Below are 115,343 nucleotides of genomic sequence, written 5' to 3'. Positions count from 1 at the left end.
GATGGGGCATTCGATAATGCGAGACCTCTTCAGTTCTTCCGATCCGCTAATCAACACTTCACGATAAAGACCTTTAAACGGACCTGTATCCGGGCGTTCCCGCTTCTGCGGCAACGATTCGGTGAAGCGCTTCGAAGTGAGATCATCAACATGATTCAGCCAAGCCGGCCAGGAATGACCGTAGAATATGAAACCTTCTTCCTGGAGGACTTCCTAATCGATCTTGCTCAATCGAAAACGACTCGGACGGCATAACTCCCCGTAATAGGGAGTTATTCGTCGTGCGGTACTGCATTTTTTTCTCCTGGAATCACTTCAACGCAGGCTCCATTTTTCAATATATCCCCCTATAGACGAGAAGGCAGCTGTCAGCAAACCAATGCGCAGTTGCCTTTATCTGAAGATTGAATGTGATTTTTTCAGAAATTTGCGTTCAAAAGAGAATAATAGGGCTTCAGATTGATATATTTTCAGACGAAAGACGTTAATAGTAAGCCATTTCTGGGGATAGATATTGTTCAACTATTGGTTCAGTCGTTCACTTTTCTATCCGAGCGTTGAATTTCTAATTTATTATCAAACTCCTCATTCCTTCTAAATAAATATCCGATCGATGAGGCCTCGTCTAAAAAAATGATCACAAGCAGCTCAAGAACGCTTTCCCCTCAAAGCTTCGAAGGTTCCTTGACCTGATCTAAAAGGTTTTTCTTTTTATAAGGTACTAATCTTTAAAAGATAAATATATCTCCATCTATCTCCGCCAGATTGTTCACCTTACCAAATTATGCTATGATTCAGGTAGTTAATTTCTTATTGCTCTTTACTGAGCTTGTTTTCGAAGATAAAAGCCCTATGGGCGGTATGATTTTTTGGGATAGGTATGTTCTATTTCAAAGAGGATACTGCATCGTAGGGCTTTTTTTGATGCTTTTAAGCTGAGTCATGATGAATGTTTCTCATCATAGCTCGGCTTTTTTATATATATGCAGTTTTTACATCAATCATAGGAGGTAAGTGAAATGACTAACGACGCTGGAAGCATCTTCGAACAATTAAACGCTCCATTCCTTTATGAGGAGTATGCTGTTAATCATGATGGGTTTGTTTCTGTTAGTCCTCAAGCAACCGCGGATCGCCTCAACCAGGTTATCGGGCCGCTCAGATGGACATTCCAGATCATCGATCAAAATGTCGATATGGAGATGTTTTACGTTTCCATCTTCGGGAAGATTGCGATTCAAAATGATGATGGTGAATGGATTGAAAAGAGTCAATTCGGCGATGCCACGATGGTCATCAAAAGAGGGGAAAGAACACCAACTGCACAAGCGATCAACGATGCAAAGAAGAAGGCTGCATCCGATTGCATGAAAAAATGTGCGTCTTTGTTAAGTGTCGCCTCTGACGTTTATCGCGGTAGGCTAACTGCTCTCCGAAATGACTCTCGAGAGTATAGGGAAACGGCAAGTAGGCTGAATCTTGATACCAATTCAAAGCAATTTAAGAATGGAATCGTGATATTGCCTGATTCTTATAAGTCGATCTATGAAGGGAATAACTGGAAGGGTATTTTTCAATCCGACATCATTACAATGGCGACACTCATGGAGAAGTACATTTCCGGCAATGGATCTGAAGCTGGCTTCAACGCCTGGTTCAAAAGGCTAGATGAAAAGGGTGCCTCGCTTGCTCATATGGATTATGTTTTGCAGGATGCCCTAAACAAAAAAGGTGCTGGAAATCAGACGCCAAAGGATGTCCCTAGCTCTGACAGTAGGTTTGCCTCCATGGAGAACAGACAGAAAGAGGATCAGGCGCCGCTAAAGAACAAACAACCTGAAGGGCCCATAAGCGGGGTGTATCAGATGATCTCCGTTGAAGGAGAGGATGACCCATATTACAAGCTCGTCTTCAATTTCAATGGCACAACGAAGGAGATTATGGCTGTCGGTCCGCTAATGGAACGAATCGATGTGCTCAACCTTCAAGAAGGAAGTACCTACAGTCTTTGGACAAGGACTGCTAAAGGAAGAAATGTACTACGTGACATACGTAAGGCTGTTTAATTGATGAGACTCATAAGCCGTGACCGAATGGCACGCAGGGCAGAGGAGGATTTTCCATGTTGAACCGAGTAATTCTAATCGGGCGTTTGACCAAAGACCCTGAGCTTCGTTATACGCCGGCAGGCGTAGCCGTGGCGACATTCACGCTGGCTGTCGATCGTCCCTTCTCCTCCCGAGATAACGGAGGAGAGCGCGAACGCGAGGCGGACTTCATTCCCGTTGTGACATGGCGCCAATTGGCCGAAACTTGTGCGAATTACCTTCGGAAGGGCCGTCTGGCTGCCGTAGAAGGTCGCATTCAAGTGCGTAACTACGAGAACAACGAAGGACGCCGAGTCTATGTAACGGAAGTTATCGCCGATAATGTTCGTTTCCTCGAATCTCAGAATCGAGAGAGCACTGGACAAGGACCAAGCAGCAGCGGAGGCTCCGGCTATGGTTCTGGCGGTAGTGATAACCAAGGAAACGGTTCACGAAACAGTGGAAACGGCAAAGATCCATTCGCCGGGCATAGCAGACCGGTCGATATATCGGATGATGATTTGCCGTTCTGATTGGCTCATCTGAAATAGCTTTTCTTTATGATCCCTGCCGCGGGGATGGATTAACGACTCCCCGCGGTGAAAGGGGGCGTTGAGGAGGCAATTCAAACGACAAACCTAATCGTGCCAAGCTATGTGTTTCTTCTATACGACAAGGGTATGGTTCAGCATGTAACCGTCTACTCGGAGGCGGATGGGATTGCTAAGAAAGCAAGTCAATTAATCCGTGCGTATCTGAGCAAAAACGGTTATCAGGACAAGTTGGATAAGGTACCTCGGACTAATGATGGCTTTGCTCATATCTTTCGTTCGGTACCAGGAGACGAGCTGTCTGCGGTTACTTGGACCTTTTTCCTCGATGGGGATGTGTCATATGAAGAAATGGAAGCGGATCTGGAACAGGTGGTCTGGCATGAATGCCGGCAGCTTTGCGAGCAATTCGTTGCAGCAAATGAGAACCACTTTGTTTGTCCGCCAAGTGTCGAAGAGAACGCCGCTCATAATCCACTGCTGAAACATATGTGGAGGGAACTGGCAAGCATAGCGGTTGTCGACATGCTGTTCTCCGGCGAACACCATTTCTATTCCATCGTCGATGAAGAGGGATTAATGGTCTTACCGGGCCTCCGTATGGCTAATCTTATCGGCTATGTGATTTTGAAACAGCCCTATGGCATTGGCAATGGCTTTCGTTTGGAACCAAGGAGTGCTGCGGTTTCAATCGGCTAACTCAATTGAGGATCGAACAAATAAACAGGGGAATTGCCTAGGCAGACTGGCCGGCAATCCCTTTTTTTCATGCTCCCGGCCGCGGAGATAACATTTACCCTTCTGCGGTTAAATCGGAAGGGAACAAAGGAGAAATCTCATGACCACAATGAAGGCACCCAAAGTGACCAAATGCATTTATGAAAGAATATATGATAGGTTAAATCGCCTGACTGGGGGAATTAACGAATTTGTTGCTGAGCACCGTTCATTGAAGCTTCAATCGAAAGGTTTTATGGATTTAACAATAGAATCTTTCGGGTATAATGGGAAACTTGCATTGACCCACTACTATTTGCTGAACGGCGACCTGGTACCTGACCCGGATATGGAAATACTCGTTCATCCGGAGATGAAAATGGCAGAGGCGCTTACTTATCAGGATACGTTCGGTTTCAAGACCGTGTATCTTGACGACGATCGGAGACAATTTTATCCGTCGCGGAAAAAGGAATTAAACCAATTTCTCAACACATGGTTAAACAATCTGCAAAAACAAGGGTTTTATAAGTAATCGAATTAACTGAAACCCCCTTCCTAATGGAGAATGGAATTTCCATTCTCCAAGATAGGAAGGGGGTTTCGTTGTTATTTAGACTGACTGCGGCGTTAAGGTAACGGGCAGGATAGTCCAATAATTTTGTCGAATACATAGACGAATTTGAGAAATAGATATCTACGAAAGAACCATAGAATATTACTTGGAGGCTTGAAATGGAACCACTTATTGGATTGGTTGGAGTTATACTCGGATTCTCTTTAGGAGAAATTTCTCGAATAATTAGAGAAAGTAGAAGAAAGAGAAAACTGAAAAGTGTATTATTCTCTGAATTACAGTCTTTAATTTCTTTGATTAAACAAAAATCAGACCATATTCAATTAATAATAGATTCTTTGAGTAAGAAAGTTATTACTCCAGGTCAAACCGTGGGCATTTTAGAAATTGGTTATAAGAATAACATCACAGATCTGTATAATCACTTAACTGTTAAGGAAAGAAACTGTCTACATATAATTTACGAAAGACTGAGAATCACAAATAATGAGATTAATCAATTTGAAAGTAGTATCAAGTCAGACATTAAAGAAAAGGCTTTTGAGGACCCTTATAGAATCTATAGAGTTAGATTTGAAAAATTGAAAGAATCAAATGAATTAGTGTTGAAGTTAATTGATAGTATGCTATCCAAAAATCCAATCGATGTCATGGAAATAGATTTCAAGTGATTTTAATACACAATTTTCACATTTCGTCAGACCATTCGGCAAGATTCATAACGCTAACTGGGTACTTCATTCAATAGAACGGCGCATCTTTCGGGTCAAGGTTACCGGTGTTTCTAGCAAATATTTATCGTGTTTTAATAGTCGGATTCACATCCATATCTTCCACAGGTAATGGCCATATGGTAAAATTAATGTGCCCATGAAAAACCCCCGGTAATACAAACGGGGTGATATTTTGGAAGTAACTTCTATGTTTGACCGTTCTCCAGTCATGTTGGCTTTACGTCACTACAAAGTTGATGGTCCATTTTTTATCATCAAAATGAGACGTAACACAGGGGAGATCATTAACTGCCATCGGGTTGATGAATTGCCGTCTAACTGGCCGGCATCTTTCATCCAAGAGTGCAGGGAGACTGCAGATCGATTTTTTGCACATCGTAATCGAAAGATCAATTGAACGAAAGGTCACACAGCCGATAGGGCTGATGTGACCTTTCTAATTTCTTGCGACGTCCTCTCGAATTCATCCCGATAGAAAGAATCCGCAGTCTGCTATTAAGCAGCCGCGGAAATTGAATGTGAATCAAGTTGTGCCTTCTTAACTGCCCGCCTTACCGGAACCCCCAACAGTACCCAAGCTATTGCATTTCTAACGAGCTGCTCACTCGTGAAGCTATTTTGGATGAAGTTCAAATCGGCAGCATCAAGCTTTGATCTCAAATATTCAAGATCGGCTTTTGCATACTCAGCTACCATGGGGGATGTCGCTCTAACATATGTCTTCAGCGATGGTTCCTTTTTGGCTTTGAGCATGTATACGGAATCTGTTCTTCGAATCAGCTCTACAACGGTCGAAATCAACAGATAAAGGAGCATGATGGCAAGAACAATGCCGATCATCGAGCCAATTCCGATACTCCGGGCATGATCCTCATTCGTTAACCACTGTTTTCCAAACAAGCCCATATTGGCTAACGAGAATGCAATGTCTGGAGCAAAGTAGAAAGCTGGGAAATACCCAACGACGATCGCGATAATGGCTACCGAAACTGCTGCCCATAGTTTAGGTACGAAAGAACAACACCCATAAATTACAACTCCTGCGAACAGAGCAATTACAGGAAAATCAGAGGTGTAATGTAGTGATTTCATGAAATAGTTAATCAATGGATCCAGCATATATCGCTCACCCACTTTCTAGGGTCATGGAAAATATTCCTTGTGCGCCAATTATACAACCAAGAAATGGATAGTGCAATATCGTAAAACGTTTATAAATATCTATTTTCGATATTTCATGTTGCCAGAAATACCAAATTTCTTTAAAATAAGACTCAGTAATATACAAATTGAACAGAGCTTTGGGTTCAATTCATATCGATAAGAGCGGAAGACGCAAAATCAAATCCCTTTGAGGGGATTGGTTTTGCGTCTTTTTTTGCTAGGAGGTGCAGTTTTGTTCCGCTCGGATTACTCAAATTAAATGGAGGGTTGAAAAATGGTTATGACCAAGAAGATTTTCCGAGGCTCTGTACCGTATCTTGTCGTTTTTGCGCTACTATTCTCGTTCTTCTCCATCGGAGCAATGCTAGGATCCGGTCACGCATTTGCGGCAGATGATTATGTTGACAAGAGCCAGATTGGCGGCGGCACAGGCAACATAACGGACATTACGACCACTTTGAAGGATTGGATCCTAACGCTACGGATTATTGGCGCTGTGGTAGCTGTCTTTGGTATCGTAATCGGCGGCATTCTATTCTCTATTTCATTAGGTAACGCACAGAGACGGGGAATAGCAATAGCTTGTTTGATAGGTGCTGCTATCGGGATCGTTATCATCGGTAAAGCGCCGACGTTGGCCGATTACTTCATCAATCAGTCAGCAACTTGACCAAATACGGCACTCGGGCCACCCCTACATTATGTAGGGGTTTTATTCCTAAAGGGGGATGAGTTATTTGAGAGCTCTTCTACCATTTGATACAGAAAAAGAACGAAGACCCGTGAAAATATGGGATTGGACGTTTTCCTGGAGACAATCTGCCTATTTTGGTGCGGCCGTTCTGCTGCTTCTCCAACTGTGTCAATGGGTTTATACCAGTTCACTAAGCATAATCGTGAACCTCATCATATGGGTATTGTGCATACCCGTTGTCGTTCCTTTCGTCGTTTTCGCCCTTTATAGGCATCCCCAAACGGGCCACTTTTTGGACCGTCACCTTTGGTATCATCTGAGACACAAAAAAACACAGAGTGGAGTATGGAGGGGTAACTAGTGGCAGATTTGATTATGTACGTAGCGCTTGGACTTGTCGGATACCTCCTCTACCGAGGCCTCAACCATAAACCCATTATTCCATTACGGAAAAGAGCTAAAAAACAAAAAAACAAGCGAGAATTAGCAATAAATACTCGTGAAATCAAGGGGCCATTCAATGAACTCCTTGGAATCAAGACTGTTCATGGCAACTTGTTTGAGCTGAAGACAGAGCAGAAGGATGTACGAGTATTTGTTGGAGCAGTTCAATGTGAACCCATTAATTACGCATTGCGCTCCAACGATGAGCAAGCGGACACAGATAATGCATATGAGCATTTGTTCGCCAGCTTATCACTTGGACCCGGGAGAGAAGTTCATGTCGCGACTCATGTTCACTCGCGACCGATCGAACTGGTAGACCAAATGAAAGTCTACTATAACAATTTTCAGAATCTTGACCCGGTCGCTCAAAGGTATGCACAAACGATGTTTTTCCCTTTCATGGAAACTTGGCAAAAGGGCGTTGAAGAATTCGATTATGGGCGGTACTTCCTTGTCACTCTGGATTATTCCAATAAAATGATCGGGGACATGGATGAAGATTCAATTTTGGTTAAGGTTAGAAACGAGTTCGGCCGGCTTGCGAGCAACATTATCAGTAATTATGGAAGAATGGGCGGAATAGCAGAAATCTGCCAGCAAAGAGACCTATACGAGGCTTTGTATTTTGCAACGCATAAGAAATCGGCAAGCATTGAGCATTTCCGTAGTTTATTTGACCGGGAAAACCCTCTGTCGCCATTTGTAATGAGTGACTATTCCAGAAAGGGCTACCGCTATCTTGAAGAAGAGGAGAACGAATCGGATGAAGATAAAGTTGCCATTTAGTAAATCCAAGAAAGCTCAAAAGCCTCAACCTCAACTTCACGAAGCGGATACGACGGAAGACCAATACGCTGGAAACAAAAAAAACCTCTTTGACCTTATACGTTTAAATGGCCATGAAATTCCGACGAATATTCGAGACATTGGCTATCAAAGTGAGGGGGCTGTCAGCGACTACCCGTTCCGTTCCTTCATCTTGGAATTTGGAACAACCACCCTCACCACTGGTGCCTTGGATACCTTATACCGCGCAGGCGCCGTCAATGTGACATTCTACATGACAAAGTTGACTAAGAGCCAGGCGGTCCGAACCTATAAGTCAGCTGCAACAGATGAAGGCGCTCGATTAGTCAGCATGCTTAAGAGTGGGAACGATCTGGAGGCAGCGGATGCCGAAAAGTCAATGAATCAAGCCAGAAGGTTGCTGGATGAAATATCGGATGGCTATAACGATGGTTTTTTAGCAACCTGTGTTGCAACCGTCTATGCACCCGATGAGAGAACGCTCGATAACATTGGAATGATCATCCAGGACGATCTTATCGGGAATGACCATAACCTAAGAGTCCTTTATGATCGGCAAAGAGATGGCTGGTTGTCAACGTTACCTACCGGAAATAACCGCTTGAAAGAGCGCGGCGATCGTCGGTTTTTTGACAGGACATCACTTGTCGCTGCATCACCGTTCTATTCATCGAAGATTCCATTCACCGGCGGCGTACCGATAGGCGTAAACAAGCACACCTACACCATGGAATTTCTAAATGTGTTCGCTCCGTACCTCGACTCCTATACTTCTCTCATTGTCGGAGCGTCCGGTTCTGGCAAGAGCTTTAGCAATAAGCATATTACGGCTACACAGGTACTTCTCGGCTACCGTATCTTCTCCATTGATCCGGACGGAGAGAACGGACCTATCTGCCGGCTTATGGGCGGTAGAGAAGTAGAGATCCGCGAAGGCAGTAATGTTTGCATAAATGTTTGCGCGATTACAGAAGAAGAAGTAGAAGTGACGCTAGCAAACGGGCGGCGAGTCAATAAGGTCACTGTTCCAATCGGCTCCAAGACCGGCCAACTACTGAAGTTTTATGACAAGTTGGCAGGTGGACTATCCTCTGAAGAAAAAGCGATCGTCAAATCAGCCATCATGGACGTATTCAATGACTTTGGCATCAATGAGGATCCGGAGTCTCTCTACGAAGCAGAGAAGATCGCCTACCGAACAGAATCCGGTGGGATTGATTATCGCAAAAAGCGTAAAAGGGAAATGACTTTGACGGATATTTACCATCGTATCCTGTTGAACTGCACGACTAATCCTAATTTAGAGACGCTAACATTTGACGGGCTAAAGGATGAATTCGCTGCCCGCTTGATTAAGGTCCTTCGAGGCTACTTGAGAGACTACCCGGACGGCAAGCTACTTGATGGCCAAACCAATTTTGATGATGGTAAGCCAGTCGACAACATGTTAGATGAGGTTTGTTGGATCAACTTCAATCTTAAACCGATTGAGGGAAGCGATATCTATGATTTGATGAATCACATCGTTACAACTCTGGCTTGGGAATATTTCGTAAAGCGACCTTCCTTGCGTAAATTCCGCAAGCGCGTAAAGCTCGAGGAAGCATGGAGACAAAAACGTATTCCGGGCGGGATGGAATTCGTCGAGGATATGGGCCGACGCAGCCGCAAATATAACGGGGGCATCGATATCATTACTCAGGACTTAATGCCATTCCTTGATGACCCGAACGGGATTGCTGTAGTTAAAAATGCGACGACAGCGCTGTTTCTCCGCTTAGGTCAAATCTCATTCGATGAGAAGAACAAACTAAAATCGATCTTTAACTTCTCAGAGGGCGAGATGGACATTATTTGCCGGCGGCCTCCGGAGTCCTCCAAGGATGATAGTAAAGGTGAAGGTGTGCTTCGAGTAGGCGGTAGCTCAGCCTACATAAAGGTGACGGTTTCTGGTGAGATGCGCAAGTTTATCGATACCGATCCAGATTACCTTCAAACACAAGGATTACTTCCGGAGATCGAGGATGGAGAGGAAACTACTGAACTGGTTGGGGTGGGGAATGAATGAAATCAAAGCAAAGAGTAGCCGTTGTATTTTTGCTTTTGTTTGTAATGACCAGCATATTCCTACCTTTGTCGTCGGCACTCGCTTCTCCAGTTGAACTTGGGTCTACAATCGAGCTGGGGTCCGATCCCTGGTATGCAAAACCGTTCCTATGGATTCTTGATCAGATTTTATCTGTCTTTGGTGGAATACACGATCCAGCCGACCACGTCTTCTATCATTCTTGTTTTGAAAATGAAACGGGCTGCGACGATAAAGTTTTTGGTCTTTACTCGGAGGACAATTTTAACCACGTCATCCGCCGCGGTTATGCGCTTCTTTCAATTGCAATGGGATTCATTATTACGGCAGCCGTAGTGAAAGCCGGTACCCTATATTCGGTGACTCCACTTTCGTCGACCATGAAGATCGAGACAACTGAAACTCTTATCAAATGCATGATAGGCATTGTGCTAATCACAAACTTCTTCACCGTATCAGGTACCCTGTTTAAGGCAAATGACATGGTCGTGAGCATGTTCTACCAGGATATCAAGCAACCAGTAGACCTTTCCTATTACGGTGAAAACCTAAACGGTGATTTACAGTCGAGTGTGGCTGAGGGAGATCGTATCAAGTTACGAGATTTCTCATCTGAACAAAGCAGTTTTGGAAGACTTATTGTTTCTTTCGCTACTCGAGGGCTATCAATTTGGTGGGAAGTCTTCTATCTGCAAAGGTACATGTTCATTTCCCTTCTGCTTGTTCTGGCTCCTTTATGGATATCGATGATGTTCTATCCCATGTTGCAGGGGATAACGATAGCCGCCTTTAAGGAGCTATGGTCGCAAATCATTGCACAAGGCATACATGCTGCCTTATTCTGGCTGTTCTTTAACTTGTTCGGTGAAAATATCGGATGGTTCCATGTAACAGTTGCGATGGCTCTATTTATACCAATATCTGAGTCTGTTCGATTTATATTCGGTTCCACGAGTCAAACCGGGTCCAAGCTCGCTATGGCGGGCACGGTTGCAGGCGTAGGCGCGTTTATGCACATGGGCCGCGCCATCGGTGATGTGAAGAACGGCATCTCTACCGTTCGCGATAAACAGGCATCTGGCAAAAGCGGATCTGCTGAGCAAGGCGGTGCGCGAGGCGGCTCTAAGGCTGGTGCAAGCGTCATGGCGCATGTTGGTGGAATGATGGGTGGTTCTGGTGCTGCTGCTAATGGTTCTGCTGATGGAGCTCCTTCAAACTCCTTTGCTTCTCGTATGCGTTTAGCGGGTGCATTGACCGGAGGCTTTAGCAAAGGGGCTGGACGCTTTGCTGGTGCCTCGATGGGCGTTGGTCTTGGACCAGTGGGTCAGTTTGCCTTCAGCGAGGCTGGAGCAGCAGTTGGCGAGGCAGCAGGCTATCGTGCAGGGGCATTGTCAGTTGCTGCCGGTAAAGGTGCTCACTCCTGGGTGAGAAACACGAAAGAGCATTTTAACGATGCACAACAAAAGAAGGGCAATCCTCTGGATGAACCACGCTATCAAAACGCGGATCCACTTACTAAAGCGGTTGTAAGATCGGCTCCAATGGTCGGATCAGCCGTTACTTCTGCCTTTAAGGGAGTAGCCGGAGGGGTAGAAGAAAGGAATGATCCAGCTATCAAGCGTGCCAGCGCTGAAAAAGTATACGGCGCAATTAGTGAGGTTATCGGTGGTAAAGGTGGCTACCAACTTGGCGAGAAGTTTGCACAATGGCGCCATACAGGTAAACCGCTATCTTCCGGAAGCTTTACGCCAGATCAGCAGGTGTATACGGTCGAAACCCGCGATGGCAGCTTCCTAGCTACCCAAGAAAATGGACAATTCACTCGTATTTCCAATATCGGACGTGGAAATGCCTCTCTTGGAAAAGGACAAGTTGTTGCAAGAACCTATACCGCAAGTAAAGTGAACGGGCAGCCTTTTGCTATTAAACCAATGATGCAACCTTCCGAGATCAGACCAGGCTCAATGGAAGAAGTGCCTCCAGTCACTTATGATTCCGAGGGGGTTCAAATGGTCTACCAGGGAAGGACGGTTAATCCTGCAGAATTCCTTGAGAAAGGTCGTCCTGCAAACCATGTTGATCTAAGAAGAAAGAACATGAGTGTTCCTTCTTTGCAGTCGGCTCCTTCCGCGCTGCAGCGTGCAAAAATTTAAGAGACTACCTTGCGAAGGGAGGTGAATTCTCGCTAAATAGCGAGATTTCCAAATGAGTGGATTTACCGATGGCAATATGTTGGAAGTCGCGAGATCAATAGGAAACAAGGCAAAGGACAAAGTAAAAGATAAGATAAAAAAAGTAATTAAGCATGCTGTTAAAAAGCTCATCAAAAAGCTCGTTAAGAAGTTAGCAAGCATGCTCATGAGAGCGATTATGCAATTATTGGGCTACCTGGCCGCATTGATAGGCATACCAGCACTGATATTAGCCGCCGTTGTAATTCTTGTCGGAGGCGCAATTATCTTTTTGATGTGGCTTGGGGGCGATGACGGCGATGTTTCTCAAAATGTGACAGATGCCTATACAGCCGCGATCGTTAAAACCTCAGAAATCGAAGAGTACCGGCCTCCAATTTTTGTTGTGCAAGTCATAGATAGCATGCGAATTACGAAAGCAGAACTTGATATAGATGATATCGATCCCGAAACAATCGCGAACGCGTTAAAGCCTGACCTCGTATATAAAAACTTCACCAATACAACTACGACAACGACAACGACTACGGCAATTGCAGACGGTAGCATCACAACCAAGACTAATGAGAGCAATACTACTCTCAAATTGCTTACGGAGGCACACACTTGGAATCGGGATATCATGATCCCGTATAAACAAGAATCAAGCACCGCGACAACCCATTATTCCTCAGGCGATGGACAGGAGAGCGCCACAGTTACAACAACCTCAACCAGGTGGGTTAAGGATGTGTCGGCTTGCTTAGTGTCAAATTCCGCATCGGGTTCAACCATAACGACGATCGGGAGCAAAACGAATTCCTTCTTTGATACATGGGGGCCTTTAGCTCAAAAAGAAAGCTTGGAAAGTGGAGTACCAGCTAGTGTTACTCTTGCCCAAGCGGTATTAGAAGGAGGATGGGGAACCAGCGAGCTCGCTTCTAAGTATTACAATTTCTTTGGTATAAAAGCCGATGAGAGTTGGACAGGATCCAAAGTATTAATGTGGACAACTGAAGTGAGTGATGAAGGAGTTGTATATAAAGAGAAAGCAGCATTTCGTGCATATCAAAATGCTGTTGAGGGGTTCCATGATCACACTTCATTTTTCCTAGAGAATCCGCGGTATCAAGTTGCATTGACGAAATCAAATCCGTATGAGTTCGTCAATGAAATAGCCAGGGCAGGCTATGCTACGGATCCGAACTATGCAACAAAATTAAAAAACATCATGAATTCCTATAACTTATTTCAGTATGACGCTAACAGTGGAATAAATCCGGACACAGGCGAGCACTGGGAGGACGTTACATACGTCGGCAATATCTTTGATGGATGCTCGACTCCGAATTTCACCAAGTTCGACAAACTAATGCAGAAGTATGACTTTACTCAAGAAGACGTCGAGTTGATTGCAGAAGGCATTAATGAAAATGATGAGACAAAGACTCTGATGCTTGGGTATAACGGTATATTTGGTATCGGTTTAAGCGATACCACACTTGTTGGATCTGAAGATGGAACCAGTGTGCCAGTTCAAGCAATAGCAGGACAGATGGTCTGGCCAACAACGGCGACCTATGTGACATCAAATTTTGGAATGCGAACTAACCCGGTAAGTGGAGTTTATAAACTACACAAAGGAGTCGACATTGCCCCTGCAAATTCAGACAAGCGGGATTATCCCAATATTGCAGCAATGGATGGCATTGTGACCGTGGCTGGCTATAGCGAGGATGGATACGGATATAAAGTGGTTATTGATCATGGTGGTGGCATAGAGACGCTTTATGCCCATATGAAGGCGAATAGTTTGAAAGTGACAGTTGGCCAGGAAGTGACTGCCGGCACGGTATTAGGCACAATGGGGGAAACCGGGAATGTTGACGGTCGCCATCTACACTTCGAAGTCCATGTGAAAGGCGAACCTGTAAATCCACTATTGTATGTAAGCAGGGAGTGATCGTAGTCATGCGGCGTTGGGTCTTGATTCTTGCAGGTGCATGGGTGGTCATCATGGTGCTGATAATCGTTTTACCAAAGCTCCTTAGTCACGGTACAACAAAAGAAAGTTTAACTCCGACCCCTAGTCCTGTAGCGACCACAGCTTTAGATAGCCAAGTTATAGCAGAGATCCCGGAGCCTACGGCTCAGGAAGGGCCGATAGAAGGGGAGTCAGCTGGACAACGGGAAAAGCTAGAAGATGTTGTAGGTTTCTTCTTTGAGCTCATCAATGAGGGGAGACTGGACGACGCGGCAACCATGATTGATGCGAATTATATGCTTGATCTCATGGCAAAGGATAAACCCGCTAGCCGGCAGCTATATATGCAAGATTATGTTCATTTGTTTGAGCCAGGGGAATTATTGAAAACAAAGGTGAAGCCGTTAACCAAGATCAATCATGATATGAGCTGCGAAGTAGAACTGAAGTTGAAGGGAGACAAGACGCTTAAATTAACTCTTGGGTTATCGGAAATGATCGACGATCATTCACAAGAGAAGCTATGGTACTTTACCTCCTTAGAAACTAAATAAAAATTGAAAGTGTTTAGCAACTTCTTCGGAAGTTGCTTTCTTTATTCCGACAGCGGCTAATCAACATCACGGGAAAACTGTTCTCTGTGAACAAATTATTTAATAAACAATAATGTCATTTAATTTAGCAGGGGTTTTAAGAAAAAAATTGAAAGATAATAGAAAAGCACAGTCTAAGATACGCAAAGGATGGAATCAGTAATATGCCGCATAAAGGTCATTTTGGCGTCTCGATGGGTGCAATCGTTCGTAGACCGAGAAAAGTCGATAAGCAATCCCGCAATTGTTTCAACTGTAAATTCATGGACAGGAGAAGAAATAATTGCTCGAAAATCCGGAAGAACACGGAAGGACAATCGAGCGGCTACGTCAGTCCACGTGATCAAAAATCGATGGCAACCAATTGCATGTACTTTGATAACGTTTATTCGCAGCAAGGTAAGAAAACAAACTCGGGCAATGCAAAAACTAATTCACAGCCGAAACCACCAAAAATAGCACCTCCGAAGCCGGATCTAGCAACACTTAGACAAGTGCAATGGGATCGCATAGATCAAGAAATTGCGAAGTTTAAGGCAGCTAAACAAGAAGGACGCGTATATGTGTCCGGGGCTGTTTTTAAAATGCGCGCACATTCTCGTAAGATCGTAGACATCAGTATGACGTCTGATCGCGTAAAATATGTAATCCACTCAGGACCACATAAAGGGTTAGAGAGCATTTGTGATTTGGCAACATTCAAGAACGAAATCGAATCAAAATAAAATTATAACAACACAACAATCTCTAAGTTAAATATACTTCGCAGTTTCATGAGCATAATCAAGTAGGGGGCGCATAATGAGCACACAAAAATTCGTTAGCTATTGGCAAGCCGTCTTTTCATCACAAGATCCTATTAAAGCGTTGGGGTTAAATGGGAAGGATCTCACCCAATTCGAGATCGGAGCGGCTCCTGAGCCGTATTACGGATATATTCATGAAGATTTGTCTAACGACGTACTACTCCTATTGCTTAACCCAGGCGCAAGGGATGAACGAACACGCGAAGAAGGATGGAATGAAATTGTAAAAGATCGATATGTGCGACTTTGGTCGAAAGAAGAATACAATCAGCAGGAAGAAGTCCTAAAGAAGCAAAATCGCTGGAGGGACAAGCGTTTTCAGCAGGCGAGAGGCATCGTTGGGGACATTGGTTTTCTGCATACGATGGAGTTCTTCCCGTTCCATTCAAGAAAGGATGAATTGACAGAGCGCTTCAAGCGTGCCTGGGTCAATGATTTTCCACTGGCCGACCTAACGTTTCATGCATTGAAAGACATTGCTGTAAACAGAAGAGCAAAGGCGATCTTCTCAGTCAGCAACGATTGGATTCGTTTACTAGATAAGCATAATGTATCTCGTGAAATGGAAGTCGTTCTTAGAAAGCATAGCGGCAAGGATTATTCATTTTCTTTCAAACTGTATCGATTCAACGAAGGTGGTTTACCTATTCTGTTTTGTGATTTGAGGGGATCTCCGATTAACCTGCCCAAGAATCAATTTGCGGTTCATGTCTCAAGAATTCTGCTCGGATTAACGCCCGAATCGCTCCCGCTCGAACATCCGGAGTTCGAAATCCGTGTACGATAGCTTCAAGTTGTCTGCCAAAATGGCTGAGGGCGATTGACATCAAAGAGTCTGGTCAGCAATTCGGCGTAGATCGCTGTTGGATTGACTATGCGGTGTTGCATGGGCCAATTAAGGAAGCGATCGAAATTAATGCCGACGACAAGAACAAGCCAAGGGCATTTAGGAGAGAAGCGTATCTCAGGAGGCAAGGATGGACAATAGTTAACATCCTTAACTCCGAGATCAGAGCGAACGTGGAAGCTGTGGCGCTTAAGGTGGCAATCGCAGTCTGGTTGCTTATTATGCAGAACAAAGCAGGCTAAAAAGAACTGGATCGAGGCGTAATGGCCTTGATCCTTTTTTTGCTGTAGATTATATCATTATTTTTGATCTATCTCATGTGCTGTCTCTCTTGTACTTTTCTTTCCATCTTTAATTTTTCGACCATATCGTTGATAAATAAACCAAAAAATAACCAATAACAACCTACAAAAGCTAACGGACAAAGAATCAATAAGACTATCTGAGAATCAAAATGTTTCTCAGCGAAACAAAATAAGGTTATAGCAATTATAGGGTACCCAAACCAAAACGAAGTGACAATCAAAAATCGCAAATATCGTTTCATCTGCAAAAGTTGATACGAACCCTTAAATCCAAGTGTAAACATATAGATTATTCCGAAGACGTAAAGAACGAATTTGATAACAGCGACCATTAGTTATCAGTCCTTAACTTAACTGGTGAGCAAATAAAGACCTATTCTTCCTTACCAAATATTATAACTATTCAACATAAAAACACTGTCGATTCTATAGGTGGCAATAAGAATTTCAAATACATAATCTTAATGGGTACACATGTTCGCAAAAGGTGGATTTTGTACATATGTCCAATAAAAGCAAAAACCCCTTATTTTTCAAGGTTTTTTATTGTTGGATGACAAGAACATTGGCCGATAATTGACAAAAACATTGACCGATTCCCGAGCTCGTCGTTAACAAATCTAGCTTGCTAATTCAATGCAATCTACTTAACATTCATATTCACTTTACGGAAATCTTGGGGATTGGTATTAGTCCACTTCTTGAAGATCTTTGCAAAATATTAAAAGTTCGAATATCCTACGGCTAGTGCGACCGCGCTGACGGGCATTTCAGTCTTGACGAGCAGTTTCTTCGCCGTATCGATCCGTAACTTCGCCGTGTAGTCGGTTATTGACATACCAGTCTCTTTCTTAAACAGCTTAGCAGTATAATCTGGATGAAGACCAACCGATTCCCCGATTTGTTCACGCGAAAAACTGTGATCCAAATGAGACTGTATGAACTGCTTGATTCGCTCGATCAGCCCCTCTGGGGATCTGCTATCCGCAATAAGTGCATCTACTCGATTCAGGACGTTCTGCGTCCAGATGTTCATCTCATAAATGCTTCTTGTTGCTCCTACACGACAATCAATTGTAAGAAGTCCGCATAATATCTCTCTAGTATGGAAGTATCTGATGACAGCGCTCCGTGTAAGCTCTCTAAATACGCTTTCGTATCAAGCGCGAGTGCCTGAATTAATCCCAACCTCAGTAAATCCGACCAGAATGCAACAGGTGGACGCATCCCCTCAACTGGCGTCGAACAGCCCGGCTCCAATCTCAGTTCAAACATACGGTTTCGGTTGTCCAAGCCCTCAGAGTCTACCAGTTCCTTCAACCGTTTCATATAATGACCAATATCACTTGACGGGATTGGGATCCCCATGCCGCATCTTAATTCACAGTAAAATAACTGATGACATTCTTCCATGTAAGCGATGCATAGTTCACTCCACGGCTCCGGCTCCCATTCCACGTTCTGGTCCAAGACGACCGTGATGAGCAAGCAATCTTGTGACAACGATACTGCTTGGCAAGGGTGATTCGCGGTATGGAAGAAGCGTTCCGCGTTATCTCGAAGAGCGTATTCCATCGTTTGCTTCTCCTGAGGCGACAAGGGCTTTTCCCACCCATAAATTCGCATATAGACGGGAAGGAGCATCCGACCCTGGATTCCGAGCTCTATTCTAATCTTTTCGATTTTCCTCATCAGTTAGGGCGGAATCTCTCGAAGGAATGGCATTAAGTCCTGAGTAAAAAAATGACGCGAAACCAACCCTTCCGGGTGATTTCGTGTCTTTCGCTCATGAATTATGAATTTATCTTATTTTCAATTGACCTTCGTCCTGGATAATGACATGGACTTTGAATTTGATTTTCATAGAGGGGTAATACTTCGATCTCCAATGCTGCAATTCTTCCCGGGAGAGCTTGTTGCGGAAAAACTGCCCCATTCCTAAAATATCGGCTTCTTTGGCCTGAGCGGCCCGAAGCATCGTATCAAACCGCGATGATAACTGCTCGTCGATTTCCTGTTTGATTTCAACATTGGAAGGATCGCCCACAGTCTCAAGGACGGTCACTTTTAAATTAAGCTGGGCGTTTATTGTCGCTTGGTCTTCGCGCAGCGTGCTGCTTAGAGTCAATCGATCCGCTACGATTTTTACCGTCGCGCGATCCATGACCTCGATTTTGCCTTGCGTCCCTATCCCTTTGAACAGGTTATACAGCAGCGACTCTTCCGAATCGATGGAGCCGACCATCCGGCCGTTTTTGATAACCGCCGCTCCGGTGCTTTCGATCGTCGTCGTTCGGCCGGGCTTTATGGACGGTATGGCAACATCCCGCGTGTACGAGTCTATGCTGCGGTACACTTCCCAGATTCGGGTTTGCACGACTTCCGGCGACCATCCCGCGTTTTTTTCAAAAAAATTGTAGAGCTGAGTGCCACCGCCTTGGGATGAAGCCCCCAGCTTATCGAAAAGCGGCTCAAGCGTTCCGTCGCTGATCGCGGCGAACGTTTTGTTGGGAATGTCTCGGGACCTCATGAAGCTTTCTATGCTTTGCGCCAATCCCATTTCCGCAACGGGACGTTCGAAAATAATGACCTTTAGATGAAGCAAATCGAGTTTGCTTTCTAAGGATTTGTTGATTTCGTCCAAAATTGCGTTAATCGTAATTCCCGATTCGGAAATGATCTTTATATTCATTTCACTTCGGCTCACTTCAGGTATTAGAAGTAGCACTTTATATTTCTGACCGGTCTGCTTGACGCCCATAACGATCGGCAGAGAGCGATGATTGATGTCTTTGATATCCCAACATCCACTTAAGGCCATCGTAGCTGCGAACATCAACGGAAATAATGCCATACGCAACAGGCGGCATTTTCTCATGGTCGAATGACCTCTTTCCGACGGCGGCTTACACCGAGCGCGAAGGTAACGAGCGGTATGACGAAAGCTGCATACAAGCGCAGATACGTATTCCACCAAATCATCTGCTCGACATTGCTCCAACTCGGTACGAGCAAGCAAACGATAAACACAGTTGCTGCCAGTAGCACGCTTGCGATCGGGGCATTAAAGAAATGCATGCTGCGTTTGAGCAGTTGTAAAGTCATCCACATGACCAGAGATAAAAATAAGACGACGAAGCATAAAAGACTGATCATAAAAAAAATCGTGATTCTGTCGAACATCAGCCAACTGATATCCACCGTGTCCACTGCCATTATGAACGGGAAAGGAAACTTGGAAGCCGTATTTTCACCGAACGTCAAGAGCGGTACATAAACCGATATGAGAAAAAACGGCAGCAATAAGAGGCTAGCCATGATGATTTTGCGGCTTTGGTATGGAACATACGGAGGGATAAAGCCCAAAAACAAAAAGCCGCCCACAAAAGCGAACAAGCTCTGCAGGAATGGGCGGTGAAATACATAGGAGAAAGTTGCAGTCTTGCGATCCACGAAAGGAAGCATGTAGTGCCAGTCCACGTTTTGGAAAGATAGTATGACGACTATGATTAAAAAAGGGAAGAAAAGTAGCGCGATGAGCATGCTCGTTCTAAATAGCGATTCGATGCCCCATAAGGAGACCAGAGTGCTCAACGCAAGAAAAAGCAGCATGATCGTCCAAAGCGGCGTTTGGGCCAGAAATACCATGGTAACGATCTCGGCGTAAGCGCGAACCGTGATGATGAGCATCATCACGAAATAAACGGCAAGTGGAAGCAGCATCAGAAAAGCAAAAACGTTGCCTGCACTTTGAAACAAATCGATGACGTTTTTCGGCGCGCATTTACTCAACCCTTTTATATAAACAGATACCATGCCGATATGGATCACAAAACCGAGCAACACAGCGCTCCAATGTCCGGTGGAGAGACTGGCGATGATGTCCGCCGGATAGAGGAAAAAGATTAGGCCGAGATTAGTGATCAGGCACATAGCAATGACTTGGATGCTTCTATCCATAGCGGCGCCCTGCTTTCCAGCGAGATAAGTAAGGGATGCCGAAGGTATTGACATGCCCCAGATACGCGCAGATAACGACGATTCCTACGAACAGGCCCAATAATCCGAACATCGATGACAGAATCAACAATAGATATTTGTAGATACGGATGGACATGGTATTTTGGACGCCGATAACCGCAAAGTTTGCGATCGTCGATGCTGCCAATATAATGATAAGAACGTTGCTGACTAGCTTTGCCTGAACGACGGCCTGTCCCAATATGATGCCGCCCACCATCGTGATCGTCGGTCCGATCGTTTTGGGAAGACGGACGGCGGATTCAAATGTCAATTCAAGGACCAGCAGCAGGAGCAGCGTTTCGACCAGGGCCGGATACGGGACGTCTACACGGCTCCCGGCGATCGAGAGCGCGATCTCGATCCGTAAAACCTCGGGATTCACCGACACTAGCGCGACGTACAAACCAGGCAGCAGAATACTGAGCAAAACACCGAGGACGCGCAAGACCAGTAATGAAAGTTGTAAAAGGGCAGGGACGTTGCGGTCGCTCTGCGAGACGAACATATCGGATAACAAAATCGGGAGCGTTAGGGCAAACGGAAACCGGTCAAGCAGTAATACAACTTTGCCTGCAGCCAGCGCAGAGGCTGCTTCCTGAGGTATTTCGGTCGTATTATAACGGGTGATTATCGTCCATTTTGAAAATCCAAGCAAATCGGATAATGCCTGCAAGTCGGGGATGTCCTTCTCGGGGAGGGACTCTATTTTTTGCGAGATGGATTGCAGGAGGCGTTCGTGGATCTTCCCCTTCACATAGAGGAGAACTATCCTTCTGCGCTGGTCCCGTCCTAGCGCATAGGATTGCATTTGCAGTTTCTCAGTTGGCATGCTCTGTTTAATAAGCCCGATATTTGTATCGAGCTCCTCGTTGAAAGCGCTGATGGCGCCCCGTACCACGTTTTCCGTCGTCGGGGATTCGATGGAGCGGGACAATGTACGACTGACAGGGACCAACCTCATGCACCGATCACTAATGTCTGAATAGATGAGCATTTGCCCGTCGGCGATTGCGTTCAATACTTCCCGTTCGCCCGGATCGTTCATCGGAATGCCGACTCCACTCTTTAGATCGAATAACGGCTTATCAGCAGCGTCTGCATTCAAGGTCAATTGCCTGAGCAAGGTGACCGTCTGCGGGAGGTCGATCAAGGACCTGTAGCCGGCCAGTACGACTGATTGATATGCGAGAATCATAGGATGAAGGAATAAATCCGAATCCACTTCCTGTCTCGACTTTAAAAACTCCGGCAGATTCATGCGTCACACCTCTCTGATTTCCATTATCCCCTTAGTCGGAGTTAGGTAAACGTATGCAGTAAAGTAAGGGGTTACAGTTATTCAATTCAACTCGCTCCTGGTTTGTATTCGGCTAGGTATCTGACTGAGCTACAACGTCAGGGCCGTTAAGCTTGCGGGATTTCCAAAGTATTCGCATGTTAAACATTGTTTTAAACGGGCTCCATCAAAATTAATGTGTAGTGTTTTCTAAATGAAAGCGAGCGAACCGGAAACAGCCGGTTCACTCGAGTGTGCTTAGCCCTCGAGGAAGTCTACAATCTCTTCTCGCGTCGGAATTGAGCTCTGTGACCCCTGTCGTGTAACGGCGATCGCGGCGGCCGCAGACGCAAAACGAAGTGCGTCAAAGACCGCAAGTCCATCCGCCATTGCAGCTACATATGAACCGATAAACGTATCGCCTGCAGCGGTCGTATCCAAAGCTTGGACGTGGAATGCAGGAACCTGATACGATACACCTGATGCATCAAGCGCATAGGCACCCTTCCCACCCAAGGTCACGATTACATTGGATGCACCGGCTTGTCTCAGCTTGTAAGCGGCAGCCTCCGCGTCTACTGCAGTTCTGACCTCTAAGCCACTAACAACAGCGGCCTCCGTCTCGTTAACGACTATCGTATCGATTAATGGGAAAGCTTCCGGAGGAATTGTAGTCGCGGGCGCAGGGTTATAGTAAACCTTGATCCCTCTGTCCGCACACAGCTTCATCGCGTGCAGATTGGCCTCCAATGGGATTTCGTTCTGCAGAAGTGCGAATGCCGCGCACTCGAAGGGCCCATTGGAAATGTCATCAGGTGTTAGTTCCCCATTACTGCCTGCAGACAAAATTATTTGGTTCTCGCCGCTATCTGACACCGTGATGAAGGCCAAGCCGGAAGATCCTTGCTTCGTCTTCAAATGTGTAGTATCCACACCGAGCTCCCGCAAGGAAGAACGAAGAACCTTGCCAAACTCGTCGCTGCCAACTGCCCCCACCATGACGACTTCGCCGCCAGCTTGCGAAGCTGCACCCGCCTGATTAGCCCCTTTGCCACCTGGATGATAAGCAGCCCCGCGTCCGTGAATAGTCTCCCCAGGTTCCGGGAAACGGACAACCTCGTTTACGATATCCATGTTAATGCTACCTACAATTACGATCTTGCCCATCTTTATTCCTCCGCCTCTATTCGCTAAGTATGATTGACAATTCTTTGGACCAACAATATTTACAATTTCACGGAAAGAAAATAAAATCAGCATTTCTATTCTTTCGTTCTTTGATAGTATAAAGACGCCCAATTGGGCGTCTTTTGCTTCTAAATGAGAGTAGAAATGAAGTATTATAATGTTACTTTAAAAACCGAATAAGATTGGACCAGAACAATGGGTATTTATCCCATCCCATGAATTCCAGCGACCCCCAATGTGGTGAGCAATCGCTAGCGAATGCTGCCGTCTTGCCCGCACCGAAGCGACCCACGGTCAAAATGGCATCGTCTTCGTGTCCGAGGAGCATCTCAGCATCAGGCTTTGCAGTTAAGCGATTGTAGCCAAGTAACTTTGGCCATACACCCAAACCGTCCACTAGTGGATGGGAAGCGGTCGCGGATGGCGCGAAACCGTTCGGCATCTCCACACGATCATCTCCGTCAGCCATAATGACCGGAAGCACATCGGCTAGCACCGAGTTCTTGTAATTGGCCTTTCCCTCGATGCCCATGAAAGTCAGGTATCCGCCAACCATCAGAAGGCCACCGCCTTCAGTCACGAACTGCTTGATTAGTTCCAACGGGTTCGGAACAACTTGCATCTGATAGAACGTCGAATTCTGAAGCAAGAATGTATTCGCGCCGATATCGCTGAGCACGATGGCATCGTAAGCTTGAAGTTCCTCAAGCGACTGAGGAAAGCGCACCTGTACTTCATGTGCTTGCATGTAGGTGACGTCTATTTTGTTCTCCCTCAAACAGGACAATAGATAAGTCGCACCTTCCTCGTACTTAGTCGAGGTGAAGCTGTCGTAGCCCTTCGTATGAATCATATGGATAATCCATGATTCACCAATAAATAAAATTTTCATCATAGTCTCACCATCCATTTCTAATCAGGAAGAACGCTCTACCTTGAGGCGCGGGCGAACCGTCAGGCCTCTTCTACGCCACACCAGTTAATAATTGTCTTCGCGATCATCTTGACCGCTTGAATTACTTCGTCCACTGGCGTAAATTCATCGCTGTGATGGGCCAAGCTTGGGTCACCAGGACCAAAGTTGATGGTGGGAATGCCGACATTGACGGGCCAGCCCATGTCCGTGTGGAAGCCCAATCCTTCGATCTTGCCTTCTTCTCCGATCGCCTTCAACGACTGGACGCAGGTCAGTACGAAGGGATGAGAGGCATCGGTTTCCGCGCAGTCAGCGTCAACCAACCACTCGATTTCCGGCAAATGCTCGCTTAGCCAGGGGTCTTCCTTGGCTGCTACCGTTAGAAAGTCTATCAGTTCCTTCTTCACATTGCCGCCGACCAACTTCTCGTCGCGTTCGGACGGTAAATACTGTGCATTGAACACAATCTCAGCCTCATTTGCAAAGGAGGTAGGGTACTCGCCTGCGTTGAGTTGCGCGACATGCACCTGGCACGGAATCGATAGATACGGATGCTTCTTCCGCGCTGCCCAGTCCTCGTTCAACAGGTCCAGTTTCTCCAGCAGAAAACGAGCCTTCTTGATTGCATCGACCGCGCCGCCGTCCTTCCAGTCCGCCTGCGGCATTTCAATATGTCCACTTCGGCCCTGTACCTTGATCTTGCCCCACAAAATCCCTCTGCACAGCGGAGCAATCGTCAGAGATGTCGGCTCGGTTAGGATGCAAGCATCGGTACGATAGCCGTGATGGATGAAATCTAGCGCGCCCATGCCGCCAGCTTCCTCATCCACAACTGTTCCAACGACAACCGAGCCCTTAGGCTTAAAGCCACTACGGATGACTGCTTCGATCGCCATAATCATAGCGGCGACGCCGCCCTTCATGTCAACTGTGCCGCGACCGTACATCTTGCCGTCCACGATCTTTCCTTCAAACGGATCTACGGTCCACTTACTACCCGCCATGACGACATCGATGTGACCAAACAGTAGAAGCGACTTGCCCTTGGCTTCCGGCTCGAAGGTCGCAGCCAGATTCGGTCTACCGGTGAAATCTCTTCCCGCGTAGTAACCGGCCATCCCCTCATACTGCTTCAAATCATCGGCGATCGGCTCCCAAAGCTCAGTGCTCGCCCCTAGCCCGGACAACTTCTGTAGAAGGAATTCTTGCAGATCCTTTTCTTTCGAAGGCACCGGTTCGTCGAAGAACCATGGATTTACACTAGGAATACGGATGAGCTCTTGTAGAAATGTTAAAATCTCATCCTGGTGCTCGTCGATCCACTGCATTATTCGTTGTTCCTGATTCATGCTGTTACTCCTTCCTATCTAAACGAATAGAATCGTGTCGTTTCTTTGGAAATACACCCATGGCTCGACCATCTCATCACCAAACTTGTCCGGCTTTTTCTCAATGCCGAACAAATAACGCGCGTCTTCCGCGGCCGCATACGCTGGACTATGCCAGACCCCCCGCCCGATTACGATCGCTTGACCAGGTTTGATCTTGAAGCACTTTACCGTGGTAGGGTCTGGCCGCTCATCCGGGTCATCAATATCCGCGCAGCGGGCTACCGGTTGAATGATCTCCCGATCGAAGGTCAACAGTAGTTCTTCCCGGCTGACGTGCCGTTCCATCGAATCCACAATTGGCTCCCGACGCCGTGTAACGACCAATCCGAACCCAACCGGCACATTCGCGTCTAGCATTTGAACATAACTCCAACAGTCCCAGCCGTCTCCACTCTTAGAAGGAGCGCTGTCGGGCAGGTCAATGACCTTTCCATATGGAGCGAACGCCTCCGGCGTCAGTTCCTCGATTTGTATTTCATGCTGCATGATTAATTGCCTCCCCGTTCAGCTTGCGCTTCTTAGAAGCCGAAGCTGTCTACGTTGTCCTGGGTCACCTGGAGCGTACCGATGAATACGTTCTGGCCATCCACTTTCACCGTTCCGACAGTCGGAATGTCCATGCCGTCCGTGATCTCCTTGCCTTGTGCCAGTTGATCAAGAACATACACCGTCGCGTACGCCAGTTTACCTGGATCCCAGATGATGTCTGTTTTGATTGTGCCGTTTTTGATGTAATTCTTCACGACGCTCGGTACGGCAATGCCGGTAATCGCAATCTGACCTTGTTTCAACGTTCCGTCTTTGATAGCTTGCTCAACAACCTCCGCGGCAGCCGGAGGCTCACCACCAGCAAAGCCGATAATGCCTCGCAAGTCCGGGTACGTCTTGATCAGGTTTTGCGCGTTGGCATACGCCTTCTGCTGATCATCATCGCTCGAGACGGTCGTCACTACCTCGATGTCAGGATAGTTCGCTTCGAAATAAGCCTTTGCCGCATCCGACTTGGCAATCTGATTTTCCGATCCCAGCCCGGCAACCATGAAGGCCACTTTACCATTGCCGCCGATTTCGTCCCCGATCGTCTTGGCCAACAGCTCACCGACGGCTTTATCGGTGTCCGGAGCGACATAGTACTGGCGATCCGAATCCGGCGCGTCGCTGTCCCAGGTAACAATCTTGACGTTCTGCCCTAACGCTTTTTTGAAAATCGGGCCGACCGCCTTCGCGTCGTTAGGCGATACGCCGATTCCGTCGACCTTACGAGTCAGCATATCTTGAATCATGTTGATCTGCTTTGAGGAGTCTGCTTCAGTCGGCGCATTGTAGACAACCTTTACGTTCAGATCACTAGCCGCCTGTTCTGCCCCCTTCTGTGCCGCCGCCCAGTAGGCTGGACCGATGGACTTCGGATTGATGAAGTAGGTACGGGAACCCGAACTGCCGCTGTCGGCCGATGACGCATTGTTAGTGCTCGTGCTTCCACATGCCGCCAAGCTTAATGCCATAACGCCTGTGAGAACCATCAATGCTACTTTTTTCATTTAGATAACCCCCTATTAAACTGTTTATTACCTACAGCGATGAGCAACAATGCACCGAGAATAACCGCCTGATAGAGCACCGATACGCCTAACAAATTCAGCCCATTGCGAAGAAACACAATGATTAGTAACCCAACGAATGTCCCCGACAAGCTCCCCCTCCCCCCAAAAATATGTGTGCCGCCTATCAAAGTAGCTGTGAGAACATCCAGCTCTATATTGGTACCTGATGTCGCCTCCGCACTTGCCAGACGCGATACCAGAAAGACACCCGCCATTGCCGAGAACAAGCCGCTGAGTAGAAATAAGATAAATCGTGTGCGCACAACGGAAACCCCAGAATAATGAACTGCCTCTTCGTTGTTTCCAATACCGTATACGTAGGTACTGAATCGCGTCCGCTTCATAACGAAGTTGGCCAACAGGAAAACGACCACGAGAAAAATCACGTTGAATGGAATGCCGGCAATGTATTGTTGACCCAGAAAGTAGAAACTGTCCGGATAGCCACTGATTGGTCGGCCCTCGTTGAGAACGTAAACCAGACCGCGCAGCATAACTAACATTCCAATCGTCACCACAATCGCCTGCATGCGATGCCGGGCGATCAGATATCCGTTGACCGCACCACACAACAAACCTGCGAGTAGTGCAACGAAGACGCTAACCCAGATGTTCAGGCCTTGCTGGAAGGCGATCCCCATGCAGACAGCCGAGAAACCGAGAATGGAGCCAACTGAGAGGTCCATCGCACCAGAGATGATGATCATCGTCATTGGAATGGCGATCAGGCCTACCTCGACCATCTGATTGAAGACGTTCATGAAGTTGGTAACAGACAAGAAGTAGGGAGAAATGATGCTGAACAGGACGAGAATGAAGAGCAGAAGGAGAAGCTGGACCTGCAGCTTGTTCTGCTTGAAAGAGAGCCCAATCTTCAGCACGTTCATAACAGATCACCCTCTTTTCTTTTATTTTGTCTGATGCGTTGCAAGGTATTGATTATAATTGCCAGAATTATCAGAAATCCAGTGGTTGCATCTACCCAGAAAGGAGAAATCTTAGTAATGATCAAACCGTTTTTAATGATTCCCATAAATAGAACACCTATCATCGTGCCCGCCACAGTGCCAACGCCACCAAAGATGCTGCCCCCGCCAATGAGGACGGCAGCCATCACTTCGAAGGACAAGTTGCTTCCTGCCGTTGAAGCTTGCACACTCCCCACCTTAGAGGCGAAGATCACAGCTGCGATGCCAACCAACATGCCGCTCCACACGTATACAGTAAACTTCGTTCGGGCTACGCTGATGCCAGCAAGCTTAGCTGCTGAACCATTCCCGCCGATAGCGTAAATCCTTCGGCCACTTCGGGTAAATTTCATTAGGTAGATGAAAAAAGCGATTAGCACGATGGCCACAATGAGCGGAAACGACAGGCCAAGCAATTCACCTTGTCCGAAATACCTGAAACCATTCGGAAAATTCGTCATCCATGTGCCACCGCTAATTCCGACCGCAATCCCCCGGAAGATGTACATTGTAGCGAGTGTCACGATTATATCGGGAATTTTCCGTATCGCGATAAAGTAACCATTCACGGCTCCGCACAGCACTCCGATACAGACGCCTAACAGTGCTGCGATCCACGGATGCATACCGTGATTAAGGAACACGCCGACAGCGGTGGCGGTGAGCGCCAGCACGGAGCCGACGGACAAGTCCATTCCCCCCAGCAAAATGACCATCGTCATGCCAATCGCCACGATTAAGGAGGTAATATTCTGGTCTAGTATCAGCTTGGCGTTGTCGGCCTGAAAAAATCCGGACGACAAGCTGGAAAACAGCACGATGACCAAGAGAGTAAACAGAATGATCGGTGCTTCTTGAATGTTCGCGATTCGCTTCATAGAAGCTCTCCTTCCGTAGCGCGAGGGTGCGAAGCACGTCTGAGCAACTGTTCCTGATCGGCTTCTCCACGAGCGAATTCATGTACAATCTCACCCTTATAGAGAACCAGAATACGGTCGCTGAGACCGATCACCTCCGGCATCTCGGAAGAGATCAGAAGAATGCTCAGGCCCTCCTGCGCCAGTTGATGAATGATACTATAAATTTCAGCCTTGGCTCCGACATCGACACCACGAGTCGGCTCTTCCAGAATCAGAATCTCCGGTTCTGCCGCAAGCCACTTGCCGATAACAACCTTCTGCTGATTCCCGCCGCTTAAGAAATCGACGCTCTGCTGATCGTTCGGGGCTTTAATCCGCAGCTTGTCCATATAGTCATGACTCATCTGCTTGATGCGCTTTTGGTCCAACACTGGTCCTTTCGATAGCTCCTGAAGCAAAGGAAGGGAGAGATTCTGCCGAATGGACATTGGCTTTATAATACCTTGGCGATGGCGATCCGGCGGCACATAAGCGATCCTCTTTACCTTGGCATCGCCAGGTCGTCGAATCCGCACCGCTTCACCGTTGACGAGAATGTCGCCTGTTCCACGTCTCAGGCCGAATAACCGCTCGGCAATCGTATGAGAACCGGAGCCAGGAACGCCAAACACTCCGAGAATCTCGCCTTTTCGTAGATCAAACGAGACGGCGTGGGATGCGTCCAAAGACAGTTGCCTGACTTCTAGAACACGCTCCTCGCGAGGCTTCTGATCGCGGACCGGATAGAGCTGGTTTACTTCTTTGCCTACCATCATCTGAATCAGGCTCTGTTCTGTAACCTCCCCAATGCTCCGAGTTTCGATCTTCGTACCATCTCGCAGTACCGTGACCTTATCCGCAATTTCAAAAATTTCTTTCATGCGGTGCGATACGTACACAATCGCCACACCCTGTGCCTTTAACCGCTTTACAACGTCGAACATCTTCTGCACTTCGTTCTCAGGCAAAGCCGCGGAAGGCTCGTCCATTATCAGCACATCTGCTTGGAAAGACAACGCCTTAGCGATCTCGATTACCTGCTGACTGTGCACCCCAAGATGGCGCACCTCTCGACGGACGTCAATCTCGCCGCCGCCAATGGAGTCGACGAGACGTTGCGCTTCGTCGTATAACTTGGACCATCGGATCCGCCCAAGGCTTCCGACCATCTCTGGTCGGTCGATAAAGATGTTCTCGGCGGCAGATAGGTTAGTGAACAAATTGAATTCCTGATGGATAATCGATACGCCTTGTCTCTGAGCGTCGAGTGGGTTACCGAACACGACCTCCTCGCCCTTCAAACGAATGGTCCCCTCCGTCGCCTGGTAAACCCCGGACAGAATCTTCATCAGTGTCGACTTGCCGGCACCGTTCTCTCCCATCAAGGCATGAACCTCACCCGGATACAGTTCGAAATGAACGTTGGACAAAGCCTTTACGCCGGGGAATTCCTTACTGATTCCTTCCATTGTCAGAACCGGATTTTCCATGGTAACTCCCTCCCTATTCCCGTCGATTGGGGTCATTGGGGCATGTTATTTAGCTGATTCTTCAAAGTTAGCGTTACTTAAGGACTACCTGAGATTCTTGACCGATCCGCGCTTCAACAGTTCCACCCCGAGAACAACCCGCATGGGGTTTCCTGCTTCCCGCGGGGTATCCCTGATCTTACGAACAAGTAATTCTGCCGCTTGAAGCCCCATCTCCCTGGTCGGTCTTCGAACTACAGTTACTTGCGGTTTCACAAACTGGGCCAGTTCGTTCTCGTCAAAGCCGATTAGAGAAATGTCCTCTCCTATCTGCAGATCCAAATCCCGAATCGCCCGGATTGCTCCCTTGCAAAGCACGTTGTTCGCGGCGAATATCGCCGTAGGCGGGAGTTCCGATTTTAGTAACTCGATTGTAAGTTGATATCCGTCGGCTTCTGCCCAGTGTCCCTGCTTGTGGTAATCGGGATCGGTTGATAGCCCGCTTTCCAGCATCGCCTGCTGGTAGCCCCAATATCGATCCTTGCCATCATTAAAATCATGCTCGCCGTCGATGATGGCAATCCGTTCGTGCCCGAGCTCGATAAAATGTTTCGTCGCCTCATAAGCACCCCGATAGTTATCTATCATGACGCCATCATGCCCGCAGTCATTAAAATAACGGTCCACGAGGATGGTGGGCTTTAGAATCCCTCGGTAGAACTCCGCTTCCTTGTGGCTACCGATCAAAATGATGCCATCTACATTCTTCCCAAGGAAGCTCTCGAGGAATTCTTCTTCCTCACTCTCTTCCCCGTTGGTGGAGAGAACCAGTGTAAAGAATCCTTCCCGCTTGGCTACTTCTACCGTTCCTTCGATTACCGCCGTGAAGAAAGGATTCTGAATATCCGGTACCACGACTGAGAGCATTTTCGTTTTCTTGTTCACCATCGAGGCGGCCATCGTATTCGGAACGAAGTTCAGCTCCTGTATGGCCTTGAGCACGCTCTTACGGGTGGAATCGCTCACACGGTCTAACCCGTTGATGACTCGGGATACGGTGGCGACGGAAACGTTAGCTAATTTGGCTACATCTTTAATCGTGATATTCCGGTTGCTCATAGCTTCCCTTCTTCCCCATTATTGTAAAAACGTTTTTATACCTGTGGGATCATTAAATTAAACATTCATGACAACATAATTATTTTATTTGTCATAACGTTTACACATTTGCTGAACTCATTCTATTACATAAAAGTTCAGACTTCAATAGGTTTCGACGAAGAATGACAGATATAAAGCGCTTTCAATCAAAAATATATTACATGTCGCGTTACTTAATCGTTGTTTTATGTGTATTCCCATTTATATATCACTATTTGAGTGAGAATATGTAACGCGAAAAAACTATTGATACATTTGGTCAAGTGTCTCGATCTTCCTTGCCATCTGTAGTAGCAGTATTGACAGGTTCCTCCTCATTTCATCAATAAGGTGCCACCGAACCGCATTAGAAACTCTCTCTAAGAATGCATGACGGAGCGGTGTTTCTTGGCCGGCTGCCGTCATGCATTCTGAGCTATAGTATCCCATTAGGCTTTTACGACATAATGGAACAACAGGCTGGAGACCCGAGTGTGAACTGCAGCCACCGACTTCCGCCGTCACCGGCGTGTCAGTCTACAACTCTTTTTCTTGGTCTAATACTTTGTTTTTCAGTCTAACTTTATTTTCTTTAAACATTGATACTGTCGATACAGAGACTCCTGCCCGCTTGCAATATCATTAATATTTGCCTTGCATTCATAAAATAAAAAAGCCACGCTCGGCGCGGCTTCTAAAGGATATATGTTCTTGTCCTCCGACATTGTTACTTTAAGTTAATCTTCGGAATGCCTCTTCTAGACGCGATTTAATGAGTTGGCTTCTTTGCTTACGAAGGGTCCGCATTTCGCGAATGAAGTCTGCGGCACTTAATTCCGTTGGGCCAAACAGCAGCGCATCTTTAGGCTGAGGTCCGATGGTGGCTCCGTCGCGTGCCTCATGGCTTTTTATCCTTAACAAGGAATTCATCCACGCCCAGCAACGTCACTCCCCCACTAGTCGTATCTTCCTTTACCCATTGGCCACTATCGGCACTTTTATAGATGATATAGCCGCCGTTGGCTTTGAGTCGGGCAAACTCACCAGTCTGGCTCGGAAGTTTCTGTAGCAGCTCAATATCCAGCTTTCTTGTCATGTCTCCCCCTGATCTTGTTGGATGGATTATTAGCTTCAGTATAGCAAATAAGCATTTGCTGTCACCATGCCACCTTTCCCTCTACTGGGTCAGTTGCTTTATTTTTATGCAGTTTCAGTACTCCCAGGTAATTCGATACTCTCCAAATTCTTTTTACTAGCCTTGGTGCGCTTAGCTCCCCTGCTCTTCTTATCCGCTTGGATAGCCTCGATACTTGCTTGCAGTGCAGACATGAGATCAAGGATCGTTGTGTTGCTCGCTTGAGGCGGGATAATAATCTGATTCCCTGCAATCTTCTCTTGGATATAAGAAATCAGCTGTTCACGGCTGTCATTTCGATAATCGGCTGCCGTATATGGTTTACTCATCTGTTCAATAAGCAACTGAGCAAGCTCAATTCCTTTACGTTCAATCTTTGCTTCTGCCCGTAGGTTGGGCACTGCCTCGACGGATCGAATCTCGTCCGGGTAGTACATGGTTGTTAATGTTAAGCACTCCCCTACCGATTGTATGGCAGCCAAACTGCTCTTCGATCTAATGGAAAGCTTGCAGATCGCGATTTTTTTCGATTGATTCATTGCTGCTAAAAGTAATTGGTATCCATTCACACCAAGGGTATCAGGAGACAGGAAGTACGTTTTTTGATAATGGAGTGGGTTAATTTCATCTCTTTGCATGAAATGAAGAACCCGAATCTCTTTACTCGCTTCAGGAAGAATTTGATCTAATTCCGCCTTCTCGAGCAACACAATTCGCCCTTTTTCATACTCAAAGCCTTTAACGACATCTGCGGAATCTACTTGAGTGTGGCATGTAGAGCAATTACGGACTTGATTGATCGGGGTCCCGCATGGCCGGTGTACGGTTTTAAAAGTGATCTCCTTCTCTTCTGTTGCAGAATGGAGTTTAACGGGAACACTAACCAGTCCAAACGTGATAGAGCCCTTCCATAAAACATGCACTAGACTCACCTCAATAGAATTTATTGAGTTTTAGTATTCCCTTGCTTGGATAAATATAGACTTTTTATATTCTCGAAGTAAATTAGTCAACCAAGAAATCAACGTAATGAGACGATCTCAACGGACAGTATAATTTAACCTATTGAAGGGAACACTAGTTCGTATTAATATTGAAGAACATACATTCCCATCGGAGGCGAGAATATTGGGAAAGAACGAACGAACCATACTTCTAATTGACGGGCAATCTTTTTATGCTTCCGTTGAAAAATCCGCTTATCCGGAATATAAAAATAAGCCCGTCGCTGTTGGAGATCCGGATCGCAAGTCCGGAATAATACTCGCCGCATGTCCTATTGCCAAAGCCCGCGGAGTAACGACCGCTGAGCGCGTTTTCGAAGCACAAGCGAAATGTCCTGATCTCATCGTCATTCGGCCACGAATGCAGAGATACATCACAATATCGCTTCTTATTACGAAGATTTTCGAGAATTTCACTGACCTGGTTGAACCGTATTCGATAGACGAGCAATTTCTCGACATTACAGGGTCTCTCGCCCTGTTCGGCAGTTCAGAAGAGATTGCACGCCAAATTCAAGCTCAAGTTCTTGCCTCGACTGGCGTATGGTCACGTGTGGGTATCGGTCCGACTAAGATACTTGCCAAAACGGCAACTGATAATTTTGCAAAGAAGCGCGAAGATGGCATTTTTCAACTTGGCCCCGAGAATATCGAAAAAGATCTCTGGCCGTTACCTATTAACCAAATGTTTATGGTCGCATCTCGAATGACAAAGCACTTTGTACGGATGGGGCTGCCTACGATCGGGCATGTCGCCAGACTCGAACTTGGTGATTTTAAGCGGCGCATGCGGAGAGAAATGGGAAAGCAAGCGGATATCCAGGCCGAATATTATTGGCAAACAGCCAGAGGTATAGACCCCTCCCCTGTTGTCCCAAGCATACGTGGCAAGCTTAAATCCGTTAGCCATGGCAAAGCACTACGTAGTCATTTATACAAAAAGATTGAGGATATCGAGGTTGTTTTACTGGAGCTCGTCGTTGAGGTATGCCGAAGAGCAAGGAGACATGGATATATGGGGCGAGTTGTTTCTGTCGGTGCTGTCGAAACTGATGGAGAGAGAGCCTTTCATTTCGGTAGACAATTAACCTTGCCCCATGCCACTTCGCTTACACACGAGGTAGCTGCAGCTGCACGAAAACTATTTATTGAACATTGGCGCGGACTCCCGATCAGCCGGCTATTTATATCCCTGACAGATCTTGCGGGAGACGATGTTTACCAACTTACCCTGTTCGACAACCGGCCCGCTGCGTACGCGATTGAGCATGCAACGGATTCAATCAAGGATCGATACGGGGATACCGCGATTATGAGGGCTTCTTCTTTGCTCAATTCAGGAGTAGCTCGGGAAAGAGCCGGTCAGATTGGAGGACATTATAAATGAGCAAGTTGGACGGCAATGAGCGTTGGAAGTCCAAAATGCTGCTAACAGAACACCAAGAGCAGTATGAGGCGCGCAACGACAAACCAATGAGTCAGCGCCAAACCCAGGAAGAACGGTTTTTAGTCAGGGATTATGTCGTGCTTCCTCATATGCTTACGATGGCAGATAACAGCCAAAAAACCAATAGTTCATCAGCAAATCCGCTTAAGTCAGTTATCGATCTCTTTCTTCAGACGCTTATGGATCGGATTAGTGGTGAAATCCAAAAAACTGTCCGCGAGCTAAATAGGCGCAACATAAAAGTGAACCAAGATGAGCATTTCGACGATGTATATTATTTCCAAGTACGCTGCCGCGGCTTCGTTGAGAAAGTCGGATTCACTCGAGAAGTAATGAAGTCAGAGATTAGGGTCAAAATGAATAAATTTTCTGAAGAGATGTTGTCGCCATCGAAGAAAAGCATTTAAAACTATTGAATCTGCTCTAGAATATGGCATGCCAAAAAGCCAGGCGGGTGTAGACCTGGCTTTTGGCTTGCAGGGTCAGGCAGAGCCTGCCCCTTTGTTGCTATAATGTCTTAGTTAGGTTGGTGGCTTTCAGCGTCCCCGCTCCCAAACTATGATGAGCTGAAAGCTCGACATGCGAATGAGCCTCATCCCACCATACTTCTTCGCGTCAGTCAGGGAAAAATCCACAGACCTCGTCGCTCCGAGTTTCAGTGCAGTGAAGACACCAATTCTCGATGTCCAATTGAATCGCCACTGGACGATTCCCCACCCATTGCACATCGCCGAATCTTCCATTCTCGGAACAACTATCCACTTAATTACCTTAGACGTTAACGTCCACATTACAATCCCCCCTAACCACAAAACGGAAGCTGCCCGTAGCGATTAGTACATGGCAAGAGGTTCGGGCAGTAAATCTTTCCCTGTCTTGCCCGCTTGAGTATTATAGCAGACAAACTTCAGATTTCTCATAGACTTTACTCTTTTTTTCGCATTGCATCGCCACCAGGAGTAGGTCACGGTTTCCAAAAACGCCTGGCGAGCGAGCGGCTCGCATGCCTTCTTTGACCTTGGGAGCGAAATCACGCTGGGCGACGCCAAAGAGACCATGAGGCGCCGTTTTCCTTATACACGAGGAAGGTGCCGTTATTGACGGCCACTGCGCGCGCCCTGGTGCTTGTCATCTTGGCCATTCCCCTTTGCCCGAGCCCAGTAAACGAGCACATGGCTCATGGGAAGTGTCGCAAAAAAACATGGGTTTTACAGGGGCATTGAAAAAGCCCCAAAGGGGGCTGGTGAAGGGTCATTTCAAATAAATGGCGGTTTGAAGACCATCGGCAGTTAAGATAGATATCGGTATCCCGCCTTTATGTACATAGTCTTCTTTTACCCAATAGGATTTGGTAACCCCTTTTTCTCCGAGGGCCAAAAAGGTAGGCCTGTCCAAAATCGGCAAACCATATTTTTGGGCTTGTTTCTCATCTACACGATATGGCGAGGTGATAAAGTTATACCCACTCGCCAAGGTGGTGGAGTTTGTAATGGACGTCTTTGTTGTTACCGTAAGAAGGGCATAGACTTCATATTCATTGGGGTATTCCCCTTTGTACGTGGCTGGATCGTTAAAGAGCGGGAAGTAGACGCCGCGATCGGTCACGCCCACATCTGCATCGACCACAATGTATTTCTCGATTTTAAATGTTGCGGCTCCATTTTTGAAATTAATTTCGTGCCCAATGACTTCACCTAAGGTGTTTCGGTATTTGCTAAAATCCGCATTTCCGCGACTCACCACGTTCGTTCCCGTCGTGCCGACTTCTCTTAACTCATCGAGTGCGAGAAAAGACGATGCCTCTTTCGATGCCGCGTTCAAATAGCGATAAAGGAGTACGCACGCTTCTGCGCGAGTGGTCGTATTCGCGATCCCGAAATTCCCGTCTGGAAGCCCTGCCATGAGCCCGCTCCCGAGCGCAACCGCAATATACGGCGTCATCACCTGACTGATTTGCCCTTTGCCTTGTTCGACAAATGGCAGCAGGGTGCTTTTTGTGTCTTCGTAAGCCTGGTCGTACCCTTTGTCGGTTTTCATGAGCCCCTGTACGAGCCATTTGGCCATCTCATACCGCGTAAGGGGCTGATTGGGCTTGAAGGCGCCGCCTGCAAAGTCCTTTACGTTGAGATACCCCTTGGTTACTGCTGCCGTGATGTCGGATGCCGCCCAGTATGTCGCGGGAACATCGCTAAAAGGGCTCGCCGTTGCTGGTTCCCCGCTGCCCCCTGATGCGCGGACCAGGATGCTGATAAATTCCGCCCTCGTGATCGTGTTATTGGGCCTAAAGGTGCCGTCCGTAAATCCCCCGACGTAGCCCTCTTTTGCCGCTCTACTAATCGAAGCGCTTGCCCAGTGTGTCGTGACATCGCTGAATGGGGCATTGGCTGCCGCTGCTTCCGCTTCTGCTTTTTCGGTGGTACGGGTTTGCCCGTAAAATAAGGTGATCGCAATAAGCGTACTTGTTATAACGATGATCCCTTTCTTCATGAGGCGGCCTCCTTGTTGTAATGATTCTCCCTACGCACTAAATGGGCAGGGTAATGGTCAGCAGTTTTTGTTTGCCGCTGTACGCCAACTTGGCGCCAAAAAGCGTGCGCAGGTCCGAAAGCTTTAGATAGGTGACGCCGTCGACGACTTGATAGCTGACCGCTTTGCCGTTTACGGTTGGCGATTTTTTTTGCCGCGCTGTAGGACACGTCTGCGTCCAGCACGTGCCCGACTGCTTTCAGCGGAGCATAGAGGCTGCCGCCGACAAGGCGCGCAAACCCCGCATCTTCACCGTTCACGAGCATCTGCACATCATCTTGAACGGGGGTTTGTGCCGCGCTCGGATACACTTCCATTGGCTCAGGCGGAATCGCGACCGAATCTGCGACCACGTGGACGACTTTTTCGGTTTTTAAGGTGACCCCCGTTTCGCCCAGCTCATCGGAGATAAACGTAATTTTAGCCGTGCCGATACCGACCGCATCCAAATCCCCATACTTACTTACCGTGATGACGTGTTTGTCGGAGGTGCTCCACGAACCAAACGTCGAAAAATAGTCGCCGCTCGCGTACGTGGCCACGCCCCCAAGAAGGAAGCCATCCCCCACGTGAAGCGTGAGCGGAGCGGCGGGAAGCACCCTCGATCCATTTGCGATCGTTACCGATTGCGGCATCCCGACCGTAAGGTGCGCGGCTTTGTAATAGAACCCGCTTACGATGCTGCCTTTGCTGTCGGTTAATACGGTTTTATCGGTACGCACGGTGATGGCCGACTTTTTCATCGGGGCGTACATCTTCACGCCCAGCCGCAAGGAGAGCAGGTCATCAGGCGCATCGGTCTTGTTTTTTAAGAAACTCTTCCCCGTTGCCTTAACCGTCAAGCGGATCTCTTTTCGGCCATCACTGGGGTCAAGGTCCAGCGAAACAGGAGCGCTCACGGAAATGTCCGAGAAAAATTCAACGCCATAAGGATTGTTTGCTTTCGGGTTTTGCCACTCGTAATTTTGCATAAACGTGTGCTGGCGCCAAACCTCATGCCCTGCCGCCTCGTCGTAAATGACCAGGTTGTTTTGCGCCTCAAATTCGGTTTCATCGTAGCTGATCGTAATATCGGCTGCAGAGAGGCCGTTTTTGTCGGCCGCATCGGTATGGTAAAGCCCGACCCGTAGCCACACGTACCCGCCAGGGATTTGCGAGGCGCCCCCTTCTTCCGCGCGGACGATCACGCCCACCTTTTGCGCCGCGGCGGCAGCCACAACGTGCCCGTTCACGCCAGCAAACAAGAAGCTTTCGACTAGAAGCGCGATAAGCACAAGCATCCAACCTGTTCTCATTGCCGTTCCCCTTTTCTTCCCGCAGTTGTTTCCATCTTATCCCATACTCCCAATGCTTGTCGATCCATCGTGCTTTTTGGCAAATAAAAAAAGCCCCTAAGGGGCTTTGTACCAAAAGGCGTGGTGGATAACGGCATACTCAGCCGTTTCATACGCATAAAACAGGTGTACAACAATGCGAGCGACTTCGTATTTCGATACTTGGTGTTGTGCGGCCAGCCACTGATGGCAGTTCTTATTTTTGACTGGAGAGGTAGTCCGGGAAAGCCAATTCGAGAAATACCCCTACCATGCCATCGCACTCATAAACGGATGTTACTTTAAGATCGCGTCCTACGATTCCTTTCAATGTGGGTTGCTCGCGCTCCATCAGCCAAGTATCTTGATACGAGAATTTTAATGTCACTCCTCGTTTCAAGTCCTCTGAATAACCATCGCTTCTTTGAAGAAAATAATTCTGGTTATCAAACGTAAGATAATAGAAAAGTGCCTTCTTCACAATTAACCAACCTCCACACTCAAATTCCGAATAAAAAAAAGCGCTCCAATGATGACACATCGTGTCAGCAGAGGAGTGCTTCTCCTTTTTTTGTCTCGTCACAGAGACTATATTCGGTTGTACTGATAGTAATCCTTTTACAGATATCTGTCAACTAAGTGTAGAAACTGGGTATAAGTCATGAATAGGGTCTGCTCCCCTCTATCCCACCGTCTAGGAGGCATCAGGCATCCATGAACAGCTAATAAAACCTCGAATGGTCTGCTCTCCCCTATCTCAGCGTGTAGGAGGCGTCAGGCAGCGTGAGCAGCTGATAGAAGCTCGAGGGTCTGCTCTCCCCTATCCCCCACCTATAGCACGCGATCAGGCGGCGCGAACAGCTGACGGAAGCTCGAAGGTCCTGCTCTCCCCTATCTCAGCGTCTAGGAGGCGTCAGGCAGCGTGTACAGTTGATAGAAGCTCGAAGGTCCTGCTCTCCCCTACCCCTCCGTCTACGACGGATCAGGTGTTACAGATCGCCCAGATCGCCTAAATGATCTAAGTCCCTTTCCTAGCGCCAGGCAGCATAAGTAGCAGTCTTCAAAATCCCTTGCCTTCCTGTCTCTGTCTTCTGACTACACCGTACAAAACTCTTCAAATTTAGGAGACCTTAGTTTTCCGTCTTTTGTAAAACACTGATACTTAACTCGACAACTTAAGATTGGTTCTAAGAAGACCCATTCTTTGTTTTCGCCTTTAATAATTTGCTTTGAGATTGTATGAAATGCTCGTATGACGTTCCTATGAGGGGGAAATTCAATAACACCGACATACTTTCCTTCAAGCTGCAGTCCCCACCCAAAGGAATTTTTTCGGATTGATGAGACCTGGCAAGTAACGTATTGATAATCTTTTATCTTAACAATGACATCTTGAGGCCTTGAATCAAGATGATATGTCGAATTCGCGTTGTACTGTACGATGCCTTCTAGCCCCTGCTGCTGGACATTCGTGAATAGTTGCTCGCCATTATCATATAAAGGAGTAACCGATAAGATATCTGTCGTTTGGACTAACGTCTGCAGCAGATCCCGGCGTTCCTGAAATGTCTTGTGTAAAACCGATTTGCCGTTAATCCATAAGAGATCCCAAACCGGAAAATGGGCCTTCAAAGTCCTGCAGATTTGCTGAACGGCTGCCGGCTTTTTGGTGTTGAACCTCATCATCGCATCGTCCCACCAAATCTTATATGGCTGATCGGAAGTTTGCGTAAGATCAAACGCTATACACTCTCCGTCTAATATTGCAGAGGTTACCGGGAGCTTGATGTTCAGGAGCTCAGGAAAACGATCCGTCACTTCTGTTCCATGTCTTGTGAATGCCCTAACTTTCCCATCATCATAATGAATGATAATTCTGAAGCCATCCCATTTTATACTGGATTTCCAATCCTGCTTTATTTCTTCAGGGGGTAATGGCTGTAATAACATCGGTTTTATTGGTTGATTTAACATGGGCGTTCCTCCGCCAACACCTTATCATTTAAAGAAATGGAAAGGTATATGGAAACGGTGGTTCGCCTGAGAAATATGTACAGGTTTATTTAATAACTTATGAAAGCTCCTTATCTTTCCGCTATTATGCGCATTGATTTTTTAACTATTCCTTTAAATCATGAAAGAGCTCAATTGATCAAACTAAGTGAAAAAAAAGACCACAGGATTAACTGCCCTGTGGTCTTTTCATGTATTCGGAGCCAATTATTCGTAATGGTGCAGCTGTACTAATCAGTTTGCTCTGGAATAGTATATTCTTTTTTGATTTCGTCTTGGAAATTTTCATCTTCATACTTCTTAATAAACTCTAATTTCGCAGCTGTATCTTCTTTCTTTTTAAAGACCCCAATCTTCTTCGGGTTCTGATTCCACAGCTCAGTTGCTTTCGCTCGGAGACGTTGGCGGACCCGATCTTCAGTAAACATTCGGTTGAGATCATTCTGTCGCATTTCTGTTATCAAGCGAATACGCTCTTCTTCCTTCATCCGAGCTTCTTCTTCTGGGCTAGGCATTAAGCTAAGCCGTTGTTTATAGGAGTCGATTACTTCATTCATTTCTTCTTTTATCGTTTGTATTTCTTGAAGTTCCTTACGAAGGAATTCGCGCAAACGATCTTCTGCTAGTACCGGCAGGCCCCCTACCCCATCTTCCTCCGAATCAAAATTAGGATCGTAATGGAGATGTTGCGGGAACTTTTCGACGATCATTGTACCGATGGCCTGCATGGTTATATTATTTCCGAATCGTTGTTTAGCTTCGTAAATGAAACGCAGGATTTCGATATCCTTTAGGCTAAAGATCCTCTCCCCTCTTTGGTTTCGAGGTATGGTATGGACTTTAAGGTGATGTAAGTCGTTGACCCAGTTGCGCATCGTAGGAACTGGGATTGTTACACTTTCTTTCTTCAGCATTTCGTTAGCTATTCCAATGGTCACATAGCCCTCATATTGTTCGAATTGATCTGCCAAAGTCATTGAGAGCCTCCTTCCGCCTCTTAATAATTAGCTCCTATATGTTAATAGTCTCTCTTTGATAGCCTCTTATAGCTCATTATAGGCATAACCGAACCAATTATATCATATAGTTAGCTCTTTAAGTAGATTGTTGGCAATTACTAAGACCCTCCTAACTCCTAACAAGCTACTACTCACGCAAGATTGGCTGTCTGTAATCTACCTATTAGTAACCTTTCATATGTTGGTCGGGAGATGACTGATAAATAATAAAAGGGCTTGATATATCATGAGATAGAACACCGATAATTAGTAATAGACTACCAACTATCGATAGACTATCGGAGATTCAACTGAATTTGATTACTTTTAGATGATGATATACTAGGAGGTAGTTAGTTAATAATTATTAATAGGCTATCATCTATAGAGAGGCTATCAGTATAGCTGTTAAAGCACACGGAAATGACCTATTAATAGGCTCTATTTAGGCTGTTGTGAGCTAAGAGCCTGTTGAGATGGGATTGTTGAGCGACAATTGCAGCTGTCATTAACATCGGGGAGGGGAATCCGGGCTTATTAGCCGAATAATTCGCCTGTTTGGTTAAGTAACGGTTTGATTAGACCAGTAAATAAAGTTATAGACTGGCCGTTGGCATTAAGCTATCGGGAGATTACTTGCATAAGTAATTCGGATAAGGTGTCATATGTATAAATTTGTCTGATTTTGAAAAATGAATAGAAGGTTTTTAAAAAATCACCTAGAATATTCATATTAATTCATCGAACAGAGAGGGAAAAATGAAATGGCGAAACTGAACCAAGAGGTAATTGTAAAGGCTTTAGATTGGGCATATGATAAAGCCCTTAATGGTCTGCCAGGTACTGATAACGCTGAAGAACTTGCGGAGAATTATCTGCGTAAAGCCAAATCTATAGATGAAGCAGTTGACTCACTAATTAGATGGCAAACATCATATTCAGCCAGTTCGGGATTCCTGACCGGACTTGGCGGAATTGTAACTCTGCCTGTTGCTATACCTGCTAATTTAGCAAGTGTGTTATATGTTCAATTGAGAATGATTGCAGCAATTGCTCACTTGGGTGGTTACGACCTACGTGACGATAAGGTTAAAGCATTTGTGATCATGTGTTTATGTGGCAATGAGGTAAAGGAAATCCTTAAACGCTGTGGGATTGTAATAGGTAATAAACTAGCGAAAGCAGCCATTAATATGATCTCAGGCGCAGTAATTACAAAAATAAATCAAAAAGTAGGCTTTCGTTTGCTTACCAAATTCGGAAGTAAAGGTGCAATTAATCTAGGCAAGATGATTCCGTTAGCTGGTGGACTCATCGGGGGGACTGCTGATGGAGTTTCTACTGTAGTTATCGGAAAAGTTGCAAAGAAACTGTTTATTACAAATGGAAATGATGATTACGACGTTCAGTTAAATGCTTAATATTAAGAAAATATTGCATCATAGGAGTAAGCTAACGGGTAACGTTAGTTTAATAAAACAACAGCAGTCTTGGACTTTCTTTACTCGTCCCTGGCTGCTGCTGTTCCGTTTTTAGGGTCAGTCTAATACTTATTTTTCGGAGCCTGACGGTTTAGCAATTCGAAAAACCGTGTAGATTCAATACATCCAGTCTAAAACTTTATTTTCTCAAGACAGTTGGAGCGATGAACGGAGAGTGGGGGAGAAGAGGTTGAGGAAAGGGCAAACAATAGCCTCCCAATCCCCATGTACAGGGTTATTGGGAGGCTATTAAAAGCTTATAGGTTGTTAGGATCTATGCCTGAGAAGTCGAGCTCAACATCATCAGCTGTGAAATCGTCGTCAGTGGGTTTGTCTTCTTGCACATCAGCAATAGAAATACCAAAGTCGCCAGGGTCTAACCCGAGATCGAATTCTTCATCAGTGGCAACCGCGATTTGTTGGATTGTATCCGACGAGAAATTCATTGTTCTTTGCTTGGCCATGAACTCTTCATATTCTTTAACAAGGCCTTTGGAGAGACGTTCTGGCAAGGCATCGGCTTTATAGAAGGAATATACCGTCACTTTAAAGTTATTAGGTTCATTCAAGTAACCAGAGAAGATTGTTCCTTGAAGTGGGAGTTTGTTGACGATATCTTCTTTGGCATTATCGATGAAAGAGCTGCCCAGTTTGCTGAGATCTGGAGGAATTACACCAAGCAAGCCAACGTGATGGACTCGGGCATAAGTAATTTCTCCATCCTCGCTCACTTTTTGCAGTGCAATAGGGTCGTGGAGGTTGTTGCTTTCAATGGACTTTACGAATAATTTCGTCAGATCATCCGAGTTCGTAATCGATTTTACATTCTGTTCTACCCGGTTGAGGACTAAGCAGCCTTCTTTCTCAAGGAGGATGCGCTTAAAGTCATTGGAGTCCATGATTACCGAGGTTCCGCTGCCATTCGTTGCAGTATTCAGTTCATGGAAAATGGAGCTGATCTCGTTATTTGCAAAATCGCGGTAATTCTTAGAGTTTGTATCGACTTCATTCTGGAATCGTTCATAAAACATTTGGTTATCCGGGAAGTCAACAAACGCAATTCCCTTGGTCGGGTTCTTAGCCATATCCCATATGCGTGAAGCAAAATCGTTAACCTGGCGGAGCACATCAGGACCATCACTTCTTACAGGTATCGTTGCAATGACGCCGATCTTTTTAAACTGATCTTTGACCTGGTTATATGCGTTGCTTTGGTGCTTCTTGAAATTTTGTTTGAAGTCAGCATCACCGACTTGCTTACGAATCTCTACTAAGGCTTGTTTAACAAGACGAAGATTGTAGAACTCGTGGAATTCCTCGATCGCTTTTACGATAGTCGCAGTGCCGGTACCGCCGCCCAGACCAGCGATGAATAATACTAAGGAATCCTGGACACGAACTTTCTTCGTAATGAAATCCTTCAACGTTTCCTTTGCCTGTTCGTTTTGTTCGAGAATATTGAGTGCTTTTTCTGGGTTTTTGCCCAGACCACCGAGCTTTAAGGAGATCCGATTATCTTGGGGGATATATCTTAACTCCTCGAGGTCACCATCGTTAGAGTTAAGTGCTAAGCAATTGTAGACCGGCTTTCCGTCGCGCGATTTATAAGCTGCAAACTTATCTGCGATCCGAGAGCCAGCTTGTCCATAACCGACAACAGTAATATCGATAGAAGGGGTGTTATCACGGAAAGACATTCAATCAACTCCTAGTCGTGGTTTTTATACTATCCTTGTGACGCCGTACGATCTCGCCTGCAACCATACGGCCGCGAGGGGAGAGGAAGATCAGCTTCGTTGGATGAAATGACTTGTAGTAGCAGAGGGACATCTTCAGAAGCGTTTCAACTACTCGTTCAGCATGTTTCCGCTCGATGTATGTATCTTGGAGGCTAAATTTCTTCTTGTTTTTGCGATCCTGCACTTTTCGGTTAATGATAACCTTCTCGGATAATTGCTTGATTGATATTCCCGAGCTCAGCTCATCATCTTTGTGCGTATCAGCATGCTGCCCTATAGCTAGCAGAATCCGTCTCATCGGCAGATCCGATTCAACAATGTCGGTGAACATGGCTACTTGCTCTTTTGTGAACTCCACGTCTATGTAGCGTTGATGCATTTGGATCTCCACGAATCGAAAACACCCCCTCAATACGGTGGTAATAGTTACTAATATAGATTCTATAGACATTGTATATCAGACTGATTCATATTTCAACACGACAATAAAATCCTTGATATTAAAGGCTTTACAGATAGTAACTATAATAGAAACTAAAATAGTTACAATGAGCGATTATTGCACTTTAAAGAACGGGAATTCGCAGAATTTCGTATTGAAATGGGAATAAAATGGCAAATCTGAATTGAAGTTGATCAATTTATGATCAATTATCTGAATCGAAATAATATGTAGTAACTATATATGGTGTATTGATAATAAAGGGATTATAAAGAATTTTAAATCAATAGAAACTATAAAAGAAACTATAATAGAATCTATTTATCGCCTTTATCTCAATGATTTTTAATTGATTTTGACGGTGTAAGAAGAACTCTGGTTGGTGGCCATCATGACGTTAATTGGATCATCACGTTCGTTCATTCAATGCCCATTCTAGTTGAATCGAAGGCATAGAACTCAAACTTAAGTCGATACAGAGTTTTAAGGTCTGGCACCAAGCTGCTGAAGCACTCGAGCATGGGATTCCTTCAAGTGGAATCATGGAAACGTGGAAGAATGACCCTAGAGGATAATGTAGGCCGAATGATGATAAACGAGTAGGAGGAGGTGGGAGGGGTATTCCACTTATCAGAAGCAGCAGCTGCTCCTAGCTTGTAATGCATGTTTGGAAGGAGCTGAATCGCCGGCATTGACCTTATGATATGCGATAACCTATCACATCAAATCATGGTATTCCTGTTGAGTGAGGTTCTTAAAAGGGACCAAAAGGCTCTCAAATATAGCCAGATTATTGCCAATTATTCACCCTCAAGAGGGAAGTGGGTATCAATATCGAGCGAGGTTACTTATGGCAACGGTCTATATGCACCATTAGAACCCGTTGCCATTTACCGTTTGAATCCGTTGTTTATAGGCATAAATTTGGACGACAGTGAATCGTGATCAAACAAGGGACTCCAAGTGATTATTCCGTTCTTTACATTCTCGATTTCCCGGGGCTAAGATTTTTCGCTTAGGGGCGTGTTCCGGAACCGAGAGTAAGTATATCGACTGACCCGATTACCATCCCCTATCCCATTCCCCCAAAACGAGGGCTGTACCATCAATTCCACCCTTGGAACATCTTCCATATATTTCTTGCCACAATCCGTTCCAATTCTCCGTGTCCGTGATGTATAATTCGTGATAATCATACTGTGAGCGGAAGACGCGATGTATGCCTTATGGCTACGTCGCGTCTTTTTGCGTTTTAGGAGGCGATAAGATCTAATGACGGAAGTAAGGCACTTCGTCGGCGACGAATTTGACCTGGGGGATTATGATCCGACCGAGTCGTTTTCTCCGACTGATGGTATGCGAGTGAATGGCGTTACTGACATCCTAGAAGACGAGGAATCCGATGACGATTTGCTAGATGAGGAACTTGAGGACGAGAATGCCTCGGTTTCTACTCCGGAGCTCCGTGAAAAGAGCGGCCGACGAAAGCGATGGGTAAGCGGGAAGAGTAGCCGGTTAAAATCGGGGCACGACGAAGATAAGGTCATTAAGCTCTGTTTGAAGAACGAGAATAAAATGTCTATCCTTCGCTGCTTATATGTCCACCGTCAACTCGACATGTTTCAGATCTCCCGGTTAGCTGTGCCGCATATGCACAAAAAGTCCGTCGGCAATCTGCTTGCCGAGATGTATGGGCAGAACCTGCTCAGCCGGGACCTTTCGTTTAAGACGTGGAGGACGAAGGGGGATGAAAAGAAATACCATTATCGGCTGGCTCGCCTTGGCCTTTACATCATCGCGGTCTTCGATATGCAGGCGCTTTGGGTTTATGACCATCTGAATGAACCGAAGCAGCACTACATGCTGAAGAACCTGGCGATCGGAAGCCAAGAACGCCACCACTTTGAAACACAGGACTTTGTAAGTCGTCTTCTTCGTAATTTGGCGGATCGGGGCATCCACCCGCCGAGCACTGAGTGGCGGCGATATCCGATTGAGGATCCGAGCGTTGCGGGGAAGAGTGCTTATTACCGTCCGGACTGGTTCATCTTTAAACCGAATGCGTACTACACTTCTCTCGTAGAAGAGAAACGAACCTCGGAATGCCCGCTCCATACTCCGGTTGAATCGAGGTCATCGAAAGAGCTCGATCTACTGAAGCAGCACTTCAAGGGACTGCTCTCTGTGGAATGCGACCTGAAGACAGAAGACTTGAAAGAGATTGAAGACAAGTGCAAGAAGTTCTTATACTCACTCGACTACTACCCGAGTAACAGCATGGCGTTTTTTAGCATTAACGAATGGTATGAGAACGACACCTTGCTTCCGTCCTCCAAGATTCACAATCAGAAGCGGGGCCGCAACACGAAGAAGGTAATCATTCGGCAGCTGGAGGATGCTCTTATCCATGACAGGACGAACGTTCTCCATGGCGACGAATTAACGTGCCGGCAATCTTGTGAGATTTTTATCGAGCAGGAAGGGAATATGCTTGCCGGCTTTACGAGAGGGGAGGCCTTCGCCGCTTATGTGAATGCTGCCCCAAGTGTTCTGGATTACGAGCTCATTCCCTTCACCGAAGAATTAAAGAACGTGTCCGTCACCCCGCCTATGCCTGTATTCCCCGATGAGGTTGTACGTGTAAGGCGATTCGGTGAGGCTGAGACACACATGATCTTTTTTGCTCGAATCGGTTGGGTAAACCAAGTCGCCAAAGCGCTTGCCATGCAGAGATGGATCGATGAGGGCAATCAGAAGGCAAAGGTTGTCATCGTCTATCCGAACGATGAGGAAATGAGCAATGACGTTCATCTGCTGGAAACCCAGGCGCAGCTTCATTACATGAACTGGCAAGATGTTCTGCGGACAGGTGCGTGGGGGCATTACAAAAAACCAACTTATCGTAAAGTCCGTGGCCAACTGACGTTGGTATGGGAGGAGGCCGATCGATGAAACGCTTCCTGCTGAAGCGGGTCGGAAGCATCAACTGGCGCAAAACGTCCCCGCTCATTGTCTTATGGCTCATATACGGCACCTTATTTTTGATTCTGCTGTCGAGCATAGGAATGTTCTTGGCGACCGTCACAGGGAACTTTGAAATGGGCAAGGATCAGCTTACCAAGGCAATTCCAGAACTGGGACGATTATTAGTCTTCTATTCGCCTCCCGCTTCCTCTCATTTTTCCTTGCTGCTCATTACGGCCGTATTAGCCGTATGCGGTTGGCTATTCAGCACCAGGGTAAAAGTAAGCACCGCCAGCGTAAGACGAAGAATGTTCTTCTTTGCCTTTGTGGTGATCACATTTACCGTAGTCTTTAACGTATTTGCTTCAAACTATCTGAGACCGATCACCTATGACAAGATCATGACGATCGATACGTTTGTGAAGGGCGAGGATCGTCAGTATGTAAATCCTGGCGCTCTCCGGTTTCTTGGCATTGCGGTAATGATGATCCCTGAGATCGTCTCGTTCTTCTTCCTCAGCTGGCTGATAGGCGTCTACCGCGAGGATAAAGTCGTTCAGGACTGGTTTGCGGATTACAAGTTCCAGTGGAAGTACTTATCCCGCTTCGGTGATGAAATGGCTAACGTCTTCCCGGATATCACACTGGCGATAGATGCTGTCCTGCGGGTTCCGGTTGTCTTAATGGGGGCATCTCGGCAGCTTGGAACCTTGCTTATCGGTCCCCCCGGTAGCGGTAAGACATCACTTAAGATCATTAAAGGTGTTCGCCAGGACCTTGCGCACATGCAGAAGATGATCAATGCGTTTCCTGTATTGGCACAAAAGTATGGGACCGACAGCCCGGAGTTCAAGAAGAAGATGGGTAAGCATCTGATCGGTACCGTGGTCATTGAGCCGGCTAAAGATTTATGCGATAAAAGTTTTCACCTTGCAAAAGAGCATGGGATTCCGGATCGTCTCATCGTTTATCTGGATCCATCGAATCCGCGGACGCCCGGCTTTAACTGCATGATCGGACCGATCGAGCAAGTAGCCGAAACAATAACAGCGGTATTGGACGGTATGAGCGAAGTAAGCAATGAATTCTTCCGCCAGGCATGCCGGACCGTACTTAAGCAGTATATCTACTTGCTCAAATTCCACATGAAGAACACCTGTTCACTTTTGGACTTGGATCAGATGTATCAGGATCCGAGGTTCACAAAAGACATGGTGGAAGAGGTTCGCAAGAAGCTACCTAGTCAGACAGATATCAACCGCATGCCGAACGATATGCAGATCTACTGGATGCTCGTCACTCGGACGCTACGCTGGTTCGATAACGATGGACTCGAGGAGGAGCGGGACCGCCAGACAGGTATGGTGCTCCGATATGAGTCTGGTCCGTATAGAGGACAAGTTAAAATCAAGGACAAGCAGACTGAATTCACGCGGCAAACCCGTAACCTACTTGCCGACTTGATTCAAAACCCTTATCTGGCGCGCATTCTTGTCGGCAGCAACGCAGTAGACTTGGACAAGCTGATGGGGAAAGGAGGCATCTTGCTCTGTAATACGGATAATGGTCTCCTCGGAAATGTCTCCGACGCCTTTGGTAAGCTCGTCCTCATGAGTACCCAGAATGCCGTATTCAGACGTAAGGGAGACGAGGACACCCGGCCGCTCGTATCCGTCTATGTCGATGAGTTCTATGACTACATGAATAGCCCATTCCTGAAGCTGGCCGGACAGGGACGGAAATATAAGGTTGCCTTCTTGGTCGCCTGCCAGTCTCTTTCCCAATTCAAGTTCAAGTTCGATGAGTCGTTTGTCGATGCGATGGTTGGCACGATCCGGAACTTTATCGTCTATGGAGGTGTCGGCCAATATGACGCCAAGAAGCTAATGCCGATCTTCGGTACCCAGGTCGAAGAGGTCGTTTCGACGAGAGAATCGGTGTCGCCAGAGAATACCAAAAGCCCGAATGTCAGTTATGCCCAGACCGTTACGCGAGAGGAAAAGGAACTGGTCAGCGAAGACGAGATCATGTTCAATAAGTTCAAATTCAGCTATATACGGCTTGTGGTAGAAGGCAGCACGACAAAAGCCATTAAGGCTGAAGGCGACTTCGTGGACATGGGTGATGCAAACAAGTGGAAAAAGGCGCTCAATGAGGACGCGGTTAAGGCGTTCATGCAGTATTGGCAGAACGATTCGGAGAAGGAAGACGCGTTTGATATGAATTGGATTGATACATGGGGAGAAGCGGTTGGATCGGATCAAAACGACGATACGGCCGATCTCGAACAACAAATCCAAATCAAGCAAACAGCTCCTGTCTTCGAGGAGATTGCCAAAACGGACAGCAGCGTTCGCCGCTTCCAAGCCCTTTCCCCAAGGAATGAAGATACGGAAGCGGGCGGAAATGAGGAGACGGGACCGGAGGAAGCACCTGCGGAGAATACTCCTGTTCCGCGAGCGTCCCAATTCGTATACGGAAAGAATAGCTCTAAGCCGGCTGCCGTGAAATCAACTGGTCCGCAGGAACGGGAGACATCTAAGGCGGAGACGAAGCAGGAGATCCCGCTTCCGCGTGCATCTGAGCCTAACCCTAAGACGGAGAAGCCGGAGAAGAAGGAATCGGAAGTGGTGAGCTTCTCAAGCATGTTCGGGAACAAACCAAAGCCGGCTACTCCAGCAGCTGCAGAAGCTCCAGCCATTGAACCGAAGGCTTCAACAGCCGTGGAAGCGGGATTGGTTCCTACTGAAGTGGAGGATACCAAAGAACCCGCTCCAGCGCCGAAGGCAGAGGAAGCACCTGAAACTGAGCCGATTGCCGATAAGAAGCCGGAGAAGAAACGGCGGCTGGATCATCTGCAGGATTCAGGGATCGATGTGAACAGCAATCCATTCTTGAAGAAGATATTCGAAGTGACGAAGGATAAGTAATTTGACACGGCACATTAGGACTTGTCAGTTGAACGGGATTTGATTATAGTGAACTTAATTGAAAAATATTGAAATGAGCGAAAAGCGGAAGACGCACGCGACCTATTGGTTACGTGCGTCTTCTTTTTTTGTTTTTTTGCTCAAATTACCCATTAGGAGGCTATCCATGAATAATGCAGCGGTACTGGAACTGTTACAGGAATCGATGCGGAAAAACTATGTTCAAACCGGCGTGGTAGAGAAAATCAGCCAGGTGCGCTTGTCGAAAGACAGCACAGAAGAACTGATTCTGATCAACTTCAACGGCGTTATCGTGTACTGCCGGAAAGATGAATTCGTTAAGCGCAATTTGTCCTCCTACAGCGGCTTCCTGCAAACCGAAGTGCCGTTTATCGTGAAGCAGGTTACACCGGACGGCCATGTTATCGTGAGCAGGCTTGAAGCGATTCCGCGAGTGGCGAAAACCTTTATCCGGAATCATAGCGAAGGCGACATGGTAACCGGCTATGTAACCGGCGTTACGGCAAACAACCTCGTGTTTGTCGATGTGGAGGGTGTTCCCTGCCTCATTCCGCCGCAAGAGTGGGATCATGTCCGTACGACGAACCTCCGGGAGTTTCTGAAGATCGGAACCGAGCTCGATCTGAAGATCCTGACGATCGACGAGCTTCCGAAGCGGGAGGAAGAAGCGGAAGCGGGAGAAGAGGCCACAACAGGCGCCAGCACGACGGCAGCCGAGTTCGGCTATCGGGTCCGCCTCTCTCGTAAGGCAGTGCTAGACGAGGAGAAGGCGAAGCTTTGGGAGAATATCGAGGATCACTACACACGCGGCGATACCACAGTCGCGAAAATCACCGGCTTCGGGTCCGGCCAGAACAGCTACTTCCTGGAGCTGCCGAAGGGAATCGTCATTCTGGGTAATCTCCAGTCCAATTTACGGCGCCAGTACGGCGGCAGCCTGCCGCAAGGATTAAAGGTCCACGTTGAAATCGTATCGATGGATAAGCAAAACCGACGCGGAAGAGCACGTATCTTTAAACTTGATCCGACGCTGCAATCGTCTCTTCGTAGACCATATGCGTTCAACTCCCACTCCACCTGAGATAGACCCGGTTCGTATTTGGAAGTCGCTTGATGGCGGCGTTCCGATATTCGATGATCCGGCTTTGCAGATCAAGATGTTGCCGTGGCAAAGCCGGCCGGATACGAATTTGGAGTTGACGGTTTTCCGCGTCGAAACCGGACAAATCACGGAAAGCGATGTTGAAGTGGCAATTACCCTTGCCAAAATGAGAGTTCTAACGGAAAACCAACTTCGCCGGCTCTATCAGCATCAATTCCCGAAGGCACATAAGCTTGGATCGCGCCTTCGTTTCTTGCAACAGATTGGCTGGTTCGACGGTTGGCACATGGAAAGTGAGTATAACGCCAGGGAATACGTATGGAGCATTGGGGTTGCGGCTCGAAATTACTTGGGGTTTGTCATGGGCATGCACGACCTCCCCAACCCCATTGCCTTGGCGCAGAACATAACCCACAACCTTGCCGTTTGTGCTGTCAATGAGCTGCGGGTTCAACTGCTGCTCAAAGGGATCATCCATGAGTCGGACTTCGTTTTGTATCCGCATTTGGCGCCGAACGAAGAAAACCCACTCGCGCTGGTCAAGATGAACACGCCAGCTGGAGCGATCGTGATGTATGTCGAACGGCTACAGCAAACGAAGAAGCCTCTGCGGTTCATGAAGTACAAGATGAAGCGCTATGGGGATTGGATCGCTCGGGAAGGCACACTCCCGAGCCCGTTCCCATCGGATAACCAGCCGATCATGCTATGGAGCTGCGGTACGGAACAAGCCGTTATTGAGCTGGTAGGCTCGCTCAACTATTTGCCAGATGATATGTTTCATCTCTTTTTGATTGATGAGCACATGAGCGATGTGAAGGAGGCCTTCCGGGTCGCTATAAAAGGCGATCAGCCGGGAGATGTAATCCTCAAGAAGTTCGTATTTGATTTCCTAGACTGAAGAGAGTCGAATCGTTTCATAAGGACTAGCCGTTGCCATCGTCCGTCAAACGAGACGATTCGTCCATCGAGAGGAGCGGGTTATGCGCGTACGTGTCACCGTCGTGTTTTCGCTGGCCATCTTCATGTTCTTAGCCGGTATCGGGGGATTTGCCCTTATCTATGCCAAGGGACAGGATCTATTGCCGAGCACCATCGTCTATGAACCGATTGGAGATATAAAGGTTGAGCGATACACCGAAATTACTTCCGAGAAGTTTGACAGCTTATTTGAAGCCAAGGAGATCCTGCAGGCGTCCGTGACACCGAACATGATTACGGCTGAGAACCGGGATTCCGTCATGGATAAGGTCATGGTTCAAACCCTATATCCGGGCGACTTCCTTACCGTCAACTATGTCGGGGAGAGCGTGTTTACGCAAAAAGCAGGGGAAAAGGAATATCCGATCCCGGCCAGTTGGTGGGAAGTGCTTGACTGGACCGGCCGTAACGGCGATATCGGAGAGATTTGGCTGTTCCCGACAGATAAGCTGAAGCAAGCATTGCTGCAGACCAACGTTTCTTCTACTACATCGCCTTCCGAAACAGGAAGCGGCATGGATGGATCGATCAATGTCCAGGTAAGTGGCAGCGTCGAAACCATCAAGGAAACGCCAGAGCGTCCGCTCAGCACACCGATCCTTACCGACGTTCGCCTAAGATACATTACGGACTCGGCTAACAAGGCGATCCACAACGGATCAGGCGTCGATGATCGTTCCGAGGGAAGCGGGAAGCCGACAGAAGCGAAGATCTTCTTAACACCAGAGCAATACGGCGTTCTCAAAATGGCCGTTCAAGAGGGTTACAAACTCATCTATGCGGTAAACGAAGGGGAGTGAACGGGGTGAAAGCAGTCGTCATTGGCAGTACAAGCCGGCTTACTCCGATCGTGCAGAACATCAAAGACCTGCAGAACACGGAATACATGTTCGAGCTTACGGCAAACCGCGAAATCGATGTCGTGATCTTGGATCACACCTCCTTGCAGTTGCTGGATCTGGCAGCGAGCGAGTACCCGAAAGCGAAACTGATTTATGTGTATGGCGTTCGCCGCGGCTTGGGCGATGACTACGATCAGGCCAAAGAAACATGCGGGCTTAAGGGCGCCATTTTCCTCGTCGATCGGACGGATATGCAGGTGCAAGAAGAAATCGCGCGGGAAGTCTTCCCGGAGCGCTTCCAGAACCAGCGCCAGAATGCAGTCGCCTTTATTTCCTGCCACCGGAAGTCGGGCACCTCGAAGGTCGTGGACGCTGTTGCCCAGCAGCTTGCGGAAAAGACGCAGGCGCATATCGGCATTGTCCGGCTGGATCCCTATGATATGAGTGCTTCTCGGGAGGGGATGTTTCAGGTCTACCGAGAGTATGAAGCGGGGAGCCTGACAGCGGAGCGGGTTCGTGAAATTGCCCATCAGAAGGGCACGATCTTTGAGATCAACGGCAACCCGCATCTCGAATATGCGCGGACGTTTATGCCAAACCGCCTGGAACAAATCCTCGGGATCATCCAGCACGCCTTTGACGTTACGTTGCTTGATGTCAGCCCGTACTGGGACAACTCCTATACGTTGGTGCCGCTCAAATCCGTTCAGCGGAAGTACCTGGTAGCGACCAGCAAGGCGGACGAAATGCAGGAGTTTTATGCCGTGACACCGCACCTGATCCGGCAGTTTGACATTGACCTCAGGAAAACCTCATTCATTGTGAACTTCGACGGCCAAGGCTCGGAAACGAGGCTCAATATTTCCTCCTTCTTGAACTCGCCAAACATTGCTACGCTGCCCTATGTACCGCTTAACGCGAAGAACTCCAAGCACTTCAAGAACGGCTTAGGGAAGCTTGTTGACCTGATCGCGGCTGACTATTCTTTGCCATCGGTGCTGCAGAAGCAGGATAAAAACCGGTCCTTGTCCTCTTTGCTATCTGGAAAGACAGGGTGATGGGCATGACGACGATTGCGGAAAGCGAGCTGAAGCGAGACATACACGCTGAAGTATCGATTGACCAGCTCATCGATTATGCGAGGGACAATCACAAGAATGAGTCAAAGGGATCTGTCTTCTCCCTCGTCGCGTTTGACAACGCCAAGGATGTCATCAGCAAATACTTCGATCATCGCCTGGAGAGCGCCAATAGCGATAATGAACAGAAACAATATCTGCTCCAGCAGCATCGCGCCACAATTGGCCATCCGGAAGCGGTCGAGGAACTCAAAACAGTCATCAAGCAGCAAGTCGAGCAATTGAAGCTCGGGGATACGCAGTATCCGTCGACCTACCTCAACCTGGTTGATGCCCTCTTCCATGAGATATGGGGGCTGGGCGTCGTCAGTGTATGGCTCGAGAGACACCGGAACATCGGCAAATGCCGCGTGAATGGAACGGAAGTCCGGTACAAGAAGATCGGGGAAAAACACCGGATGCATGAGCAATACCGCCATATTCGAGACGTTTACCGGTTGATCGAGAACCTGATGCGTAATGATGAAGCGCAGTACATGAACCGGGATAAGAATTACGCGGAGCTGCAGCTGTTCGATGGAACGCGCGTGGTCATTACGCAGCCTCCGTTTACAAAATGGCCGACCATCGTTTTTCGGCGGAGCACGGTTTCTCACTTCACGTTACAGGAACAAGCTCGGCTAAACACGATTCCCGAAGAGGCGATCCCTGTCTTCCGGATGATTTCGCGTTGCGGATCCAAATGCATGCTTTCGGGTGAGCCGGGAGTCGGGAAGTCGACGATGCTGATATCGCTGTTTGCAGAAACGGAAACGGACAAAATCACCGTCTTGGCTGAGAATGCGCCAGAGCTTGGACTGAAGGCGCTCTTCCCGGACCGCGATATTACTGAGTTTGTCGGAGACGACAAAACAATGGTTTCAGAAGTATTCCCGCGAACGCTGCGCCAGGATCCTAGTCAGTACCTTATCGGGGAGGTCCGGGAGGTAGAGGCGGGCATGTATAAAGAAGCATGTGCCAATACGACCGGCTTTGTCGGATCTTCCATGCACGAGAAGGACTCCACAAACGTGCCGGGAACGTTAGCCCGGAAAGAGATCCGCGGGACGAAAGGGATGGAGTATCGGATTGCCCTGACCGATTACGCGAGTCACATCGATTTCGTACTCGTCATGGAGCTGGATGAGGATCAGATCACCTTACGGAATGTGGAAATTGCGGAGATTGTCTTCGATGCGATATCGCTAACCGTTACCAGCCGGCGCCTCATGTGGTTCGACGGCGATGGTTGGCGGTTCAACAACATCATCGACAGCCGGCTGCAGCGCCGCATGCGAAGGAAGAATCGCGAGGCTTTCGAAGAAGGCATGAGCGTGCTGGCGAAGCTATCGCAAAGGTTCCCCATCCCTGATGACGAGAAGGAAATATCGCTTAGTTGGGGAGGCGGTGGCGTTTGATTCTAACGCTAGTAAGCGACTACTGGATGCAGCTTTGTATGATCTTGATCCTGCTGGGCGGCGTGGTAGGCGGCATTGCGCTCATGTTTGAAGCAGTGTCACTCTATCGCAAGCAGTTGGAGATTGATCAGCGGTTCAGTGACAGTGGCGCTTTCCAGGGGAAAGGGGTCCGAAGCGAGGATTATTTTAAACGGTCTTGGTACCGGCTGGTTGCCCTCGACTTGAATGCTCTTGTAAAGCTGACGCCTTCCATGACGCGGATTGTGCTGAACGCCAGCTTGCTTCTCAGTGTACTAATCGGCGCTGCATGCGGTTTGTGGGTGGAACGAAGCTATTTCCAAACGGGAAACAGTTCCCTTCCCTACAACCAATTGAGTTACGTTATCCCGATCCTCATTGGATTAGGTGCCATGCTGCTCCCGTTCCTGGTCCTGCGGGCTTTGATTCAGCGGCGACGCGCGAAGCTTAGCCATCAATTCCTGAGTTATGTCGAAGCATTCGAGCGCAAGTATCTCCAAAAGTTCGATCTCTACCCGACCCTGCTGGAGCTCACCGATGTGCTTCCGTCTGGCGTGTTTAAAAACATGACGTTCCGCGTTGCGCAAGCCATGCAGCGGAAACAGGAAGAGAAGCTAAGGTTTGAGCTCGAGGTCTTTGAGCATCAGGTGGGGTCCATCTTTGCTAGAGCCTTTTTCATCATGATCCGTGAGGCTTACGGTCTTGTGAATAATGCTTCGGGGCGTCGGGAGACGAAGAGAATCTCGGTGGGGTTACGATCGCAGATCGAGCAAATGCACGGGTTCCTGCGCGTGACGACGGAGGACAAGCCGAAGAAGAAGGAAATTGTACAGGTCGGGTTCTTCACATTCCCTCTTCTGTACGGCGCCCACTATTTTGGCGTGAAGATGATGGGCGATGAGGCTGCTAGAAGGTTTATGTTTGATTCTCCGCTAGGATCGACCTTGTTCGTGGCTTCGGTCATCTTTGGATTTTTGGCCATCATCGTGAATCTCGTTATCACACGCCGGAAGTTTGATTTGTAAGGGGGTGCTTATGCGATGTCATTCTTGTTCGTAAATCCGTTCTACTCGTTACTTTGGGCCAGTTTCATTCTGATCATCCTTGCATCGCTTGGAATGGTCCTTTCGATTGGTAGAGGACAGAGGCTCACGGCCATCAACGAGATGCGGATTTATGTCCAGTTAGAAGCGCGGGAGCGCCTGTCGAATTGGCAACAGTTTTACCATAACGAAAAGGAAAATCAGTTGATCCGGAGCATGGGTCTTCCGATCAGTGCTGCGAAGCTGAAGGTGATCCGAGATGTTGCCGCCGGCACTGTGTTGCTTGTTACCCTTCTTCGTTATGTATTGACTCACGGCTCGTTGTTGTTCGGTCTGGTACTTACAGTGTTGATTTACAGCTGCCTTTGGCCGAGCGTGAAGAACTTTTCGATCTTTTCGAACGTTATCGGCCCGTTGCTTCAAAAGATCCGGCGTTATCGAGTGACAAGAGAGACACATGTCCTTTTGCTCCTGCTGCGCAATGAGGTGCAAGAGACTCAAAAACGGAGTGTACTCTCTCTCATCCAGAAATACCAGTCTTACTTCAAGGTGATCAAGCAAGACTTATTGATCCTTGAACACGAGTGGGGGCGGGGAAAGGATATCGCCTTAACGCAGATGCTCGAGAGGCATCCGAAGAACGATGAGATTGCCTATCTGGCGTCGATGCTGCGAGACATGGACAGCGTGGAATATGAGGATCTAGACAAGATGCTCAAAGAAAATTCCGAGACGCTGAACAAGAAGCAGCAATCCAGCTTCGAGGCGCGGGAGAACGACTTGAATCAAATCCTATTCATGATCAATCTGGGCGGTACTGCGCTTGCATTGCTTTGGTTCGTCATAGCGATGTTCATGTGGTCCTACTCATTTGATACAAACTTTTAATTAAAAGGGATGGTGTCCATTAATGAATTGGACTTGGCAGAAGGTTTTGGGGTTTGGGATCACAGCTTTCTTGGTGGCAACGTTGCTGTTCCAATCGGGTACCGGTTTGATCTCGAAGACGCAAACATCTCATACCAATGCTGTTACGCGCATTGATAAGGTCAACGATAATCTGAAAGAATAGATTGGCGACCTGTTTTCGTAACAGAGGGGCGGGGGAACCTGCCCTTTTATTTTTCGCAAAGGACCAGGAGGGAACTCGGTGAATTTTACCTTCAAAATGATTACCTATCTTGTAATTACCACTCTGATGCTGGTGGCTCTCATTCTTGATCATGCCGACAGCAAGAATGCCATGTATATCGAGATGGAAGCAGCTGAGGCCATCTTAAAAGCTCCGCCGGCAGGCTATATCACAAGCGAATTGCAGGAACAGATCAAGGAAAACCTTGCCAGAACGCGCGGATTTGATGCAAGTGATATTGAAATTACGGGTGATGTAACGGTCGAAGAACGCAAGGTCCGCGGCAGCGCGTCCGAAGACATCGAGCTCTATATTAGCTATCCTCGCAAGATTTATATTTTCTTCGGTGGCATGGTCAAGAGTAATTATACGGCGTACCGCCAAATCAAGACGGAGTACACGGTTAATTAATCCAGCGGTTGATTGAAGGGTAGGTAATTGTTGTGAATATGGTCTTCCGGTTGATTGCTACCTGTGTCATCTTTGTTATTTTCCTCAAGTACGACACCTATGACCGTGTCATGGTGACAGGCGAGATGCGTTCCTATTCGGCTACGATCATTGCCGCTCATGATGCCGCGATTCCCTATGAAGTTGATAAGTCGAAGGGCTATATTGTGTTCGATGAAGGTAAAGGGACTGATAATTTCAAGCAATCCCTTACGAAGACGCTGAAGCTTAATAGTGACCTCTCCCCAAATGACAATTCGATCTTTGCTTCCCCAGTCAAAATCGTGGCCCTATTTTTCTTAGGCGATGATAAAGCGCCTACGGACGGAAGCGGATTTCCATCATATCCATATGAGTATCAGAACAATGTCGTTTACCGTGGCCAGACAGTTTCGATCAATGAGACGATCTATGGGCCAAGCGTTGTTGGCATCATTGAAGTTTCCTATAGGGTTGAAGGCTCGCCGGTGACGTTTAAGACGGCCGTTTATCGCTATAAAGACAACTCCTTGTGATGAAAAATCGCATTGTCACAATTTGTATAAACATGTTAAAATGAATATGTAATATTTTCCTTGCTCATTTAGTTGAGCTTTATTCTGAAGCGATAAGCCCTATGGGTGGCATGCTTTTTCTGAGGTTGTGCCTACCTACGCTTCTACGAGAACAGAATAGGCTATAACCAAAGATTTGGAGCGAAAGACGCGGGAATCTCTCCCTTGACGTCTTTTTTTTTATTTTTAATATCAACTAAAGGAGATGTTTAGATGATGAAAAAGCTATTACTTGCAAGTATGACGGGACTACTAGCTCTTACGACGATCGTTAACGGCGCTTCAGCTGCAACGGAAACGAGCGATATCCAAGTCATCTTGAATGGCAAGCGGATTGCTTTTGTGGATGCGAAGCCTGTGACGGATAACGGACGTGTTCTCGTTCCTCTGCGTGTGGTGTCGGAAAATCTTGGAGCAAAGGTCGATTACAGCAATAATGTCGTCACGATTACGCAAGGCTCCTCTGTTGTGAAATTGACGATCGGCAGCAAGGAGGCGACCGCGAACGGCAAATCTGTCACGCTAGACAGTGTTCCAAATGTGAAGAACAGCCGAGTATTTGTGCCACTGCGCTTTGTGAGCGAGCAACTGGGCCAGACGGTAGAGTGGAGTGGAGTCGATCAGTACGTTTGGATCGGCGAAAAGACTGCTCCTGAGGTGTCGACAGTAATCAAGGGTTCTCCTGTCGCTGACTACAAATACCTGTTCAGTAAGATCCCAGCAGACCTGGCTTCTGATGGAGTGAATAGGACGAAGGTGTGGGACATTTCTACGAACCAACTTCCGCTGAAGATCCTTTATGGATTCAGACAAGAGGGTGTTTCTGAAGATCCTGTTTGGGACTCTATCCTGTACAGCATGAAGCTTGAGGTCGTGAACAACCAACAGTACATCAAGATCCACTACTCTGGCAAGGGTCACACAGGACTCAGTTTGCTCTCTGATGATGGCATCCCTCGCACTCGTGGTAAGATAGCTAGCATGTCTAGCAAGGACACAGATGGAAGTTACATTGAGTATTTCCCAGTTACACAAATCGGTGATGAGGAACGCGGTGATAAGAATTGGAAAAATTACAAGATCACCAACGTGAAGTATGTTCAGGTCCTGTACGACAGCTACAGTTATGTGTTTGTGAAGAATCCTTACTACAAGGCGTAATGACTCCCTATAGCTAAAGCAAGGGGTTTCTCAGTTCAACGAGTCCGCTAATGCAGTAATCTCCCCGAAGGCTCCATCCGAGCCAATGTTTTTAAGCGGTATGGGTGGCATGCTTTCGGGGATGTGCCCACTTGCGCTTGTTCGAGAACAGAATAGGTCTATCTTCAAAGATTTGGAGCGAAAGACGCGGGAATCTCTTCCTTTGCGTCTTTTTTTTATTTTTCTACATTGAGTACTACAGGAGGAAACTGGATGAAAAAAATACGAAAAACATCACTATGTATTCTAATCATCATTGCGTTGTTGGTAGGGGCAGTAATTCCAAATCCTTCAACAACCCAAAACAACGCAGAAGCCGCATCCAGCTGTACCGCTAGCACATTGTCCTACATCTCTGCATACAGCATTGGAGATACATCTGCAAATGCAGGTCGAATGCTATATGCTGTAGGTATGTTCAGCTACACCGTTCAGACAAAAGACGACGGTACCTGGACCCCAGTTAGTCCAGGTACTACAGCTTCCAAAACCCCCACAGGAGTCGTGAGCTTCCCGTACTGCTTCCAGCTCGAAGATGAGAAGCAAGTGGAGGACGTCTCTGTCGAAGCATACACTAGCTCAAAGTACAACAGCACTGGTTCCGTCAACTGGAGCAAAGCATGGACACAGTCTAGAACAGACTTGTTCAGTCTTTATAATAAAAACATAAGCTCCGATTTCGGAGCAGAAGTCGTCGGTAGCACAAAAACAGGTATGGGTACATCGTCAGTAGGTTTTACTGTGAAGCTTACAGATAGCTCTGTTATTGGAGCTGCAAACCCTGATTATACTGCTGTAGGTACAACAAAGAAATCTTTGACAGTATATTTCCCAATGTTACTAAAAATAAAAGTTACCCCCAAGATTGTTACAAAGTATTTTGACACATCTGGCAATTCACTTTCATCTGTTTTTACGAACACAAGTGCCACAATGGTAACTGGCCAATCTTACAGTGGAGCAACTCCTCCTACAAATGCAAATTACACTTATTATGGATACTCTAAAACGACGCAAGATAAGACTTATCCAAGTCTATCAACTGTCGCTACAAGTACCCCGCCTAAATTTACTTATGATGGTAATTATGCTACTTACATTCTATATCTGTATTACAAGAAGAATGTTCCTACTACAAGCGGCTTGATTCATGTCCGTCACATGGTTCGAACCGGATCGACCGGCTCCTACTCAAAGGCAGCCGAGACTGAAATAACAGTCGATAGTCTGCCGGCGACGAAGACAGTCAATCCTACGACTTCTTATGGTACGGTTGTCGACAGCAGCATTGGTTATGTTGCGTATAGCGATCTTTTGACTGGCAAGAAGTCGCAATCGGTTAGTCTGACAACCACGATAAAAGAAGCTTGGGTGACATTCTACTACGAAAAAGAAGATAAAGGTGTAAAAGGTGATTTTTACATCGACCCGGATTACACCATTGAATATGGCAATGGCTTCGCGCCGATCCCGAAGGATGTAGACGTGAAATCTTGCACATTCAACTACATCCAATTCCGAATCTACGATTCCAACGGTAACTACGAAGACTTAGATCAGTCATATAGCAAGACCGATTTCTACGCCTATAACAACACGGATGAGTATCCATCTGTTATTATCGGCCCAGGCAGCTATCCGGTGTCCATGCTCATCAATACTTCTTGTGGCGATGCTTGGGTTGGTCCCAAGACGCTCACCTTGACGGAAGCTCCTCCGGAGCCAGAGAACAATCCTCCTTACGCAGCGATCTCCTGGTTTGACGCTGGAACGGAAACGCACGTCATTTCCGTTGCTCAAGGTAATAAGGTGGATCTGAAGGTTACCTCCATGACCGATCCGGATCCGGGCGATAAAGTATCGATCGTCGGATGGGACTTAACAAGTACGCCATGGCTTGCTTCCTTACAAGCCAAGTATGGGTTCAAGTTAACGGATAAGAATCTAATGGGAATCACGACAGAGGATCTAGGCGAGCATCCGGTCAGTCTCACGGTACAAGACCTAAAGGGCAAGACGTATACGGCTAATGCGCTGTTGCGCGTTATCGATCCGCGGCCGGTGGCCATCATTACAGCACCGGATCGTGTAAAGGAAAATCATCCGCTGCCATCACCTATCCATGGCAATAAATCGTACAGCCCGGCGAAGCTGCCTCTCGTTGCTTACGAGTGGTCCGAGAACAAGCCAGCTGATGGAGACACCTTCCACGCGCCAGGCATCGAAACCCTGACTTTGATAGTGCAAGACTCTGTTGGCCGTTGGTCTGATCTGGCTACCAAAGATGTGACTGTTATCCCGGATGAGCCGCCTGTCGTTAATATCCAGGTGCCGTCTGAAGAGACGAGAACTGGAGAAGTAACGGTTGTAAGCGAAGCATATAGTCCGGATGGCGACACGGTGGTCAGGCATGTGTTCTTCCAGAAGTATGACGCCGAAAACAACGGCTTCGATGATAACGATTGGGTTCGCGTTCAAGACGGTGCAGCTGCTACCTATACGTTCAAGCCGTCCCGCGTAGGCAAGTATCTCTTTGCTGAGACAGCCTATGAAGACTACGGGAAATCGGGTAACACGGACGATCAACCGGAGAGCGAGCGGACACTAGATGTCGTCAACTTGCCGCCGACCGTAGACCTGGCGGTTACATCAGACGTGCCGGAAGCACCGGAATCAACGATTATTTCATTTGCGGATCTATACGCAAATGGAAAGTACGTATCGTTGCTAACGGGAGGACTCGGAAATAAGGATAATTTCCAACTCGTTAACGGAGCTGTCAAGAGCAAGGTCTACAAGGCTTTGTACAACATGGGTAACACATTGGGGTTGGACAACAAGTCAACAAGTCCCTATGCCAGCATCCAGGGGACACCAACCTTGACGCAAATAGCCTCTGGCGGTACTTATCAATACGGTGTCATCGCAGATGAAAAGTATGTCTATCTCATAGGAACGGCTTCAATCACTGCATTCAATAAAACAGACTTAAGCACCCCAGTATGGACAAAATCAACACCAAATATAAGAGCAAGCCAACCATACACAGGCGCAAATTCTTATGCAACAATGTATACTGCCGGGGTATTGGCACATAAAGGAAAACTGTACTACCAAACCTACGTCAGTGAAAAATTCTATTTGAACATCGCAGATAGAGATACTGGCGAATTAATCAGTTCTACTTATATTCCATACCAATGGTCCACTGCAGCCTTATTAGGAGGGCGAGACGGAATATATGTTGGATCATTCAATTACCCAGAGAGTGCTACTTATTGGGGGTACTGGTCCAAATTCTCACTCGATGGCACTAGACTGGGGGAATTAACCTCAGACTACAGCAATGCCCCATATTTCGATAACAGTAACAATGCAACTATGTCTCAAAAGAACAACGCAATGGTAATAGGTACTTTGTACAGATATTACGACTGTGGTTGTATGAACTCATCTTATGGGACCAGAATGTTCACATCAGCCAAAGATGGGGACATCAAATTAACGCATTTGTTCGGTCTATTGGGCTCAAATCCAAAAGGGTTCGACAACAATGGTAACTATTTCGTTACTAGTGGTGCCTATCTCTACAATTACTCTCCGTCTGGTGTGATGACCAAGATCGCGCCTTCAGTTTCACCAGACACCGCAAGATTCAAGCTGTTCAGTAATTTCAACGCAGCATCTAGCGTCTTAGGTACCGATGATGATGGTAGGTACTGGTTTGTGTCAAACACAGATGGAACTGTCACTGGAAAAATCCCATTGATTGCAGCCTATGGCAGCGATGGTTCATTAATCAAATCCTTCTACCCGTTTGGGAATGCAGCGACAGTATATGCGTCTCCTGATTATACTTTTGATCGCTTCTACCAGGGGTCTGATGGACTCATAACATTCGTCGGCGAGAAAGTAATAAGCACAAGCATCTCCCAGTTGGTGATGGTTACCATCGACCCGACAACGATGGAAATAAGATCAACGTATACAAGTCCCAACTTGTCTACTAATGTATACGCGGCTCCCATAGGAGACCAGACATACATCGTTTTCTCTAATAAATATGCCGCAGATACAAACACCTATATTCTGAACAGTACGGGAGAACTGACCGTACCTAAAAAATTCGATATCGGTGAACCAACAAAGGACTTAATTCTCGGTGATCAAATTCCAGCGAAAAACACGATTTCGTTATCCCTATCTCCTAGCAACTCATCAGCTGAAGGTACGGGATATGTATTTTTCGCTCTGGATAAGAACAATTATTATAGCGTAGAGTTCGAAGGAGGAGAGCTTCGGGTTAAGAAGACGGTCAACGGGACGGCAACGACGGTCTATAACAAGACTTATAGCTTCGTAAACGGAAAAACCTACAACCTCAAGATCGTGCCGAGTGCTGGAGGATTTACCGTTTACGCTAATAAGATTAAGCAAGCCTTTATTTCTGAAAGCAGCTGGAGTCAAGGAAGCATCGGCATCATCAATAGAGGGCAGCAAGGTGTGACGTATATGGGGGCCTCCTACTATGAGGCTACCGATACGGCAAATATTTTGGGCGGCATTGCTCTGGTTAATACCTCTATTGACTACGTTGTATCGTGGGATGATGAAGAATTGGATCCGCGCCTAACACAATTGGACCAATGGACATTCACCCATAATCCAAACGTCTTTTTAAATCCCGAGGGCACCTGGAGCGAAAGCGGAAAAACGCTGAATTCTCCTCCGACATCGTTTGAGCTACCTGGAGACTACACGTATACGTTTATAGCCAAGGACGATCCTCATCCGGAGCACTTATATCCGGATGATGCATTCGACGTGTACCGACAGTCTAGCAATATGGTGTCTGGCATTTTGCGTGTACACCGGCCGCCTATCGAGCAGTTGGATATAACGCTCAATGACGATAATACGCTCTCGTATGTTGACTCATCTTATGACCCGGACCGTTATGATCCGATTAACGGGAATTTCTCGACAGAAGATACGGGCATTGATTACAAAGCAACGAAAGGCATTTTAAAAGAATCATTCCGTTACCAGGCGCCTAAGAGCACTACGTTTATTGACGGCAAGCCTGGCATACTGATGGTCAAGGGCGTTTACTACATTGAGCATACCGTGTTCGATGAATATGGAGCCTGGGACCAAAATGTATATCCGGTTTACGTGGACGGCTACGATGCTCTGCCGCCGATTGCTGGATTCACCGTGACACCGCTTTTGTGGTATCGCAATATGCCGTTTGTGATCGATTCGACGGCTAGTGACCCGCAGGATGGCGATCGCACGCAGCTGCAGCATGCTTATTATGTCCAAAACGTAACGGCCGGTGGAGCATCCACTTTACAGAGCGACTCTCGCACATCATGGGAAAAAGTATTTAACTCACTTGGCATCATGTCTATCAGGCAGATCGTAACAAATAGCTTCGGGCTCTCAGCCGAGGTCACCCACACGGTTGAAGTCGTTAACCAGAATCCGGCTGCGCAAGTAACAACGCCGTCAAGCGTGGATTCTGCGAATCCAACTGTCTTCGACACCTTGCGGCCGACATTCACCTGGAGCTATTCGGACGCGGATGACGATCAACAGACTAAATACCAGCTCCGGATCTACAAGTACGGTGGGGTCTCCTATATGGACTCCGGGGAGATCAGCTCGAGCGCGACATCTTGGGCGCCATCAAGCGACCTTCCAGAGAATATCAACTTCTACGTCATGGTACGTGTCTATGACGGCTATGACTGGAGCGACTGGAGCGATCCGAAGTATTTCGTCATCATCACCAATAAGCCGCCTATAGGTGACTTCAGTTGGACACCTTCGACCGTGTATGAAGGAGATACCGTAAACTTCATTCCGGTTGTAGACGATCCGGATAAAGATCCGCTCACCGTCACGTTTACGATCACTTCGCCAGCTGGCGTTGTGCAGACCTTCAGCTTGAACAAGACGGCGCCATACGATAACACGGGGCCAAGCGTATTGATGGCAGACGTAGGCGAATGGACGGCTAAAATGATCGTTAGCGATGGAAGAGAATTCGTGACTGTCACCAAAACCGTTAGCGTCTTACCGCTGACTGTAACAGGCGCTGTCTCGCATACGGCGAAATGGAACCAAAACAGAATCAAATATAACCAATTGAAGACAGGTACAGATAACAGCCCATGGGCAGCGAACACGTTCCTGGCGGGCGAAGAATTTGTCCTTAGTGCGAAGACAACGGATATCTTGTCCGGTAGTAGCGATTTCGCGAAAAGCGTATCCGTCACGTTACTAAGTACAAATACAACCGTCGCACTAAGTTCGGCATCAGGAACCAGCTGGACAGGAACGATGTGGAATTCAAGCTTTAAATCACTGGCGCCCGGCGCCCAAACGTTCCGATTCACGGCAACATACAGCAATGGCGTCGTAAAGACAACGGAAGTGGTCGTTTATATCGACACCAATACGGTAGACGATTACTATCTGCTGGTTCGCGACAAGTAAGCACTCGATCGTCAGGCATTATCGTGCCTGGCGATCTTTTCTATTTCAGGCATGTCACGAAGATGAGTTCTCATGCTAGACTTGAAGGAACGGAATGAGGGAGAGAGGGTTGGCGTAGTGACGCAACTGCATGTCGTTTTATCATTTGTTTCTATCTGCAGCGGATGTGGCCGAAGAACTGAACAAACGATCAAAGACTTCGGCAGGAGAGATTTGAACGAGCTGGAGCAATTGATGGGGGAGCAGGATGTTACGGTCACGCCGATCGTGTGTCCCAAGTGTGGATTCTCTAACCTGCCGACTATCATGAAACTGTTCGATAAGCTACAGGGCCGAGTCATATCAGAAGCGAAGATCGGCGCTGATGTCCCGGTGATCGATGATGCGGGGCAAGCCGGCTATGTGAATACGCGCACGGAAGAAGAACAAGCGGAGATTGACCGCGGGGTTGCAAAATGGGTGGAGTATATTGCCGACCATTCGGATTCGTTTTGGCAGCAGTTTGAAGCGCATGCGCACGAGCATTGGACAGGAATTATTGTAGAGTTGACCAAACAGGACTTTGAGGAAGCGTACGGCACCCTTTCCTTGACGACACTCGGGCCTCAGGCGACCGTGTCAAAGTACCGGAGGGATGTGGAGGCTAAGATCGTCTCTGAGGCTTCTAGGCGGTCATTCTGGCGGGCAGCTAATCAGCGCATGTATCAACACCTGGTTGAGATTGGGATCGAAGCCTGGGACGTGAAGAACGCCATTAAGCTGTATGGCCGGGAGCGGGTCCGTTTTCTGATCCTTCAACTGCCTATTCCGGAGGAACTTGAAGGGATACGCTCACAAGCTATCGGGGAGCTCGTGAAAAAAGAGAGCGGCGACCAGGCTTTTCTGTATCGAAGAATCAAGCAGCTATCTTCCCGCTTAGATAAATCGTTGGTGTCGTCGAATCGCTATCACCAGCAAAGCATGGATCTGCAGGACAAGCTTGCCGCGGCGTACCGGACCATTGAACAACTGGAAGCGGAGCGGGTGGAAGCCTTCCGTCCGGATACGAGTCAAACCTCAAAGATTGAGCGTCTCAAAGGTCTAATAACGGAGCTGAAGACGGAAAATAAGCGATTGAACAGCCTGCTGCCGGTTGAAGAAATACCGACGCCTCCGATTGAAGAGAATGTAGTGACCATTCCGCAAGTGGATCCTAGTGAAGAGGCCTCACTGGTTGAAGGGAAGACGATCGGCGTTTTAGGCGGTTGGCCGCGACAAGCAGACGCTCGATATGAATCATGCACATTGATGTTGCACGACGCTAGGCGCCTAGATCCTGCTTTCTATGCAATTCTGCGAGCCGCGGATGCCATCATTGTTTGGACTGAATTTATTTCGCATGAGGCCATGTGGGAGATCAAAGAATGGGCAGCCGATCGCGACATTCCAGTAAATTATTTGAGAGGAATGAACCTGGAGAGGGCATTGAGAGAGATTCGTTTGTCTTAGTTAGGAATGAAGCAGCTCACATTTGTTGCCGGAATCTACCAAATTGAAAAAAGGAGAATGGTTTCTGCATGAGACTATTTGGCAAAGCAACATCTGACTTGGACAAGAACGACATCGATCGCCTGATCGACAACCAGGTTTCCGAATCGATCGAATTGGATTACAAGGCTGAACTTCCCATCTTAAATGACGCTGGAAAGAAAGAACTGCTGGCGGATATCGTCGCGATGGCCAATACGGCAGGCGGGCTTCTCCTCTTTGGGCTGAAGGAAGCGAAAGAAGATGGGAAGAATGCCGGCTATCCAGCGGAAGTCACGGCCATGAAGGATCCCGAGGGAAAGCCGGTGAATGTGGAGCAACTTAAACAGTCGTTGGATCAAATTATTCGCGACGGTATCGATCCGCGGCTGCCTGGAATTACCTTTAAAGAGATTTCATATGACGCAGATCGCTTTGTCTTCATCATAGATGTTCCACGTAGCCTGCAGGCGCCGCATATGGTAACCGCTAGAAATGACGCCAAGTTCTATGCCCGGGCCAATACCGGAAAATTTCAGATGGATGTGAGACAAATTAGAGATGCCATGTTGCAAATGAATGACTGGTTAAGCGCAGCTGAAGAATTCCGGCATAACCGGAATCGTGAATTTTTATTTCTTAATAACACTCCTTCAGTGACTCTTCATTTAGTGCCGCTAGGTAGACGAGATTTTATTGATCTGAACAAGCAACTGCACAATTTCAAAGGGTTACTACCAGAAGATAGATACAATCTAACCAGGACAACGTACAACCTAGAAGGCATTATTCAAACGATAAATGAATCGGCTTGGCATTATCAGCTCTTTCGAGACGGAAAGATGGAAGCGCGGGATCCGTTGATCTTCGAAAAAGACAGCGATAACGACTGGGCCTTAAAAGTGGGGGACATTTCACTATGTGCGATGCGAATGCTATACCACTTCATGAAGATAGTTCAGCACTACCAGATCTCTCCTCCATTCGCTGTCTTCATGAGCGTTTTACACATGCATGGCTCATATGCAGTTTCACCTGTTCGTGGTAGAGTCCGTTTTGCTGGTGGGAGAAATCATACCTTTTTCCATGGGATTCTTATCGAAGATGCGGACACGAACATCGAAGAAAAGATGCATCCACTCTTCGACATCCTATATCAAGCGTGCGGGTATTCGGAATGCACCGATTACGACGAACATGGGTATAAATGGGCTTACAAAGAATAAGATGCCCGGATACTGAATGGCTGTTTGATGAAATAAATAGTCTCAGATAGAAACGGAATATGGTATAATTAGGATGGGCGGAGGACGCAGAGTAATTGGCGTTCTCTGTCCTTTTTTTGTTGCGAAAGGGGATAAATATGAGGCAAACGATCATTATTGGCACAGGGAACGAATCCTTGGACGAACTTATAAAGTCAGATATGGAAGAGGCTAATATTGGGACCGTCGTTGCGACGGTAACTACAAGAAACTCGCTTGTTAAGCGGTTCATGGAAACGGAAGCGACCTTGATTTTCATCGGTGAAGAACTAGTTGGTGATGAAGGTACCGACGAAGAATGGGAGCGGATTATCGAGGAGATGAAGCGGATTAGTCTGCAGCTTCGAATCGTCTATTTCTGCCAGCGCCCGGCGGACGATCTCTTTTTGACGAAGCTAACGACGCAGTTCGTATTTGATATCTTCAATGATGGCCAGCTGCCGGCAAGTTACTTGGAGCAACTCACGAGTCCTCCTGTATTTAAAAACATCGAGAAGTTCCGCGGGAAGGTCGGAGAGGCTGCGAAGCAAATCGCGGAAAAGTCCAAAGAGCAGCGTGCAGAGGAAATCATCAGCCAGGGGATCAGTAACGAAAAGAAAGAGAAGGTGAAGGATAAGGAAAGGGAAAAAGAGCCAAAAACCAAGGTCATAACTCAGGTTGTGGAGCGTGAGAAGCTTGTTCATGTTTATGAGCAGATGTACATTCAACCACAGCTCATTGCAGTTGCTTCTGCCTTCCCGGGGGCTGGCTCTTCGATATTAATACGTATGCTAGCTGAGTACTTAAACAATCTAAGCCTAAAGGTAGGCGTCTGTGAATCCCCCTATGCACCTTATTCGTGGTTTGAGCTCATTCATGGGGCCAAACTGCTCATAGAATCGGATCAGGGAGCCAGCTGGAAGAGCTGGCATCGGCAGATCCTTGAAGAGGAATCGGTAACCCGCGGCTCAGAGCTTACCGCAAATGGTGTTGGATACATGGTAAGACATCTTGATGAGCTGCTAGATTCGTGGGATATCATGCATACCGCGCACCTTGTAGGATTCGGAAGGCATTATCCGATTCTCTTTTACGATCTGAGTACCGGGCTTGCAGATGAACGCGAAAGGATCATTCTTAAACAGGCAAACCAAGTCATCTTGGTAAGCGGATATGACCCACTCCGGGTAAACAGAGAGCATAAGGCATATGAAGAAACGCTTCGAATGATCCGCGACAAAGTAATCGTAGTGGCTAATAAGTCGACTTCCTGGCTTCATAAAGAAAATGAGGAGGGGTTCAAGCGAGCGTATGGTGTGAATCATGTTCACCAGCTACCGGTCATTCCATCCCTTCCCGATATTTACATGAGCGGGGAGTCCTTCTGGCAAAGCGCTTTTATTAAGGGCGATGTACGTGAACAAATAAAGTCTGTCTTTGAGGATATCGCTGCGGAGCTTCTTACAGAGGATTTGGTCAAAAAGCTTATGCCGAAGGAGAGCAAAGGGTTCTTTAAGAAGCTTGCTGGGGGATTCCGAAAGGAGAGAGCGCATTCTTCTGCCGAGTTAGATGATAGCCCTGCTTGAGAGGTAAACTGAGTCTTGTCATTCACAGAATCAAGGAGTATCTTAAACGAGGGAACGACTAAGTGCTGCATGTTCTGGGTGATTTCTCCTTCGCCCAACATCCTTACAGAAGAAGCTTAAGCGAAACCTTTCAATATGTTCTAATCAACGAAAGATGGTGACCGTGTTGTTCCGCATCAATAAACGCGATGTTAAAAGAGAAGTTGATCGGCTTGGCGCCAATAAGAAGACCTTAAAAGGTCTGACAGTCTCTCCTGTGGCTAATGCGTATAAACAAGCGGTCTGGAACTTAACGGACACTTTACAAGATGCTGATGCCTATTCATTGGCTCAATGGCTGGTTCATGTCGAGCGGTGGATCGATGATCGTGGGAAGAATATAACGGCAACATACAACCGTGGAGAAATTCTCTTTGTCGAATTTGGCGCGATGAATTATGGTTACGAGCCTTCTTATGAACACCCCGCTATCGTCCTAGCAAACGCATTTAATACTATTCTGGTTGCTCCCTGCAGCTCACAGACGTTCGGAAAAGGGCACCGGAACGTCATTGATATTACGGTAACTGAAGCAACCGGATTAACCAACAATACTGGAATTGGGATAGGAGGGGCACGATGGATCAGCAAAAACCGTGTCCTAAACCGGGCCGGAAAGGTTACCAATCCGGTCATATTGGATAAGTTGGATGAGTTCTTGTTGAACAATTTGCATTTCTATCAGGTTGTTTTGGCTCATCACGAGAATGAAGTATATAATTTAAATAGAGAGAAGAAAGTTGTAGAAGATGAGCTCGAAACGATGAAAGAACTACTAATTTCAGTAGAAGACCTAATCTCACGTTTTTCGCCCGAACTCCTGCAGCAGTTTAAAGCTATCGCCGCGAGTGCCAAGGAGAAATCGGAAAAGAATAATTGACATACATAAGGTTCTGATGTAATATGTGTATACCTAATAGCAATGAATCGTCTATGAAGCGGATGCCTCTGAAAAGAGGGTCCGCTTCTTTCGTTATAAAACAAGCAAGCCTGAACTTTCCATGTGCTGCCGTTTACTCTAGACCCCCCAGCACTATGATTGCCATAATAAAAGCAACCATGTTAAAATATAGAGGTATTATTTCCCTTTGATTAGCACTTGCTAATCTTTACCTCGAAGATAAAAGCCCTAGTGGCGGATTGAATTCCTTGGGATAGCTTTGTCTATTTCATGAGAGGACTCCGACACGGGGCTTTTTTTGCGTGCACGGGAATTAATACAACAACTTTGAAGGAGATGAAGTTCATGGCAACAGCTGTAAAAACGAAGAGTGGAATCAAAATCGTAGTGAAGGATCCGAGTAGGTTTAAAGACAAGGTAGTTCAAGTTGCTGATGCTTGTCCTGACTCCAACGCGCTCCCCTTACTCACGTGTATGAAGATCGAAGTCAGGGCTGGGAGCGTGGTTTTCACAGGCGGCGATGGCATTAACACCATTTGTGTCGGAGAACAAGATGTCGTTGAAGCAGATCAAGATGCGTCATTTGTCGTACCAGCTGCACTATTCTCTTCAATCATCAAAAAGCTGCCGGCTGGCAAGGTCGAACTCACGAAAAAGGATGGGGAGTCGCTCCTTATTAAAGCGGGGTCAGCTAAATTCGATCTTTCGCTATTTAATGGGGATGAGTTCCCGCAAATCCCAACTGACAAAAACGTGGAGAGCGAGTTCAAAATTCCTGCTTCTTCGCTCGTTGCTGGACTTAAGAGTACCATGTACGCGGCAGCGGAGGAATCCAAGCAGGAATCTAAGAACATGCCCGTGCTAACAGGTGTGAATATGGAAATGGCGGCAGGAGAGACGAACCTGAAATTTACGGGTACCGATCGAAACCGGCTTTCCCGCTTCCTTGTGGAAGGCATCCAGGCTCAGCCTTTTAGGCAAACGATTGCTGTATCTTCCTGCAAGGAGATCGTCAAGATCATCGACTCGGTTCAGCAGGAAGTGAAGGTGACGGTCACGCAATCGGTTATTTCGATAACAGGACCTGGCTTCATGATCGTTTCCAAGTTTCTAGAAGGAAACTATCCGGATACGGATAAAGTCATCCCGCGGAAATTTGAAATGGAAGTTGTCCTGGAACGGGAAAAGCTGCTTGCGGTGCTTACACGTACAAGTGTGTTTGCAAAGACCAAGAAGATGGGGATCTTCACCCTAAAGGACGATCAGATGTCCATTTTCAGCAAGACAGAAATTGGGCAGGTGGCGGAGGGCTTGGATTGTCAGACGGTCGGAAAAGAAATGCGATTGGGGCTTGATGTCTTCTTTTTGATCGACGCGATCAAAGCGGTCGATCACAAGGAGATTCGCCTATCGTTCACGAGTCCGACGACACCAGTTGCCATCCGGCCGGATAACGAAACTAATAAAGTGATCGGTGTCATTATTCCAATTAGGCTTAACTGACACCAGAACGCATAAGAGGAGCTCTTCCACATGGAGGGGCTCTTTTTTATTACAACACGGGAGGAGTGAAGCGGGATGAAATGCGAAAATGAAGAGTTATGTAGATCGATCTCGGAGGAAAAGTTCGCTCGTATGGAGCCCCATCTGGCTGCTGCCGCTAGACGATTGGAGCGGTTTAGGCAAGCCTATGAGAACGGGGAGGCGGATCTTGCTTTTGACGAACATGCCTCTTTTCGTGAAGTATGGCGTGCTTTTTCAGAGACTCATATCCTTGAAGCCCTAATGAACGGAGAAATCATTGAATGTCGGAAGCGGGATGGCGAGTACGGGTTCTTGATTTGGTACAACGTGAAAATCGGACGTGGTCAATATCGTCCGATGCATGTTCCAGTCGTGATGCCTGTCGCCAATCCTAATTACTTGGTGGTCGTAACAGTATATGACCCGCGTTCAAAAGAGTGGCAATGGACCGACAACTATACGAGGCGAATTTGCAGGTGCAATTAATTAATGCACGTGCAAAAATTATAGAAGTTCGGTATAATGAGCGTACAAACCGTTTGAAGGGGTGGGAGCCATGCAAAAGAAATCAGCTGGCCGGCCGAAGTCCGACAATCCGCGTACGTTCGATCTACCGAAGATTCGATTAACTCGGGAGGAACGAAGAATGATCGAACTGAAAGCAACTCTCTTTAACAGAGGGAATATGGCAGAATACATTCGAGACGTCGCGCTCAATGATAATCGATCGCCAAAACCGCTGCCTGCGTGCCGCTGCGGCAATACCGCGCTTCATATCGTCTACATTGACGAGGAACGCACGGTCAACGTCGGCAGTGAAGACCGCTTGTTAACCCTTAAAGGGGTTCCGCGCAGCTATTGCGATCAATGTGGTCGAACGCTGGGAGACTTACGACTGGCGGCGAAGATCGAAACGGTGCTTGATGACGAAATCTTATGGAGATTAAATAGACGGGAGATCATTCCGGAACAACTGGAATTTGAATCGCTTCTCTCCGTAACGCATTAACCAAGTAGAAAGGGCCTGCTCCGGCAGCGCCCTTTTTCTATTTCATAAAAGTGTTGTTAGTGTAGATGATTATTTCCCTGGAGGGTTTGATATGGACAATATTTGGTTAGCAGCAATGGTAAGAGAAATAAGAATCTGCTGCCAAGTCGATAGCTACGAAATCAAGGGTGATACCATGAGATTTTGTGTGGATGAAGGCGACATCGAACATTACATTGAGGAGTACGCGATTGAGCAGGAGGAGATCGAGGGCGTGACGTACAACGTCATCAACCTTCGTGAACTCCATCGTCGGCTGAGTGAGGGGGTCGGTCTAAGTGACTGAGAGAAGCTAATCTGTCAATATAACGAAACCGTATGAATCGCTTCTCTCCGTTACCCATTAACCGAAAGGGCCTGCTTAAGCAGTGCCTTTTTTTATTTAAGGAGGAAGGTTAGAGTGACCGATACCTTTACTCGCCAGTCATTCGATTTCGAGACTGGCGCATGTGTTGATATCCCGGAAGTGGTACGAGACGCCGATTGCAGCATACTGACCCCGGTGCAGTTTGGAAACCCGGTGCAGCCTATTTATGGACAGGGAGTTTCGATTGTTCCGCGGTTTAAGGGACGCCGAGAATCGGAGCATGACCAGACGCATTACTTGGACGCTCTGCTTCCGCTTGAGGATTACGACAAGGTCATCGTCTTTTTTAGCTCCGGTAAGGACAGTTTAGGATGTGTTCTCCATCTGCTTGAACTCGGTGTACCCAGAGAGAAGATTGAACTTTGGCACCATCTTATCGATCACGGTTCAGATAAGAAGATGGATCATCCCGTAACACTCCCTTATACAAAGGCTGTCGCTGAAGCACTTGGAATCCGGCTTCGTTTGAGTTGGAGAGAGGGCGGCTTCTGGTCGGAGGTATATCGGCTAGGATCGACGGCACCGGTCGTATTTGAAGACGAGGACGGCCATAAAACCGTTGAACCAAAAGCATGGCGGCGATCGCAGGAATTAAAAGCGATGATGGAACAGGCGGAAATAGAAGGAAATGGGGATTTACTGCAGAAATGTTTTATGGAGTTAAAGAAGATCGGGTACCGGATGAAGTTCCCGGCAAAAGGCGCGGATCTATCGACTCGCTATTGCTCGGCTTACCTGAAGATCATGGTAGGGGATACCATGATCGCTCACTCCGCGGGCACGAAGAAAGACTGCAAGCTCCTCCTGGTGAGCGGAGAGAGACGCGGAGAGAGCCATAACCGCCGGCGGTATAACGAAGTCGAGATACATGGAACAAATGCGGAAAGAAGGAACAGACGGACCGTGCATCAATGGAGGCCACTTATTGACTGGTCACTCCGAGATGTATGGGAGATCATCAAGAGGTACCGAATGAACCCAAGTCCTCTTTATTCGGTTGGGATGAATCGAGTATCCTGCGCGCTCTGTATCTTTAATGGGCCAAGCCATTGGGCAGGCATCAAGGAGCTGTATGGAAGCGGGGAAGGGAGCATGTTTAACCAAATTGTAGAGGCTGAACGCGAGCTGGGGTTCACACTCGATAACAAGGTGAACATCAATACGTTTGTTGGGGATGCGGTGAGCTGTATCAACCGCACCAACCAACGTGCGCTAGCTCAAGTGATGAAGGGCGAATTCAGCCCAGAAGAGGTCTTCTTGCCGGACGGACAAACCTGGGAGTTTCCTGCAGGCGCGTTCCGTGGTGGCGATGGGGGACCGTGTTAACAAGCGTAGGAGGTGCAGATAGATGGCTGAACAGCCGCGTGATACAGCAGAAGAGATGATTGGTAACGGGTCCTATAATCCGATGCTCGAGACGGCAAGAGAAACAGGACTTAAAAGAGGCCTCAAGTGGGTCGTGAACTTCGTGTTTGCCCTAATCCACTTTATCGTCAATATCCCTGTCCTATTGATTACTCTCGTCGGGGCGGGAGAAACGGTGTATAAGTGGGTTTGGGATCCTGACTATTCAACCCACGTCAACTGGCATTGGATTCTGTATGTGTGGGTAGGTTGGATTCTCTTTTACCACTTGGTTCGCAAGACCATGCACAACATGGTCTCCAAAGAGGTCGAGCTTATCTGGGCAGCGAACTTTATTGGGAAAATAAAGAATCGATTTTACTCTTTCGAGTATGCTCAGCAAGCCACGACGAAGTTGGAGGAATACGTGGATGCTCAAATGAAGGAGCGGGAGCGGGAACTAATCCGAATGATCACTGTTCTGGAGGATACGGTTAAACGCCTAGACGAAGCTTCTGATTTTCCGCTCGAAGTGATCCAGTCGCTAACCCGAATTGTTGGATTCTTTTCGGAAGCTGTATTGCTTCGGAATACGCAGAATCCTCGATATTCATTCGAGAACGTAATGGATCATCTGATCAGTGAGATGACGTGCATCGAGCAGCTGCACGGTCTTGTTCACCAGGCCTCGATTATGCTTGTTGATAGTTCCAATAGCAATTTGCGCATTGTCGGTTCGTACAATCTGCATGAGAACGTTCGTAGGACACGGGTAATTCCGATCGGAGAGAGGTTCGCCGGCAAGGTTGTGCAGCAGGGGAATGTGGTTTGGCTTAACGACCTCACCTCGGATGAGGCGCAGCTATACGGATACAATCCTGAACATGCCAAGAGCCTGCCGTACGCAGCTGTGATGGGGCACCCGATCCATGTTATTGGGGATGCCTACATACCGATTGGTGTCATTGTTTTGCATTTCAAGGACAAGCCTACGTTCACAGAGTACGAACGTTCCTACATCACGAATACGATAATCCTATACGCGCAAATGATAACCGCGTTTATGCGACTAATTCCGGAACATCAATTTTTGCATTTTAATCGATACCTCGGGGGGGCAGAGCATGAAGCTGCTGCAGCATCTCAAACATCTGCGGTTGAGGAGTAAAGGATCGAATAGGAACCTTCCGATCGTGATTTACCGATTGAGGGAATACCCATTGAAACCAAAGAAAGATTCATCGGCTCAAAAGGTTATTCATTATACGGAGGAACGCCTAGCTAGAATGGGCATTCATCGTTAAGACATTCCGAAAATCACCTAACATGGACCATCATGTTGGGTGATTTTTTAATTTTATCGTGCTATAATCAAATTGTACCAGAAAGTTCCCAAATGCTCCGTAAGGTGGTGAGTTTCATGGCTTTCTTCAAGAGAAAAGCGGATCGAGATCGCAAGCCGGCTAGCCTCATCGTTTATAAACCGGGTTTTCAGCATGTGGTAGACAAGAAAAGGCATGAGCTTGCTAAACAAACCTTGACCCGTGTTGATCAAAAGATGGAAAAGTTAGGCCTAAGATAAGACCTGTTGCGGATATAGCAGCGGGTCTTATTTGTTTTCCTTTAGTAGGGGGCGAATAAATGAACTACCGAGACTATAAACAAATTAAACAGGGGCAATACCAAAGCGTTGGCATGCTTGGTGAATTTTTTGTTTATGAGGTGCTTACGGGCATTGCAGATGTTCCTGAGTATTATCAAATTACTAAAAATGAGTTTGAAACTTTTGAACAGTGGCAGAATAATGATTCCTTTATCGTTGGTAAGATTAAGAATAGAAAATGTATTTGTAGCGGTTATAGAGGTCATGCAGACAGCAAGATGGAGGATTTACTATCAGATGAGGAACTTCTAAAAGCATAATCCAAATAAGCACGGATAGAGAGTAGATCTTTTTGGTCGAAATTCAACAATGAAGAATGACAGAGCCTTCAATAAATATTTACTTGCCGTTACACTACGCAATGAGGAGCTGGGCATCAGTGGGGGATTCAAAGAGCAATGTCATACGGGGGAGATTCCGGTTAGGAGAAGAGGCATTTCCCTCATCGAAAGAAATTCGTGAGAACATCGAGAGGGAATTGAATCAGATATTTAAGAAGTACGAGAAGGATAGTAAAAATGAAGGAATGAAAGAAGAGATTGACCGAAAAAAAGAATATGATTGAGATAAAACCGGTTGCGTTTGAAGCGCCGGTTTTTTATTTTGTCCGATCCGACCGATGCTTAGAGAATTACTCTATTTATTGCTTTCGCGGATTGGTTTATATTGGGCAAAAGTGTAAAATTGGAAGTATAAACGTCGAAAATAGAGGTGCAGCAATGACGGAATGGCACGAAAAATACAATGGTCACCGAATTAACGGAGGATCGTTCGGGGTTATATATGAGGTTGAGGGAATGCCGAATGTTGTTATAAAGGCGCTGAATCCGGATCCTGACCTAGGCAGCGCAGAAGATCGACGACGAATGCAACGCGAGATCGCCATACTAAATCAACTTAACGGAAGCCCAAATATCATTCCAATCACCGATTATGAGATTGAAGCGGTATGTCCGTGGTACATGATGCCGAAAGCGACAATGAACTTGTCCGATTATGTGGAACAACATGGTCAACTGGATGAAGAAGTTACAATTACGCTGACCATGCAGATACTGACCGGGTTGCAAGCAGCTCATGAAATCAGTATTTTGCATCGGGATTTAGGGCCGCACAACATTTTGCTATTCCAGAGGCCGGATGCCCCTCTTCCTGACGTTTGGGTTGCCGATTTTGGACTTGGTCGGGATCATAAGCGAAATTCCAAAGCATTAACGAGATCGGTCGATACTCATCTTGGGCACGCCTCGTTTATTTCTCCGGAACAATATGAGGCATTGGCAAATGCGAATATTCAATCCGATATTTATTCGGTTGGTGCGCTTATGACCTACATGGTCACAGGGAAGGATCCGCTTCGAACGCGTATAGAGTCTGGTCTATTAGATATAACTCTTGAACTGATGCAGCAGAATCCAAAGAGACGTCCGGCCGATACGCAAGCGGTGTTTACGATGTTGGAACAATATCTTCGAATTCGTAACCCGCAGCGGATTCGGAGCAGCATTCAAGAGATCGGCTTTGAGTTTCAAGTAAAGCGGACATTGACGCATGAACAAGTCGTGGACTTGTCTGACTACCTTACGAAAAACAATCGGATTTATACCGGGGGAAATCAAGGCGATCTGACGTATGATACCTACTTTGAGCCGCTCTTAAATCTGCCTCCTGGTCTTGTTCTGACGTGGGCCCAAGACTATGCCTCTCCTGAAAATGTGGAGACCTTTTTGGATCGCTTCGAGGAGCAACTAGAGCAGATTGCTTACCAAACACGCTGGACGTTTCGATCTATGTATTTTATTTGCGATTTCATAATGTCCTTGTTCGATATTGACAAGGTAAAAGGAAGAATTACCTCATTGGTGGCTTATGCATATTCGAGAGGCTTTGGTGAAGCAAGCATTAGTCTGAATCGAATCGTCATAGGTCGATATGAAGACAATGATGTCGTCATTAAGATAGCGAGAGCACTCGCCAAATATGCAGATAGAGACAATATGAAGTCTTTTATGGATGACAAGAGTAGTAGCGTTAGACATGCTGCTTTTATGGATGCTTATCTATAACTCTGCATGGATCAGTTTGATTGATCATATGGAGTGCACATTCAACGGATATGGAGGGAACATTAAATCTATGGATCAGGATAAACAATTGAAAATATTAGGGCCAGTCTTTGCATTCCTTATCGTTATACTATTCTTAATTGAATGGCTGATCCTATTCCCTCTACGACTTGTTCTACAGCGAAAGTACCGGCTAAACAATCAATTCGCTTTTAGTTTTAACAAGAGTGAAAATAAGTGGTACTTGAACCATTCTCCTATATGCATATTTAGTTGGACATCATCTAAGAAGTTTAGGGAAGATCGGAAAGAAGCCATTAGAAAATATCGTGCAAGCTTTCCTGATCGAGAATTATATTCTAAAACAATGACCCTTCATGAATTATATAAAGAAGAGGGACTTCAAGGAAAACAAATTGAGCTAACCGGGTTTATTGTTATTGCTTCATATGCGGGTGTATACTTAAACCTTCGAAACCTCTTTCATGGAAAAACAATAAGGCTTATCAAAAGGGTATACTCGTCACCTGTTTTAGAATACCGGCTGTTATAGTTCGCTCATATGATTGATTTTCCAAAAAATCTGTTTTACTATTAGAGAGTAACCTTTACTTTGATCGACCATGTGTTGATCTTTACCTCGAAGAATTGAAACCCTATGGGTGGATGTATGTCGGCATAGCTATGCTATGGCTGCATCTTCTACTCATAGGGTTTTTTGCGTTCTATCAAAAATCCGGAAGGGAAGATGTATGTTATGCCGAGAATTAGCCAGGATACAATGAACCGAATTGAGGAACTGGATTTAGCGGAATTTGCGACATTGCTAGGGGATCAACTGACAAGAGAAGGACGTCACTATTATACGTATCGTAATGATGGTGAGAATACTCCTAGTCTTTGCATCACCCCGAGTAAACGCATGTGGACTGCTTTTGGCTCAACGGAAGGTGGACGGGACGCGATTAGCTACTATGCTTATCGCAAGTTCAACAACCCCTACCCGACCGGTGAGAAGTTTATTGAAGCGGTTGAAGGTGTTGCTGAAATCGCCGGCATCGAGATTGAGTACGAAGGTGGCCAGAAGTGGACGCCGGCCGGTTTTACAGGACAACCGAAAGTGAAGAATGCACCTCCGGCGCCGCCTGAGAGCCCGAAAAAGGATAATCCAATCCTTAATCAGTTTAATAGGCGTGTGATGGAGGAATTCCCGCTTCAGCTTGAGCACGTTAACCATTTTAAAGAAAAGCGGAAACTGAACGATCGGCAGATCCAAGCCCGGCAATATCGGTCTTTGACTGAAAATAAACAGGCGAGGTATTCTGTCACGAACAAGATCATGAAGGAATTAGGGGAGCCGGAGGGTATTCCTGGATTCATGTTCTTGAAAGGGAAACAAGCGAATTACTGGACCTTGGGTGGCCGACCAGGCATTTTGCTCCCGTTTCGCGACATTTTCAACCATGTGCATGGGTTCCAGCTTCGTTATGACAACCCGCAGGTTGAAGTCGTTGTAAAAGGGAAGGGCAGCTACCATGTACAGGGATCCGACGAAATTAAGGTAGTGGACAAGGAGACTGGCAGCATCATTTGGGAAGGCAAGGAAGAGCAACTTCCACAGGTCCTTCCTGGCCCTGTTGTCATCCTCTCCAAGCGACGCTGGTATGGCTGGCTTGCTTCCAGTCCCGCTCCGGAGAGAGGAATCCTCAAAGGAACAAGCAGCGACCCAGCTCCATATCACTGTGCCGTTCCTACATCAGTGCTGGAGAGATGGCGCCCAGGGCAAAGCATCAAAGAAGTCATGGACACATCCACGGTCTGGTGGGGAGAAGGCCCGATTAAAGGTGATATTGCAGCCGACTTCACGGAAGAACCACACCTGCAGGCAGCGGGAGTCAGCTCATGGCGCATCTTACTTGAACCGACCCTTGAGCTTAAACCGAAGCGTGTCATCTTAGGGTTTGATGCTGATGCTCAAACCAAAGAGGACAGCGTTGGTAAAGCGGTCCTGAATTGCATCAAAGGAGCAAAGCCGATCTTGAATGAACATGGGATCGAACTTGCGATTTATGTCTGGCCGGAGGAAGCGGGGAAGGGAATCGATGATCTCTTTAATAATGGATTCAAAGGTCATCTCTTCCCAATTTGACCCGTTATGAAGCGCAGAAAAGCCGCGGATAACTCCGTGGCTTTTCTCATCTTAAACGAAAGAAGGATGAAAAACGAGTATGGATGGACAAGAGGAGTTTTTATATCAGATCGCTACTCCTGGCAACGGCCAGTTAATTACAAAGGGCGAATTGGAACAAAAATATGTAATTAGCGGATATGAAGAACGAGAATGCGTTAGAGACGAACTGTATGGGCAACCGAAGCTCGTTGGGTTTTCGGGGCCAATGTGGAACGGACGGAAGAACGGCATTCCGGTTATCCGCTATGAGTCCTAATTGTTAGGGAGAGAGTTCGTATAAATAGATGAGGCTAAAGGTCACGCCAATGGGCGCGGCCTTTTTTCATTTTAAACACTTGGGAGGAATTGAAAATGGGAGCAGCAGTTCTCGAAGATAAGCTAAAGGTAGATTTTAATATCGAATCCTTAAAGACAGAGTATACAGTATTGCATCTATGCGGCGGGATCGGCGGAGGCACAATTGGATTTAACGGCGCGCGCAGCGAATTCATGGGCAAGGTCGGTAGGTTTAGAACCCTTTGCTCAATTGACGTTGATCCAATCGCCTGTAAAAACTATGAGACTATTACCGGAAGTAAGGCCGTTCAAATGGACTTGTTCTCCCGGCAACAATACATCGATTTCTTTGGGAAGGAGCCCCCGGACACCTGGCGGGAGATGACACCGGCAGATATTTTAGATGCCTGTGATGGGATCTGTCCGGATGTCGTCTTCACGAGCCCCCCTTGTAAGGGGTTTAGCGGCCTGCTACCCGAAAAATCGGCGAAATCGAAAAAGTACCAGGCGTTAAATTTATTGACCATCCGAAGTATCGAGCTTTGTCTCGAGGCGTTTGCAGATGACCTGCCTTCGCTTATCCTCCTGGAGAATGTTCCGCGTATTCAAACGCGGGGAAAAGACATTCTCGAGAAGATTAAGAAGCTGCTAAGAAAGGCTGGATATGCAGTTAGCGATGAAAATCACGACTGTGGGGAGCTCGGTGGGCTCGGCCAGCATCGCAGACGATATCTGCTGATCGCTCGGAATGAGCAGAAACTCAATTCATTCGTTTATAAGCCGGCCAAGCGAAAGCTGCGGACCATTGGAGACGTGCTTAAGCATATGCCGCTTCCCGGGGATACTCAGCTCGGCGGGCCTTTGCATAAGCTTCCGAATCTTGAATGGAAGACTTGGGTTCGTCTCGGACTCATCCCGGCAGGCGGAGATTGGCGCGACCTGAATCAGCTTGATTGGTGGAACTATCGCATTACATATGAACCAAGAGGAGCGGGAGCGTACGGAGTTCAAGATTGGAACCGGACAGGGAATACGGTAATCGGAAATGCCCGCATTAGTGGGAGCAGCGCCGGCGCCGCGGTTTCCGATCCACGTTTGGCAATTAATGCTGACGGAAAGGCAAACCTATATCGCATTGTCCGCTACGACAAAACAGCTCAGTGCATCACGGGTGCAGTTGGTCCAAGCAACGGTGCAATATGTGTTGCGGATCCCCGGGTGCTTGAGCGGGAAAACCGTCATCCTGGTGTGTATAGCCTCTCCAAGGAAGACAAGCCAGCGCCGTGCTTCACAGGAACCCGTTTCGGAAGCGGAGCGATCGTTTTCGCGGATCCGAGGGTTCAAACGGAACTTCATCCGGACTGCTACGGCATTCAAGATTGGGAAAAGCCGTCGAAAACGATCCGTGCTTCTTCTCGAATCATGCAGTGTGCAAGCAGCATTTCTGATCCACGACTGAATTGTTCCCCGCGAGCGGGTACAATGGGGGTTATGGATTGGGAGCAGACGGCAGGGACAGTCATCGGCTCCAGCGATATTCATGCTGGTGCAGCGGCTATCTCCGATCCGCGCATTCCTGATGATAATGAACGTGGTGTGTATGTCATCGTTGCTGAAGATGAAACATGGCACCGACCGCTGACGACAGCTGAACTTGCATGGCTACAAGATTTCCCACTCACTCTGCCTGATGGGCGCCCGTTCCAACTGGAAGGATGCTCGGACTCGATGGCCAGAATGTACGTGGGCAACGCAGTTCCAGCATCGGCAGCGAGGGCTATGGCGGAAGTCATGCTTTTCGCTTTAATGTCTGGAACACTTGGATACTTCATGCTTTCGCATGCTCAAGTATGGGTGAGCCCAGAACAAACGGTTGAAGAGACTTATATGATTCATTAATTTAGAGGCTTCACGAAAAGGTTACTGGGAAACCAGTAGCCTTTTTTTATTGTATAATATTGTAATGTACATCAACCAAGGAGAACTAGAGGTGAAATATGAATTTAAGGAAGATATTATCCCGGGTTTTAATTAATAAAAGAAGTACAGATACAGAACGAGAAATAATGCTGTTTGTAGATCAAATCAAAAAGGAATATTCAATAGTAGGACCTATGAATGTCAAATTTTCTGATGAGTTACCAATCAACAAGGGAGACGCAAATTTTGGAGACAAGGAATGCATTGTCAATATAGGCATAAAGGGAAAAAGAGCAAGAAATAGAGAAATCAGCGAACTATCGGAAAGTGAGTGGATAACACTAAAAAATACAATTGTTCACGAGTTAAGACATGTTAAGAATAGAGAAGAGTTAACTCAAGATACGCGAGAAAAGATATATAATAATCGATTTTCTTTACCGTATTTTGCGATGCAACTGATAGATGAATATGACGCGTATAAAAGTGCGGATGAAAAATATAGTCAGGCAAGCATCGGATCAACAGAGAGTGAATTACAAAGAGCAATGAAACAATGGCTTAATAAACAACTTATTATGCTGAGCGGTTTTAATGATATAACTCGATACAATCATTTCTATGATAATTGCACAGCAATTATCGTGCATAGCATTAGAAATATTAATTTCCCATCCATACCTGAGACTTATAGTGGATATAATGAAATGTGTAGAAAGATTATTGATATAATGCATGAATATTACTCTGAAATGCCTCTAAGTTATGATAAATACGAGGAAGCAGGAAGAAGATTGTGGAATGCGATTTTAATAATGGTTCCAAATGATCTAATAAATATTTTTAAAAAGAATGTAGGTATTAGATTTTAAAAAAAGCTACGCGGAGACGCACTCTAACATTTTATCGTAAACTAGTCCCCTGTTTTCCACATAGGCAAAAAGAGTGCCATATGCTATCATAAAGACGAAATTATATTTTCTGCTCTAAGATGAGCTTGTTCTCGAAGCGTAAATCCCTATTTGGGAGGAATCACAAACTTCACTATAGGTCTGCCTATATTGAAGGAGGATCCCGCGAGAACAAGCTCTTTTTTGCGTTCTTAGGGCAACGAAATCCAACTGTTGAGAACCTTATGGGTTCACCGCAGCTGGATTTTTTTATTTTCTGGAGGAGGTGAGTGATTGAGCAGCAAGTTGAAGGCAGACCTATCATGCGAGAGCAAGAAGGTAGTGATCAACGGTAGGCATATCGGCTATATCGTTGGAGATTAAGAATGCGGCATGACCATCAAACCCATTGGAGGAAAGATCAATGAAAATTGTGAACAGGATTGTATTCTACGGGGCTATATTGTCAATTGGAATTTGGCTTATGAGCCTGAACGAAACCATTCGTAATCTGTACGGGGCGAGTATGATCATCATGATCCTTAGGTTGACGCTCCCGACGCTGGTCTTGAATTACCGAATGAGGAAGGCTGAACGTAATATTGAATTTAACTACTGCCCAAGCAATGATAGGCGTTGGGTGAGAGGATTGTTCTATGCTATCGCTGCCGGCTTACTCTTGGCATGCTTCAATGACCAGCTGTTTATTCCTTTGGCGTGCGCCGTTATCATCATTCTTTCGCTTCTCTACTTACCGCTCATTTTGCGCGGGTACATGTGGGAAGAAGAGACGGATGAAGGGATGGAGGTCTCTGTATGGCACGCTTAGCATCTGAATCGAAAGGCGGGTTTTATGCCACTCCGATAGACGAGCTGCAGCTGCTGTGCAAGCGAATCCGTCTGCGGTATCAAGGCGAAGAAGCGCAAGGCGCCGGCGAGGTTCGGATCATCGATCCCTGCTGCGGTGAAGGGGAAGCGCTCAATATGCTTGCTATTTCCCTTCAAGAGCAGGGGGCTGACGTGAAGAGCTATGGCGTAGAGCTCGAGCAAACACGGTATGAGAAGGCGCGGCAAGTGATCGATCATGTCATCCTAGATGGCTACGAATTCTTGCGTACGCAGCCCATGTTTTCGCTCCTATGGCTGAATCCACCTTACCAGGAGGGGTTTAGTGAGAGGACGGAACTGACGTTTCTTCGCGCGCTATCCTCTGTGAAACACGGCCTGCTGCAGAAAGATGGCTTGCTGATGTTCTGCATCCCTCAGTATGTGGTGAGGGATTCGGCAGCCGTTTTAAGCGGGCGTTTCCGCAACATTAGGGTCTACCGGTTTACCGATGACAACTACGATGTATTTAAGCAGGTAGTCGTCATTGCTAACCTGGGCAAGGCGAGCGGGGAGGATAGCAAGAAGAACTACAAATGGCTTCGATCGATCGGAGAAGGCGAGAAGGATATGCTTCCTACGCTTGCCGATATCGATGAAGACATCGTAGTGGACATTTCGGAAGGGGAGCTTGGCTTCTACCGGGCAGGCAAAATGAACCCCGAAGAATTGGCTCGTGACTTGGCGGCATCACCATTGTTCGATGAGCTGAATAAGCGCATGTTATCGAAGAACATGGCCGCGAGCATGAAGCGTCCGATGCTTCCGCTCAAGCCCACACATATGGGGGTTGCAATCGCGAGCGGCGCCGTTGGGGGAAACATGGGGACGCACATCGTCGCCGGGATCACCAAAAGGCGCAAGGACGTATCGGATATTTTCAATGATGACGGGTTCAAAACCGGGGAGAAGGTAACCGAGTTCTTTCAAAGTATCGTTCGGGTGTTTACGCCTGATACGGTTTGCGATTTGGAATAGGAAATAGGAGGAGGCTTATAGCTTCCTCCTTTTTATTTCTAAGTGAGGATGAAGCTCAGATGAGGACTGAACAGTCAGAAGAGGAAGAATTTCCTGATGACATTTGTGTGAGGTGCTATAGCCGGCATGATCAGCAGCATACCACCTTATGCGTAAGCTGCGAGGCTACTTTGTTTCCGGAGACGGAGCATTGTTCATCATGCAATCAAGAGACTCCCGTAGCGGAGATGACAAACGGACGATGCGACAGATGCGAATTAGGTCGTATCGATGAAGCCTGGGACGAGCAGCTGAACCGAGAAATTTCGGCCTATTGCGCTAGATAAGAACCGGTACACCAAGAGGAGGAGTTCCATCCATGTCTAATAAACGAATGATGCTCACAGTAGCGGATAAGGATCGCCATTTCACGGTAGAGCCTCATGCCCTCGTATTCGAGGACAAGGGGCGACACACGAAGCAATTGGTCTTCGCGTCTTACATCGGGATCCCCGAAGCTGTCCAAGCAGTTACGGCAGCCTTTCTGGAGGAGCGGTCGCTTCATTATGGGCCATTTGAGTTTGAACGCATGCTAGACCCATACAAACGGCTCGAACGGCTGATAGGGCTTGGAGATGTCGCTCACGGAGCGGTCTACAACAGCCTCATGACGCTTGAAGGCATCGAGGCATCCCCTGAATCCGAAAAGCTGGATCGAGCCTATCTGATGGCGCCAGAGGGCGACATCGATCGCGTGCTCTCCGAGCATTTGGTTGAGCGCTTCGGCCTGCCAAGAGAATGGATGGATCAGTATCCTTCGTTGTTCCGGGCGGATATCTTGCCACTTCAGATCATCGTTAATCCGGATCTCCCGCAGTGGAATGAGTTAAAAGCGGTGATGTTTTCCGGAACGGAACAGTCTGTTATCGAGACGATCCGGGGAGCGTTAAAGCGAAAAGAGCTCGTAATTCCGCCAAGTACGGTTCAAGGGGAATTTGATCCAACCTGGACGATGAAGGATTATCTGCTGAACAACGCGGTCCATATGGCGAAGAAGCTAGAAGAAAAGGCGCCTCGGCATTCTATGGACAAGCAGGTGGATCCGTCAATTGCGGAGCTGAAGCGAATTCCGTTTCCAACTCAAGCTCATATGATCCAAGGGGTAGTCAATACCTTGGAGGATGAGAATCCTGCTTGCGGCGGAGACATGGGCACGGGGAAAAGTATTATTGCCTGTGGGGTATCACACGTCCTTCACGAACGGAAGAAGCGTAAAGGCAGCAAGCGTGGCACGGCCGTACTTCTATCCGCTCCCGGCATTACGTTGCCGAAATGGGAAGCCAAAGAAATCAAAGGCACGATTCCAGGAGCCAAGGTCACTATTCTTCGGAATGGAAACGACGCCTTAAAGCTCTTGCGAAACGTCCGAAGTGGCTACCGCCCTTCTGGGCTTGAATTCACGCTGGTAGGCATCGATCGCGCCAAACTTGGCGCCGAAGGCTACTTCGCCGGCATCTGGAAGCGAATAAGCGGAACCAAGGAAGACGGGCGCGGCAGATATGCTTGGCATTGTCCGGATTGCTTCAAGCCGTTGCTCACCAAGATGGAAGGTGCCGATGACTACGAGCCGGCAACATGGTTCGATGCTGCCGATAGCTCCGGACCGACCTTGGAGCAGCTGGAGGAAGCCCGGGAAACGAAAACCTTGCAGGCAAATGGCTTGCCGGCAGGATTCAAAGTGGCATGGAAGCGAAAGAACCGAATTGAATGCTGCAATGTTCATTTAGAACAGAACGAAAAAGGCGATGAGCAAGAGCTCCCGCAGAAGTCCTGTAACGCCATGCTATGGCGCCCGGCTTTAAAGAGCAGGGGAGAGACGAAGAATAAGCCGAGGGTCAATATCTCCCAGGTATTGAAAAGGACAAAGCGTTATTTCGATCTCTACATCTGTGATGAAGCCCATCAATGCAAAGCGGGTGATTCTGGCCGCGGCGATGCCTTCGCGCAAATGGTTAAGTCGGCGAAGCGGGTATTGATGCTGACGGGAACACTGACCAACGGGAAATCCACATCGATTAAGGAGCTGCTCTGGCGAACCGATCCAAAGTCGCTTCTCGACGCTGGATTTACTCATCAATCGGGCTTGATTGAGTGGGCTTCCCGCTTCGGCAAGCTGGAGAAAGTGGTTGAAGTAGAAGAAGGCGACGAAGGTGTTATTACCCGTCGCAAGAAGAAAGGCGCCCAAGTTAAGGAAGCACCCGGGATTGCCCCGCAGCTCACCGCCCAGTTTTTGCTCCACAAAAGCGGGTTTGTTGAGCTCAAGGATTTAGGCTTGCCACTGGTTGAGCTTAAAGAGATTCCGGTATTCCTTGATATGGACGACGAACATAGGGCCAGCTACCAAAGGTTCCACAACAACCTTTATGAGCGTTGCGCGCAAATTTCACGCTCAAGCAAATCGGTTGGCGCTTGGTCAAAGTTCTCGCCTTCAACGATCAATTATGGGGATAGGCCAGACCTTGGAGCTCACGTGGTATTGGGTCAGGAAGGCGAGATCATCGGCGCTCCGGCTCTTTATTCCGAGGGGAAAGAGCTTCACGCCAAGGAACGTTGGCTCGTTGAGACGGTAAGGCAGGAACTTGCTGAAAATCGCCGGTGCACCATCTTTAACAACTTCACAGGTGCGTATGGTATGAATGAGCGGATCCGGAACATTCTTACGGACCATGGCATTCAATGCAAGATTCTTGATGAGCCGAACACGGATCTTCGACAAGAACGTTTGGCGGAACTCGAAGCAGAGGAAGTCCCCGTTATCATCTGCAATATGAAGTTGGTGGAAGTGGGACTTGATATGCTCTATTGGCCGACGATCATCGTTTATCAGCTCAATAATGAGGTTTCAACGGTTAGGCAGGCTACGCGCCGGGCTTGGCGAATCGGACAGGACCGTGAGTGCCGCGTGTACTATCCGGTCTATAATGGCAGCCAGCAAATGAAGCAGTTCATTCACATCATGAACGGCCGCGGACATGCCCTAATGGTTGAAGGACGTCTGGACAGCTCCGAGCTGGCACAGTATTCGAGGGATTCACAGTCATCCCTTGCAAGCGACTTGGCGAGTTGCTTTGCTTCCAGCGATGTTGCTCAGTCCTGGACGGCTCTTGCAGCTAAGGATCTGGCGGACATCGAAATGGTTGAAGAAGGAAGCTTTAAGGAGGTTCTTGCTGAGCGCATGCGTGCCCTTGCAGACGAAACGCTTAAGATATGCGGCGTTGTAGATCTAGCGGCATACCGCGCTGAAAAAGAGCGTCTGGAGCGGGAATCGATTGCCACTGAACCAGAGATTGCGTTCGAGGTCGATATGGTCGAGGATGAAGTACGAACACCCTCCGTGTTCGACTTTGACTTCCAATCATTCGGTATTGAACAAGCGTTCCCAGGAGCAGAGGTGCCGATTGAAGAGGATCCTGCGGGTACGGTGGAGCCAGAAATTGTGGTCTCCATGACGAAGTACAAAAAAGCGCGCGGGAGGAAGGCGCCGGCAGAGAATCAGCTTTGCTGGAATTTTTAATAAACAACGTTAGGGGCCTTGCGGATGCAAGCCTCTTTCTATTGAGGAGGAAGTTCAATGACCTATAAGATGAGCCGCCTTATGGCACAAAATGAGCGATTTGTTCACTATACGTATCTCTGGAGTCTGGCCGACATCCAAAAGGATGGAATTCGGCAATCCCTCGATGGGATGATGGGGCCGGGGATTTATTGTTGCCGGTTCGGTGACGAGAAGACCTGTCAGGAAATCGTTGAGTTCTTGACCGAAGAGATCAACTGGGCGGATGTCGCAGCGCGTTATCCTGAGGCTCAACATACCCGAGAAGTGGCAAAGAGCTTGATCCATCCGGTCTACTTCGAGCATACCGGGCAGTACATGCTGGGGGAGGAGAATACTGGCGGCTATTCGGATATAGCTGGACATGTCGTTATTCCGCAATACGCCATCCTGCCAAATAAATTGATCATCGGTTGCCCCGTAGATTCCGGGATTGAACCGCAATTTATGGAAGTAGGGAGGATGATTAGAAAATCGGTGCCTCTATCCACGCCAGCAGCGAGATTAACGTCCGAAATGCTGCCGCCTATGGACATGGGCATCTATAAGGAGACCCCCGAGAACGAAGCGGTATGTACCCTTCATGATCTCTATGAAGACGGATATACCCACCTGCAGAAAAGCTATGAGCATACGACGGCGATCGTTGATTATGTCAGGCACTTTTTACGGGAGCGGGAGATTCAATATACCGTTATTCCACGTGGGGATGCGATGGAGATTTATTTAATCGAATAGAGGGAGACAGGCGCGGAATCGTTTCCGCGCCTTTCGCTTTTTGGCAAGAATATATAGAACCGGAGGCTGTTGTTCAAAGAAAATAAAGTAATAGACTGGGAAAATATAGTTGTAGACTGAGAAAATAAAGTGTTAGACTGAAATCGCCATTAAGCTAACTGGCAGGATAGTGCAATGCAACAGCGGAACAATCAGGAGAAGTACATCACAAAAATATTGCTCAATTACCAAAATAAATATAAATTTATCATAGATAGTTCGATCCATTCACTTTTGAGGTGAAACATGAAGAAATTTTTCTTGTTGTTCATAGCGCTAATTTTTATCTTTTCGGGTTGCGGTAAAAGTAAATTTGAAAGTTACATGGATAAAGGAAAAGAATTGCTGAGAGACGGAAAATATGATGAAGCAAAGTCGTATTTCGATAACGCTCTTATTGAGAAACCGAATGACAAGGATGCAAAGGCTCTCTATGACAGGGCAGGGAAATCACTTGAGGACTTGAAAAGCAAGGAGAACGAGGAAGATGTCAAGCGGCACATCGATCAATACATCGAGAGTAGGAAAGTGATATTCGTAAAAGTAAGTCAAATTGCAAACTCAATAGACGAGCAAAATATCAATAATTTAGGTCTGTACTCACTAAACAACTATCTTGATGAATGCAAAGAATTAGATGACAAATTAATGGCTATTCAAAACAAAAATATAGATGATTCCATCTCTCAGTATGTGGAACAAAAATTTTCTGAACTCGATAACCATCTTTCTTCATCAATTTCGAACATTTCATTTGGTGTTAATCGGGAACTGAGTAATGATAATAGCAAATACAACGGTACATTTGTTCAATTTGCAAAGACTGATCTAGAAGATTGGACTAAAGAAACCAATTACTATAAACAATAAGGTTTATTCTCAGATATATGATTAAGCTAATGGAGAACTATAGTCAAACAAATACAGTGGCAGTCTAAGGCTTTATTTTCAAGTCTTGGGCCGCCACTGTTTCATTTTTATTTCCAGTCTAATTATTTTTCAATTCCAGGAGTTTTTCAAACACTGAAACCGCGTCAAATCAATATCCTCAGTCTAATGATTTATTTTCTTCGGACAGTCATCCGCAGTTTAATTAGGTACCTCAATTCACCATTGATTAGAACAATCTTCCACGTTTATAATCAAACCAAAATTCACTAGGGGGAACCGTCTTGGAAGTCGTCGGGGGATTACTATTGTTTATCGGTTTATTAGGATTTATTTTTTCATTTGGCATGTTAATTGTAAGCTTAATATTAAAGAAAAATAGGAACAAACTAAAAAGGAATTCCTGGCTTACTATAGCAAGTATTGCACTTATTATTACTAGCACTCTTATCATTCCTGATACTACTGAGGACAATCATCAAACAGTACTATCTGAAGCGACAGCGTCTGTAGAACCAAGCAAATCACTATCTGAACCAAAAACAGACTTGAATACCCCATCGGAGAAGCCTTCTCTTTCACCAACACCTACTCCTTCATCTCCGTTAAGTGCTAAATCGGAGACAATGCCTTCTACCGATGGATATAAAAAGGAAACGAGCTCTAGCCCTTCAAGTGGGTCATATGATCAAATACTACACTTCCCGGCTGACAAGTATCCTGAAACTGCAGCGCATATCCAAGAGGCGATTGAAAGCGGCGAGTCTGCAATTTGTACAATCAATCGAGCTAATGCTGAAGAGAACCGTGAAGAATCCCTCGCTGATGTGCCGACTAAGTCGGGTTACGATCGGGATGAATGGCCTATGGCGATGTGTGCAGAAGGTGGTGCTGGAGCTGACATCGAATACATATCCCCCTCCGACAATCGTGGTGCGGGCTCTTGGGTAGGAAATCAACTCGAGGATTATTCAAATGGAACACGAGTCCTTTTCATAATTGATGATTTGGGCAATAAAGATACTTCTAAATCAACGTCTTCTAGTAGCAGTTCAAACTCGAAGTCAACATCAGGCGATTCTAGTAGTTCTAGTGGTTCCAAAGGTTTGAATAGCTCCAGCAGTTCCAGCAACTCGAGTAGCTCTAGTGGTTCGATCAATTCCAACAAGTCTGATTCCACGGTTTTTTATCAGAATTGTACTGCGGTAAGAAATGCGGGCAAAGCTCCTCTATATGAAGGTGATCCTGGCTATAGCAGCAAATTAGACCGTGATCACGATGGAGTTGCTTGCGAGTAATAATGAAATAACCCGTTAACATTAGCCAGAGCGGGTTAAGCGAGCGGTTGCAGTCTAATACTTTATTTTCTTTGGATAGCCAGAGCTGGCCTCCGTCAGTGCTCATTGCTGAATAATTTTAACCTGCTGTCTAACACAGAATAAATAGACATGTGGGACGAGACCATCGTTGCACAACGTTATAGCCAAATTAACAAGAAAGCGTGGGACTATTTGTTCCTTGCGCTCGTTTCTTTTCACATGGTAAAATAAATTTGTACAATTTACATTTGCTCGCTTGAGCTTGACTCCGAAGATAAATGCCCTAGTGGCGGTATGAATCAATTAACAGGACAGGTCTATCTATCTTGTTATTGAGGATACTCGCTGCTGGGGCTTTTTTGCTTTTGGAGCGATTAACAAAAAAAGTCGATGAACCGATGACGTTGTCTTGGTTTTCGACTTTTTTAATTTTAAAGGAGGATGAGAGATGGATGGGAATGTTGAATCGCTAGAAAACCAGGTCAACTTCGACACGGACTGTTTCGCTCAATCGCTTGCGAGTCGCGTACTAGACAATGCAGAAGCGGAGCAAAAGGAAAAAATGCTCGAAATCATTGATCTTGTCTGTTATTCCGACAAGACCTTGGTGGGAGACATTAACTTAAAAGAACTGGACCGCGAAATCTTGGAGGCCGCATTCGAAGAACTACAGGAGTATCAGTCCGATGAACACGGCGAAGAGGACACTGATCTCGTTAACGAGGGCCAGACCATTGTCGAGATTAACCGGATTGCGGGAATGGACATTCACTTTGAGCATTTCAAGCCAAAGCATGTCCAGAGAAAAACGAGGAGGTTCTTCTGATGAAAGGCTTATGGCTAACGGTTGATTCCCTTTGCAATTATTTGCAGACGCTGGATAACTTGATCACGCTAAAGAGGCTGGATGAAGAGGGCTATAAGCTCCCTAGTGATTTCACGTTTGTGGCCTCCACCTGGGGTGACCATTTAATGGAGTTTGCGTTGGCGACAATCTTCGAATGCACACCGGTCGAACGGTCTCTAACGCGGAAGACATCAAATGGCAGCTATGAAACGCCAGAGTTGGTACTTCCGCTAGATGGCTACGAAGACTGGTGGCGTTTGCGGGATAAATACCCGGAAGCCAAAGAGCTCGAAGAAGATATGAGCAGTCTTGAATTCGACTGCATATATGGAGGCAGCGGCATTTCGATCCGTTTTGATCAAGATGGCATGATTGTTGAGGATGTGTCTGACACGACCTACTGTCATCCCATAATGGACGATCTATTTACGCTCAAGCGTATGTGGATCGAGTCCTTAAATTTCTGGAGGGGAAAGGAGCTTCAAGATGGAAGCAACGAAAGAAGAATGGAGAATTGTGATTCCGAAGCAGCACACGAAGTTAGTCAGTGTGCATGAGGTTATGAACGGGATTACCGTCAGCAGCAAGAAGATTCTTATCGGGGAGTTAATTCTCTCTTTGCTTGACCAATTGGACGAGCATCTTCTTGTCGAATATCTATTGCGCGACGGTCAAATGAAGACGTTGTTTGAAACGATCGTCGATTATTCTTCTGAGCACGCACCGGAGCAGATGTCAGATGTGCTAAAGAAGGTCCTTGCGTTAGCAGATGACGATCCTTCCGAAGCTATGCTCACGGCATTGTTTCGGGCGATGGGAGAATCACAAAATCTGGCGCACCTCAGTGAAGAGCAGCTTGTGTCTGTCCTTCAATCGGTGCTTACAAGCGCGAGCCATATGAAAGATAAATCGATTTTGATGGAGATGTATTTGGAGCTCCTGAAAAGGATTCGGTTATTTGATGATCCAGAAGCTGATCTTCTATCCAGCGTCATTGGCGGTTTGTTTACGCTCGCTAGCCAGTTCACCGACGCTCAAGTGGATCTAATCGACGCGATGTTTGATACGTTGGCCAAGAAGGCAACACCCAAAGCATTGATCGCGGCGGCTCGTCCATACATGAAGGACCAAAAGTTGTGTTCTCCTCTTTTGCCAAAAAACTGTGTGTTTTACCAGGAACGCGGCAATGGAGAGCAGATCGTCGGGATCGAATTGGACAAGGGTCAACATGATGTTGTGTTTGGGGATGTCGGACAAGTTGTCTATGAGCAAGTCGGCTATCCGAAGCTATTGTTTTGGTTTTCCTTGCATAAAGGGAAGGCACAAGCAAGTGTAGCAGCGGTAAAGGACTTGATCATCAAAGAGGACACCCAGCTGTACGAGTTTCCCTACTCGAATGTACATTCAAACGGGGAAATCTGCTGGACGACGCTGGCCAACCATAAAATTAAGGAAGTACGTCAACTTGAGGCGCTGCCGGCATTGTTTTTGGGAGCGACCAAGAACACGGATCTGTATAGGAACGCGCAGGAGATCAATCTACGGGATTTATTGGTGAGCATGCAGCACCAGCGGTTTGATGATGCCATGTTAAAGCCGATGAACAAAACCGTGGGTCAACTCATTCAAAAAAAATCTTAGGAGGCTATTTTTATGCTGGATCTATTTGGACAATTATTCGGGAACAATGACGCTGCTGGTTCGGGTTCTTCACATTCCGATGAGCACGTAAGCGAGACGCCTTCTGAAACCAAGACGGAGATATCCTCGGCTTCGAACGAAGCGGATGAACAGTCTGTGGTTGCAGCGGAGCCGGCCGCGGCGGATAGGTCGGAACCTAGTAGAACGGAGCAGCACAGTGAGCCCGATCGTTCGGTCAACAATGTGGTCCCGATCAGGCCAGAAGATAGGTTACCCGCTTCAGCGGACACCTCTGATGATGAAGAGCATAACGAGGAAGAAGAAACGCAAGCTTCCGCTTCAGCTTCAAGCGATGAACCTCGGGATCTGTTTGGCGAAATCATTCAAAGCGCACCAAACGCTTCGAAGGGAAGAACGTCTAAACCAGAGTCGAAGAAGGTTTCGTCTTCCTCCGCGGTTGCGACGGCTGCTGCCAGCAGCGCAAAGAGGGGATGGCAAGACCAGGATATCGAGGTCGGCATCGACTTCACGGTCCATTATGCAACGCGGACGTTCCTGGTTTCTGAGCTGATCGATGAAATTCCCGAGTCCGGCACTGTGCATCTCAACAAGATTCGAGAAGCGTTGTTCCGTGAGTATTGGGATTTTAGCGAATCGCGAACCAAGTGGGACTATGATCTGGAAGAAAAGAAGCTACGTCCGATTATCGTTGGCGAAAAGAACAATGCCGTATGAAGATCAAACTCCGGACCTTTTTCTGGAAGTTGTCGGATTACCTTCGTTCTGTCGATGAGACGCCGATCGGTATTGTAGCCTCGAGAGACGGCCATCTTTACGAGATCCGCGAGAATGACTATATGCGGATGATTGTAAGGAAAGAAGTGCATCACGAGCTCGAGCGAGTTCAAGAAGGAGTAGTTCTTAAAGGACCGAAAATACCCGGCGAATTCCTAGCAACCACCATCGCTTTCTTCCGGCACTATTGCGAGAAGAGAGTAGAAGCGGCTGTTCATATTTACTGGGATCGGAGCCGAAGGGAATACGACTTGGTTTGTCCGGAGCAAGTCGTTAGTTCGAATGAAGTCCAGGCATTTATCGAGCCATCTTCTAATCCGCATCGCGAGCTGATCATGACGATTCATTCTCATGCTGCAGACCGTGCATTTTATTCCTCGGGCGATAACCAAAACGATCGAGGATTTAAGGTGTACGGCATCATCGGGCGGTTAGACGAACAGATTCCGGAGTGCTGCTTTCGCGCGAGGTACAATGACACTTCGTTCGAGTTGACGCCCCGAGAATTGTTTGAGATGGCCAATTTGAAGCCGGTAACGACCTTTCCAAATGATTGGAACGAGAGAGTTACTGTGATTGCTGAAAAGTAATGGAGGAGAAGGCGTCGGAGACGTCTTCTTTCTTTTTATTCGAAGGATAAAAAAACGAACCTATTGGAGGAATTTACGATGAGTAAAACACAATTGATTATTGCCATTTCTAAACTGCAAAGAAAGCAGCAATTGAAGAATAAGAACGTCTACGGGCAGCTGCTGCTTAGGTGATGTTCATGGAAGCGGGAGAAGGAGCTAACGCCCTTCTTCCTTTTGTTTTTAAACCAAAAAGGAGGATAGCCCATGAACTCACTCATACTTAAAGATTCCATGAGGCCATATTTTAGCTTCACCCTTATCGGAACGGGAGCAACCGGGAGCCATTTCTATCGAAGCTTATGTCAGGACCTACGATCGCACATGGATAAGCCGGGGTTTGATAAGAAACCTTCGTTCAAGCTCGAGCATGTCATGCTGATTGACGGCGACACGGTTGAAAAGAAAAACCTCGGGAACCAACTGTTCGATGCGGAAGATATTGGGGAGCGGAAGGTCATCTCTCTGGCCGAAAGGTACGGAGAGCACTATGATCTGCCAGTAAAGTATTATCCCGAATACGTGAAGGATCTCGAAACGCTAAATGGTTTAGTCTCGATTCCGGAACACAGCGAGAGGCATTTTTTCTTTATGCCGGTTCTTATCGGGATGGTAGACAACAATGCGACCCGCAGGCTGATCGATGACTTCTTTTATCAAGAAGAGGTTTATAACCTGATCTACATCGACACCGGCGTGGAGGGCGTTGCAAGCGCGGAGAACACGCGCAACGTGGATGGGACTGGCTTTGGTGGTCAGGTTGTCATTGGCTTCAAGTACGCCGGACAAGTGATCCTAGAACCGGTTGGACGCGTCTACACGAACATCTTGGAGGATCAGGATAGCCCTTTCCCTGGTTGCGGCGTGCAGCTCCCATCGCAACCGCAACGGGCCGCCACGAACAAAATGGCTGCCCAACTGGCTAATAACATCGTGAACAACTTGCTTCATACATTCGGGATCTATCAGCATGTGATCAATTTCAATTGCCAGTATGGCGGGAGCAGCCCGGTATTGATCTCAAAAGAAACGATGAAAGAGTTTGAAATGATCCGTGATGGAGGAACAGAAGAAGGGGGGGCGTCAGTTTGAGTCAACAAGCAACCTGGCTTCCTCATTCTGAACCGGTCGACATCATTAGGTGCATCGAGAAAGCGCCGTACGGACCGATGGTAAAGATTCGTCGGGCAGATGGCCAGACGATGGAGGTTAATCGCCACGAGGTTTTAATGACCGAAGATGAGGATTTGATTCTCCAGCTAAAGACGATCCTGCAGGCGAATTGCCCGCAGCGGAATCCTGCCTATTTTTCAACGGTGAAGAACTTGTTGAAAACAGGGGCGCCGCTTTCCTTGGCCACCAAAAAGGCAGCGCCGGCTGGGAAACAACTGCAAATGTTTTGAAAGAAGATTAACGTTAAACAATTTAGGAGGAAAAACACGATGAGCACGTTGATCGTCTCTCAAACCGATGTTTTCATGAAATCAAGCCAAGTTGAGGGCTTCATGCAATTGATGATGGACGCAGTTCACGCAGCGTCTGATGTGAAGATCAAAAAGTCTGGCCGGAAAGTAAGGGTCTCATTTTCGTTTGCGACGTTTGAAGCCAAGACGATTGATTCGTTTATCTGCAACTTAGCAGATAACGGGTATACGTTCTCGGAAAAACGTGGAAGGCTCGATGAGCTCAGTGAAGCGTTTAATCGCGAAAATGAATTCGGTATCTGGCAGGTATCAAGTTTCCACTTGCGAGACTATGGTCTATTGCCGTTACAGGAGTTTCGGGATAAGCGCGGGACGTTGGATTTGTCGCTCCATGAGCGCGTGTATGGCGCGACCTTGGCGCAACTCAAGATTAATCCAAGCCTACCTACCATTCAGATTCTACAGCAAATCTACAGGGCCTTTAATGTTGACAAGCCGTTAAATTATGGCGGCCGATCGATTTCTATTGGCGACGTTATTCAACTTAGAGGGGAGTATTACTACGTTGATCAGTCTACCTTTGAGTGGATTGCGGTCATGTAAGTAGTATTCGGGGAGCTGCTGCTGCAGCTCCTCTTTTATTTGTTGAAGGTTGTATTTTTTCTTTATGAATTATGATAAACCGACTGTTCTTTGGAAAAAGAAACATGAGAGGAAGCGAGGGATCTATCCCGCTTCCTCTTTTCATTCTAGGAGGCGTTCGAATGGACTCGACGTATGAAAAACGAGCAAAACAAATACTGAGGATGTTTTATAAGCGATCTAAAGCCGGCACGAATTTCCAAACCGGAACGGGGAAAACGAATGTGTTTGACCGGGTGGAGCGGGATGCCGTCTATATTCGTACAAGCCTATCTAGACCAGCATTCCGGGTTAGCCGGAAGAGTTTGGAGAAGGCGTGCATTTACCTGGTTTATGTGCGAACCACGACGCGAAAGCAAATCGAGCAATTCTCCAAGTACAGCTCAGCATTACTCGGCCTTCTCCGTTTAATTTTCATGGAGCGGGGGATGGCACGATTCGGCCGGACCGCACAAGGGTTATTGCGATTATCGCTTCGTGGGGTACGTTGGTTTACAGCCGGCTGCAGCCGCGCGCCGAAGGATATGGAGACAGTCAAATTTTACAACGGGAAATGGCTGCTTCTAAGCTACTATCATCTGAGAGAAGCTAGGACGGACAATTGGCGCCATCATGTCTGGAGGCTTGGGTTCAAAGGAAGGGTGCTGCTCGATTCCGGAGGGTTTTCTCTGCATAAGGCGAAGTTAGATGGGAAGGACGTTCCCGATATCACCGTGCAAGAATACTGCGACTTCATAAAGAGGCACGGCGGTACCGAAATGTTTTGTGGTTGGTTCAGCCTGGATCGGGTAGAAGATCCGATCGAAACGGAGCAGAATACTGAATACATGATTGAGCAAGGTTTGGGAGATGGACTGATTCCCATATGGAACATTAATAGTCGGTATTCCAGGTTGAGACAGCTGATTCAGCAGCACGATCCGGCCATAGTAGGAGTGGGTGGCTTGTTGTTCTGCGGTAAAAAGCGACGCAAGAAACGGTTAGACCGCTTGTTCCGATTATTCCCGGATCAGCTGCTACACGGATTGGGTGTAAGCAATGATGATTTGTATACGTATGATTGGTTCTCTGCAGACGGATCTGGCGTATTCGCACCACGAAAATACGGAGTGATTTATACGCATGAAGGACAGGTTCCATTGCCGGAAGACTGGACTATAGAGCAAGGGATTGGCTATGGGTTAGAACTCTTCACGGCTCTGGAAGAGAAATATGATAACCAGGTTGCAGGAAGGCTTTTGATTCCGCCTGCAGCAACCCCGGAACCATTAATGCTATTTTAGCGCCGTTATGGCGCTTTTTTTATTGTGGGAGTGGTCACGGTTTCAGTTTACGGATTGTCGACTATTGGAAGACTATGTTATACTGGGAATGTAATTCGTTCTATTTGCTCACTTGACTTTTTCTTTTTGCTGTCAAGCAGTAGCCTGATGTTGAAGAGATAAGCCCTATTGGGTGGTACGATTCCTGGAATACGTCTGTCCGTTTCTAGCCGAAAGGTTAAAACGGACAGAATATTCCACAAGGAATAAGCCATCTAGTAGGGCTTTTTATGTTTATATACAACTTTCTGGAGGAGGAGATAGCATGTTTTATATTCTGCTATGTTCCATTGCGATGTCATTACTACTGTTGGTGGCATGGCTAAAAGCGAAGGCTGATAATTCCTTTTTGGAAGGGAAAGCAGCAGACTTTCTTGATAGGGAGAGACGCTGGATGAAGGAAGTTGAGATGCTAAAAGCGCAGCTCGTACAATTTCCTTCTAACTCGTATCAACCCTATGTTCCAAAGGCAGCCGTAACAGTTCCCGCTGCATCCAAAAGGGATGAATGGGTTCCTCCTTCCGAAGCTGAACCGGAATATCACTTCCAAGCTTATGAGGGTGACCCAAGGGAAATGCAGACAACCGAGCTTGGAAACGTCACGATGGCGTTTCTTCAAAAGATCGGTGTTAATCTCGATCAGATGGACGAGCCTACGCAACAGGTTGCTCCAGAAGACGAGATGGCCAGCCTTGAGCAAACCATTATGTTTGAGGAGAGTGAATTCGCCACACTCTCAACATCTTCGTTGAACCACGCCGGGATCCATTATTGGGAAGGGAGCATCGAGCAGAAGTTCAGCGATGATTTCGCCTTAATTTCGAATGGTTCTTATCATTATCATTTGACCCATGAGAAGCTGTCGGCATTCCAAAAGGGCGATAAGGTATGCCTGCAAGTGCTAGTGAGTCAGTCAGAAAATGCAAGCAATAGGGATGTTTTGATGGTATGGGCTGCTGAAAATCCAGCAGTCATATCAGCATAACTCCAAGGGGTTGTCGGGACTAATTACCCGACAACCCGAAATTATGGTTCCGCGAACCTATTCCAAAATCCCTGAAAAATACGTCAGAATTAAGCAGATTCTGTAATATAAATAGAACTTTATTCCTGAAAGTCCTTGACATGTTCCAAACATAACCATAATATAATAAATGTTACTTTTTATTAAAAAACGATTTTGAATAGTATTATTGATTTACGATATTTAATCAAAGAGGGGTGTAATTATGCTACAGGCAGAATACATTGACAACACAATTTCCATCGTCAAGGAAATTATTAGAACCGAGTGCCCATTCATTACACTCAGTGGGGAGGGGTATAAGGGGACGATCATCCTTCATTTTTATCCGAAGTATGATCTGCCGCGAGTGGAGCGGGTTACATCCGAGCGGCCGCGTTATGACGATAAAGGGCGAGTATTTCTAGACAACTCGAAGGCAGAACTTGATGAGGACAACTTCATGTTTGCACTGGATATCATCGAGACCAAACTTTATCAGAAGCCTCCGGTTGCCGGCAGCATTTTCTTCCACTTCGATAACGGCCTTATCGTTGACATCGAGACGAAGAGCTCGTTGATGCATAGTGACCTAAGGAGATGAACTTGCTGATGTATCTGGCGGATAAGAGTATCGAACCTAATGCGGGTGACGATTGGTTGTCACTCCCATCTGATGGGCATATCGAGTCCTGGTTGATGAACATCCTAAGTATTCTTCAAAAGTACGGCGTGATTTGCACCGTTGTCTGCGTCATTATGTTTTTCTTCTTTTATCGCCTTGCGAAAATCAGAAAGAACATGGTGTTTGCGAAGTTCTGGATGCTTACCTCTTGGGGAATGATACTGCTCACGATACTCTTTATTACCCTGCCTTACATCGTACTTAGCTTCTATTAACGGAAGGTGAATAAATTATGGCAATTGTCTATCAATTTCCATGTAAAACGCGCCGTTTGGATATCCGAGACCTTTTCTCTAATGAAGAGGTAGAGCAATATTATACATATTTCATAAATAGCGACGACTGGCAGAGGGATGTAAAATCCCGTACCCTTTACGAGGGATACCCGGCAATGAAGCCATGTAACCCGATCCGGGATGATATGGTGTGGTACGTAAATGAGGAAGCGGGATTCGGCACTTGGATCATCAATAAGAGCGCGCTTTCCATTCAAGAGAATGAAGAACGGGTTTGGGGATGGAGTCCTTTTGTCCGAAAATCGACTGCACCGATTCATGAACCTTTGAACTTGACGCAAAAAGAGATGCGACATCACCTGGCGTGGATCGTTGATGAAGAAGGCTATGGACAATATGGTCTAGTCACGAATACCGGTGAGCAATGGGTTCCACATCCTAGACCCAGTGGTTGGAGAGATCATAATGCAGCTTTAGGCAATTAGTGTACAGTCTCAACATGAGCTGCTATCACAATTGCCTTTTTTATTTTAGATGAGATTGGAGGAATAGAGTTTATGCGAACGGCCTTACTTCCAAATGGCGCCCTGGTGCATGCATCTGAGTATGATCCGACATTACATGGTTATGAGATTTATTGTCTTGATAAGTCCTGTCGGGCGCCGCTAATCTTTGTACCTAAAGGGGATACGGCATCATCCCACTTTAAGACAACCGGGAAAAGTGAAGATTCGAAGCATTCCGCTACATGTGGATTCTACCAGCCTCTAGATATTGTAGATTCGATTGAGAAGGTCGCTGAATACCAGAAGGATATTCTGCAGGCGCATAGCATCAAAAAGACCGTCATTTCGTTAAACATGCGTCGGTTAGATCCGGAATATGAACCCAAGAAAACCGATCGAGAACAGCAGCAACAAGAAGAAGCGGATCCAGATAAGGTGAAAACCAAAGAGAAGAACGAGAATCCAAACTCCATTAGTTCCTTGAAGAGCGTTGTGCAGCTAATGGTTCAGTATGAGCCGGATCTATTATCAACCATCTATTTCAATATTGGCGGTGGCCGGAAACTTCCTCTTTCCAATATCGTTCTTAGTCAAGAGCGTGCCCATCAACTACTTTGGGAAGATCAGTCGATGCGTGATGTTGGGTATTTTGTATACGGCCGGATAGCTGAAGTCATGCGTCGGGAAAAAGTAATGTACATCAAACTTGAAAGAGTAAATGATGTTCCCTTCACGATCGTCATTTTCGAGAAATACTTTAAGTATTTTAAACTGTCGGAAGCGGAGTTGAAGGGGAAGGATGTACTGATTTACGGAGTGCTTCGTAAGAATGACTACCAGGACAGGAAGACAACGGAAATCGTCATAAAGAGTGATAAGTATATAGAGTTCTTAAAGCGAAAAAGAAGTAATTAGAATAAACAGATGAAATAAGGAGAAATGGCATGTTTGATTTCATTCATGATCCACTCGCGACAATATATCTCGTCTTGGCCATAGCTCTGATCCCGGTGATCTTTATCATCATACGGCATCCAAGTATCCTTATACGGCGATCAAGGAAGAAGGCAAAGGTTAGATGGGATGTTATTTCCTTGGTTGTTGTTGAAGTTGCGCTTATCTACCTGTTTATTGTTCGCGGATATTCCTATTATCAAGTGGTCTTAACGGGGGGAACGTTTTCTGATTCTGTATTCATCAGTTCGAAGTATGCGAATCAACGAGAGGGTCATTTCCATTCCCTTTATACCCAGAGCAGCGCGGGACTCAAGGAACCATATAAAGGCTTGTACCGGGTTTATGAAAAAGAGAAGGCGGTAGCAGCATTTAGAGAGAAGAAGATCCCATTTTCTAACGATACCCTCAAGGATGAGTATGATTTTTCTCATGCCTATGCTGAACCCGCAACGCTTAGTTTACGTGCTCCTATTTCAGCGAGCCAGTCGAATGTGCTTTCTAATAAAGCGCTATTTCAACAGTCTGAACAGAATTCTGTTGTTGTTGCAGAAAGGCTACTGGGGAGGAAGCTTCCGGAGGATGTGCTCGAAACGAATACTTCATCTTACGCGGGCAATTCCGCCGGCATGATGCTCACCTTGGAGCTCGTCCAACAATTCGGAGATGTCGATCTTTTGAAAGGTTACTCGGTTTGTGGTACGGGAACGATTGAGGAAAACGGGGAGATCGGATCTATTGGAAGTCTGCGTATGAAGTTAATCTCTGCAGAGCGGGAACACTTTGATTATTGCATTGTGGCACAGGATAATTATAGGGCTGCCTTAGGATATTTAAAGGAGGAACAATTAAGCATTAAATTAATCCCCGTCTCCAATATCCAGGAAGCCCTAACCTTTTTGAACGCGCTTCCGGTTCATGAATCATAGACAATTATTTGATTCGAAATAGAATAGGCTTTCCACTTGGGTCAAAGATCTGTATGTCAACGATATCAGATTGCTTTATGTAATGAAGACTTTCCTTTTCTTCAGACTCTCGTGTAATTAGAACGAGTTGGGGTTCGCTATCTTCCCTTTTCCAAACTCGAAAGAATGATCCAATGATCGTGGTCTCATCAATGAGCAATATATGAATTTGTTGACCTTCTTTAATTAAGTTCTGATTTCGCTCGAATAGTTCATCAATATGCAGGGATCTCACCTCTAAAGGGGATACTATTTGTACTAAGCTATATCTTATCACGAAATTCTAAGTGTTAAATAGAAACCTGATGAGTGTGTAAATTTTAATGTGCTTACCCAGCTGAAAGCGGGTAGAGCTTGATTACGAAGCATGAAGCCCTATGGGTGGATATTTCCGTCATAAGAATGCTGCTGTATTGCATTTTTATCACATGAGATTCCACTCAGGGCTTCTTTGTGTTATATGACGTTCCTTCATGTGCGGACCGGGTTGAGAACGAACAGTGCTTGTAGCTCTGCTTGGTTTCCACTCAAGCTCCGCCGGCAATGCCCGACGAGGTCTGCAAGATCGCATCTTCGACATCCACGTTCCATCGGTTTCACTACAAACCCAAGAATGGGGGCTTCTTATGAAAGGTCTTATTTTACTATCAGTTCTCATAATCTTTCTGCTTCTCAGCTGGCATTTAGAGAAAGAGCATAAGCGGAAATGAATGTAGAAACGATTACGTCTGCAGGCAAATGATCGAAAGAGATAGCGAGTAGATTTTGTATTTGCTATAATTAAATCGTATAATTTCCTATTGCTCACTGAACTTGCTAATCTGCAAGCAGCTAGAGCTTGATCACGAAGACGAGAAGCCCTATCGGGTGGAATGATTTATACGGTATTTCTATTTCCGTATGATGATATCCATTTGGTTGGGCTTTTTTTTTCGTCTAACAAGATTTGGGGATCATAGAGAGGAGGAGAAGACAGGGGAATAAAAACCACATTTCGCGCTTGAGGCACTCTATCAGAGTGTCTTTTTTGTGGTCATGTTAATGGTTCAAATGAGGATGGGAAATTAGGAGTAGGCTAAGGAGGAGTATCTATGAGATTTGCAGTTGTTGATGCAGAGGGTAAAGTTCGAGTCATTTTTGAGAAGCAAATTGATGCAGTGGCCACAAAGACATACTTAGTAGGATCGAGCGTCCGCCCCATCTTAACGATCGATGAATGGTTAGCGACGTCGACAGACTATCGAGGTTTCTTACAAGGGTTTCCTTCAATTCTCTATCTGGATAGTGAATCCGGAGGGACTGTTCTTGGTCACGTATACCTTATTCCGTCGTGGGATAGTTATCAGACCTGGTCATCTATGAGGTATATCGACCTTCTTGAGAAAGAAGGATTCGAAAGCTGGAGAGGAAGGATTCAATGTTCATGACAGCATGCAGGATATCAGGTAAGTCGATTTGGACGCAGCTGATTAAGGCCCTTAATTGTGCTTGGTTAAATGTTTCCAGGCAAAAGGGGGCGCGTGAACCCTTTCATGACGAGTATGAGAGGACTGAATTGACGCATGAGGAGATGGAAGAGATCCAGTATGAGCTATGGCTTAAGGATCTTGAAAAAGAACGTGCTGAGATGGCTAAGTATGCTGACGATGACACGTTTGAGGATCTTATGCTGGATTATCTCTCGTGACTTTGAATTTTGGAGGAAACATATGGCGCTCAAGTCGATAGAGAGGACTACAACGCAGAGTTTCGAGGAGGATGAAATTGATATGAACAGTCATGATCGAGTGCGCCTTAAGAAGGTTGTCGACAAGCTCGAGAAGTCGGTTGCTGAGATGGACGTCGCAATTTTGTATCTTTCTTCAGCGAGGAAACCGAATCATCAGGACCTGAAAGATATGCATTTCGCGAGGGATCATATCGAGCATAGCAAGGTTATCCTAACAGGCTGCCTGGATCGGTCTGATGAATTGTGAGGCAAGGAGAATGGCAAAAGGATACAAGGTTAAGGCGAAGCATAAATCGGGCTTCAATATAAACCGTACGATTAGCGAAGAGGAGTTCGCAAATCTTCAACGTTCCGAGGTATTCAAGATTATCAGCTCAGAGGAAGTTCTGGACTTTAAAGAACCAGGAATAAGATTATCGACACATCCAGGTTTCCAAGCACTTCTAAAGCGAATTGACGCTTAAGGAGGAGGCGGGCGATAAAGACGGTCTTAGACTGGTAGCGAACGCGACCAAGCGGGAAGCCCTTGTGCGAGCGCGAACGATCGATCTCTTTGGATTCCACTTGCCAGATGTCGCAAATGAAGCAGCGTAACCCGGCTACAAGTGCTCAAACAAAGAACCGGACCCCTAATGGGGACCGGTTCTCAACTGATGAAGTTTCGTCCAACTTTCAAGGCGGCATGGTTTTCGCGCTGTCTGTTTTTCAGTAAGTACCCCTTAGTTGTAATAATACTGGAATGTCCAAGCGCATCTCTCACACTATCGATACTAGAACCAGCATGATCGAGTCGAGCTGCATAATAGTGCCGGCAGGTGTGAGGTGTAATTGGATCTTTACGGTGCTTAACGAGCGGCAGCTCCGTCTCTAATATTTTCTCTTTAAACGCGTTTGACAAATACTTTGAATTATAGGCACGGCCGTTACCCTTCGGAAAGAATGGGGAGGGACTCCCGCGATCAAGTTCACCACCTAAGCCGCGTCGTTTTCGAAATTCAAATAGGACAGGCATTAGGTCATCGAAAAGCAGTACCGATCGCAACTTGTTTCCTTTACCTATGACATCCAAAAAGTGATAACCGGCACGTGGTTCATAATAGACGTTTTTCCATTCAGCGCTGGCCAGCTCGTTTATTCGCAGGCCGCTGCTAAGCAAAATGAACAGCAATGCATACATGAAAAAATCGGTTGACCTAAAATGCTCGAGCAGTGTTTCAACTTCATTTTCATATAGATCGCGATTCACAAGTTCGTCTGCAGGCTGCGCGACTTTCTTCATTAATCTTGTTAGGTCCGCATTGACTGCGTTCTTTTGGTAGATGTACCGAAGGAATTGCTTTACAACCGTCGTTCTTCTACGAAAGGAGGTGTTTGCGTAGCGAGAAGAGAGGTTGTCCTGATAAATTAGCATATCTTCCGGCGCCAGCTGCCGAATGCCTCCAAGTCCCGCGGCGAATTGAAGGAAGTCTAACAAATCACGGAGGTATTCCGATTTTGTTCCTTCGGATCTCACTTTTCCGTAGGTTGGTTCATCGTGAAGGAATACATATACCAGGAGTTGATCCGGAATACTCAACCAATCGGTGTTTTGAAAATGTTCATTGGATATCGCAGCGTACAGTTTTTTATCCAACCAGCTGAATTGTTCCTGAAGCTGGAGTTGTTGAATCAACATGATAACCACTCCTTCGATTCGTAGCGATTAAAGAATGGAATCTATTAATCAATATGATAGCTTAATGATTTGATATTGAATATAGAAAAATTGATAATTTGTATAGTTTAAATACAAAAACGAAATATATAAATTAGACTAACTACATTCCGATATTTACAATGGAAATATATGGTGCTATAATTTTGGCATTAAAGTATTAACGCTGTAATGCAAAGAATAGGGGATGAGATAGATGTATGATATTAAATTTGCATCGAAACGAGTTGAGAAGGAGATGAAGAGTTTCTCTAAGGATGAAATCAAAATGATTGAAGAGGCGATGAACATCTTATCTAAGAATCCACGGCCGGCAAACCTGGATTTTGGTTCTGTTAATCGTTGTACAGACGTTAAGCGCATCAAGGCGAAGCGTCTTAGGGTGTTTTATATGATTGATGATAAGAATGCAGTTGTGCAGATTGGTAAGATTGAAAACCGTGACTCTCATTGTTATGGGAAGGACCCACGTACCTGGTTCCAGTCTCGAGTCTGTTAGTTAGTCCTCCGCAGTATCAGGGAAAAAGGAGATATATATTAATGAAGCGATTTTTGGGACTTGTTGTATTTGCAATCGTGTTTCTGCTTTTATCCGGTTGCGCTACTGAATATGCTTCGACAAACTCGCAAATCGATACATCAGCAAAAGACTTCCTAGTTAGTAAGAGTTCAACGATCAGTCCAACGCAAGATGAGGACACTACCAGTCCGGTAAAAAGTCTAATAGCAGCGAAAGTTACTAAGGTTATTGACGGTGACACGATGAAGGTCAGGATCAATGGCTCTAAAAATATAGAAACAATTCGGCTTCTATTGGTAGACACTCCGGAGACGGTCGATCCAGATATCGCATATCCGCAGCCATATGGCAAAGAGGCTTCCGATTTTGCTAAGTCCACTCTGTCGGGACAAGACGTAAACATAGAACTTGATGTCTCAGAGCGAGACAAATATGGAAGATTACTATGTTACTTATACGTCGGAGATAAATTGTTTAACGAGATGTTATTGGAACAAGGGCTGGCTAGAGTCGCATATGTCTTTCAACCAAACACAAAGTATGTTGATCAGTTTCTGGCCATACAAGCCATTGCCCAGAGTAGTGGACTTGGGATATGGAGTGTAGAAAATTACGCTCAAGCTGATGGGTTTCATCCTGAAGTAATGACTATTGAAGAATAATAATTATTGGAGGAATTATCATTGAATAAGAAAATTGCGGCTCTGATTTTTGTCTTTTCACTCGTTTTCTCATCGTCTGCAGGCGTTCTCGCAGGAACAAAGCTGACTGAAATAAAGGCTTACTTGAATGGTGATATCAAGTTCGAGGTAAATGGTGAAGCGTGGACGCCAAAGGACGCATCGGGCAAGACCATATTGCCTATAACATATGAAGGAATAACGTACATTCCTTTGCGTGCAGCGGCTAGTGCATTATCCACGGATATCAACTATAACTCCACTCAAAAGAAAATCAGCATCGGCTCAGAAACGAAAAATAAAGAATCAACCCCATCTTCTGCTAACAGTACTGATATGAGTGATATTGAAAAGGTCATCAACTACTTCTCGCAAAATGGATTCATAGTAGGGGAAACCTCTGAAAAGTACTATCAACTTGTTGGAGCCAAAGATGGTCTGGCTGTTGAGATTAATGGCCAAAAAATAGAACTATATCAGTACGACCCAAGTCAGTTGTCCATTGTTAAGGATAAAATAATTCCATCTAACAAAAATCCAGAAGATTTTCCTATGTTGTTGAATGGAGAGATCCTGCTAGCATTCCCAGAACCCACTATCCATCCTGATAAAGAAATGATTGTCGCATTCTTTAAAGAATTAAAGCTGTAGATCTCAAGTCATAAGCTCTGTTAGAGACAAAAAAGACTACGGAAGAAGGGTTCGTTTGAATAACTCATATCAATGCAGCGCTGCAGAATGGGAGTTTGCTAGGTATCACTCGATGATCGGGGGGCATAAGCGAGGCTATAAAAGCACTTCCTGGCTAGGCTGTCTTCTCGTTATTCTAATCCCGTTCGCCATGATTATCCTCTACTACGTCCTGCAAGTCGCCATCGTAACGGATAATAATGATCTTGCCTCTAAAATTGGGTGGATAAAAAATTCGGCAATCACAGTCGGCATTGTCATCGGTCTCTTCTATCTTCTGCGGTCGCGCGTAAAGACGTCAAACGTCGCACGCCAATCGCAGTCGGGAGAGGTTATCGATTGGATTGTCCTCGATGATGAAGGAATTACGCTCAACATCTATCATAACTTGACTCCGGACATTGCTCCCAAGATACTTTGGACGGACATTAAATTACTATCCGTGGACATCACCAAGGATCTGACCCGCTATTCTTCCGCACACAAGAAATTTTATCGCAAGATGCAAGATTTCGACCGGATCAGATCTAGGCTTCCGGAGTTTAAGGAACCGGCTGCCGTTGAATACTTCGACCGCTTCACTCTGCTGATCAACATCTATAAGCGTCAAGCGTCACGAGTCGGAATGATCGCACAGCTGCCGCGGAGCTGGATCACGGATGGTACGATGGCTGAGTTGCTTCAGGAGATCGAGTCCCGCAGCTCGTTGTCGGCAGAGCCCTATGATGAAGAGTCTGAACACTATTACTACAAATGGCTGGAACATATCAAATAAAGCCATTGCCGAAAATCCAAGAATATTGACGATAATAGCCGCAGCTATAGCGCGGCTTTTATTGATGTCCGAATCGGTCATGATATAATGGAATTGTTGGGAGTAAATAACATTACGAGTGTATTGGACCGGATAATGGGCACCGATGAGGCCGCCTTACTGTGGAATATATCCCAAGATCATGTTAAACGGCTGTGTCGTGATGGTGTTGTGAAAGCGCGGCTTATCGGCAAGACATGGATTCTGGAACGTGAGCAGCCGAATCCAAGCCAACCTGAACATCCTAGAAACTGGAGGCATAGAAGGATGGACGAGCTGAAGAGGATTAATGAATAGGAGAGGGTAATTGTGACTTTCGATCGATATGACCCATTTGGGTTTCCTGATCTGAATGATGAAGAGTTCAAAGCTATCTTCCTCGAGTTCCAGCTGCGAGTTGGCTTTGATGTAATCTCGTTTTTGTCAAATCACAAGAACCTCATTGAAGCCGGCGCGCCGAAAGAGGAGCTTGATAAGATGACATTTAAAGAAATTCAAAGATGTTTTTTGAATCGTATCGAGGAAATTAAAAATGAATATAAGCCAGTAAAGATACAAGAGGGTAAGACGTTGAAATGATTGAAACTCTGGCTGTGTCGTCACGAGAGGCCAATCATTGGGCTACTGTCGGAGATACGAGACTTTATGAATCATATTGAATTGGGGGTGGGGAACGTCGTTATAGTTGATTATCGTACTTTTCCGGCCTCATACACTGTACTGCGAGGCGCGACTGTCACACACATTTTTGTTTGCAGCTCGCCGAAAGATCGTAATACAGATAACTTAATTGAAGGACACTACCTATGCGACGAGCGTAATTACTTCAAATCATATAACATACCAGAAACCCGCCTGACCTGCAAAAAGTGCATTAAGTTTTATGATGAGGCTCTAACGGGAAAGATCGAGGACAGATACAAATCAAAGTATGTCTAAAGCGGATCAGGCTTAGAGACTTTGGTATCAAAATGAATATCAAGAGTACATCGTAAGAAAGTGGTCATTTCTATAAGCATTATAAGGACGTAGCGCTTCAACAGCAGATATTTAATCATTCTGCCCCGACATCACCATGAGATACATAGGAACCAACCAGGACATAATAGATTAAGCAATAAGCGGTTTTCACTTATAGGGAGGGATTTTTGTGGCTTTGCTTCTATATGTTGATAATTCGAATACTTGGATAGAAGGAAAACGTGTAAGTGCTGTCAGCAAAGGAATGGCATTAAGTATTTATGATGCCATGAATGCCCGCATATTAGATAACGATTATCGAATCGACTTTGGAAAACTCTATACTTTCCTTGCGGGTAGTGAGACGCCTAAAGTAGCTGAGCTATTTGGATCCAGGCCGCCAGAAAACGACTCTATTTGGGATACAGCACGTCGAGTAGGATTTACGGTAAGATTAACTGATCGTAATTTCGCTAATAAGGAAAAGAAAGTAGATACCGGTATTGTCGCGAGAATGATGAAAGATGCATATAAGACATGTAATAAGGAAGAAGATACAATTATTCTTGTCGCTGGCGATAAGGATTTCGTACCAGCTGTTGAAGAGCTATTAAGTGATGGCTATAAGGTTAAAGTAGCTTTTTGGAATCATGCAGCTAGCGAGTTACATTCTTCCGGAACCGCCTTTATTAACTTAGATCCGCATCTCTCTTCTTTGAAATACTAAATTCACTATGAATGGGCCGCGATCGCTACGGAATAGCAATTGGTTAATGAACACGGTCTGTATAATTAGTTGAAAATCAAACACATTCTGAGTACATGGCCTTGTTCTGGAGGATCATATGAGCTTCTTTACGAAAAGACGGAAACAATACGGTTTTACAATAGATGATCTTGCTGGGTTGCTTAATTGGAGTGAAGATCACCTTAGAGCGATCGATGAGGGGAACAGGCGTCCCACGGCCAATGAGGCAGCGGAATTGGCTAAGCTACTTGGTGGCCAGGCAGATGATTATCGGGATCAACCGAATCTCGATGAGCAGAGAATTTTGAATATTCTTAAAGAACATGGCCAACTGCCATACTTCGGGAAGTATGATGGCGTTTTTGAACAAGCCTTTACCTGGTTAATTAATGACCTTTGGAAGCTCGCTAAGCACGAGGGCAATTATGTGAAGAGAAGGGTCGATCATTGGTCTGGAGACCCAGAAGCCATGTATAACGAGATACGTGAGAGATTCTTAGCTACCATGCTCAATGAGCAAATCGACGATGAGTTTCATAAAGAAAGATTCCCTTTCACGGTTTATGATAACGGTCCCATGACAGCGTGGGTGCAGATTTTTCGTCCCAATGAAGTAGCCGATGGAAAATTGACGGTCGTATTCGATTCCATCTCAGGTGGAGGCGTCATAAATTGTGCAGAAGAATTTATCTCGGCCTTTTGCAAATCATATTTAGTTCCGGCCGGTCTCATTCTCGAGCACAGAAGAAAGCCAAGATATGAGCTTGCTAGATTCCTTCATCTGGATCCAACAGATCCTACGGATCGAAAGAAGCGTTATACCGAAATCTATATGACTGCAGGTGGAGCAGGCTTTCGAACGGGCAACTTGGAGCTCTTAGAAACAAGGAAAGTCACTCGGAGAGTCTATCGACATTCCATTCGTGCTAGAGACTTTCCTCATCCGTTCAAAGGACCTTACGGAGCTGATGATAGGTGCGATGATGACAAGATAGGGGGTTGTCTCTTATACA

General features: G+C 46.6%; 105 protein-coding genes and 1 pseudogene (1 of these 106 running past the window's edge). 81 read left to right on the top strand and 25 right to left on the bottom strand.

All coding sequences use genetic code 11. The features are described 5' to 3' along the window. The 6 genes from ELR57_RS22305 to ELR57_RS22280 form a co-directional block, all read left to right on the top strand. Positions 1–255 carry the 3' end of a hypothetical protein gene (locus ELR57_RS22305; RefSeq protein WP_126961302.1) on the top strand. 1,095 nt of this gene lie to the left of the window's left edge, so 255 of the gene's 1,350 nt are visible here — the last part of the coding sequence; its start codon lies beyond the left edge, outside the window; its stop codon occupies positions 253–255. Between the two features lie 764 nt (positions 256–1,019). Further along, positions 1,020–2,066, top strand: coding sequence for an RAD52 family DNA repair protein (locus ELR57_RS22300; RefSeq protein ID WP_126961301.1), 1,047 nt, complete (start codon positions 1,020–1,022; stop codon positions 2,064–2,066). 56 nt (positions 2,067–2,122) lie between these two features. Then, positions 2,123–2,620, top strand: coding sequence for a single-stranded DNA-binding protein (gene ssb / locus ELR57_RS22295; RefSeq protein WP_126961300.1), 498 nt, complete (start codon positions 2,123–2,125; stop codon positions 2,618–2,620). Between the two features lie 111 nt (positions 2,621–2,731). Beyond that, positions 2,732–3,337: a hypothetical protein gene (locus tag ELR57_RS22290; RefSeq protein ID WP_126961299.1), complete on the top strand. Its 606-nt coding sequence runs from the start codon at positions 2,732–2,734 to the stop codon at positions 3,335–3,337. A 139-nt stretch (positions 3,338–3,476) separates the two neighbouring features. After that, positions 3,477–3,890, top strand: coding sequence for a DUF1249 domain-containing protein (locus ELR57_RS22285; protein ID WP_126961298.1), 414 nt, complete (start codon positions 3,477–3,479; stop codon positions 3,888–3,890). Between the two features lie 200 nt (positions 3,891–4,090). Beyond that, entirely contained in the window at positions 4,091–4,603 is a 513-nt protein-coding gene (locus ELR57_RS22280) for a 14-3-3 family protein (protein ID WP_126961297.1), read from the top strand. A 558-nt stretch (positions 4,604–5,161) separates the two neighbouring features. On the opposite strand, the gene ELR57_RS22275 is transcribed toward ELR57_RS22280, so the two are convergent. Beyond that, a complete protein-coding gene (locus tag ELR57_RS22275) occupies positions 5,162–5,785 on the bottom strand; it encodes a hypothetical protein (protein ID WP_126961296.1) in 624 nt (207 codons plus the stop codon). A gap of 319 nt (positions 5,786–6,104) precedes the next feature. Between ELR57_RS22275 and ELR57_RS22270 the strand changes: the two genes are divergently transcribed. From ELR57_RS22270 to ELR57_RS22230, 9 genes are all read left to right on the top strand, one after another. Then, on the top strand, positions 6,105–6,500 hold the full coding sequence (locus ELR57_RS22270; protein WP_126961295.1) for a hypothetical protein: 396 nt from the start codon (positions 6,105–6,107) through the stop codon (positions 6,498–6,500). A 58-nt stretch (positions 6,501–6,558) separates the two neighbouring features. After that, a complete protein-coding gene (locus ELR57_RS28680; protein WP_126961294.1) occupies positions 6,559–6,885 on the top strand; it encodes a PrgI family mobile element protein in 327 nt (108 codons plus the stop codon). After that, a complete protein-coding gene (locus ELR57_RS22260) occupies positions 6,885–7,757 on the top strand; it encodes a hypothetical protein (protein ID WP_126961293.1) in 873 nt (290 codons plus the stop codon). Before ELR57_RS28680 ends, ELR57_RS22260 begins: the two co-directional genes overlap by 1 nt. Beyond that, positions 7,735–9,846, top strand: coding sequence for a VirB4 family type IV secretion system protein (locus ELR57_RS22255; RefSeq protein WP_126961292.1), 2,112 nt, complete (start codon positions 7,735–7,737; stop codon positions 9,844–9,846). Before ELR57_RS22260 ends, ELR57_RS22255 begins: the two co-directional genes overlap by 23 nt. After that, positions 9,843–12,017 carry a hypothetical protein gene (locus ELR57_RS22250; protein WP_126961291.1) on the top strand — a complete coding sequence of 725 codons (2,175 nt, stop codon included), beginning with the start codon at positions 9,843–9,845 and terminating at the stop codon, positions 12,015–12,017. Before ELR57_RS22255 ends, ELR57_RS22250 begins: the two co-directional genes overlap by 4 nt. 52 nt (positions 12,018–12,069) lie before the next feature. Beyond that, a complete protein-coding gene (locus ELR57_RS22245; protein ID WP_126961290.1) occupies positions 12,070–13,998 on the top strand; it encodes a glucosaminidase domain-containing protein in 1,929 nt (642 codons plus the stop codon). A gap of 8 nt (positions 13,999–14,006) precedes the next feature. Next, entirely contained in the window at positions 14,007–14,573 is a 567-nt protein-coding gene (locus ELR57_RS22240) for a hypothetical protein (protein WP_126961289.1), read from the top strand. A 203-nt stretch (positions 14,574–14,776) separates the two neighbouring features. Beyond that, positions 14,777–15,337: a hypothetical protein gene (locus ELR57_RS22235; RefSeq protein ID WP_126961288.1), complete on the top strand. Its 561-nt coding sequence runs from the start codon at positions 14,777–14,779 to the stop codon at positions 15,335–15,337. Positions 15,338–15,413: 76 nt separating this feature from the next. Next, a complete protein-coding gene (locus tag ELR57_RS22230; RefSeq protein WP_126961287.1) occupies positions 15,414–16,205 on the top strand; it encodes a hypothetical protein in 792 nt (263 codons plus the stop codon). Positions 16,206–17,291: 1,086 nt separating this feature from the next. Here the strand turns inward: ELR57_RS22230 and ELR57_RS22225 are convergent. From ELR57_RS22225 to ku, 16 genes are all read right to left on the bottom strand, one after another. After that, complete coding sequence (locus ELR57_RS22225) at positions 17,292–17,606, bottom strand: helix-turn-helix transcriptional regulator (RefSeq protein ID WP_126961286.1); 315 nt, start codon at positions 17,604–17,606, stop codon at positions 17,292–17,294. A gap of 23 nt (positions 17,607–17,629) precedes the next feature. Continuing rightward, a complete protein-coding gene (locus tag ELR57_RS22220) occupies positions 17,630–18,145 on the bottom strand; it encodes a hypothetical protein (protein WP_126961285.1) in 516 nt (171 codons plus the stop codon). A 226-nt stretch (positions 18,146–18,371) separates the two neighbouring features. Further along, the gene (locus ELR57_RS22215; protein WP_126961284.1) at positions 18,372–19,448 is read right to left on the bottom strand and encodes a Ger(x)C family spore germination protein; all 1,077 of its coding nucleotides are present in this window, start codon (positions 19,446–19,448) and stop codon (positions 18,372–18,374) included. Then, positions 19,445–20,530: a GerAB/ArcD/ProY family transporter gene (locus tag ELR57_RS22210; protein ID WP_158630131.1), complete on the bottom strand. Its 1,086-nt coding sequence runs from the start codon at positions 20,528–20,530 to the stop codon at positions 19,445–19,447. Before ELR57_RS22210 ends, ELR57_RS22215 begins: the two co-directional genes overlap by 4 nt. After that, entirely contained in the window at positions 20,523–21,851 is a 1,329-nt protein-coding gene (locus tag ELR57_RS22205; protein ID WP_126961282.1) for a spore germination protein, read from the bottom strand. Before ELR57_RS22205 ends, ELR57_RS22210 begins: the two co-directional genes overlap by 8 nt. 276 nt (positions 21,852–22,127) lie before the next feature. Continuing rightward, positions 22,128–23,036 carry a ribokinase gene (gene rbsK / locus ELR57_RS22200; RefSeq protein WP_126961281.1) on the bottom strand — a complete coding sequence of 303 codons (909 nt, stop codon included), beginning with the start codon at positions 23,034–23,036 and terminating at the stop codon, positions 22,128–22,130. A 181-nt stretch (positions 23,037–23,217) separates the two neighbouring features. Continuing rightward, positions 23,218–23,952: a glutamine amidotransferase gene (locus tag ELR57_RS22195; RefSeq protein WP_238162647.1), complete on the bottom strand. Its 735-nt coding sequence runs from the start codon at positions 23,950–23,952 to the stop codon at positions 23,218–23,220. A 59-nt stretch (positions 23,953–24,011) separates the two neighbouring features. After that, positions 24,012–25,322, bottom strand: coding sequence for a M20 family metallopeptidase (locus ELR57_RS22190; protein ID WP_126961280.1), 1,311 nt, complete (start codon positions 25,320–25,322; stop codon positions 24,012–24,014). An 18-nt stretch (positions 25,323–25,340) separates the two neighbouring features. Beyond that, positions 25,341–25,850: an ureidoglycolate lyase gene (locus ELR57_RS22185; protein ID WP_126961279.1), complete on the bottom strand. Its 510-nt coding sequence runs from the start codon at positions 25,848–25,850 to the stop codon at positions 25,341–25,343. A gap of 32 nt (positions 25,851–25,882) precedes the next feature. Then, a complete protein-coding gene (locus ELR57_RS22180; protein ID WP_126961278.1) occupies positions 25,883–26,905 on the bottom strand; it encodes an autoinducer 2 ABC transporter substrate-binding protein in 1,023 nt (340 codons plus the stop codon). Beyond that, positions 26,902–27,855 (bottom strand): ABC transporter permease, encoded by a 954-nt coding sequence (locus ELR57_RS22175; protein ID WP_126961277.1) that lies wholly within the window; start codon positions 27,853–27,855, stop codon positions 26,902–26,904. The genes ELR57_RS22180 and ELR57_RS22175 overlap by 4 nt, the downstream gene beginning before the upstream one ends. Then, positions 27,852–28,814, bottom strand: a complete 963-nt coding sequence (locus ELR57_RS22170; RefSeq protein WP_126961276.1) for an ABC transporter permease — start codon at positions 28,812–28,814, stop codon at positions 27,852–27,854. Before ELR57_RS22170 ends, ELR57_RS22175 begins: the two co-directional genes overlap by 4 nt. Continuing rightward, positions 28,811–30,325: a sugar ABC transporter ATP-binding protein gene (locus ELR57_RS22165; protein WP_126961275.1), complete on the bottom strand. Its 1,515-nt coding sequence runs from the start codon at positions 30,323–30,325 to the stop codon at positions 28,811–28,813. The genes ELR57_RS22170 and ELR57_RS22165 overlap by 4 nt, the downstream gene beginning before the upstream one ends. An 84-nt stretch (positions 30,326–30,409) precedes the next feature. Beyond that, positions 30,410–31,423: a LacI family DNA-binding transcriptional regulator gene (locus ELR57_RS22160; protein ID WP_126961274.1), complete on the bottom strand. Its 1,014-nt coding sequence runs from the start codon at positions 31,421–31,423 to the stop codon at positions 30,410–30,412. A gap of 919 nt (positions 31,424–32,342) precedes the next feature. Then, positions 32,343–32,540, bottom strand: a complete 198-nt coding sequence (locus ELR57_RS22155; protein WP_126961273.1) for a hypothetical protein — start codon at positions 32,538–32,540, stop codon at positions 32,343–32,345. Positions 32,541–32,644: 104 nt separating this feature from the next. Beyond that, a complete protein-coding gene (gene ku, locus ELR57_RS22150) occupies positions 32,645–33,502 on the bottom strand; it encodes a non-homologous end joining protein Ku (RefSeq protein WP_158630130.1) in 858 nt (285 codons plus the stop codon). A 202-nt stretch (positions 33,503–33,704) separates the two neighbouring features. Between ku and ELR57_RS22145 the strand changes: the two genes are divergently transcribed. Together ELR57_RS22145 and ELR57_RS22140 are read left to right on the top strand one after the other, a co-directional pair. Continuing rightward, on the top strand, positions 33,705–34,970 hold the full coding sequence (locus ELR57_RS22145; protein WP_126961318.1) for a DNA polymerase IV: 1,266 nt from the start codon (positions 33,705–33,707) through the stop codon (positions 34,968–34,970). Next, positions 34,967–35,437: a YhjD family protein gene (locus ELR57_RS22140; protein ID WP_126961271.1), complete on the top strand. Its 471-nt coding sequence runs from the start codon at positions 34,967–34,969 to the stop codon at positions 35,435–35,437. The genes ELR57_RS22145 and ELR57_RS22140 overlap by 4 nt, the downstream gene beginning before the upstream one ends. 844 nt (positions 35,438–36,281) lie before the next feature. Here the strand turns inward: ELR57_RS22140 and ELR57_RS22135 are convergent. The 5 genes from ELR57_RS22135 to ELR57_RS22115 all read right to left on the bottom strand — a co-directional run bounded on the left by ELR57_RS22135 (position 36,282) and on the right by ELR57_RS22115 (position 41,859). Continuing rightward, on the bottom strand, positions 36,282–37,517 hold the full coding sequence (locus ELR57_RS22135) for an S-layer homology domain-containing protein (protein ID WP_126961270.1): 1,236 nt from the start codon (positions 37,515–37,517) through the stop codon (positions 36,282–36,284). Further along, positions 37,514–38,851, bottom strand: coding sequence for a hypothetical protein (locus tag ELR57_RS22130; RefSeq protein WP_126961269.1), 1,338 nt, complete (start codon positions 38,849–38,851; stop codon positions 37,514–37,516). The genes ELR57_RS22135 and ELR57_RS22130 overlap by 4 nt, the downstream gene beginning before the upstream one ends. A gap of 235 nt (positions 38,852–39,086) precedes the next feature. Next, a complete protein-coding gene (locus ELR57_RS22125; protein ID WP_126961268.1) occupies positions 39,087–39,350 on the bottom strand; it encodes a hypothetical protein in 264 nt (87 codons plus the stop codon). 614 nt (positions 39,351–39,964) lie between these two features. Continuing rightward, positions 39,965–40,843 (bottom strand): ATP-dependent DNA ligase, encoded by an 879-nt coding sequence (locus ELR57_RS22120; RefSeq protein WP_126961267.1) that lies wholly within the window; start codon positions 40,841–40,843, stop codon positions 39,965–39,967. 269 nt (positions 40,844–41,112) lie between these two features. Beyond that, a complete protein-coding gene (locus tag ELR57_RS22115; RefSeq protein ID WP_126961266.1) occupies positions 41,113–41,859 on the bottom strand; it encodes a hypothetical protein in 747 nt (248 codons plus the stop codon). Between the two features lie 785 nt (positions 41,860–42,644). Between ELR57_RS22115 and ELR57_RS22110 the strand changes: the two genes are divergently transcribed. Beyond that, on the top strand, positions 42,645–43,301 hold the full coding sequence (locus tag ELR57_RS22110; protein ID WP_126961265.1) for an EcsC family protein: 657 nt from the start codon (positions 42,645–42,647) through the stop codon (positions 43,299–43,301). A 317-nt stretch (positions 43,302–43,618) separates the two neighbouring features. On the opposite strand, the gene ELR57_RS22105 is transcribed toward ELR57_RS22110, so the two are convergent. After that, on the bottom strand, positions 43,619–45,058 hold the full coding sequence (locus tag ELR57_RS22105) for a cell division protein FtsZ (RefSeq protein ID WP_126961264.1): 1,440 nt from the start codon (positions 45,056–45,058) through the stop codon (positions 43,619–43,621). 4 nt (positions 45,059–45,062) lie between these two features. Next, positions 45,063–45,491, bottom strand: coding sequence for a hypothetical protein (locus ELR57_RS22100; RefSeq protein ID WP_126961263.1), 429 nt, complete (start codon positions 45,489–45,491; stop codon positions 45,063–45,065). Positions 45,492–46,814: 1,323 nt separating this feature from the next. Here ELR57_RS22100 and ELR57_RS22095 point away from each other — a divergent pair. The 56 genes and pseudogenes from ELR57_RS22095 to ELR57_RS21830 all read left to right on the top strand — a co-directional run bounded on the left by ELR57_RS22095 (position 46,815) and on the right by ELR57_RS21830 (position 108,451). Continuing rightward, entirely contained in the window at positions 46,815–48,494 is a 1,680-nt protein-coding gene (locus tag ELR57_RS22095) for a replication-relaxation family protein (protein ID WP_126961262.1), read from the top strand. Then, positions 48,491–51,436: a TraM recognition domain-containing protein gene (locus ELR57_RS22090; protein WP_158630129.1), complete on the top strand. Its 2,946-nt coding sequence runs from the start codon at positions 48,491–48,493 to the stop codon at positions 51,434–51,436. The genes ELR57_RS22095 and ELR57_RS22090 overlap by 4 nt, the downstream gene beginning before the upstream one ends. A gap of 166 nt (positions 51,437–51,602) precedes the next feature. After that, positions 51,603–52,538 carry a S1 RNA-binding domain-containing protein gene (locus ELR57_RS22085; RefSeq protein ID WP_158630128.1) on the top strand — a complete coding sequence of 312 codons (936 nt, stop codon included), beginning with the start codon at positions 51,603–51,605 and terminating at the stop codon, positions 52,536–52,538. Between the two features lie 64 nt (positions 52,539–52,602). Further along, positions 52,603–53,460: a replication-relaxation family protein gene (locus ELR57_RS22080; RefSeq protein WP_126961259.1), complete on the top strand. Its 858-nt coding sequence runs from the start codon at positions 52,603–52,605 to the stop codon at positions 53,458–53,460. Between the two features lie 82 nt (positions 53,461–53,542). After that, on the top strand, positions 53,543–54,340 hold the full coding sequence (locus tag ELR57_RS22075; RefSeq protein ID WP_126961258.1) for a hypothetical protein: 798 nt from the start codon (positions 53,543–53,545) through the stop codon (positions 54,338–54,340). Between the two features lie 5 nt (positions 54,341–54,345). Continuing rightward, positions 54,346–55,440: a hypothetical protein gene (locus ELR57_RS22070; RefSeq protein ID WP_126961257.1), complete on the top strand. Its 1,095-nt coding sequence runs from the start codon at positions 54,346–54,348 to the stop codon at positions 55,438–55,440. Positions 55,441–55,445: 5 nt separating this feature from the next. Then, positions 55,446–56,918 (top strand): ATPase, T2SS/T4P/T4SS family, encoded by a 1,473-nt coding sequence (locus ELR57_RS22065; RefSeq protein ID WP_158630127.1) that lies wholly within the window; start codon positions 55,446–55,448, stop codon positions 56,916–56,918. Between the two features lie 38 nt (positions 56,919–56,956). Next, complete coding sequence (locus ELR57_RS22060; protein WP_126961255.1) at positions 56,957–57,961, top strand: hypothetical protein; 1,005 nt, start codon at positions 56,957–56,959, stop codon at positions 57,959–57,961. 15 nt (positions 57,962–57,976) lie between these two features. After that, positions 57,977–58,867, top strand: a complete 891-nt coding sequence (locus ELR57_RS22055; RefSeq protein ID WP_126961254.1) for a hypothetical protein — start codon at positions 57,977–57,979, stop codon at positions 58,865–58,867. Positions 58,868–59,129: 262 nt separating this feature from the next. Further along, complete coding sequence (locus ELR57_RS22050) at positions 59,130–59,522, top strand: hypothetical protein (RefSeq protein ID WP_126961253.1); 393 nt, start codon at positions 59,130–59,132, stop codon at positions 59,520–59,522. A 32-nt stretch (positions 59,523–59,554) separates the two neighbouring features. Continuing rightward, the gene (locus ELR57_RS22045) at positions 59,555–60,076 is read left to right on the top strand and encodes a hypothetical protein (protein WP_126961252.1); all 522 of its coding nucleotides are present in this window, start codon (positions 59,555–59,557) and stop codon (positions 60,074–60,076) included. Between the two features lie 252 nt (positions 60,077–60,328). Continuing rightward, positions 60,329–61,276 carry a copper amine oxidase N-terminal domain-containing protein gene (locus ELR57_RS22040; protein ID WP_126961251.1) on the top strand — a complete coding sequence of 316 codons (948 nt, stop codon included), beginning with the start codon at positions 60,329–60,331 and terminating at the stop codon, positions 61,274–61,276. Positions 61,277–61,528: 252 nt separating this feature from the next. Beyond that, positions 61,529–67,819, top strand: a complete 6,291-nt coding sequence (locus ELR57_RS22035) for a glycoside hydrolase family 78 protein (RefSeq protein WP_126961250.1) — start codon at positions 61,529–61,531, stop codon at positions 67,817–67,819. 117 nt (positions 67,820–67,936) lie between these two features. After that, positions 67,937–69,307: a hypothetical protein gene (locus ELR57_RS22030; protein WP_158630126.1), complete on the top strand. Its 1,371-nt coding sequence runs from the start codon at positions 67,937–67,939 to the stop codon at positions 69,305–69,307. A gap of 68 nt (positions 69,308–69,375) precedes the next feature. Further along, positions 69,376–70,551, top strand: a complete 1,176-nt coding sequence (locus ELR57_RS22025) for an AlbA family DNA-binding domain-containing protein (protein WP_126961248.1) — start codon at positions 69,376–69,378, stop codon at positions 70,549–70,551. A 137-nt stretch (positions 70,552–70,688) separates the two neighbouring features. Then, positions 70,689–72,155, top strand: coding sequence for a hypothetical protein (locus tag ELR57_RS22020; protein WP_126961247.1), 1,467 nt, complete (start codon positions 70,689–70,691; stop codon positions 72,153–72,155). A gap of 163 nt (positions 72,156–72,318) precedes the next feature. Beyond that, on the top strand, positions 72,319–73,074 hold the full coding sequence (locus ELR57_RS22015; RefSeq protein ID WP_158630125.1) for a type II toxin-antitoxin system PemK/MazF family toxin: 756 nt from the start codon (positions 72,319–72,321) through the stop codon (positions 73,072–73,074). A 366-nt stretch (positions 73,075–73,440) separates the two neighbouring features. Continuing rightward, entirely contained in the window at positions 73,441–74,598 is a 1,158-nt protein-coding gene (gene dnaN / locus ELR57_RS22010; RefSeq protein WP_158630124.1) for a DNA polymerase III subunit beta, read from the top strand. 75 nt (positions 74,599–74,673) lie between these two features. Then, a complete protein-coding gene (locus tag ELR57_RS22005) occupies positions 74,674–75,105 on the top strand; it encodes a DUF4258 domain-containing protein (RefSeq protein ID WP_126961244.1) in 432 nt (143 codons plus the stop codon). Positions 75,106–75,265: 160 nt separating this feature from the next. Next, entirely contained in the window at positions 75,266–75,628 is a 363-nt protein-coding gene (locus tag ELR57_RS22000) for a hypothetical protein (RefSeq protein ID WP_126961243.1), read from the top strand. 91 nt (positions 75,629–75,719) lie between these two features. After that, positions 75,720–75,953: a hypothetical protein gene (locus ELR57_RS21995; RefSeq protein WP_126961242.1), complete on the top strand. Its 234-nt coding sequence runs from the start codon at positions 75,720–75,722 to the stop codon at positions 75,951–75,953. A gap of 114 nt (positions 75,954–76,067) precedes the next feature. Beyond that, positions 76,068–77,360: a phosphoadenosine phosphosulfate reductase domain-containing protein gene (locus ELR57_RS21990; RefSeq protein WP_202866426.1), complete on the top strand. Its 1,293-nt coding sequence runs from the start codon at positions 76,068–76,070 to the stop codon at positions 77,358–77,360. Between the two features lie 22 nt (positions 77,361–77,382). After that, positions 77,383–78,546 carry a GAF domain-containing protein gene (locus ELR57_RS21985; RefSeq protein ID WP_126961241.1) on the top strand — a complete coding sequence of 388 codons (1,164 nt, stop codon included), beginning with the start codon at positions 77,383–77,385 and terminating at the stop codon, positions 78,544–78,546. 252 nt (positions 78,547–78,798) lie between these two features. Further along, a complete protein-coding gene (locus ELR57_RS27945; RefSeq protein ID WP_158630123.1) occupies positions 78,799–78,960 on the top strand; it encodes a hypothetical protein in 162 nt (53 codons plus the stop codon). A 59-nt stretch (positions 78,961–79,019) separates the two neighbouring features. Next, positions 79,020–79,301 carry a hypothetical protein gene (locus tag ELR57_RS21980; RefSeq protein ID WP_126961240.1) on the top strand — a complete coding sequence of 94 codons (282 nt, stop codon included), beginning with the start codon at positions 79,020–79,022 and terminating at the stop codon, positions 79,299–79,301. Between the two features lie 119 nt (positions 79,302–79,420). Further along, positions 79,421–79,606 (top strand): hypothetical protein, encoded by a 186-nt coding sequence (locus tag ELR57_RS21975; protein WP_126961239.1) that lies wholly within the window; start codon positions 79,421–79,423, stop codon positions 79,604–79,606. Beyond that, positions 79,581–81,107 carry a serine/threonine protein kinase gene (locus ELR57_RS21970; protein ID WP_126961238.1) on the top strand — a complete coding sequence of 509 codons (1,527 nt, stop codon included), beginning with the start codon at positions 79,581–79,583 and terminating at the stop codon, positions 81,105–81,107. Before ELR57_RS21975 ends, ELR57_RS21970 begins: the two co-directional genes overlap by 26 nt. Positions 81,108–81,864: 757 nt before the next feature. After that, complete coding sequence (locus tag ELR57_RS21965) at positions 81,865–83,256, top strand: DUF3854 domain-containing protein (RefSeq protein WP_158630122.1); 1,392 nt, start codon at positions 81,865–81,867, stop codon at positions 83,254–83,256. 79 nt (positions 83,257–83,335) lie between these two features. Beyond that, the gene (locus ELR57_RS21960; protein WP_126961236.1) at positions 83,336–83,554 is read left to right on the top strand and encodes a hypothetical protein; all 219 of its coding nucleotides are present in this window, start codon (positions 83,336–83,338) and stop codon (positions 83,552–83,554) included. Positions 83,555–83,649: 95 nt separating this feature from the next. Next, entirely contained in the window at positions 83,650–85,473 is a 1,824-nt protein-coding gene (locus ELR57_RS21955; RefSeq protein WP_126961235.1) for a DNA cytosine methyltransferase, read from the top strand. Between the two features lie 98 nt (positions 85,474–85,571). Next, positions 85,572–86,366 carry a hypothetical protein gene (locus ELR57_RS21950; RefSeq protein ID WP_126961234.1) on the top strand — a complete coding sequence of 265 codons (795 nt, stop codon included), beginning with the start codon at positions 85,572–85,574 and terminating at the stop codon, positions 86,364–86,366. Positions 86,367–86,808: 442 nt separating this feature from the next. Further along, positions 86,809–87,213, top strand: a complete 405-nt coding sequence (locus ELR57_RS21945; RefSeq protein WP_126961233.1) for a hypothetical protein — start codon at positions 86,809–86,811, stop codon at positions 87,211–87,213. Beyond that, positions 87,201–88,247 carry a DUF6094 domain-containing protein gene (locus ELR57_RS21940; protein ID WP_126961232.1) on the top strand — a complete coding sequence of 349 codons (1,047 nt, stop codon included), beginning with the start codon at positions 87,201–87,203 and terminating at the stop codon, positions 88,245–88,247. The genes ELR57_RS21945 and ELR57_RS21940 overlap by 13 nt, the downstream gene beginning before the upstream one ends. 358 nt (positions 88,248–88,605) lie before the next feature. Beyond that, positions 88,606–91,800, top strand: coding sequence for a helicase-related protein (locus ELR57_RS21935; RefSeq protein WP_126961231.1), 3,195 nt, complete (start codon positions 88,606–88,608; stop codon positions 91,798–91,800). A 57-nt stretch (positions 91,801–91,857) separates the two neighbouring features. Next, positions 91,858–92,577 carry a hypothetical protein gene (locus tag ELR57_RS21930; RefSeq protein ID WP_126961230.1) on the top strand — a complete coding sequence of 240 codons (720 nt, stop codon included), beginning with the start codon at positions 91,858–91,860 and terminating at the stop codon, positions 92,575–92,577. Positions 92,578–92,862: 285 nt separating this feature from the next. Then, entirely contained in the window at positions 92,863–93,486 is a 624-nt protein-coding gene (locus ELR57_RS21925) for a COG3014 family protein (protein ID WP_126961229.1), read from the top strand. 644 nt (positions 93,487–94,130) lie between these two features. Then, positions 94,131–94,508 (top strand): annotated as a pseudogene (locus tag ELR57_RS28385) (sporulation protein); the annotation flags it as partial. A gap of 3 nt (positions 94,509–94,511) precedes the next feature. Beyond that, a complete protein-coding gene (locus tag ELR57_RS28380; protein ID WP_238162649.1) occupies positions 94,512–94,802 on the top strand; it encodes an excalibur calcium-binding domain-containing protein in 291 nt (96 codons plus the stop codon). Positions 94,803–95,271: 469 nt separating this feature from the next. Next, positions 95,272–95,649: a hypothetical protein gene (locus tag ELR57_RS21915; protein ID WP_126961228.1), complete on the top strand. Its 378-nt coding sequence runs from the start codon at positions 95,272–95,274 to the stop codon at positions 95,647–95,649. Further along, on the top strand, positions 95,649–96,227 hold the full coding sequence (locus tag ELR57_RS21910) for an SRPBCC family protein (RefSeq protein ID WP_126961227.1): 579 nt from the start codon (positions 95,649–95,651) through the stop codon (positions 96,225–96,227). Before ELR57_RS21915 ends, ELR57_RS21910 begins: the two co-directional genes overlap by 1 nt. Next, a complete protein-coding gene (locus ELR57_RS21905; RefSeq protein ID WP_126961226.1) occupies positions 96,157–97,311 on the top strand; it encodes a hypothetical protein in 1,155 nt (384 codons plus the stop codon). The genes ELR57_RS21910 and ELR57_RS21905 overlap by 71 nt, the downstream gene beginning before the upstream one ends. A 12-nt stretch (positions 97,312–97,323) precedes the next feature. Next, complete coding sequence (locus ELR57_RS21900; protein WP_126961225.1) at positions 97,324–98,046, top strand: hypothetical protein; 723 nt, start codon at positions 97,324–97,326, stop codon at positions 98,044–98,046. Continuing rightward, on the top strand, positions 98,043–98,696 hold the full coding sequence (locus ELR57_RS21895; RefSeq protein ID WP_126961224.1) for a Mov34/MPN/PAD-1 family protein: 654 nt from the start codon (positions 98,043–98,045) through the stop codon (positions 98,694–98,696). The genes ELR57_RS21900 and ELR57_RS21895 overlap by 4 nt, the downstream gene beginning before the upstream one ends. A gap of 246 nt (positions 98,697–98,942) precedes the next feature. Next, a complete protein-coding gene (locus ELR57_RS21890; protein WP_238162646.1) occupies positions 98,943–99,827 on the top strand; it encodes a ThiF family adenylyltransferase in 885 nt (294 codons plus the stop codon). Then, the gene (locus ELR57_RS21885; RefSeq protein WP_126961223.1) at positions 99,824–100,138 is read left to right on the top strand and encodes a hypothetical protein; all 315 of its coding nucleotides are present in this window, start codon (positions 99,824–99,826) and stop codon (positions 100,136–100,138) included. Before ELR57_RS21890 ends, ELR57_RS21885 begins: the two co-directional genes overlap by 4 nt. A 39-nt stretch (positions 100,139–100,177) precedes the next feature. Further along, positions 100,178–100,762, top strand: coding sequence for a YodL domain-containing protein (locus tag ELR57_RS21880; RefSeq protein WP_126961222.1), 585 nt, complete (start codon positions 100,178–100,180; stop codon positions 100,760–100,762). 161 nt (positions 100,763–100,923) lie between these two features. Next, complete coding sequence (locus ELR57_RS21875; RefSeq protein ID WP_126961221.1) at positions 100,924–102,084, top strand: hypothetical protein; 1,161 nt, start codon at positions 100,924–100,926, stop codon at positions 102,082–102,084. 304 nt (positions 102,085–102,388) lie between these two features. Continuing rightward, positions 102,389–103,108: a hypothetical protein gene (locus ELR57_RS21870; protein WP_126961220.1), complete on the top strand. Its 720-nt coding sequence runs from the start codon at positions 102,389–102,391 to the stop codon at positions 103,106–103,108. 244 nt (positions 103,109–103,352) lie between these two features. Further along, positions 103,353–103,730: a hypothetical protein gene (locus ELR57_RS21865; protein ID WP_126961219.1), complete on the top strand. Its 378-nt coding sequence runs from the start codon at positions 103,353–103,355 to the stop codon at positions 103,728–103,730. Positions 103,731–103,732: 2 nt separating this feature from the next. Further along, on the top strand, positions 103,733–104,026 hold the full coding sequence (locus ELR57_RS21860) for a hypothetical protein (RefSeq protein WP_126961218.1): 294 nt from the start codon (positions 103,733–103,735) through the stop codon (positions 104,024–104,026). Between the two features lie 17 nt (positions 104,027–104,043). Further along, entirely contained in the window at positions 104,044–104,532 is a 489-nt protein-coding gene (locus tag ELR57_RS21855) for a hypothetical protein (protein WP_126961217.1), read from the top strand. Positions 104,533–104,604: 72 nt separating this feature from the next. After that, positions 104,605–105,468, top strand: a complete 864-nt coding sequence (locus ELR57_RS21850; RefSeq protein WP_126961216.1) for a hypothetical protein — start codon at positions 104,605–104,607, stop codon at positions 105,466–105,468. Positions 105,469–105,497: 29 nt separating this feature from the next. Continuing rightward, on the top strand, positions 105,498–106,436 hold the full coding sequence (locus ELR57_RS21845) for a S16 family serine protease (RefSeq protein ID WP_126961215.1): 939 nt from the start codon (positions 105,498–105,500) through the stop codon (positions 106,434–106,436). 1,130 nt (positions 106,437–107,566) lie between these two features. Continuing rightward, positions 107,567–107,902 (top strand): hypothetical protein, encoded by a 336-nt coding sequence (locus tag ELR57_RS21840; protein ID WP_126961214.1) that lies wholly within the window; start codon positions 107,567–107,569, stop codon positions 107,900–107,902. Next, positions 107,893–108,162 carry a hypothetical protein gene (locus ELR57_RS21835; protein WP_126961213.1) on the top strand — a complete coding sequence of 90 codons (270 nt, stop codon included), beginning with the start codon at positions 107,893–107,895 and terminating at the stop codon, positions 108,160–108,162. The genes ELR57_RS21840 and ELR57_RS21835 overlap by 10 nt, the downstream gene beginning before the upstream one ends. 22 nt (positions 108,163–108,184) lie before the next feature. Continuing rightward, the gene (locus ELR57_RS21830; RefSeq protein WP_126961212.1) at positions 108,185–108,451 is read left to right on the top strand and encodes a hypothetical protein; all 267 of its coding nucleotides are present in this window, start codon (positions 108,185–108,187) and stop codon (positions 108,449–108,451) included. 399 nt (positions 108,452–108,850) lie between these two features. Here ELR57_RS21830 and ELR57_RS21825 read toward each other — a convergent pair whose 3' ends face one another. Further along, positions 108,851–109,879, bottom strand: a complete 1,029-nt coding sequence (locus ELR57_RS21825) for a tyrosine-type recombinase/integrase (RefSeq protein WP_126961211.1) — start codon at positions 109,877–109,879, stop codon at positions 108,851–108,853. A gap of 235 nt (positions 109,880–110,114) precedes the next feature. On the opposite strand from ELR57_RS21825, the gene ELR57_RS21820 reads away from it, so the two are divergent. The 7 genes from ELR57_RS21820 to ELR57_RS21785 form a co-directional block, all read left to right on the top strand. Continuing rightward, entirely contained in the window at positions 110,115–110,417 is a 303-nt protein-coding gene (locus ELR57_RS21820) for a type II toxin-antitoxin system RelE family toxin (protein WP_126961210.1), read from the top strand. A gap of 41 nt (positions 110,418–110,458) precedes the next feature. Then, the gene (locus ELR57_RS21815; RefSeq protein WP_126961209.1) at positions 110,459–111,100 is read left to right on the top strand and encodes a thermonuclease family protein; all 642 of its coding nucleotides are present in this window, start codon (positions 110,459–110,461) and stop codon (positions 111,098–111,100) included. Positions 111,101–111,121: 21 nt separating this feature from the next. After that, a complete protein-coding gene (locus tag ELR57_RS21810) occupies positions 111,122–111,769 on the top strand; it encodes a stalk domain-containing protein (protein ID WP_126961208.1) in 648 nt (215 codons plus the stop codon). A gap of 55 nt (positions 111,770–111,824) precedes the next feature. Beyond that, the gene (locus ELR57_RS21805; protein ID WP_126961207.1) at positions 111,825–112,583 is read left to right on the top strand and encodes a hypothetical protein; all 759 of its coding nucleotides are present in this window, start codon (positions 111,825–111,827) and stop codon (positions 112,581–112,583) included. Positions 112,584–112,931: 348 nt separating this feature from the next. Beyond that, positions 112,932–113,201: a hypothetical protein gene (locus ELR57_RS21800; protein ID WP_126961206.1), complete on the top strand. Its 270-nt coding sequence runs from the start codon at positions 112,932–112,934 to the stop codon at positions 113,199–113,201. Between the two features lie 571 nt (positions 113,202–113,772). Next, complete coding sequence (locus ELR57_RS21790; protein WP_126961205.1) at positions 113,773–114,309, top strand: NYN domain-containing protein; 537 nt, start codon at positions 113,773–113,775, stop codon at positions 114,307–114,309. Between the two features lie 118 nt (positions 114,310–114,427). Next, positions 114,428–115,343: helix-turn-helix domain-containing protein (locus ELR57_RS21785; protein WP_148125558.1), on the top strand; the 916-nt coding region annotated here is incomplete at its 3' end.

The organism is Cohnella sp. AR92 (assembly GCF_003990975.1).
Classification (GTDB): domain Bacteria; phylum Bacillota; class Bacilli; order Paenibacillales; family Paenibacillaceae; genus Cohnella.
Note: the sequence above shows the minus strand (reverse complement) of the source record. Positions and strands in the feature narration are given on the sequence as shown.

What these genes read in the sequence shown, in the direction of transcription:
- ELR57_RS27945 (WP_158630123.1), top strand. Translation starts at nt 78,799, where the DNA reads ATGGCTTTCTTCAAGAGAAAAGCGGATCGAGATCGCAAGCCGGCTAGC.
- ELR57_RS22225 (WP_126961286.1), bottom strand. Translation starts at nt 17,606, where the DNA reads ATGAACATCTGGACGCAGAACGTCCTGAATCGAGTAGATGCACTTATT.
- ELR57_RS21820 (WP_126961210.1), top strand. Translation starts at nt 110,115, where the DNA reads ATGTATGATATTAAATTTGCATCGAAACGAGTTGAGAAGGAGATGAAG.
- ELR57_RS22230 (WP_126961287.1), top strand. Translation starts at nt 15,414, where the DNA reads ATGAGCACACAAAAATTCGTTAGCTATTGGCAAGCCGTCTTTTCATCA.
- ELR57_RS22235 (WP_126961288.1), top strand. Translation starts at nt 14,777, where the DNA reads ATGCCGCATAAAGGTCATTTTGGCGTCTCGATGGGTGCAATCGTTCGT.
- ELR57_RS22195 (WP_238162647.1), bottom strand. Translation starts at nt 23,952, where the DNA reads ATGATGAAAATTTTATTTATTGGTGAATCATGGATTATCCATATGATT.
- ELR57_RS21830 (WP_126961212.1), top strand. Translation starts at nt 108,185, where the DNA reads ATGGCGCTCAAGTCGATAGAGAGGACTACAACGCAGAGTTTCGAGGAG.
- ELR57_RS22120 (WP_126961267.1), bottom strand. Translation starts at nt 40,843, where the DNA reads ATGTTAAATCAACCAATAAAACCGATGTTATTACAGCCATTACCCCCT.
- ssb (WP_126961300.1), top strand. Translation starts at nt 2,123, where the DNA reads ATGTTGAACCGAGTAATTCTAATCGGGCGTTTGACCAAAGACCCTGAG.
- ELR57_RS21955 (WP_126961235.1), top strand. Translation starts at nt 83,650, where the DNA reads ATGGGAGCAGCAGTTCTCGAAGATAAGCTAAAGGTAGATTTTAATATC.
- ELR57_RS21950 (WP_126961234.1), top strand. Translation starts at nt 85,572, where the DNA reads ATGAATTTAAGGAAGATATTATCCCGGGTTTTAATTAATAAAAGAAGT.
- ELR57_RS21910 (WP_126961227.1), top strand. Translation starts at nt 95,649, where the DNA reads ATGAAAGGCTTATGGCTAACGGTTGATTCCCTTTGCAATTATTTGCAG.
- ELR57_RS22275 (WP_126961296.1), bottom strand. Translation starts at nt 5,785, where the DNA reads ATGCTGGATCCATTGATTAACTATTTCATGAAATCACTACATTACACC.
- ELR57_RS22065 (WP_158630127.1), top strand. Translation starts at nt 55,446, where the DNA reads ATGACGACGATTGCGGAAAGCGAGCTGAAGCGAGACATACACGCTGAA.
- ELR57_RS22240 (WP_126961289.1), top strand. Translation starts at nt 14,007, where the DNA reads ATGCGGCGTTGGGTCTTGATTCTTGCAGGTGCATGGGTGGTCATCATG.
- ELR57_RS22160 (WP_126961274.1), bottom strand. Translation starts at nt 31,423, where the DNA reads ATGAGCAACCGGAATATCACGATTAAAGATGTAGCCAAATTAGCTAAC.
- ELR57_RS21985 (WP_126961241.1), top strand. Translation starts at nt 77,383, where the DNA reads ATGGCTGAACAGCCGCGTGATACAGCAGAAGAGATGATTGGTAACGGG.
- ELR57_RS21965 (WP_158630122.1), top strand. Translation starts at nt 81,865, where the DNA reads ATGCCGAGAATTAGCCAGGATACAATGAACCGAATTGAGGAACTGGAT.
- ELR57_RS22220 (WP_126961285.1), bottom strand. Translation starts at nt 18,145, where the DNA reads ATGGAATACGCTCTTCGAGATAACGCGGAACGCTTCTTCCATACCGCG.
- ELR57_RS22300 (WP_126961301.1), top strand. Translation starts at nt 1,020, where the DNA reads ATGACTAACGACGCTGGAAGCATCTTCGAACAATTAAACGCTCCATTC.
- ELR57_RS22270 (WP_126961295.1), top strand. Translation starts at nt 6,105, where the DNA reads ATGGTTATGACCAAGAAGATTTTCCGAGGCTCTGTACCGTATCTTGTC.
- ELR57_RS22005 (WP_126961244.1), top strand. Translation starts at nt 74,674, where the DNA reads ATGAAATGCGAAAATGAAGAGTTATGTAGATCGATCTCGGAGGAAAAG.
- ELR57_RS22215 (WP_126961284.1), bottom strand. Translation starts at nt 19,448, where the DNA reads ATGAGAAAATGCCGCCTGTTGCGTATGGCATTATTTCCGTTGATGTTC.
- ELR57_RS22155 (WP_126961273.1), bottom strand. Translation starts at nt 32,540, where the DNA reads ATGACAAGAAAGCTGGATATTGAGCTGCTACAGAAACTTCCGAGCCAG.
- ELR57_RS22060 (WP_126961255.1), top strand. Translation starts at nt 56,957, where the DNA reads ATGATCTTGATCCTGCTGGGCGGCGTGGTAGGCGGCATTGCGCTCATG.
- ELR57_RS22280 (WP_126961297.1), top strand. Translation starts at nt 4,091, where the DNA reads ATGGAACCACTTATTGGATTGGTTGGAGTTATACTCGGATTCTCTTTA.
- ELR57_RS21895 (WP_126961224.1), top strand. Translation starts at nt 98,043, where the DNA reads ATGAAGATCAAACTCCGGACCTTTTTCTGGAAGTTGTCGGATTACCTT.
- ELR57_RS21845 (WP_126961215.1), top strand. Translation starts at nt 105,498, where the DNA reads ATGTTTGATTTCATTCATGATCCACTCGCGACAATATATCTCGTCTTG.
- ELR57_RS22040 (WP_126961251.1), top strand. Translation starts at nt 60,329, where the DNA reads ATGATGAAAAAGCTATTACTTGCAAGTATGACGGGACTACTAGCTCTT.
- ELR57_RS22210 (WP_158630131.1), bottom strand. Translation starts at nt 20,530, where the DNA reads ATGGATAGAAGCATCCAAGTCATTGCTATGTGCCTGATCACTAATCTC.
- ELR57_RS22165 (WP_126961275.1), bottom strand. Translation starts at nt 30,325, where the DNA reads ATGGAAAATCCGGTTCTGACAATGGAAGGAATCAGTAAGGAATTCCCC.
- ELR57_RS22205 (WP_126961282.1), bottom strand. Translation starts at nt 21,851, where the DNA reads ATGAATCTGCCGGAGTTTTTAAAGTCGAGACAGGAAGTGGATTCGGAT.
- ELR57_RS22035 (WP_126961250.1), top strand. Translation starts at nt 61,529, where the DNA reads ATGAAAAAAATACGAAAAACATCACTATGTATTCTAATCATCATTGCG.
- ELR57_RS22250 (WP_126961291.1), top strand. Translation starts at nt 9,843, where the DNA reads ATGAAATCAAAGCAAAGAGTAGCCGTTGTATTTTTGCTTTTGTTTGTA.
- ELR57_RS21995 (WP_126961242.1), top strand. Translation starts at nt 75,720, where the DNA reads ATGGACAATATTTGGTTAGCAGCAATGGTAAGAGAAATAAGAATCTGC.
- ELR57_RS22170 (WP_126961276.1), bottom strand. Translation starts at nt 28,814, where the DNA reads ATGAAGCGAATCGCGAACATTCAAGAAGCACCGATCATTCTGTTTACT.
- ELR57_RS22000 (WP_126961243.1), top strand. Translation starts at nt 75,266, where the DNA reads ATGATCGAACTGAAAGCAACTCTCTTTAACAGAGGGAATATGGCAGAA.
- ELR57_RS22105 (WP_126961264.1), bottom strand. Translation starts at nt 45,058, where the DNA reads ATGTCTTTCCGTGATAACACCCCTTCTATCGATATTACTGTTGTCGGT.
- ELR57_RS22255 (WP_126961292.1), top strand. Translation starts at nt 7,735, where the DNA reads ATGAAGATAAAGTTGCCATTTAGTAAATCCAAGAAAGCTCAAAAGCCT.
- ELR57_RS21840 (WP_126961214.1), top strand. Translation starts at nt 107,567, where the DNA reads ATGAGATTTGCAGTTGTTGATGCAGAGGGTAAAGTTCGAGTCATTTTT.
- ELR57_RS21835 (WP_126961213.1), top strand. Translation starts at nt 107,893, where the DNA reads ATGTTCATGACAGCATGCAGGATATCAGGTAAGTCGATTTGGACGCAG.
- ELR57_RS21925 (WP_126961229.1), top strand. Translation starts at nt 92,863, where the DNA reads ATGAAGAAATTTTTCTTGTTGTTCATAGCGCTAATTTTTATCTTTTCG.
- ELR57_RS22140 (WP_126961271.1), top strand. Translation starts at nt 34,967, where the DNA reads ATGAGCAAGTTGGACGGCAATGAGCGTTGGAAGTCCAAAATGCTGCTA.
- ELR57_RS21980 (WP_126961240.1), top strand. Translation starts at nt 79,020, where the DNA reads ATGAACTACCGAGACTATAAACAAATTAAACAGGGGCAATACCAAAGC.
- ELR57_RS21900 (WP_126961225.1), top strand. Translation starts at nt 97,324, where the DNA reads ATGCTGGATCTATTTGGACAATTATTCGGGAACAATGACGCTGCTGGT.
- ELR57_RS22055 (WP_126961254.1), top strand. Translation starts at nt 57,977, where the DNA reads ATGTCATTCTTGTTCGTAAATCCGTTCTACTCGTTACTTTGGGCCAGT.
- ELR57_RS22245 (WP_126961290.1), top strand. Translation starts at nt 12,070, where the DNA reads ATGAGTGGATTTACCGATGGCAATATGTTGGAAGTCGCGAGATCAATA.
- ELR57_RS21865 (WP_126961219.1), top strand. Translation starts at nt 103,353, where the DNA reads ATGCTACAGGCAGAATACATTGACAACACAATTTCCATCGTCAAGGAA.
- ELR57_RS22175 (WP_126961277.1), bottom strand. Translation starts at nt 27,855, where the DNA reads ATGAACGTGCTGAAGATTGGGCTCTCTTTCAAGCAGAACAAGCTGCAG.
- ELR57_RS22090 (WP_158630129.1), top strand. Translation starts at nt 48,491, where the DNA reads ATGAAACGCTTCCTGCTGAAGCGGGTCGGAAGCATCAACTGGCGCAAA.
- ELR57_RS21850 (WP_126961216.1), top strand. Translation starts at nt 104,605, where the DNA reads ATGCGAACGGCCTTACTTCCAAATGGCGCCCTGGTGCATGCATCTGAG.
- ELR57_RS22085 (WP_158630128.1), top strand. Translation starts at nt 51,603, where the DNA reads ATGAATAATGCAGCGGTACTGGAACTGTTACAGGAATCGATGCGGAAA.
- ELR57_RS22135 (WP_126961270.1), bottom strand. Translation starts at nt 37,517, where the DNA reads ATGAAGAAAGGGATCATCGTTATAACAAGTACGCTTATTGCGATCACC.
- ELR57_RS22180 (WP_126961278.1), bottom strand. Translation starts at nt 26,905, where the DNA reads ATGAAAAAAGTAGCATTGATGGTTCTCACAGGCGTTATGGCATTAAGC.
- ELR57_RS21870 (WP_126961220.1), top strand. Translation starts at nt 102,389, where the DNA reads ATGTTTTATATTCTGCTATGTTCCATTGCGATGTCATTACTACTGTTG.
- ELR57_RS22075 (WP_126961258.1), top strand. Translation starts at nt 53,543, where the DNA reads ATGCGCGTACGTGTCACCGTCGTGTTTTCGCTGGCCATCTTCATGTTC.
- ELR57_RS21855 (WP_126961217.1), top strand. Translation starts at nt 104,044, where the DNA reads ATGGCAATTGTCTATCAATTTCCATGTAAAACGCGCCGTTTGGATATC.
- ELR57_RS21825 (WP_126961211.1), bottom strand. Translation starts at nt 109,879, where the DNA reads ATGTTGATTCAACAACTCCAGCTTCAGGAACAATTCAGCTGGTTGGAT.
- ELR57_RS21945 (WP_126961233.1), top strand. Translation starts at nt 86,809, where the DNA reads ATGAAAATTGTGAACAGGATTGTATTCTACGGGGCTATATTGTCAATT.
- ELR57_RS21935 (WP_126961231.1), top strand. Translation starts at nt 88,606, where the DNA reads ATGTCTAATAAACGAATGATGCTCACAGTAGCGGATAAGGATCGCCAT.
- ELR57_RS22190 (WP_126961280.1), bottom strand. Translation starts at nt 25,322, where the DNA reads ATGAATCAGGAACAACGAATAATGCAGTGGATCGACGAGCACCAGGAT.
- ELR57_RS21890 (WP_238162646.1), top strand. Translation starts at nt 98,943, where the DNA reads ATGAACTCACTCATACTTAAAGATTCCATGAGGCCATATTTTAGCTTC.
- ELR57_RS22185 (WP_126961279.1), bottom strand. Translation starts at nt 25,850, where the DNA reads ATGCAGCATGAAATACAAATCGAGGAACTGACGCCGGAGGCGTTCGCT.
- ELR57_RS22095 (WP_126961262.1), top strand. Translation starts at nt 46,815, where the DNA reads ATGACGGAAGTAAGGCACTTCGTCGGCGACGAATTTGACCTGGGGGAT.
- ELR57_RS21930 (WP_126961230.1), top strand. Translation starts at nt 91,858, where the DNA reads ATGACCTATAAGATGAGCCGCCTTATGGCACAAAATGAGCGATTTGTT.
- ELR57_RS22130 (WP_126961269.1), bottom strand. Translation starts at nt 38,851, where the DNA reads ATGAGAACAGGTTGGATGCTTGTGCTTATCGCGCTTCTAGTCGAAAGC.
- ELR57_RS21815 (WP_126961209.1), top strand. Translation starts at nt 110,459, where the DNA reads ATGAAGCGATTTTTGGGACTTGTTGTATTTGCAATCGTGTTTCTGCTT.
- ELR57_RS22020 (WP_126961247.1), top strand. Translation starts at nt 70,689, where the DNA reads ATGAGGCAAACGATCATTATTGGCACAGGGAACGAATCCTTGGACGAA.
- ELR57_RS21905 (WP_126961226.1), top strand. Translation starts at nt 96,157, where the DNA reads ATGGAAGCAACGAAAGAAGAATGGAGAATTGTGATTCCGAAGCAGCAC.
- ELR57_RS21960 (WP_126961236.1), top strand. Translation starts at nt 83,336, where the DNA reads ATGGATGGACAAGAGGAGTTTTTATATCAGATCGCTACTCCTGGCAAC.
- ELR57_RS21940 (WP_126961232.1), top strand. Translation starts at nt 87,201, where the DNA reads ATGGCACGCTTAGCATCTGAATCGAAAGGCGGGTTTTATGCCACTCCG.
- ELR57_RS21915 (WP_126961228.1), top strand. Translation starts at nt 95,272, where the DNA reads ATGGATGGGAATGTTGAATCGCTAGAAAACCAGGTCAACTTCGACACG.
- ELR57_RS22285 (WP_126961298.1), top strand. Translation starts at nt 3,477, where the DNA reads ATGACCACAATGAAGGCACCCAAAGTGACCAAATGCATTTATGAAAGA.
- ELR57_RS21875 (WP_126961221.1), top strand. Translation starts at nt 100,924, where the DNA reads ATGGACTCGACGTATGAAAAACGAGCAAAACAAATACTGAGGATGTTT.
- dnaN (WP_158630124.1), top strand. Translation starts at nt 73,441, where the DNA reads ATGGCAACAGCTGTAAAAACGAAGAGTGGAATCAAAATCGTAGTGAAG.
- ELR57_RS28680 (WP_126961294.1), top strand. Translation starts at nt 6,559, where the DNA reads ATGAGTTATTTGAGAGCTCTTCTACCATTTGATACAGAAAAAGAACGA.
- rbsK (WP_126961281.1), bottom strand. Translation starts at nt 23,036, where the DNA reads ATGGGCAAGATCGTAATTGTAGGTAGCATTAACATGGATATCGTAAAC.
- ELR57_RS21880 (WP_126961222.1), top strand. Translation starts at nt 100,178, where the DNA reads ATGAGCACGTTGATCGTCTCTCAAACCGATGTTTTCATGAAATCAAGC.
- ELR57_RS22110 (WP_126961265.1), top strand. Translation starts at nt 42,645, where the DNA reads ATGGCGAAACTGAACCAAGAGGTAATTGTAAAGGCTTTAGATTGGGCA.
- ELR57_RS22025 (WP_126961248.1), top strand. Translation starts at nt 69,376, where the DNA reads ATGAGACTATTTGGCAAAGCAACATCTGACTTGGACAAGAACGACATC.
- ELR57_RS22115 (WP_126961266.1), bottom strand. Translation starts at nt 41,859, where the DNA reads ATGACTTTGGCAGATCAATTCGAACAATATGAGGGCTATGTGACCATT.